The following is an 86,989-nucleotide window of genomic DNA, read 5'->3' as shown; positions in this document are numbered from 1 at the left end:
ATGCGGGAGTAGCTCAGTTGGTAGAGCGCAACCTTGCCAAGGTTGAGGTCGCGAGTTCGAGACTCGTCTCCCGCTCCAAATCCAGAGGGAAGCCTGGCTTCCCTTTTTATTTGCCGAAAGCCCACGGCGATCGATCCGACGGGCGCCCTCGATGGCAACAGCGAGCGGTTACAATGCGGCATACCTGATGGCGGGATGGCAGAGTGGTCATGCAGCGGCCTGCAAAGCCGTGTACGCCGGTTCGATTCCGACTCCCGCCTCCAAAATTCAAAAGCCCTGACTTGTCAGGGCTTTTTCTTTTTCTGCTTCCGTCCCTCACGTCAGAAACGATCGGGTTGATGCTTCATGACGATTGTGATGTCCGCTGCGTGGCGTCGTGCAATCGCCATGTTGTAAAGTCTGTATCGGCCATATCCGCCGGTCTGACGCAGTCCCCGCCGGATCGATTCGAACAATCCGTTTATCCGCAAACATGGGCTCCTCACTTCCGCCTGCCGGTACCGTACTCCTGCTGATCGATTTGCAAAAGGCGATTGATCATCCGAGTTGGGGAGAGCGAAATAACCCCGACGCCGAGCGGCAAGTCAGTCGACTGCTTGTCCACTGGCGCAGCCAAGGCTGGCCGGTATGGCACGTTCGGCACGATTCTACGCACCCGGATTCTCACTACCGGCCGGGGCAGCCGGGGCATGAATTCAAGTCGGAGGCCGCCCCCATGGCCGGTGAGCCGGTCATCCCGAAACGGACGAACAGTGCATTCATCGGAACTGATCTGGAAGATCGGCTTCGCGTTGGGAGCCACGACACGCTGGTCGTGGCCGGTGTCATCACGAATAATTCAATCGAGGCAACGGTTCGCATGGCCGGTAACTTGGGTTTTCAGACGTGGCTCGTTGCTGACGGTGGCTTCACGTTCGGCCGGACCGACTGGAACGGAACGGCACGAAGCGCCGAGGATGTTCACGCGATGTCGCTAGCCAACCTTGACGCTGAATACTGCACCGTGACGACTGTTGATGCGCTGTTGGGCGCGTCCAGCTAAATTCGTTCAGAGGCCGAGAGAAAGCGCAGCCGGAATGCGACATTCGACGGCCACGACCAGATCGACAACGATCATTGGCATCCGTGGCAGCCGAACGTCAGCGCAAGCCATCGGCCCGTATTACTGCGTGAGCATCAGGTTCAGGTTCTGAACCGCAGCCCCGGATGCGCCTTTGCCAAGATTGTCGAACACTGCGCATAGCAGAACCTGCCCGTGCTCCACGTTGGAAAATACGCTTAAACGCATGTCGTTCGTACCGTTCAGTGCTTGCGGATCCAGGTGCTTCAAGGCGCTCGATTCGTGCAGCGGCAAGACATGTACGTGGGCCGACTCGGCATAGTGGCGTGCCAGGCATGCGTGCAGCATGCCGCCGTCCACGTTTGGCGCCAGCAGCCGCAAGTCCAGGGGCACCGTCAGCACGATGCCCTGGCGGAACGCCCCATACGCGGGGACGAAGATTGGGCGCTGCGCGAGCCCGGCGTGCTGCTGAATCTCCGGGGCGTGCTTATGTGCGAGTTGCAGGCCATACACCGTGTATGACGATGCGTTGACTGCACCCGGCCCCTCGTGTTCTTCCACGCCGGCACGCCCGCGTCCGGAGTAGCCTGACACCGCGTGAATGCTGACCGGGTAGTTGTCCGGTATGAGCCCGGCCTTTCGCAGCGGACCCAGCAGGCCGATCGCACCGGTCGGGTAGCAACCGGGATTGGTGACCCGACGTGCGTTCGCGATGCGTTCCGGCTGCTCCGGCGCCATCTCGGGGAAACCGTATGTCCAGCCCGGTTGCGTGCGGTGGGCCGAACTTGCGTCTATGACCCTGACGGCGGGATTGGCGATGGTAGCGATTGCCTGGCGCGCGGCGTCGTCGGGCAGGCAGAGGATGGCGATGTCGCAGGCGTTAATGGCTTCCGCGCGACGCTTCGGATCCTTGCGGTCCGCTGCGGGAAGCGTAAACAGCTTCAGGTCGCTTCGACCGCGAAGCCGTTCATGGATTAGCAACCCGGTGGTGCCTTGGTCGCCGTCAATGAAAACAACGGGAGAGTTCATGCGCGAAATACTCCGGTGACTGGGGTCATAACACGTAGAAAGAGCCCCTATCTTCCGCGTACCGCTAGAATAGTGAAAGTTGCATTTCATAACGCTAACATTCAGATTTTCTGAATCTGGACGCCGACATGCGAGAGATCAGCCTGGACCGCTTGCGTACCTTGGTCGCGATTGCCGACCGTGGCTCATTCGTCGACGCTGCGCGTGCGCTGCATCTGGCGCCACCCACGGTCAGCCTCCACATTGCCGAACTGGAAGACCGCATTGGGGCGCCGCTCCTGTCGCGCAAGCGTGGGCATGTTCGACCGTCGGCGATAGGCGAGATGTTGATAGGGCGCGCGCGTCGACTGCTGGCCGACGCGGAGCAGGCGTTGGACGATGTTCATCGCCAGGTGCAAGGACTCGCCGGACGCGTGCGGCTCGGCGCATCGACCGGCGCGATCGCGCATCTGTTGCCGCAAGCGCTCGAGGTGTTGCGCCAACGCCATCCCGCGATCGACATTCAGATTGCCGTGCTCACTTCACATGAAACGCTAGCCCGGCTGGCCGACGGCACGCTGGATGTCGGGCTGGTTGCTCTGCCTCAGTCCCCGGCGGCCGGGCTCGTGGTCAAGCCTTGGCGCCGCGATCCCGTCATGGCCTTCGTGCCTGCGCATTGGCAGTGTCCGGCGCGCATCACACCTCAGTGGCTCGCGGCTCAACCTCTTATTCTTAATGACGCCACCACGTCTCTCTCGCGTCTGACGGCGGAGTGGTTTGCTGCTGGCGGTCACCATCCTGTGCCGCGCATTCAGCTCAACTACAACGATGCGATCAAGAGTCTGGTCGCGGCAGGTTACGGGGCTGCGCTGTTGCCACATGAGGCGACGACGCCTTTGCCCGACCCGCGCATTGCCATGCGTGCGCTGCGTCCTGCGTTGTGGCGCCGCCTCGGCGTTGCCCATCGTGCCGGGTACGTCGAGCGCTCCACGCAACACGTACTCGATGTGTTGTGGGCGCTCAGATTGGCGTAGGAATTGCCATTTTCCGTTTCGGCTTGCGCTGGCCGGCGCGGTAGCCTATTGCACGACACGACGAACGAATGGCGGGGCTGTAGAAATCGGATCGTCCGCTGTGAACCGACACCGGCCCGCTATGCCGCGGGTGTCTTTCCAGGCTCGGGGCCAATGCCGGCAGCATTTCCTGCCGCTTCGATCAGCCAGACCAATCTCTCCATCTTTAACTGCCCAACGTGCTTCGAGGTCAGCCGCGAATCAACCCGGCTTACCACTACTAGATCAAGCGACGGTACGACGACTGCATATTGACCCAAATGACCATCGGCCCAATAGGCGGCGCGTTTCAATGCTGCGTTAGGGCCCCGAGGTTCATACGCAGGCGTACTAGTCCACCACATATATCCGTAGCCGCCCGTGGGGGTATTCGAGTCGGGGCGAGTGGATTCGGCCACCCACGCCGCTGGAACGATTTGTCTGTCGCGCCAGCGTCCGTTGTGCAGGTATAGCAAAGCAAAGCGGGCGAGATCGCGTGTGCTCATATTCAGCGGGTACGCGGGGAAGCGTGTGGCTGGTTCGCCCGATACGTAGTGCCCGTCCGATGGCCGGTAATCCTGCATGCCGATAGGGTCGGCAATCTCTTGCTTCAGCGCCGTAAAAATATCGTTGCCTGTGGCCTGCCGGTAGATTGCGCCGACGGTGTTGAAGTCCCAGTTGTTGTAGTACCAGAACTCGCCCGGCGAGTGGCTGTAGCGCGGCGGTTTTGCGGCTTGCATCGCGGCCGTCTCATAAACGGTCGGATGATAGATCCCCGAGCGTGCTTCCAGCATCATCCGGACCGTGGCTTGTTTTTCCGTCGGTGACAGTGAAGGGGCGTTGTCGTCAATGCCTAACTGGGCGAGCGTGGCGTCAAGATGGATCTGCCCACGCGCGACTGCGATGCCAATGAGTGCGCTCATGAGGCTCTTGCGCGCCGAATAGAGATTCGATCTTGCCGATACATCTCCCCATTCGGCCACGACCATCCCCTGGTGGACGATCATGCCGGACGTCGAACCTTCCTGTTTGGCATACGCCATAGCCTTATCGATGCCTTCTTGCGAGAACCCCTGCGTTGCAGGCGCCGTGCGCTGCCATTCGGTGCCGGGAAAGGAGGATTGCGAGCCGTATTGATCGGGCGCGGATGCCAGACGGTCGTTGATCGAACACGCGCCACACGTCAACGCAAGCAAGATTGCAACGGCCTTGCCGGCCAAGAAACGGGGGGCGTTATTTTCCATTATTCGTGTCGCTTTTTAGTCGCGTCGAGAAATTATACGTAATCCAGAGGCGAGATGCCGGAACGCACATAGGGCGAGCTTCCTTCATGTCATCATTTGATCGCGGCGGCATGACAGTAGCATGCCGCAATGGCTGGATTTCCATCAATGATGTGCCTCCCGACGCGCTCACGAACGCGCTGGTTTTGCTTGCACCTGACGCTACGTCCGCTTTTATCGTTGACACCGACGACTGATAAGGCAAGGCGACTAAAAATCGGCGAACTGGCAAAGAAGGTGGGACTGAGCGTTCGAGCCCTGCATCACTATGACGCAATCGGGTTGCTGTCACCGTCGCAGCGCCTTGGTCGCCGCTTGCAATACATCGTCGACATGATTGCCGCCGGCGGCGAGGCCACGGCGACCGACTGGCTAAACACTCTGGAGCTCGTGAACATGTACCAAAAGCACCTTGACGACGACGAACTCGATGCGCTGTTGGCATCCGGGCCGGATACGGTCCCGCCTACGGATCCGGCGTGGGGCGAACTCATCGACGAGGTTCGCTGTGCCGTGCAGCAGGCGCTGCCGGCCGAAAGTGACGCGGCCCAGGCACTGGCGTGGCGCTGGATTCGGTGCGTGATTCGAATGACGCGCAACGACCCGGCGCTCGCCACCAAGCTGACGATGATGCAGCTCGGTGAGCCCCGCGCCCAGCAAATCGTCGGTATTACGGCGGAGATGTTGGCATGGATCGACGAAGCGTTTACGCACGCGCGTTGTGCGCTGCTCGCCAAGTACCTCAGCCCGGCGCAGGCAGACGAGGTGCGGCGTCGCCAGTTCGCCACCTTGAAAAGTCGAGCATGGCCGGCGCTGGTGGCCGAACTGAAGGCACATAGGGACGCCGGCGTCGACGCCGGCGCCACACCGATGCAGGCAATCGTCGAGCGCTGGCAGCAGTTGTTTCGCGAGAGCTTCTGCGGAGACGACGCCGTCCTGAAGGCACGCGTGCGCGACGCCTTGATGCGCGAACCGGACCTGCAACTGGGCATTGGCCTCGACGACTCGCTGCTGGCCTATCTGCACAAGGCCTATATCGTCGGCCACGACATGACACCGGCCAACGCCGGACCCAAGCCGAGCGCGTTGATGGTGGCAACGCAGCGGGCCGCGCATCAACTGCTCGATCGGCCGCTGGTGCTTGAAGACCCTGTCGCATTGACCATCCTCGGCGCGGCCGAAGCACAGGCGTTGCGTGAGGATATCGACAGGTTCCGCCATCCGACGTCGGTGGGAATGCGTAGCACGGTGGTTGTACGCAGCCGGCTTGCCGACGATGTGTGGGCCGAGGCGGTTGAACGGGGCATTCGCCAGTACGTGGTCCTCGGCGCGGGACTTGATACCAGCGCGTACCGGCATCCCGATGCACCGGGCCGCCTCTTCGAGGTCGACCTGCCGGCGACGCAACAGTGGAAGCAGGCGCGCTTGCGCGATACCGGCATTGCAGTACCGCCGTCGCTGCATTTCGTGCCGGTCGATTTTGAAAGCGTCGGTCTCGCTGAGGGGTTGGCGCGTGCCGGTTTCGATGCGGATGCGCCCGCCATTTTCAGTTGGCTCGGCGTGACGATGTATCTCGATGAGGCCGCCGTCATTGAAACCTTGCGCTTCATCGCCGGCTGCGCCAAAGGTAGCGTAGTGCTGTTCGAATATGTGATGCCGTTATCGAGCTTGCCCCCGGGGATGCGCATCGCGATGGAGCAGTTGACGGCGCAATTCGCCGCGCGGGGCGAGCCGTGGAAGAGCTTCTTCGACCCGGCGGCGCTGGCCGAGACGTTGATCACACTTGGTTTTAGCCGCAGCGACACGTGGGCCCCGGACGAGTTGAACCAGCGTTATCTTGAGAACCGCGTCGACGGGCTGCATATCGGTGCAACACCTGCGCGTCTGGTTCTGGCAACCGTCTGAAAGGACTTCACGACTTGCCATCGCGACGGCCAATCCCCTCCTTCAATGAGGGCGGGGACGGACGATGGCCGATGCCACCGCGCTATGCGCCCATCTGGAAGCGCACGATGTCCTCATTGTCAAAGGCATTCGCGATGCAGACTTCGGACTGCGATGCTTCGTCTTCGCCGATCCGGACGGCTACGCATCGATGTCGGCGAGCCCGTCACGCGCGATTGAACGCCGTTGGCTCAGAAACCGAGTTGCTTGACGAACGCGTCGACGGGCCTCGACCACATCTTTCCGCCATAGGAGAGCAGCAGATGGCCGTCGTGGCCGGGTAAGTCTTCCGTGTGAATGAACTGCGCGGGACTGCCCGCTGCGGCAAACGCATCGAACCATTGCCGTGGGGCATCGGAACCCCAGTACTGATCGTTGCGTGCGTAGAGCCAGAGGCCGGGGATATTCGTCGTCTTGCCAAATTCCCCGTAGACGGTCTGCATCTGCTCCGGATCGCAACTGTGTCCCGGTGCGCGCTCGGGCATGCCGCCCGCGCCGCCCGAGAAGTTGATGTAGCCGATCACGCCGGGCGGGTTGGTTGCGGCCGTCGCCACGGTGGTGAAGCCACCGACCGAGCGGCCTTCGAGCACGATGCGCGCCTTGTCGGCCCACGGCTGTGCGCGAACCCAACGCACCGCAGCGAGATTGGCTTGCGCCGTAACCTTGCCGAGTTTCTCGAAGTCGGGGCGGCGTGTGCACCTGCCGTGCGTGTCGAACGAGGCGCCGGAGTTCTCGCGATCCGGCCCTCCCGTCTGGCCGTAGCCAACACGAACCGGCGCGACGATGGCGAAGCCCTTGGCGAGCCAGTAACGCACGTGCCCCTTGGGAATCGGTTGATTCAGCTTCGCCCGCACCAGGGCATCGGAGGCGCGTCCGTGCTCGAAGATGAGCACCGGGAATGGCCCAGTGCCTGACGGTTTGTAAAGCTCGGTGTGCATGGCGATATCGCCGCCGAAGGTGCCCGCGCCCGGCACCACGATGGACACGATTTCCGGCACGGGATCGTTGGCCGCCGCAGGCGGGGGGGCCTCAGCAGGGGCCTCGCCAGTCGCGGCAACGGCCTTCGGGATGCCGGAGAAAGGCATTGCCAGAAGGAGGGCGCAAAGCCACCCTGCGCAGAGTTGTGCACGTGCGGCGAAACGTTTCATGGTGATGTGAGTGTCCCCGTGTCATGTTGCGTACCTTGTGTCCGGCGGCGGCATCCCGGCCGCCGATTGGCGCACGGACTGGGGCTCATACTACTTCGCGGCGTGGGGCCGCGACACTCATGCGAACGACTGATGTACACGCAGCCGTGTTTGGCGTCTTACCCCTGCGGGCTGGCCGATTCCTGCGCGCGGCGCAGGCGCTCGCGGCTGTTGGTGAGGTGAGTGCGCATCGCAGCGCGGGCCGCTTCCGGATCGCGTCGTGCAATGGCGTTGTAGATGTCTTCGTGTTCGCGATTCACGCGATTGAGATACGATACCTGATCGTCGTCGGCCAGTGCGGCGGAATTCACACGCGTACGCGGAATGATCGTGTTGCCGAGTTGCTCGAGAATGTCGTGGAAATAGCGGTTGCCGGTCGCGCTCGCCACTTGCAGATGGAAGGCGACGTCGGCCGTCACGGCATTGCCGGTGCGTTGACGAACGTGCATCTCGAAGTCGTCCAGCGCCTGACGCATCAGCTTGAGTTGCGTATCGGTGCGGCGATTCGCCGCCAGACCCGCCGCTTCCGTCTCCAGCGAAATACGTAATTCGAGAATCGCCATCACGTCGAGCATTGTCAGAATGCTGTTGGTGTCGACCTGTAGAGAATTCTCGCGCGGGGCCTCAAGCACGAACGTGCCGATGCCGTGACGCGTTTCCACCAGTTGTGCGGCTTGCAGCCGAGAGATCGCCTCGCGGACCACGGTGCGGCTCACCCCGAGGCTTTCCATGATGGCCGACTCGGTCGGCAGCTTGTCGCCCGGGCGGAACGTGCCGCTGCGAATCTGCTCGGACAAGGCGCTCACGACCTCTTCCGTGAGGCTGCGAGACTTGCGGCGAGGACGTGCGGGCAAGGGGCTGGTCATGGACATGGCGTCGTGGGAATGGTGGGTGACAAAAGACGCCTTCAGTTTACCTTATCGACCGTCGCATACATACGACAACCGATAAGAATCGACCGCCAATGCCACACCCCAATAACTACCGGGCATCGGCGGCCCAACGCACAACCTCGTGCGACTTCTCGCGACCACTCATGACGGTCCGGAGCGGCATCGGTCATGCACCGGTCCGGACAGCTTTGCTACAGGCGGGCAGGCGTCAGAAATCGACGCGAATCCCCAACATGCCGACGAACTGCGAACTCGTCGTCGACGGCGTGCTGTTCTGCGAATCGCCGACCACCGGACCTGCGTTGATGATGCTCGTGGCATTCGCCCCGAGCGACTTGCCGTTGGCGTGCTGCCACGCTTCGAGCGCGTACAGCGACGTGCGCTTCGAGAGCGAATACACCTGCGCGAGCGAGACCTGGTGGTAGGTGGCGGAATCGGTGATGCCGTTGGCCTTCGACGCTGCCGTGTAGCTATACGCCGCCGCCAGACGCCATTGCGGAGCGACGATCCACGACGCATGCACGCCCGCCGTGTTGAAGACCGCGGTGTCGTGGAACAGCGACGCGGCGCCCGGCTTGTACTGCACGTTGCTGTAGCTCGCGCCCAGTGTCACGCTGCCGATCGTGTAAATACCGGCCACGGCGATGTGTTGCAGCACATCGGCCGAAAGGTAACCCTGATTGACGGCCGACGCGCCCGGTGTGCCCGTCGATGCCCCGTTCCAGCTCGCGCCGGTGCCGCCGACGTTGTTGATGCGCAGATAACCGGCTGCCAGCGAGAGCGGGCCGCCGTCGTAACGCAGCGCACCGGAATAGGTGTTGCCCTTGCTGAAGGCTCCGGCCTGACCGCCGACGCCGTATTGCAGGCTGGCCGTCACGCCCCACAGCAGCGGCGAGGTATACGTCACCGAGTTGTTGATGCGGATGGTCGTGTCGAGACCGTCGATATCGCCCGGGTGGGCGCCGGTTGCGCCCGTCACGTACGAGGTGGGGCCGATGGTGCCGACCATCAGGTAGTAAGGCGAGTACTGGCGCCCGATGGTGACCGTGCCGAGCTGGTCGTTCTTCAGGCCGACGAATGCCTGACGGTTGAACATCACGCCCGACGAACTGAATGCGCCGCTATTGACGTCGAAACCGTTCTCCAACTGGAACAGCGCTTTGGTGCCGCCGCCGAGATCCTCGGTGCCGCGCAGGCCCCAACGGCTGCCCGCGAGGTTGCCGTTACGCAGGTAGGTGTTCGACTTGCCGTTCTGGTTGCTGCTGTAAGTCAGTGCATCGTCGACGATCCCGTACAGCGTCACGTTCGACTGCGCGAACGCCGGTACGGCACCGGCGGCGAGACCGGCCAACACTAGCCCGGCAAACAGTTTCGAATGTCTCACGACTTCTCCTCTTGTGATGTGTTTTGTTGGACTTCGCTTGAAACGTTGTTGCGTGCTCACTGGTGCTAAAAACGAGGTGCCTTACCGCTCCAGTCGGGCCGGTATTTGCGCATCTGAACCGCGTCGTTGCGGGTGCGCAGTCCGCAACGCAGGTACTGTTCGTGCAGCTTGGCCAACTGGTCCTGATCGATTTCGAGGCCGAGTCCCGGCGCTTTCGTCACGGCGACCGCGCCATCGCGGATGGCGATCTTTCCGCCGCGCACAACCTCCTCGTCGGCGGCTTGCCACGGGTAGTGCGTGTCGCATGCATAGGACAGACGCGGCACGCTCGCGGCCAGATGCGTCATCGCCATCAGGCTGATGCCGAGGTGCGAGTTCGAGTGCATCGACAAGCCGAGATCGAACGTCTCGCACATGCGTGCGAGCATTTGCGTGTCGCGCAATCCGCCCCAGTAGTGGTGATCGGAGAGGATGATCTGCGCGCCGTTCAGACGCACGTTCTCGCGGAATTGCCGCAGGTCGGTGACCACCATGTTGGTGGCGAGCGGCATGCCTGTGGCGCGATGCAGTTCCGCCATGCCTTCGAGCGTGGGAGTGGGGTCTTCGTAGTATTCGAGATCGCCTGCGAGTTCACGTCCCATCGCAATCGCCGTGGGTAGCGACCAGTTGCCATTTGGGTCGATGCGCAACGGCTTGTCCGGAAATGCGCGTTTGAGTGCCTTGAGGCACTTCACTTCCTCCATGGGATCGAGCACACCGGCTTTGAGTTTGATGCTGCCGAAGCCGTAGGTGTCGATCATCGTCCGAGCCTGCGCAACGAGTTGTTCGGCACTGAGTGTTTCGCCCCAGCCGTCGGGCGCATAGCCGCTCGCCGGTGCGTCGATGTGCTGCGCGTACTTGAAGAAGAGGTACGCGCTGTACTGCACCTCCTGGCGCACCGCGCCGCCGAGCAATTCGACGAGCGGTATGCCCAGATGACGCGCCTGCAGGTCGAGGAACGGGACTTCGAACGCGGAATAGATTTTCTCCACGTCCTTGCGCGGGTCGGTGCCCGGCGCGAGTTCGTATTCCACGCGCTCGCCGCGAACGCCCTGACGCACTACCGCCGCCACGCGCTCGCGCAGACCGTTGGTGTCGAACGGGTCCATTCCGATCAGGTGCGGGCGGGTGTTTTCGAGCAATGCCAGAACCGGCGCATCGCCATACGTTTCTCCCAACCCGATGTGCCCGTTATCGGTCTCGATTTCGATGATCGAGCGCAGTGCGTATGGCTCATGAATGCCGGCGGCGTTGAGCAGCGGCGGGTCGCGAAAAGCAATCGGGGTGATCGTGATGCGATGGATTTTCACGGTGGCTGATTCCCTTTCTCCGCAGACACAGGCCACGGACGAATACGCAATATGCGTTTGTTAAAGTAACTTTTACGTCATCGTATGACTGGGCGTAATTTAGGTGACGCGCAGGGCGCCTCTCTATCGGTGTAATCCCTGATAAGCGACTGGGTGTTCTCATTAAATCGCCTTATATCACGGGGTTTGGCGCGAATATTTCGCTTTCCTAGGGAAATCTCTGAGGCGGTTCGGCATGTCTCATGATTGCAAATTCGCCATTCGAGTCATATGATGACTTACGAGAAATTCAACTCTAAAGAGGAGACAACATGGTCTTTAGCCGCAGGGGATTCTGGCAACACGCGTTTGGCGCACTGGCATGTGCCGCCGCACTGGGAAGCATGGCGAGTACCGCAACCGCTGCGCCGGTCGCGCTGAACATCGTCGACGTCGCAGGTAACCTCGCCCTTACGCAGAAGGGCTTCGAGGCGTTCCGCGACAAATACCCGGATCTGGTCTCGAAGATCACGTTTACCAACGCGCCTGCCCCGCAACTGCCGGGCAAGATCAAGGCCATGCAATCGGCCGGGCGCTCGGATATCGACATCGTGCTCACCGGGACCGACGCCCTTGCGGCCGGTATCCAGCAAAATCTCTGGCAACGTCTGCTGCCCGACTACAGCGCGAAGTTTCCGGGCGTGCTCGACAAGTACGCGCCCAATGTGCGCGCCATGCAGGAACTCTCCAAGGGTTACGGTCTGGCCGTGACGTTCATGCCGGCAGGCCCCCTCGTCGAATACAACCCGGCCAAGGTGAGCAACCCGCCGAAGACGCCCGCCGAACTGCTCGCGTGGTGCAAGGCGAATCCGGGCAAGTTGATTTATGCGCGTCCGGCCAACTCGGGGCCGGGCCGCACGTTCCTCATGGGCTTGCCGTATCTGCTGGGCGACAAAGACCCGCACGACCCGGTCAAGGGGTGGGACAAGACGTGGGCGTTCCTGAAGGAACTCGACGCGTGTATTCCGTACTACCCGGGCGGCACGTCGGCCGTGATGAAGGAACTGGGTGAGGGCAGTCGCGACATGACGCTCACCGTCACGGGCTGGGACATCAATCCGCGTGCCCTGGGCATCGTGCCGGCAACGTTCAAGGTGCAATCGTTCGACAAGTTCACGTGGGTCAACGATGCGCATTACATCGTCGTTCCCAAGGGCGTGCCGAAAGAGAAGATGGACGTCATCGTCAAGCTGATCAACTTCATGCTTGAGCCGGCACAGCAAGCGCTCACGTATGACGACGGCTATTTCTATCCGGGCCCTGCGGTGAAGGACGTGCCGCTGTCTGCCGCCCCGGCGAAGAGCCAGGAAGTGATCGCGAAGTACGGCCGTCCGGAATACGCGAAACTCATCGCCGACTTCCCGCATGCCGTGCCGCTCGACGCGACGGCGATGGTGGCGGCGTTCCAGAAATGGGATGCCGAGATCGGCTCGCTGAAATCGAAGTGACCGGAGTGATCGGAGTCGCGTATGAAGCACAACTTTCAACACCTGCGCCTCGATAACGTCGCGCGCAGTTTCACCAACGCGGAGGGGCAGTCCGTGGCCGCCCTGAACGGCCTGGACCTGACCATCGAGCGAGGTGAATTCATCGCCCTGCTGGGCCCCTCGGGGTGCGGCAAATCGACGGCGCTCAACTGTATTGCCGGACTCACGCCGCTTACCGGCGGCGCGATCTGGCTCGACGACGAGCGCATTGACGTGCTGCCGAGCGAGAAGCGCGGCTTCGGCATGGTCTTCCAGAACTATGCGTTGTTTCCGCACATGAGCGTGCTCGATAACGTGGGCTTCGGCCTGCGTATGCGCGGCGTGTCGCGCGCCGAGATCGAAAAACGCGCCCGGGAAGCGTTGCAACTGGTGCAACTCGTGGGGCATGAGCGCAAGCTGCCGGGCCAGCTCTCGGGCGGGCAGCAGCAGCGCGTGGCGATTGCTCGCGCCATCGTGATCGAACCGCCCGTCGTGCTGATGGACGAACCGCTCTCGAACCTCGACGCGAAGCTGCGCATCGAGATGCGCGCCGAGATCCGCCGCATTCACGGCAAGCTCGATCGCGCAACCATCTACGTCACGCACGATCAGGACGAAGCGCTGTCCATGGCCGACCGCATCGTGGTGATGAAAGAGGGCGTGGTGCAGCAGATCGGCGCGCCGCGCGATGTGTACTGTCGTCCGCGCAATTTGCACGTGGCGCGCTTCATGGGCTATCGCAATGTGCTCGATGTGTCGATCACGTCGGCGCAGGGCGATCATGCGCGTGTATCGTGCGGTGGCGCTTCGTTCGACGGCGTGCTCATGGAGTCGCCGGGCAGCGAGGGCCAGGTCAGCGTGGCGATTCGTCCCGACGATTTCGAGCGCGCACAGGCCGCCAACGACAACGCGTTCGAAGCGGTTGTGGAAACCGTCGAGTATGGTGGCCGCGATTCGCTGTTGCGCGTGGCGTCGCCGTTCGGGCCGCTTTATGCACGCTTGCCCGGCGACTATGCCGTCGGCGAGCGTGTGCCGCTTCACGTGCCCGCCGACCGCACGCTCGTCTACGCGGGAGAGCGCGTATGAGTGCGGCCACGACTGCCTCGTCGCTGACCCCGGCGGCGCGCTTCGACAGCCGGGGCTGGCTGGTCGCTCCGGCGCTCGTGTGCCTGATCGGGATGTTCGTGTACCCGTTCGCCTACGGCTTGTTCCTGTCGTTCCAGCCGATGGAGGGCGGCGGTGTCTTCGCGAACTATCTCAAGTTCTTCACGGAGCCGACGCTGTGGCCGACGGTGCTCATCACGCTCAAGCTCGCGGTGCCCGCGACGTTGATCAACGTGGGCGCATCGGTGCCGGCCGCCTTCGCGTTGCGCAAGAGCACGCGCGCTTCGAAATTCGTGACGATGCTGCTCGTCGTGCCGGTGACGCTCGGCACGGTGCTCATCGCCGACGGCATGCTGACGTACTACGGTCCGAACGGCTGGTTCCCGCAGGCGCTGCACGCACTGCGTTTGTACAGCGACGAAGTGCGTCTGACGCACAACTACTGGGGGGTGTTGATCTCGCTGGTGATCTCGGGCTTTCCGTTCGCGTTCCTGCTGATTCTGTCGTACGTGACGGGCATCGACCCAACGCTCGCACGCGCGGCCGGCACGCTCGGCGCCGGGCCATGGCAGCAATTCCGGTTGATCTATCTGCCGCTGCTGGTGCCGGGACTGACGATGGCGGCATGCCTGTCGTTCGTGCAGGCATTCTCGGTGTTTCCGTCGGCCGTGCTGCTGGGTGTGCCGGCCGGTGCCACGCGAGTGGTATCGATTGCGGCATATGAAGCGGCGTTCGAGAGTTATGACTACTCGCTGGCGTCATGCGTTGCCATTGTGATGGGCTTCGTTCAGTTGCTGATCGTGGCGGGCATGCTCGGCGCACGCCGGGCGTTCTACAGTGGTCCCACCACGGGAGGTAAGGGATGAGCGGTACGGATAAGCATCTGGCCGGAACGCTGGCCGCGCAGAACGGAGATTTCATGACGACGCCTTCGCCCGTGAGTCCGGCCGCAGTGGCGAACCCGGCACGTCGCAAGATGCGTCGCGAAGGACCGGGCTCGCGCCTTTGGCGCGCGCTGGTGTGGGGCGCAATGATCTTCTTCCTCGTGAACGTCGGGCTGATGATCGCCACCGTCACGATGAACTCGTTCGCTACGCGCTGGTTCGGCACCCCCTTGCCTGAAGGCTTCACGCTGCATTGGTACGCGCAGGCATGGCAGGACTTCCAGCTCGCGCAGGTGCTGTGGGTGACCGTCGAAGTCGTGGGGGCTGTCGTGCTGCTGTCGATTGCGCTGGGTGTGCCTGCGGCGTATGCGTTGGCGCGGGTGCCGTTCCCCGGCAAGCGGCTCGCGATGCTGGTCTTTCTGCTGCCGATGATGGTGCCGCCCGTGACGTACGGCATTCCGATGGCGACGGTGCTCTACAAGGTCGGGCTGGGGGGCACGCTCACGGGCGTGATTCTTGCAAACCTCGTGCCTTCGCTGCCGTTCGTGATTCTGGTGATGACCCCGTTCATCGAGCAGATCGACCCGAATCTCGAAGCTGCCGCACGCATCTTCGGCGCGAATACGCAGAAGTACTTCCGTCACGTGTTGCTGCCGTTGCTGGTGCCCGGCATTCTCGCTGCGGGACTGCTGACGCTGGTGCGTACCATCGGCATGTTCGAACTGACGTTCTTCACGGCGGGGCCCGATACGCAGACGCTGGTCGTTGCCCTCTACTACGCGGTGTTCTCGACCGGTGTACGGGCGCCACAATCCATCGACGCGATGGCCATGATCTACATGGCCATCACCCTGCTGTGGGTGCTCATCGCGCTTCAGTTCGTGAGTCCGACGCAGTTGGTGAGCCGCGTCAAGGAAGCGCCGAAGGACGCGTAAGCCGTGCGGGTGCCGCGCGCCTTCGGAACCCCGAAGATTCGCGCGGCGCCTGCGGTATCCCCATCGCTGCCAACGAGCCATTGAGGCGACGCGCGTCAGTATGCGTTGCGCCGGCTGCGTGGCCCGATTGCTGCGCCGCAACGAAAAAATATCGATCGAATTCGATGGAATAAGGCGCGGGGTCCAGGCGTTCTGAGAGTGTCGTCACCGACATTTAACTCAGGAGCCAAAGTCATGAACCAACGTCAATCGATGTCCGCCATGCTCACCGCCGTCGTGGCCGCCGCAGGTCTTTTCGCTGCTGCTGCCGCGCACGCCGAGACCCCGCTCAAGGCCATGGGCGGCATGCTGGTCGATGGTCAGAACCGTACCGTCTACACGTTCGACAAAGACATGGCCGGCAGCGGCAAGAGCACTTGCAACGGTCCTTGCGCCGAGGCCTGGCCGCCGGTAATGGCCGCGCCGGGGGCAAAGGCCGAAGGCGACTACGCCGTCATCACGCGCGACGACGGCAAGATGCAATGGGCGTACAAGGGCAAACCGGTCTACCTGTTCTCGAAAGATGCCGCGCCGGGCGATAAGAAGGGCGATGGCTTCAAGGATGTGTGGCACGTCGTCAAGCCCTGAGAGAGGACGCGGGCAGCATTAACGGGGAGCCGAGGGTGTTGGTGTTCCGGCTGGCCACGCGCCAGAATGCAAAGTCGTGGCGGCTCAGTATAATTTCGCGGCAGACGCTAGCGGTATCCGCTGGCGATGCTTCGGACTGGCTTGCCGCCAAGCACCCTCCGCCAGGAAATTCGCCGATGACCGGTCAGGATTTGCCCAGTTTGCTCCCGGGCTTGCTGCCACGCCTCTGGGCGTTCGCTCTGCGCATTACGGGCGACCACCACGATGCCGAGGATCTCGTGCAACGCGCTTGCGTGCATGCGCTCGAGCGTGTGCCTCAATGGCAGCCGGGCACCTCGGCGTTGAGCTGGATGTACAGCATTGTGCATACCACGTGGATCAACGAGATCCGCGCGCGCCGCGTTCGTTCGCGCGGCAGTCTGGCGTGGGACGACGCCGATGTCGAAGCGATCCCCGATCTTCAGGCGTCGACGCCGGAGGATCTGGCGAGTTTTCACCAGGTGTTCGGTGCCGTCGACCGTCTGCCCGAAGCGCAGCGATTCGTCGTGCTGCTCGTGGCTGTGGAGGGGCTCAGCTATCAGGAGGCGGCGCTCGTGCTCGACGTTCCCATCGGCACGGTCATGAGCCGCCTGTCACGCGCACGCCGTACGATCGGCGACCAGTTCCGTCACCCGGCGAGACAACCCCGTGGCGCCGATGGTGCCGGCCCCGCCTCCGGCGCATGTGAGGAGGACGCGTGATGAACGAAGACGATATCCGCCTGCTCGCGTACGTCGACGAAACCCTTTCCGCTGCGCAGCGGGAGGAAGTGGAAGCGGCGATTACCGCGTCGCCCGAATTGATCGACGCGGTCGAGTCGCTGCGCGCGTCGCGTCTGCCATATCGCGAGACCTTCGCCGCACAAGTGATTCCGCCGGTGCCGGACAGTCTTAGCGCGAATATCGAAGCCCTGCTGCGTGCACATGCGTTGCAGCAGATGGCGGTGGAGGGCAGGACTGCCGACGTTATGGTCCCGCTCGAGTCTGCTGCCTCCATTCGTGTCGATGATGCGCATAACCTGCCCGCCGCCAACGATGCTCCTGCCGGACGGCGCGTGCGCGCATGGTGGCTCGCTGCGGCGTTTGCTGCGGGTGTGGCGGCGACCGCCGTCACGCTGTCGTTGGTGCCAGGCGCGCAGAACAAGTCGGGGGCGGGCAGCGGTGGGCTGATGTCCGCCTCGATGCCGCCGCCGAAGTCGCCGCAAGGCACGACTTGGGTGCGCGCGGCCGCCGAGTATCAGCAACTGTATGCGCGCGACACGATCGCATCGGTTCGGGTGGACGAGAGCGACACCGAGCGCACCGTTAGCGATATTCGCCAAAACGACAAACTCGATATCAACGTTCCCGATCTGCGCTCGCAGGGGCTGACGTTCAAGCGCGTGCAACGTCTGCGCTGGCAGGACCGGGCGCTCGTGCAGATGGTGTATCTGCCGCAGACGGGCGATCCGATTGCGTTGTGCGTACTGCGCGATCCGCGTCCGGATCAGGGGGTGTCGGAGCAAAAGATCGACCAGATGGGGGTGGTGACGTGGCGCAAGGGACAGATCGGTTACGCCCTCATCGGCGCACCGGGGTCGGCAGATCTCAAGGCCGTGGCCAAGGCGCTGTCGGATGGACCTGTCGCGCCGCTGTACGGTTTGTTGATGCTGCCGGAAATCACGCAAGGGCATTCGGCTTCGTAGTCGCTTCATAGCCGCTTCGTCACCTCTCTGGCACGTCGCCCCGATGACAAACGCCCTCGAATCCGAGGGCGTTTGTCATTTCTACGCTTGCGTGCGCGGTGCCGGAGCGTGTGCTGACATTACGATTGCGACAAGGCGCCGTCGCGAAGTCGCCACAGACCGAGCGGATTGGCTTCTTGCAGCGCTTCGGGCAGCAGCGTATCGGGCAGATCCTGATAGCACACGGGACGCAGGAACCGATCGACGGCGCTCGCGCCCACCGACGTGAACATCGCATTCGACGTGGCCGGGAACGGGCCGCCGTGCACCATCGCATGACACACCTCGACACCGGTCGGGAAGCCGTTTGCCAGGATGCGTCCGGCGCGGCGCTCCAGACTCGGCAGCAGACGGCGTGCCGTCGCGGTGTCGCCTGCGTCGAGTTGCAGCGTAGCCGTGAGTTGGCCTTCAAGACGCTCGGTGATCGCGATCATCTCGTCGATCGTATCGCAGGCAATGATGACCGACGCGGGGCCGAAGACTTCGTCATGCAGCGCCGGTGTGGCGAGGAATTCGGCCGCCGTCGTGCGAAAAAGGGCGGCTTGCCCCTGACACCCGCTGCCCGCCTGACCGCGTGCGAGCACCGACACGTTTGGCTCGTCGGCCAGTCGTGCCACGCCCTTGTCGTACGCCTGATGAATGCCTGGCGTCAGCATCGTGCCTGCGGCCTTCGCCGTGAGCGCTTCGGTGGCGCTACGGCAGAAGCGCTCGAGCGCGTCACCGGTGATGCCGAGTACCAGCCCGGGGTTCGTGCAGAACTGACCCACACCCATCGTCAGCGAATCGACGAAACCCTTGGCAATGGCGTCGCCGCGCGCGGCTAGTGCTTCGGGCAGCAGATAGACGGGATTGATGCTGCTCATTTCGGCATACACGGGGATCGGCACGGCGCGCGCTTGCGCGATACGTTGCAGTGCCAGGCCGCCGCTGCGCGAACCGGTGAAGCCTACGGCGGCGATTGCCGGGTGCGCGACGAGAGCCTCGCCCACCGCACGCTCGCCGACCAGCAGCGAGAACACCCCTTCGGGCAGGCCGAGCTTCTGCACGGCAGACCGAACGGCACGTGCCACGAGTTCGGACGTGCCCAAATGTGCCGAGTGTGCCTTGACGATCACCGGGCAGCCTGCAGCGAACGCCGACGCCGTGTCGCCACCCGCCACCGAGAACGCCAGCGGGAAGTTGCTCGCACCGAACACCGCCACGGGACCCAGACCGATCTTCGCCAGACGCAAATCGCTGCGCGGCGGCGGTTCGCGTGCGGGCTGGGCGGGGTCGATGGTGGCGTCGAGGAAGTGGCCGTCACGTACCACCCGGGCAAACATCCGCAATTGACCAACTGTGCGTCCGCGTTCGCCTTGCAGGCGGGCGACAGGCAATCCGGTCTCGATGTGAGCGCGCTCGATGAGTGCGTCGCCCAGATCGAGAATCGCCTGTGCCACCGCTTCGAGAAACTCGGCGCGTTTGGCCAGCGGCAGGGCGCGAAACGGATCGAACGCGGCCCTCGCCAAGTCGCACGCACGCTCGACATCCTGCACGGTGCCTGCACCGAACGCCGGTGTCAGGCGCTCGCCGCGCGACGGATCGAACGCCTCGAGCGTTCCCGCATTGCCGCGCACGTCGGTGCGGCCGATCAACATCTCGCCGGTGATCTGCATGTGCATTCTCCTTAGCCTTCCACTTGCCGGATCAGGGCATTGAGCGCGTCGAGTTCATCCGGCAGCAGGTCGGTCAGCGGTGCGCGCACCGGGCCGGCGTCGTGCCCGACGAGCTTCGCGCCCGCCTTGACGATACTCACGGCGTAGCCCGCGCGGCGGTTGCGAATCTCCAGATACGGCAGGAAGAACGTGTCGAGCAGACGGCCCATCGTCTCCTGGTCGTTCTCGCACACGGCGCGATAGAACCGCATTGCCGTCTTCGGAATGAAGTTGAAGACGGCCGACGAGTACACCGGCACGCCCAGTGCGCGGTAGGCCGCAGCATAAACCTCGGCCGTCGGCAGGCCGCCCAGATAGGAGAAGCGCTCGCCCATGCGACGGCGAATCTGCACCATGCGCTCGATGTCGCCCACGCCGTCCTTGAAACCGATCAGGTTCGGACACTTCTCGGCCAGACGCTCCAGCTCGTTGGCGCCCAGTTTCGAATTGGCGCGGTTGTAGACGATCACGCCGATCTTCACCGAACGGCAGACTTGTTCGACGTGTGCGGCAATGCCGTCCAGGCTGGCTTCGGTCAGGTAGTGCGGCATAAGTAGCACGCCCTTGGCGCCAAGGCGCTCGGCCTCCTGCGCGTACTCGGCGGCCAGACGCGTCGGGCCGCCGGCGCCGGCCAGAATCGGCACTTTGCCTGCGCAGGTGTCCACCGCCGTCTTGATGACTGCGCTGTAGTCCTGGGGCGTGAGCGAGAAGAACTCGCCTGTGCCGCCTGCGGCGAAGAGCGCTGTTGCACCGAACGGTGCCAGCCACTCCAGACGGGCTGCGTAGCCACGGGCGTTGAAGTCGCCATTGGCGTCGAAGTCGGTCACGGGAAAAGACAACAAGCCGTCGGAGACGATCTGCTTGAGTTCTTGAGGTGCAGTCATTTCAAGAGTTCCTGTCGGCCGCAGGGCCGGATTCGATGAGGGAAAAAGAGGCTCAACCAGCGCTTGGCGCTAAGTTATATGTCATCGTATAACATGTGATCGGACCGGACAAGAGGGTGGCTGTCCGAATGGCAGTGGGATAAACCCGCAAAAGGGACGAGAAGGGTTTCTCCCGATTCCGTCGAAGGCCCTTGTCTATGCCCAAAATGGGGGATCTAGATGTATGATGACGCATAAGTGACGGGTGGTTGAGCCAGCGTCAACGACAGCGGCAGGTGATTCGGACAATGCGTTGAGGAGCGCGACAAATCGCACGCGTGGGTCAAGTGCGGGTGTTGCGTCCCATCAGGACAGCAGGGGGAGTGAGTAACATGGCATCGACGATGGACACGGCTCGCACGGCGGCGGGCGAATTGGGATCAGGATCGGGACCGGGGCAGGCGGCGAAGGATGTGCCGCGCTACATCCGGATGCAGGAAGACGACAACGTTGCTATCGTCGTGAACGACGGTGGTTTGCCCGCCGGTAGCCGGTTTGCGGGCGGGCTCATGCTAGTCGACGCCGTGCCGCAGGGACACAAAGTCGCCCTGGTGGACTTGTCCGAGGGGGCGGCGGTGATTCGCTACGGCGTGGTGATCGGCTATGCCTCGCGGGCGTTGCCCGCCGGCAGTTGGGTCAACGAGCGCAATCTCACCATGCCCGAGGCGCCGTCGCTGGATCGTCTGCCGATCAGCACGCGGGTACCCGAAGCATTACCGCCGCTCGACGGCTTCACATTTCAGGGCTATCGCAACGCCGACGGTTCGGTTGGCACACGCAATATCCTCGCGATCACCACAACGGTGCAATGCGTGGCCGGGGTGGTCGAATTTGCCGTTAAGCGCATCAAGGAGACATTGCTGCCGCAGTATCCGAATGTCGACGACGTGGTCGCGCTCGAGCATACCTACGGCTGCGGCGTAGCCATCGACGCCCCGGACGCCATCGTGCCGATCCGCACGTTGCGCAACATCGCCACGAACCCGAATTTCGGCGGCGAGGTCATGGTGGTGAGTCTCGGGTGCGAGAAGCTCCAGCCTGAGCGTCTGCTGCCGGCGGGGAGCATTCCCATCGGCAGTGCCGATGCTGACGGAAAGCCCGACACCGTGTGTCTGCAAGACGACGCACACATCGGCTTCCTGTCGATGATCGATTCGATTCTCGCCATGGCGCACACGCATCTGGCACGGCTCAACGCGCGGCAGCGCGAGACGGTGCCGGCATCCGAACTGATCGTGGGTGTGCAGTGCGGCGGCAGCGACGCGTTTTCCGGCGTCACTGCGAACCCGGCCGTGGGCTTTGCAACGGATCTGCTTGTGCGCGCGGGGGCGACGGTGATGTTCTCCGAAGTGACCGAGGTGCGCGACGGGATCGACCAACTCACTTCACGCGCGGCCACGCCGGAAGTTGCCGAAGCGATGATTCGGGAGATGGCGTGGTACGACGCGTATCTCGAGCGCGGACGCGTAGACCGCAGCGCCAACACGACGCCCGGCAACAAGCGCGGCGGGTTGTCCAATATCGTCGAAAAGGCGATGGGGTCGATCGTGAAATCGGGCACCGGGCCGATTCACGGTGTGGTGGCTCCCGGTGCGAAGCTCGACCGTGCCCACCAGCGCGGACTGATCTACGCCGCGACCCCGGCGAGCGACTTCATCTGCGGCACGCTGCAACTCGCGGCAGGCATCAATCTGCACGTCTTCACGACCGGTCGGGGAACGCCATACGGACTGGCCGAGGTGCCCGTGATCAAGGTCGCCACGCGCTCCGATCTGGCGCGCCGCTGGCACGATCTGATGGATATCGACGCGGGCCGCATTGCGACGGGCGACGCCACCATCGAAGACATCGGGTGGCAACTCTTTCACCGGATGCTCGCCGTGGCGAGCGGAGAAAAGACCTGGGCCGAGCGGTGGGGGCTGCACAACGCGCTGACGCTGTTCAACCCGGCGCCGGTGACCTGATCCTGCGGCGGGGGCCGGGGCTTTCCGCCGGTTGTGGCTCAGAGTTCGGCTTGCGTCTGCGCCAGTCCGAACTCGAGCATGGCGGGGACGAAGCAGTGGTTGAGCGTGTCGCGTCGCGAGAGCTTTGCGAGCACATAGCGGCGAAATGGGGTGAGTGTGGCCCAGTCGCCGACATCGGGCGGCAGCAGGTCGGCCAGCTCGCATTGCCTGAGTAACCCCGGCGGCAACGCATTCGAATCCTGCCACGCCGTGGGAGCGGGGTCGACAATGCGCTCGACCGCTTGCCCGAGATGGTCGCGGACAATCTCATCGAGACGCGCCGCGAAATCCTCGTCGCCCGGCCGGCACGACGCCAGCGTTTCTCGCGCTTCTTGTGGAAGACGCTGCCAATCGGCCAGCGACAGATGCTGGCCGTTGCGATCCAGGTTGAAGCGAATCGCCATCGTAATGAACTTCAGGTTCTCGCAGGCTTCGATCTCGAAAACAAAGATGGGAAGACGCTGATAGAGAGGCATGAGAGTCGCTCCTGAGAGCACCATCGGAAACAATCATGGTACTTCAAGTGAGCGACCTCAGCGCGGCATTCAGTGGACGGTGTATCGAAGCTGCACGTTCGGCCCGACCGGCAGTTCCAGACCGAATACCCAAAGGCAGAAGAATGCCGTCCATGCGATGGTGAAGACGATGGCGTACGGCAACATCAGGGCGAGTAACGTTCCTACGCCGGCATCACGTTGGTAGCGTGTTGCTACCGCGAGAATGAGCGCGAAGTAACTCAGCATCGGTGTGACGATGTTCGAGACGGAATCGCCGATGCGGTACGCGGCCTGCACGACTTCCGGCGCATAGCCGAGCAGCATCATCATCGGCACGATGATCGGCGCCATGAGCGCCCATTGCGCCATGCCGGAACTGATCATGAGGTTCACTGCGGCGCAAAGCACGATGAGTCCGACGAACAACAGTGGCCCGTTGTCGGCAACGCCGCTGAGCCAGCTCGCGCCCTTGATCGCGAGAATGGTGCCCAATCCGCTGCGCCCGAACAGGGCGACGAACTGCGAAGCGAAAAACACGAGGACGAGGTATTGGCCAAGGCTGCCCAATGTCTTCGACATGGCGGCGATCACGTCGCGGTCGTTTCGGTACGCGCCAGTCATCACTCCGTAGAGCAACCCCGGCAGCGCGAAGAAGATCACGATGAATGCCACGACGCTGCCGAACAGCGGTGCACGGCTGCCGTATTCGCCGGCCGCATCGCGAAGGGGCGAACTGCCGGGCCACGCCATCGAGAACAAGGCGACACCGCATGCCAGCATGCAGCCGAGTGCGGCCCACAGTGCGCGACGCTCCTCGGGGGCGATGGGGCGGTGGGTGTGCGCGTCCGGGGACAGCGCTTGCGCGTCGCCGTCCTGCGGATGCCACGTCCCCAGGCGGGGTTCGATGATGCGTTCGGTGACCCAGGTGGCCGCGAACGTGACGAGCAACGAACTGGCGGCCATGAAGTACCAGTTGGCAACCGCGCTGACGCTGTATTCCGGGGCGAGCAGTTGCGCCGCACCTTGAGTAATGCCGCCCAGTAGCGGGTCCGACGTGCTGAGCAGCAGATTGGCGCCGTAGCCGCCGGACACGCCCGCGAATGCCGCCGACAGACCGGCGAGCGGATGCCGGCCCATCGTCGCGAACAGCATGGCGGCCAGCGGCAGAACCACCACATAGCCGAGATCCGAGGCCACGTTCGAGATCACGGCGGCAAAGACGATCGCCATGGTGATGCAACGACGCGGCGCGGCAACCACCAGCGCCCGGAGCGCGGTCGACAGCAGGCCGGAATGTTCGGCAATCGAGATGCCGAGCAGGGCGACCAGCACCGTCCCCAACGGGGCGTAGCCCGTGAAGTTCAGGGTCACGGTGCTGGCCCAGCGCACGAGTTCGGTGCCGGTCAGCAAATTCGTCACGGTCATGACGTCGCCCGCGTTGGCGGGGCGCGGGTCAGCCGCCGAAATGCCGAGCCAGGCGCTGATCGACGACAGTGCGATGACCGTCACCGTCATGATGGCAAAGAGCGTGACCGGGTGTGGCAGTGCATTGCCGAGCCACTCGACCAGGCCGAGGGCTCCGCGAAGGCGGGCTTTGGCATGAGGCTTGGCGGTGCCAAGCGTGTCTGCCGATTGGGAAGGGGCGTCGGGCATACGTAGCGTCTCTGCGTCTGAACTCTGAATGTCTTAGCGTAGGTGCGAATTCGCGTGTTCGTACCCGGCGAGGCTCATTTTTGGGGTAACCCTTAGTTCACTTTGAGCGACTGGCTGATGCCGCGAGGCGGGGGCGCGGCAACGCCGATACGAGAAGAGCGCCCTGGCCTGATCGCGTGTCGCCGCAGCGATGCTTCAGGTTCTTGGGAATAGTCTCAAAATTGTCTGTTGGAGAGCGAATGTAGGCATTTGCCGTTCACGATGGCGACCGATGCTGAACCTTCGCTATCTCTCAGGGGGTTGCCGGTGGTCTTCATCAAACCGGCGTTGTGACGGGGGCGCGATATGACGGCGATATGACAACGTTGTTTGCGCACTTCTAGAGTCTCCGTTCTTTTCCGACCCCGTGAGGGATTCCTAATGTAGACGTTTGACCCGCAGGTATCTGCGCTCCTGCCCGGCATGGCATGAGCGGCCTGTGCGGCAGTCTTTGCGCTGCGTCATCCGTATTTCGAAAGGAGCCGACATGCCGTCCAATGCACCGCCGTCACCTTTTCCTTTTCTTCCTGTCGTGCTTGAGTCGCCCACCGGCGCGCAAGGACGCGCACTGTCCGCCGGTGATCGGGCTGCGCGTTCCTCCGACAAAACAACGCGCCAGTCGTCGCGCGGCAAGGGGCGCGCCGCATGCCGCAGCACCGCGAATGCAATGCAAAGCGTGCCCGGCCTGTCGCTGGACGACGGGGCGGCGGCGCTTCGCGTGGAGGTCGTGCGACGCATCGATCCCGCGTGGGTGACGTTGCTCGGGGCCATCGTCCGATGAGTGCCTCGATCATGTCATCGGTCGCCGACTCCACTTCCGGCTCGCACCCGACGCCGGAGGCATCCACCAAGGCGGTATGGGTCATCGTGTCGCCGCACGCGCGTTGGACGAGTGACACCCAGGCCGTCACCATCTCGTCGCATGAGGTGTCGTGCACATTGCACAGCGCGCCTGCCGACATTGCTGTCTGGCTCGACCGTCTGCGGCATGGTTTGTTGCTTGCCGAAGCGCCGGTGCCGGGCACATGGCTTGCCACGCTCGTCGACGAATCGCTGGTGCATGTGTTGCCCGCGACACGGTGCGATGTCGTTCCGGCATTCGGGAAGATCTGCGATGACTGGGTGCGCGGCATTTTCGCCGCACCGTTCTGGGCCCGGTTTCTGGCCGGCGAGTCGAGCGACATTCAGGTGCTGGCGTTTCTCGCGCAGCACTACCATCGCGCCGCCGGGGCCGATGTCCACAATCGCATCGCTGTCGAGCGCTGCACCGATGCGGCACTGCGGCCGTTGCTGTTACGTCAGTATCGCGAACAGCGCGGGCAGGCGACGATGCTCGCTGCCGGGCTTCTGCGCTGTGGTCCGACGGCCCGCACGTTCCTCGACAGCGGCGCGTTCGATTCGACCCACGCGCTGATCGATTTCATCATCGACGCAGCGGGCGATATGCCGACTTACGTCGGCTGCTGTGCGCTGAGCCAGGCCCCGTCAACGGTGCGTGCAGCCAGCGAGATCGAGGCGCAATTCGATTCGCTGGCGCAGCGGTATCCATCGGCTGCCGAAGGGTTTGCGGCGGTCTGCGCCCATGCGCGGCACGATGCGAGTGTTTGCGGCGGCACTTCGCTACTCTCGCAGTGGGTGGAGGAAGCCGGTGAGCTCGACGTCGCGGCGCGCTTACGCATGTTGCGCGGTGCCTACGGCGTTGCGGCGGCCTACCGTGAGATGTTCGACGCGTTGCATCGACTCGACGAAGATATCTGAGGTCAGCGCCGGAGCCATGCCCCCGAATGGGGCATGTGACTCGTATAATGGCGTCCCAACGGCGGGGGCGGTTGCGACCCTGTGCCGTCCGCCCCCTGACCATGACAACCGAACTTGCCTACCTCGCCGCGCTCGGCGCCGCCCTTTGCTGGGCCTGCAGCGGCATGATCGCCATCACGCCTGTACGTCAGGCGGGTTCCTTCCCCTTCAACTATGCCCGCATGCTGCTGGTCTTCGCGATGCTGCTCATCGCGCTGGCGGTGCTGCGCGGCTGGCCGTCGCTGACCCTCGCGCAATGGCTGCGGCTCACGGCGTCGGGGCTGATCGGCATTCTGGTGGGCGACACGATTCTTTACACCTCGCTCGGCCGCCTCGGGCCGCGCCGCAACTCCATCGTCTTCGCGACGAACGCACCGATGACCGCCGTGCTTGGCTACTTCTGGCTCGGCGAGGCGCTCGGTTGGCGTGCCGTGGCAGGTGTGGCGCTCGTGACGGCGGGGGTGGCGCTGGCCATCGCGTTCGGCGGGCGTCGCGAGGATGCGCACCACTGGGAGTCCGTGCGGGGCGACGTGCGGGTGGGCGTGGCCATTGGCCTGACGGCGGCGCTGTGTCATTCCATCGGCACGTTGATCGCCAAGCCGGTCATGGCGGCAGGTGTCGATCCGGTAGGGGCGTCGGCCGTGCGCGTCGGGGTGTCGGCGCTGGGGCTCACGATTGTCGCCGCGCGGCGCGGACGTGCCGTCTTCTCGGCCTTCACGCCGGGAACACTGGCGCTCACGGCCGCCTCGGGCTTCGTCGGTGTGGCCGTCGGCATGACATTGCTGCTCTACGGCATGGGACATGGCAACACCGGCGTCATTGCGACGCTCTCCGCAACCACGCCGGTCATGGTGTTGCCGTTGTTGTGGCTTCGCACCCGGCAGCGCCCGGCGGCAGGCGCCTGGTGGGGCGCGCTGATCACAAGCGCGGGCGTGGCGTTGATCTTCAACCGGTGAGTGCTGCGTCGGACGGCGGTAGGGGGGGCGAGCGCATCGGCGTCGCCCGGCCGTCAGCGCGTGATGGGGGATTGCAGGGTGTCGGCGTTCGGATGCGACGGATCGACGCTCGCGGCGGGCGGTGGTACTTCCTTTGCGGCTGCCGGGCGAGGCACGTCCGGCGTCAACAGACGCCGCAGCCACGCGGCAAACCGCTCGAAGACGCTCGGATCGTCGTTGAACAACTCGGGACGCAGGACCCGCAGATAGTCCAGCAACTGTTCGGATTCCTGAGCGCTGACCGAACCGTAAATTACGGCCAGATCGAGGAGCGCCTGCAACTCACCGAGTTTTTCCCTCGCTTGCAGCGCACGGGCGGACTCCACACTGCGCTTGGCTTCGAATACGCGTTCGCGCAGCACCGAAGCGGTGCGCCATGCCGGTGTCTGCAACGTCGCTTCGAGCGTGCGCAGGTCTTGCACCGAACTGACAATCTGCCCGGCGAGCGACTCCACGATACGTTCCTCGCCCTTCGCTTCCCGCACAATGCCTTCGGCCCAGCGGCTGGCCTGACGCGACATGTCTTCGCGCGTCCATTCGGGGCGGGACACGAAATGGAACCCGTGCTGACGCGCCTGATTCAGGATGATCGAGACGACGTCCGGGAACTGCTTGTCGAACGTGCGCTTGGCCCATGCGTAGTGACCGCCTGCGAGCAGTTGGGCGACGGCGGCTTCGGTGAGCGGTACGGTGCTGTCGAGCAGGCGGGCGCGCAGGAAGTCGTCGAAAGGCGGCGGCGTGAAGTGACGGTCGACGGCGGCGGAAATGCGCACGAAGGCGTCGAAGTCCTTCTGCAAATCGGCGAGTGCGGCGTCGGAGAGCGTCAGTGCAATGCGGCTCATCGTGACGGGCTCCCTGACGTGACGACGATGGCGTGAAGCCACGGGGCGTGCGAGCGCGCGCCTGCCAGCCGAGCGTCTGTGTGAGTGCCGCGAGCTGCAGGCGCTACCGCCGAAGCTCGTGCCACGTGCATCCCCATTGCGCGTGAAATCATGTGCAGCGATACGTCGTGTCAACGGTGCGCTGCGGTCGTGGCCGCGCGCTGTGAAAATGGCCTGGAGGGAATACGCACCGGCGTTCCGGTGTGCCTGATCCTCGGGCGTTTATGGCGGCGATTCTTGCGTATCCGTTGCCAATGAATCGTCGCGCTGCCGCCGCGCCCGTCGGAATTCACATTTCGCAGGCCGCACAGCAGGTGTCTGCATGCATCAACGGCACAACGATGCCCAAACTTTAGCGATACCGGCCAAAAAAAACCGGCCGTCATGCCGGACGGACGGTGCACAGGCGATGAGCGCGTGACGCACACTCAGCGGGCGGGTGTCGTGCGCGGATGAGGTCGGCGATAGCCGACGCCATCGCCGTGCCGCGCGAAGCGGCTGGGTCAGCCGCCGGTGGCGGGGCGCAGCAGATAGATGGCGAAACGCGAGCGAGCGTCGAGCCAGACGCGTTCCACGTCCCATCCTGCCGAACTTGCCAGGGCGCGGAATTCCGTCTGACCGTATTTGTAGGAGTTCTCAGTATGGACGGATTCGCCTGTCATGAACGTGAAGCGATGGCCCAGCACGCTTGCCTGGAAAGGCCGCTGTGCGACCAGATGCATCTCGATACGGCTTGCCGCCGCGTTGAAGCGGGCTTCGTGGCGGAAGGCGTCGAGCGGCAGGTCGCCGTCGAGTTCGCGGTTGATGCGGGCGAGCACATTCAGATCGAACTGCGCGGTGACGCCACGTGCGTCGTCATAGGCGGGCAATAGCGCGGCGGGGTCTTTGCAAGCATCCACGCCAACGACCATCCGGCTGCGCGGGCCGAGCATCTTGCCGACGTGCGAGAGAAATGCGGCCGCTTGCCCAGGGGCAAAATTGCCGATCGTCGAGCCGGGGAAGAAGCCGAGGCGCGGCCCCTGCTTGTCTTGCAACTGCGGTGGCAGGTGAAACGGCCGGGTGAAGTCGGCGCGTACCGGCAACATCGGAATGCCGGGGCAGCGGCGTGCGAGCGCGGCGACGGCGTCGTCGAAGAAGTCGCCGGCAATGTCGACCGGCACGTAAGCGTGCGGGGTGACGAGGGCGTCGAGCAACTGGGGGGTCTTGCGGCTCGAACCGCTGCCGAACTCGACGACGACGGCGTCCGGTCCAATGACATCGGCAATGGCGGCGGCGCACTCGCCGAGCAGTGCGGTTTCGGTGCGGGTCTGGTAGTACTCGTCGAGGCCGGTGATTTCCTCGAACAGTTCGCTGCCGCGCTGGTCGTAGAGCCAGACGCTGGGCAGCGACTTCGGGGTGTGGCCGAGACCGGCGAGAACATCGGTGGCGAAAGCGTTTTCCGGTAGTGACGGACAAACGAACGCCGTGGCTTGGGTAGCTTGCGACATCAGCGGTCCTCCGCGAGCCTCAGGCCGCAGAATTGCCAGCGCTGATGGGGGTAGAAGAAATTGCGATACGTGGCACGTGCGTGCCCGGGCGGCGTGGCGAGCGAGCCGCCGCGCAGCACGAACTGTCCGCACATGAACTTGCCGTTGTATTCGCCGACGGCCCCCGCTGCCGTCCGGAATCCGGGATAGGCGACGTACGGACTTGCCGTCCACTGCCAGACCGGGCCATAGCATTGCGCCATCGCCGGCTGTGCGGATGCGGTAGTGCTGGCCGCCACCTCCCACTCTTGTTCTGTCGGCAGACGCTTGCCTGCCCAGCGAGCAAAGGCGTCGGCTTCGAAGTAGCTGATGTGCCGCACGGGCGCGTCGTGGTCGATCGGTTGCATGCCGGCGAGCGTCATGGACTGCCATTCGCCGTCGTGCAATTCCCAGTACAGCGGATGCCCCCAACCCTCGCGTTGCACCGTCGCCCAGCCGTCTGACAGCCAGAGGCCCGCCATGCGATAGCCGCCGTCTTCGATGAACGCGAGCCACTCGCCGTTCGTCACCACACGTGACGCGATGGCGAAGGGGCGCAGCAACACATCGTGCGCGGGGGTTTCGCAGTCGAACGCGAAATGGCCGCTGGATTCGCCCGGATGCCCGATGCGATGCTGCCCGCCGTCGTGCGTTATCCATTGCAGCGGTGCGGCGATTTCGCAGACAGACGATGGAAGGCGATGTGCCGGGCGCAAGGGATTCTGCGCGAAGAGATGCAGCAGGTCGGTGTGCATCAGTTCCTGATGCTGCTCCTCGTGATGTAGACCGAGGGTGATGAGGGCGCGGGCGTCGGCCGGTGGGTCGGCATGCAATAGCAACTCGTGCATGGCGGTGTCGACGTGCTGGCGGTAGCGCAGCACATCGTCGAGCGTGGGGCGCGTGAGCAAGCCGCGCTGCGGGCGTGGATGGCGTGGACCGGCGGCTTCGTAATACGAATTGAAGAGATAGGCGAAGCGCGGATCGTAGGGGCGGTAGCGTCTGCCGGACAGGGCGCCGGGCTCACCGAGCAGAAAGGTCTCGAAGAACCAGGTGGTGTGGGCGAGATGCCACTTGATGGGGCTCGCGTCGGGCATCGACTGCACGGTGGCGTCGGCGTCCGAGAGGCCTTGGGCAAAGGCGACCGACGCGGCGCGTACGGTGTCGTAGCGGACGTGCAGCGGCGCCGTCGATACGTGAGCCGGCGGGCCGTCGCGTGCAGTGCGCGAGCGGGTGGTGTTCTGGGAGGTGCCGGAGGGCGCCTCGGCTTGCGACGTACAACAGGGGAGGGCCATGGGACACACCGCGTTGTGAAACGTGCTGCCTATTGTAGACCCGTTGCCCGACGCCGTCTGTGACGGTTCGTAACCGCGGGCGGTGTCCGGAATGGGCGGGAAAACGTCCTACATCAGCCAGCCCGTAAGGCCGAGCAGGCTGCCGGCGGCGATGAGCCACAATGGGTTCCAGCGCGTGCGCAGCGTGACGACGATGGCCGCGAGCGTCACGAGTGTGCGTGCGACGTTGACGTCGACTTCCCGTGCGAGCACGGCGCTACTGGCCGCGAGCAGCCCGACGGTGATCGGCGCGAGGCCCCGCCGGACGGCGCGCACCCACGGGGACTGTTCGTGCCGGTCGACCCAGCCGCCGACGAGATAGGCCAGCAGCGAACTTGGCGCGCATTTGGCGAGGGTGGAGGTCAGCGCGCCGGGCAGACCGGCGGCTTGCAGGCCGATCAAGGTAACGGCCATGCCGTTGGGGCCGGGGGCGGCCTGAGCCAGCGAAAAGAACGTGACGAACTGGGCGTCGGTGATCCAGTGGCGGGTCTCGACGGCGTAGCGGTGGATATCCGCCAGCGTGACATTGGTGCCGCCGACGGCCAGCAGCGACCAGAGCGAGCCGTGCAGAAACAGGTCGATGAGCGTGTTCATGGGGCGGGTTGTCGCTGACGCGCCAATCGATGGGCGGCCAGTACCGCACAGGGGCCGAGCACGCCGAGTACGAGCAGCAGGGGCAGGCCGAAAACGAAGCTGCCGATGAAGGTGACGGCGGCGAAGGTCAGTGTGCTCCAGTGCCGTTGCAGTCCGGCGAGCAGGCGCAGTGCGGTGGCGATCACCAGTCCGGTGGCGGCGGGCATGAGGCCGGAGAGGAGGTGCTGGACGAGCGCGGTTTGCCCCCATCGCGCGTAGGCGAAGCCGATCAGGATGATGGCGATGGTCGGGCAGAAGTAGAGACCGGCGACGGCTGCGGCGGCGCCACGTGGCCCTTGGAACCGGCGTCCCAATACGGTGGCGATGTTGGCGACGTTCGGCCCGGGCAGCAGTTGGGCGAGCGGCAGCAGTTCGGCGAATTCCCGGTCGGTCAGCCAGTGGCGCTGGTCGACCACCATGCGACGCGCCCACGGCAGCACGCCGCCGAAGCCTGTCGCGCCGACGGCGCCGAAGGCCACGGCCAATTGCCAGCAGGTGGGGCGGTGCGCAGGGGGCGCCACGATTACCCGTTGCTGATGGGACCGTGGAATTCGTGTTCGAGCCGCACCACTTCCTGGGCGACGAGTGCGATGGCGTTGCGAATTTCCATGAGCGCGGTGTAGAGGGCTTGTGCGTTCTGGGGGGATTCCAGGGCAACGTCACGGGCGGCGGCTTCGATGGCGTCGAGCGACATGGCGATACGGTCGAGATTCTCCAGCATGGATCGATCTCCGTTGGCGCGCGCAGAGCGTGCATACACTCATAATACTCAACTGACGTATCTTGGTGGGGGATGTTAGAATGCGTGCCCTTGCCGGGGTGATGAAATTGGTAAACATAGCGGACTTAAAATCCGCCGCCTTCGGGCTTGCCGGTTCAAGTCCGGTCCCCGGTACCACTTAGGCTTCGAGCCACATCAAGCCAAACGCTGTAATCCCTGCTATTCCAGGGCATTGCGCGACATTCTCCGTTCCCTGACAGGTGCCGCGACATAGCCAGACACGGCTGTTTACGCGACTCAGTGCACCAAATTTGCACCGGATATTGCACCGGGAAAAATTGGCGGCATACGTGAAGCGGGATGGTGGTTGGCCGGGGCAAGCGCGCTTTGCCCCAGCGTCTATTGCCGGGCGTACAGCGGCTGCTCGGGATACTGTCCGACTGGCCGCACCGGCTTGTGGATTCAACCGGTCGGTCCACATGGTGCGCACGAAACCCTGTCACATCCCGTCAAAGGTTCGATCTGCCATGAACGCGCTCGTCGAAGGATGCCCGCGCAGATTGGGTGCGGCTGCGACGAGCGCGTTGCATGACGCATGCCGCCGTTACAAAAGGCTGACCTTACCCGTGGCCAGATCGTACATGGCGCCGACCACTTTTACCCGGCCGTCCTTCACGTAGCGCCCGAGGATTGGTTTGGAGACAGTCAGGCGGCCGGCGTTGATACGCACATTCTCAATCGTGGCCCTCGCCGCCAGATCACCTTCACCCCCGTCATGTCTGGCGGCCAGAACGGCCGGCTTGATGGAACGCACCAAGTCACCCAAATGGCCCGGCATGACGGCGTTCTCCTGAATCATCTTCACTGTGGCCGACACTGCGCCGCAGTTGGTATGTCCGAGAACCATGACCAGCGGTACGCTAAGAAACTTGACGCCATACTCGAGGCTTGCCAGTCCATCGTCGTTGACGAAGTTTCCTGCAACGCGCACGACGAAGAGGTCGCCGGGCCCCTGATCGAAAGCCAGTTCCGGAGCGACGCGCGCGTCCGCACAACTGACGATCGCGGCGATGGGGTATTGAGCCGTTACCCGTGCCGCGCGTCCAGCAGAGTAGTCTTTGTTCAAAGGCGCATTGGCGACGTAACGCGCATTGCCTTCCATCAGGCGGGCGAGCGCCGCATCGGGCGCAATCGCGTTCGGCGCCGGGCCGGCCGACGGTTCTGCTGCAAAGCCGTCCCGGGCGGTGACGCCACCGAGAGCCATCGCGGCGGCTCCGGCGAAAAGCATCTGACGGCGGGGCATCGAGGGAGCGTGATGGTCGCACATGATCGTTTCCTTTAGTTTTGGACTACGTTGTTTTGAGCAAATGCTTTTGGCCCTGGCGATTTTGTCTGGCGATCGGGACGATGCAATCGTATCGAGGTCGGTATTGTTCGGGGAAGTCCAATTTTTGCATGTATATTTGACGCTATTCTTTAATGCACTTCGCTGTCGCAGAAACAGGGAAAAACAGAGCGCAAATTGATGTGGCCAAACGGGGGAAATTCGGATGGAGCAACCGGAATTACCTTATGAACAGCTCATGCACGATTACTGCGATTCGCTGTTGCATCTATTCAGCGGTGAGCGGCTGCTCAATAAGCTGTTTGGGCGAGTGATGCAGTCGCATGCCTTGGGGCGCGTGATCATCATGCATTACGAATATCTGGCAGGAACCGGTGAGCGCCCCACCTTGTCGCGGTTGCAAAACCTGATTGGCTATTCGCGTACACTGGCAAGCTTTTTTGCGGTACTGCGGGTGGTCAGGCTCATTTCGGTCGAGCCAGATCAGGACGACCGGCGCCTAAAGTATCTGGTACCGGGTCCGCGGACTATAGACGGTTTGCGCCAATGGCTGATAAAGCATCTCGAATGCTGTGAATCGCTTGGGTTGATTGATCGGGGATGCGCCGACCGCATGCGGCGCGACGACATTTTCTTTTCGCATTACGTACTGCATTCGCGGCTGATTCTCGACAACGTTACGACGCAATTTCCACAATTTCCATTGGTCAACTGGGTCCATCAGAACGAATGCGGGGACCGGATTGTATTCTTCCTGTTGCGCGAGCATTTTCGTTGCGTACTGGCGAGCACCACTTCGCACGGTACCCGGCATTGGCTCAAGCTCAGTAGCAGCCAGATCGCATCGGATCTGGGCATTTCGAAATCTCACGTGCGCAATGTAATCAACGAAGCGGAGAAGTGCGGGGTGCTGACGCACAATGAGACCCGCCGTGCCGTGACGCTTTCAGATGAGTTTGTTTCCCAGGTGCATGGGTGGTTTGTCGGCACCCTGTCGTATTTCGCCGAGACAGCGCGGCGAGCGCTGGCGGACATGTCCGCCAGCGTCGATTGATGTCGCGCCAACAAGCGCCGCTGGCGAGATCCGTGAGGGCCTGCCTCGGTTTGCACCAAGCGCTTCGCTCGGCGCATCTGTCGCATGCGGGTCGGAAGCGGTCCGGGAGACTGACGACCGCCGCCGCCGGAACGAGCGCCGGACCTAGGAATTCAGACGATGCGACGCGCAAGCATGGTTCTGATCTCGCCGATTGCCTTCGCCGGATTCAATCCCTTCGGGCAAACGTCCGTGCAATTCAATATCGAGCGACAGCGGAACAGCCGATATGGGTCGTCAAGATTGTCGAGTCGCGCATTGGTGCCTTCATCCCGAGAGTCCACGAGGAACCGATAAGCCTGTAGGAGTCCTGCGGGGCCGACATACTTGTCGGGGTTCCACCAAAACGATGGGCAGGCGCTCGAGCAACAGGCGCACAGGATGCATTCGTAGAGTCCATCAAGCTGGTCGCGTTCCTCCGGTGATTGGAGGCGCTCTCGTTCGGGCGGCGGCGTATCGTTGATCAGGTACGGCATGACCGAGTGATACTGCTTGAAGAATGCCGTCATGTCGACGATCAGGTCGCGGACGACCGGCAGGCCTGGCAAGGGGCGCAAAATCGTATGACGTGGCAGATCGTGAAGGTTCGTCGTACAGGCAAGACCGTTCTTGCCATTAATGTTCATCGCATCTGAACCGCATACCCCTTCTCGACACGAGCGCCTGAAACTCAACGTTTCATCGAGCGCCTTTAAGCGAATCAGCATATCGAGCAACATTCTGTCGGTCGGTGCAACGTCCATCTCGAATGTCTGCATGCGAGGCCCGGCGTCACGGTCCGGATCGTAGCGGAAGATTTCTAACGTTCTGGATTCGCTCACGATGTATCTCCATCATGACATGCACCGGCGCGACCGGGCGGGGCATAGGCGCCACTGCGCGCATGGACTGAATGGCTAGTATCGGCGTGCCGTATCGAGATGTGAGGTAGTCCATGTGCGCCCGCGCAAACCCGTTACCTTCCACGGCGACCGTACTGACGCAGCTTCTGTTGCTGCTCGGCGTTGAGGACACCCAAGATCTGCTTTTGGCTCTCCAACTGGTTACGCAACATCTGCAGACGAATCTCAGATATCGTCTTCGCCGTCTTCATCGCCGCATCCACGTCGACGGTCTGCGGGTCGAAACTGTGCCGGCCTGAGACCATCGCATCGTGCATTGACGTCATCAGCGCCCACTGCTTTTTCTCCCGCGCTTCCTGAATCGCCTCGATTTGCTTGATTTGGGCATCGCTCAGATCGAGCGACGCAAGCATTGGCGTCGAGCCTCCAGGCCCAAAGTTGTATGCGCCCATCGTCCAGGGGGCCATTCCGTAGCCACCGCCGCCCATCATCCACGGTCCCATCCCCCAACTGCCGTATCCGCCGCCCATCATCCATGGACCCATACCGTAACCACTGTCCCAGCCACCCATCATGCCCGGTCCCATTGGCCACTCACCCGGCCCGTAGGGATGGCCATCGCTCGCTCCGCGCTGCGATGCTCCCGCTCCGTTGCCACCCATCATTCCGGGGCCCATGCCGTAACCCCGCCCGTCGGGTGATGCCGCGGGCGTGCCGGTGCTATTCGTGGACTGCGCCGATGCCGGAATGGATGCGAGCGCAAGTGCAGGGGCAACCACCAAGGCTGCAAAAATTTGGCTATTCATGTTCTCTCCATTGCTGCAAAGCGAAGGTGATAAAACCAAGATGTCATTGACCCGCGAAGCGCATCGCTGGAATTCCGCCTGGCTAGCCTTCGCCGCGATGCGATGGGGCAATATAGACCGGAGCAATCAAGGCTTGCGCGCTTCAGCCCTCTAGGTCCGCACGCCGCTTTTTGTATTCGTCGGCGTCGATCTCACCGCGCGCGTAGCGGTCGTCGAGTATGTCAAGAGCGGACCGGCTTCGAGCACTCCGATCCCGTTGGCAATGTGAAGACCGGCGAAACAAACCGAGCGCCACAACGAAAACCGCGACAATTAAAAGCACGAGCAGCCATCCGAAGCCGCCCCCCATCATCCCGTAGCCCCATCCGCCCGGTTGTCCGAACCCCATCATTCGATGCTCCACAACTTACCTTGGATAAAGTCTAGTTCGTCGCGCGGGATCTTCTTTGATTAATATCATTCAACTGACCGTTCTTCGCGGCAGACCCAAACACGAAGCTGAGGGCCGGTGACTCGGCAGGGGGCGTCAGCGTCTCCGGCGTCGCCTTTGGACATCGCCCGGTATTGGCCACCCCTTGTCGCGGGAAAGCTCTGTAATTCACACGCATTCGTGCAAAACGCATCGTGCCGGCGCAACAGCGTCGATTTGCGCAGCGCGACCGGTCACTGGCATCTTGGTCGTTGGCAGGGCCTATTGCGCTGTCGATGAGTCCGTCGGATGATGGTGCATCATTCCGGGATCGTGTCCTGCCACCGCATCGTGCCCGTGATCGGACAACTGGGCATCAAACCATTCGTGCAGCGCAGTGACGAGACGAGGCGCTTCCGTGCGGTAGACGATTTCGCCGCCATCGGGCAAGTCGCGATAGTCGATCTTCAGCCCGCCCGGCTTCGCGGTACGCAGCGCGGCCAAGCCCGGCATGTCAATGCCGTGGATCTGCTCCGGCGCTTCGAAATCGCCTGCCGAGAACTGCCTGGCGATGATGGCCAGATGTTCGCGAATTAGCGCGACCTGTTTCAGGTCGTGATGCTTCGTGACGACCTGCTGGATTCCGCCGTCGGCCGTCTTCGCAAAGATGTGGGTGGTAGCCGCAAGGGAGAACGGCATCACCTCTGCGCCGTGCCGTGACACGTCCATCCGGCGCGCCGTATCGTCGGCGACGGCAGACGACGAGAGAACGAAGGCGCCGAACAGGACGGAGGTCGATGCGGCGATGACAGGAGATAAAAGGCGCTTCATGTTCCACTCCAATCGAAAGACGGCTTGCAGCCTAGCGCCAGTATCCCACTCTGACGACGATATGACTGAAATCATGCGCGGTGCGGCGATGTCTACCCGAGAGCTGGCCACACGGGGATTCGCCGACCAACGCGACCAGGCAAACGTCGTCAAACCTCACTATTCGTGCCCCCGACTGCCCCCGATTTTTACAGGGATAGCCGGTTTCGGAAGTGCGATTCCCGCCGGTTAAGCGGGCATCGGTTTTCGAATCACTGAAGAAATGTGGTGATGGCTGTCATCGTCGCTTGCGGTTGTTCTTCCATCAACCAGTGGCCGGCATTCGGAATCACAACGCCTTGCACGTTGCTGGCCGCCGCACGCGCGACCGTCTCCATCATGGTGCCGAACGACTTTTCTCCGCCGATCGCGAGTACCGGCATTGGCAACGGCCCTTGGGTCAGAAATGCCCGGTTGTCGATCGCATCCTGATCGAAGGCGTGAAACTGTTCGAAGCCGGAATGCATCGCGCCAGGCAGCGCATAGAACTTTGCGTAATGCCGGCGCGAAGCTTCATTGAAATTCTTGGGGTCCGCCGAAAACTCGTTCCAGAAGCGATCGAGGTAAATGCGCTCGCGGCCCTTGACCAGCCGCTCCATATCCGGCCCGCCGAAACGGAAGTGCCAGAGTAGCGGGCTCTTCAAGATTTCTTCCCACGGGCCGACGCCGGGAATCGGTGCATCCATGAGTACGAGTTTTGTCACGCGCTCAGGCTGCTCGGCCGCGAAAGCGTAGGCGACCATGTTGCCGATGTCATGGGCCACCACGTCGACTTTGCCAATCCGGAGGGTATCCAGAACGCCGGCAATATCGCGTGCTTCGTTCTTTTTGTCGTAGCCTGTGGCCGGATGGTCGGAGAGTCCCATGCCGCGAAGATCGGGGACGATCACGGTGTGATTTGCAGCGAGTTTCGCGGCGAGTGGCGCCCACATGTCGCCGGTCTCGCCATAGCCGTGCAGCAATACGACGGCAGGCCCGTGGCCGCCGACGCGCACATATATTTTCGCGCCGTTGGTGGTCAGGGTCTGGTGCTTGAAATCGGCCGGAAACGCGAATACGTCGGCCGCCGCAGGAAAAGCGTGAAGAGAGACAAGCAACAACAGAAACGAGACGAGCTTCCGCATTTCTGACCCCCTGGGGTTGATCAAAACGATCTGCCTGTGGCGCGGATATTCTCACATCTTTCCGGATTACGGCGCTAAATCCGCATACGGACGGTCTGAATTGAAGGCACTCGCCTTCCGGCAGCTCGCACGTCAACGTCCCCGCGCATTACCGCCCCGTCTCATCTCACTTGAACGTGTGCAAGTAAGCGATCAGATCCGCGACCTTGCGTTCGTTGCCAATGCCCCAGAAGCGCATCTTTGTACCAGGCACGGTTTTGCCCGGATTGGCGATGAAGGCGGCGAGCGTCTTGTCGTCCCACACGATGCCCGACTGCTTCATCTCCTTCGAGTAATCGAAGTCCGGCAGACTGCCCGCGCGCCGGTTGGCAATGCCGTTGAGTTGAGGGCCGAAGCCCGACGCCGCCATCGGCCCGACCGAATGACACGATGCGCAGCGTGAGGTGAACAGCGCCTTGCCGGCGTCGATATCCGGTGCGGCGAAGGCCGATGCGGCAAACGTGGCTAGCGCAAACGTCAACACGCCGATTCGCAGGCGCGCAGCGGGGGCAAGACGCTGGGCCGGCAAGCAAAGAGGGGTAGAGCGGGCAGTCATTGGCGGGTGGAATGTCGGGGGATAGGTGGTAACGGCAAACCGCTAAGTTACCGCTTTCCGCCGGGTACGGCCAGTGGTTCCCGCCCCGCGTCGTACAACATCGTGTCGTGAGCGCAGAGGTTGGGCACTTCGAGCGCGCCTGATGCCGAACCGGGGGCAGCATGCGTTCGCACCGTCATGACGGCAGTTCGCGATGCCTTTGGTCATGACGGGGGTATCCGCCTACGGTGCGGCCAGTACCTTCACGACGCACGCGCTGGCGTTGATCGCTTGGGCGAGTGCGGTGGCGATTGCCGTTGTGCTGCGCTCGGCGTTGGGATGGTGGGGGCGCGTGAGCTGGCTGCCGGTGACGCGTCGCTGGCGCCGTGAGTTGACTGCTGTGAGTCTGCAAAGGCCGTCAGCGCTTGTCTGCTAACGGCCGTTCGCGTGCGGTGATGGTGGTATTACGCCGCGCCCTTCGTCACGCTGTCCGGCAAATCGCGGCCGTGATACTTCTTGTAGATCGCGTTGAGCTTGCCGTTCTTCAGGTTGGTCTTCACCCAGTTGTTGATCCAGTCCTTGAGCGCGGGCTGATTCTTGTTCAGCGCGATACCAAGATCGAATTCCTTCTGCGCGAATTTCAGTTCGAGGTTCTTGTCCGGTGCGCGCTTGATCATCTCGCCGAGGTTCGACGGCGTGCTCGAGAAGATATCGACCTGCCCCGTCACCATCGACGTGATGAGCGTGGCGTCGTCTTCATAGCGAACGATCTGTGCGCCCTTGGCGTTCTGCGTGGTGAGCGTATCGTTGACGGTCGCGCGCGTGAGGCCGATGCGTTTGCCGTTGAGGTCGTCATAGCCCTTGATGTTCACACTCTTGGGCCCGCCCACGATGATCGAAATGACGGCGTACGGAATCGAGAAGTCGATCACCTGCGCACGTTCCGGAGTAATCGAGAGATCGGCCACCACGATATCGGCACGGTTCGCTTGCAGCGTCGGCACGCGTGCGGCGTTCGTCACAGACACGATATCGAGCTTCACGCCCAGATCCTGCGCCAGCAGCTTGGCCGTGTCGACGTCCGAGCCCGCCGGTTGCAGATTGGCGTCGGCGAACGAGTACAGCGGTGTGCCCATGGCGATCGCAACGCGAATCTTGCCCGCCTTCTTGATGTCGTCGAGCTGATCTGCGAAAGCGGTGTGCGCCATTGCACCGAGCAGGACGGCGGCGCAGGCCCGAGTGAGGAACGTCTTGAGTTTCATGCAGTGGTCTCCTTGGAGTGATGTTGTTGTCGTGACTGCGTGCTTACAGCCCGTTGGCGAGGAATGCGCGCAGTTCGGGCGTTTGCGGGTTGTCGATCATTTCGCCCGGACCGACTTCCCATACCTTGCCCTGATGCATGTAGATGATCTGATCGGCCACGCGCTTGGCGAACGCCATCTCGTGCGTGACGAGCAGCATCGTCATGCCGTCGGCCGCGAGGTCTTCCATGACGCGCAGCACTTCGCCCGTGAGTTGCGGATCGAGTGCCGACGTCACTTCATCGAATAGCATGACTTTTGGCGACATCGCGAGCGAGCGGGCAATGGCCACACGTTGTTGCTGGCCGCCCGAGAGTTGCTCGGGATAACTGTCGGCCTTATCGGAAAGGCCCACTTGTGCGAGCACACGCTTGGCCACTTCCTCCGCTTCGCCGCGCGCCAGACGCTTCACGTGCCGTAGCGCAAGCATGATGTTCTCGCGCACGCTCAGGTGCGGAAACAAGTTGTAGCTCTGGAAGACGATGCCCACTTCGCGGCGCAGTTGATGCAGGTCGATCTGCGGATCTTCCACACGAATGCCGCACACTTCGATGGAGCCTTCGTCGATGGTTTCCAGGCGGTCGATACAACGCAGTGCCGTACTCTTGCCCGAGCCGCTCGCGCCGATGATGGCGACCATCTTGCCGCGCTCCACCTCGAACGACACGCCCTTGAGCACCGGGTTGTCGCCGAAGCGCTTGTGAATCTGGTTGACCTTAACGATTGCCGACATTGAGCCTGTCCTCCAGTGAAGCGCTCCAGCGCGAGAGTGGGTAGCACAGCACGAAATAAAAAACCCCCACCAGCGAGAACACGAGGAAGGGCTGGAAAATCGAGTTGTTGATGATCTGGCCGGCACGCGTGAGTTCCACGAAGCCGATGACCGACGCCAGCGACGTCATCTTGATGATCTGCACGAGAAAGCCGATGGTCGGCGGCAGCGACAGGCGCACGGCCTGCGGAATGATGACCAGACGCAGCGTCTGCCAGCGCGAGAGCGACAAGCACTCGGCAGCCTCCCACTGCGCACGCGGCATCGCTTCGACGCAGCCACGCCAGATGTCGCCCAGATAGGCGCTGGTGTAGACCATCAGCGCAAGCGCGGCGGCCACGATGGCGGGCAGCTCGAAGCCGTACACCGACAACCCGAAGTAGACGATGAACAGCAGGATCAGCAGCGGGATTCCCTGAATCGCTTCGATGAACACCTGCGCGGGCAGTCGCAACCAGCGGCGCGGCGAGATGCGCGCGAGCATCACGAGGAAGCCGCCTGCGCTGCCCAGCACGAACGCGATCAGGGAGAGCACCAGCGTCCAGCCGATGGACTGCACCAGATACCCGAAATAGGTCCACGAAAAGTTGCCGATCATGAGGCGCTCCGTTGTGCCGTATTGCTGCCCGCAGAGCCTGTCGCGTTCGGATTGGCTGCGCGCGAGGCGGCAGCGCGGCGGCGCGAGGCCTGAGCCGCCTGCGCTGCGGCGCGTCGCACGGTACGGCGGCGCTTGAAGAAGTACTCGCCGGCGGCCCACGCCACCAGCTTCACCAGCAGCGACAGACCAAGGTAGAGCGCGGCCACGACGATGTACGTCTCGAGCGAGCGGAACGTGTCCGACTGCACAGTGTTGGCCACCGCGGTCAGTTCTTCGGCGGAAATCTGCGAGGCCATGGCGGAGGCCTGCATCATCAGAATGAACTGGGTGGTCAGCGCCGGGTACACCTTCTCGATGGACGGTTGCAGCATGACGTGCCACGCAATGCGCCACTTCGACAGCCCCAGACACTCGGCGGCTTCGATCTGACCGCGCGGCACCGATTCGAGCCCGGCGCGAATGATCTCCGCCGCGTAAGCACCGATGTTGATCACCATCGCGATGACGGCGGCTGCAAACGTCGGCATATGTATGCCGAGACTCGCGAGGCCGAAGTAGAGCAGGAATATCTGAACGAGGAATGGCGTGTTGCGTACCGACTCGATGTAGATGTTGCAAAGGCGAACGAGCCATCGATGGCGGCTGCGCTTGGCAAAGGCGACCAGCGTGCCGGCAGCGGTGCCGATCACGACCGCGAGTACGGTCATCTTGAGCGTGAGCCACGCGCCTTCGAGGAAAACTGGCCAGTATGGAACCAGCGGGGCGAAATTCAACGAGAAATGCATGACAAACGCCTGTCTCCGGTGACGTTCGGGGCCGACGCGCGCCACGCCGCTTGCGTTGCGGTTATGACGTCCGCAGTAGCCGTGGTGGGTCTTTCTTGTACGTCGTCATATAAGTGATGTGATTTTGCGCATCGCCAATCGGCGTTGTCAATAGCCGGCCGTTGGGGAGATACCCTTGGCTATGGCCTTGATTGGACAAGGGTTAAAGGGCGTTTGCGCCGTGGGGCGGGGCACTTCGGATGGCGTGAGGCGACCTCAACGACAGGTTGATGGCAGCGGGTTTCGCAGGCTTGTCATCGTATCTCTCGTTGTGAGAGGCGACGGACCGCCTGACACGACGGCATGGTTTTATAATCGCGCTTTGCCGGTCTTTTGCCTCGCCCGGCATCTCTCGACGGAAAAACATGCAACAGATCAACGACGGCGGCGAGCGCGCGGCGGCGCACGCTCCGGACATACGATATCGGGACGAGGAAATCGGGCGCGAGCCTGTCCGGCGCGGCGTGACGTTCCATGGTGGCGGCGACTTAAAGGGCGAAGTCTGATGACGTTGTCTACGACGGCACTCGACGAACTCGACCGTAGCCTGCTCGCGCTGTTGCGCGTGAATGCGCGCGAGAGTACGGCCAATCTGGCGCGTCGCCTCGGTGTGGCGCGCACCACCGTGGTGGCTCGCATCGGCCGGCTCGAGCAGGCCGGGGTCATCGCTGGCTATACCGTGCGGCTGGGGCAGGATGCCGCAGGCGGCGGGTTGCAGGCCTGCGTGGGCATTAGCGTGCAGCCGCGCTCCGGGCGCGACGTGATGCGGCGTCTGAACAAGATGCCCGAGGTTCACTTGCTGTGTACCGTCAGCGGGGAGTTCGACTATGTGGCCTGGCTGCACGCCGCATCACCGGATCAACTCGACGGACTGCTCGACACCATTGGTGAGATCGACGGCGTGACCCGCACCACGACGTCGGTCGTGCTGGCCCGGAAAATCGATCGAGGCGGTGTGCTGCCCTGAACGTTGCCGGGCAGTGCACCGCGTTGCTTTGACCTGATTCGTTAGCTGGACCAGGACTTGGCCGCTGAGGTGCCGCGCGGTGGCGTGCGCCGATAATGGCGGGTGACAAGGCTGGCATGCGCCCGCAGGCTCGAAATTTTCAGCAAATCGTGCAATTCTGCCGCCGGTAATTTTCCGCAAACGGCCACTAAGAATCGCTGAGCGATCCCGCCGGTACTGGCGCACCCCTCGAATTTCCCGTTTCTCCCCGTGTTGCCTTGACTTCGCGCGTTTGTCTGACGGTGGCGAAGGTGCTAAACTTATTGAGAATTGTTTGCATTAACTTATTCATCCATCTGGAGTGCGTATGCGCGTGAAATCCCTCGTGGCAGCGGTGTTGCTTGCCGGTGCGGCCACCCTGGCTCAGGCTGCCGAGTTTCCCATTGGCAAACCGCTGAATGTGGCGGGCATGGAAATCAATACGGTGTATCTCCAGCCGGTCACGATGGAGCCGGCTGGCATGATGCGCGATGCCGCCAAGTCGGACATCCACCTCGAGGCAGACATTCACGCGATCGCCAAGAACCCGAACGGTTACGCCGAAGGCGACTGGGTTCCCGGTCTGGAAATCACGTACAAGCTGCAAAAGATGAAGAGCGACGGCAAGACCGCCGATGGCGCTGCCATTGAAGGTTTGATGATGCCGATGGTCGCGAGCGATGGTCCGCACTATGGCGATAACGTCAAGCTGGCGGGCGTTGGCAAGTACAAGCTGACGATGGTCGTGAACGCGCCGGGCACGCTGCAGGAGTTCGGTTGCAAGATGGGCGGCACGGCGGCCGCAGGCGCGCACGCCGGGCATGGCGGCATGGGCCCGTGGTGCTTCGGCCGTCACGTCGACAAGGAAACGGGCGTGGGTCCGTGGTTCAAGCCGATTACCAAGGAAGTCGATTTCACTTTCTCGGGTATTGGCAAGAAGGGTGGCTACTAAGCCTGCATAACCCTGATTCAGCGTTGGCCTGGGGCCAGCGCTGTTTTCGTTTGGAGCACAAGGATGAATCAGCGCATCGCGCGCCTGCTGGCCACGATGGCGGCCTTGGTGGCGACTTTGTTGGCATTGGGCGGCACATCGCTCGCTCATGCCGACGACTTGCCCACCTTCAAGCTGGAAATGAACAACGGCAAGCTCAACCCGGCGCGCATCGAAGTGCCGGCCGGCAAACGCATCAAGATCGAGGTGCACAACACCGGAACGAATGCCGTCGAGTTTGAAAGTCTGCAACTGCGCAAGGAAAAGGTGCTGGCACCGGGCGCGCAGTCGTTTGTGGTGATCTCGCCGCTGCAGCCGGGCGAGTACAAGTTTTTCGACGATTTCCATCAGCAGGCGCAAGGCGTGATCGTCGCCAAGTAGGCCACGCGGAAGTCGTTTCAGTCACACGGTAAGACACGCATCACGAGAGGAATCACCCGATGGGTCAGGTCATGTTCATCGTCTGGCGCGAAAGCGTCGAGGCATTGCTGGTTGTCGGCATTCTCCATGCCTGGCTGGCGAACCCGGAGCACGGTGCCAAGCGCGGCCTGCCCTATCTTTGGACCGGCGTCGCACTTGGCATCGCAGCAGCCGTGGCGCTGGGCGCCGCACTCGTCGGCTTCACCGAAGTGCTTTCGGGCGACGCGCAGGATTACTTCCAGACCGCCATGGTGTTGATCGCCTGCGTGCTGATCGTGCAGATGGTCTTCTGGATGAAGCGTCACGGGCGAACGCTCAAGCGCGACATGGAATCGTCGCTGCAGAAAAACCAGGATCAGGGCACATGGTGGGGTGTGCTCGTGCTGGTAGCGCTGGCCATTGCTCGCGAAGGCAGCGAGACGGCCATCTTTCTGTATGGCATCGGCTTCGGCCAGCAAGGCAGCGTGCCGCTGTCGATGTGGCTCGCGGTGCTGATCGGCTTCGTGCTGGCGCTGTTCACGTTCTGGCTGTTGCAGTTGGGCGGAAAGATCTTCTCGTGGCGCCTGTTCTTCCGCGTCACCGAAATCATGCTGCTGTTCCTGGCGGCGGGGCTGCTCGAGTCGGGGCTTGATCGTCTGATCTCGCTCGAGCTTGTACCGACGCTGGTCGACCAACTGTGGGATACTTCCGCGATTCTTGACGATGCCAGCCCGTTCGGCAGCCTCGTCGCCACCCTGACGGGGTATCGCGCGCATCCGGCCGGCATGAATCTGTTGGTGTACGCAGTGTATTGGATGTTCACGTGGGCGCTGCTCAAACGGGCAGGCGCTCCTCCCAAGCAGGTCAAGCCCGCGTGAGCGGGTCACGCGCACCGGCGGGGAATGCGTCCCGGCCGGTGCGCCACAACGGTCTGAACGGAAGCGTCCGGGCAGGGTCCGCAAGATCCGCCGAATCGATAAGCGCCGTTAGCCGGTAGGTCATTCCCCGACGTACGAGTTGAGCATGAGCATCGCCATACCTGTCCCGAACCGACTGGCCCGACTGGGCCTTTGGATGCAACGCCACGGCAAGCTGATACGTGGCGTGCAGTGGGGCGTCGTGCTGGTTTATGCGTTCCTCATCTGCGTGCCGGTCATGATGCCGTTGCCTGACGAAACGGCGCACATCCTCGATAACCTCACCGTCTTCGCGCAGTTCACGTTCTGGGGCATCTGGTGGCCGTTCGTGCTCATCAGCATGGTGCTCATGGGACGTGTCTGGTGCGGAGTGCTGTGTCCGGAAGGCACGCTCTCGGAATTTGCGAGCCGCCATGGGCGCGGGCGCGCCATTCCCCGCTGGATGCGCTGGGGCGGCTGGCCGTTCGTGGCCTTCGCCGGCACGACCCTCTACGGTCAGATGGTCAGCGTCTACCAATATCCGAAGGCCGTGCTGCTGGTGCTCGGCGGTTCGACCGTCGGCGCGATGGTGATCGGCTATTTCTACGGGCGCGACAAGCGCGTGTGGTGCAAGTATCTGTGCCCGGTCAACGGCGTGTTCTCGCTGCTGGCGCGTCTGGCGCCGTTCCACTTCAAGGTCAACGAAGACGCCTGGCGCCGGTCGTATCACACTAACGGCCACAAGATCATCCCGATCAACTGCGCGCCGCTCGTGCCGCTGCGCAACATGAAGGGTGGGGCGCAGTGCCATATGTGCGGGCGTTGCGCCGGGCATCGCGACGCCATCGAACTCACGAGCCGCTCGCCGAGCGAAGAGATCGTGAAGTTCGGTGCGACCGAGAACAATAGTGTGTGGGACAGCGTGCTCGTCATGTACGGTTTGCTCGGCGTGGCCATCGGCGCGTTCCACTGGACGGTGAATCCGTGGTTCGTCGCCACCAAGACCGTGCTGGCCACGTGGCTCATCGATCACAACATCATGTGGCCGTTCGAGACGAACGCCCCGTGGTTCGTGTTCACCAATTACCCCGATCAGAGCGACGTCTTCACGTGGCTCGACGGCGGCATGGTCGTCACTTACATCCTGGGCAACGGCCTGCTGCTGGGCCTGGCCTTCACGATCATCTTCGCGCTGGCCAACCGGGCGATGGGACCGTGGCAGACGTCGCGATTCAATCATCTGGTGCAGTCGCTCATTCCGATCGCCGGGGCCGGGGTGTTCATCGGTCTGTCGGCCACGACGATCAGCCTGCTGCGCGCCGAACATCTGCCGGTGTACTGGGCAAACGACGTGCGCGCGGCCATTCTCGCCGCGACCACGCTGTGGAGTCTGTGGCTGGGCTGGCGCGTGACTGGCCGTCACGCACGCTCGTTCGGACGCCGTCTGGCCGGCATGGCGGGTGTCGTGGCGGCGCTGGCGCTAGTCAACTGGCTCTGGCTGCTGATGTTCTGGATCTGGTGACGCGGCGGGTGACTGGCGCGTCCCGATTGGCGAGCATTCGGCCCGTAGCCTACAATGTCGCCACAAGTCTTTCTGTGTGACGCCCATGTTGCTCGCTCAACGCCTTCCGCTTTATTTCCGCCTCGTTCGCCTCGATAAGCCGATCGGCACCGTGCTGCTGCTGTGGCCGACGCTCGCGGCGCTGTGGATTGCATCGAACGGGCATCCCGACCCGCGGCTGCTCGCGATCTTCACGCTCGGCACGTTCCTGATGCGCTCGGCGGGTTGCGCCATCAACGATTACGCCGACCGCGACTTCGACAAGTTCGTCAAACGCACGAAAGAGCGTCCGATCACGTCGGGACGCATTCGCGCATGGGAAGCGCTCGCCGTGGCCGCGACGCTCGCACTCGTGAGCTTCCTGCTGATTCTGCCGCTCAACGCGCTGACGAAGTGGTTGTCGATTCCCGCGCTGTTCGTCGCAGGCACCTATCCGTTCACCAAGCGCTTTCTGGCGATTCCGCAGGCCTATCTCGGCGTGGCGTTCGGTTTCGGCATTCCGATGGCTTTCGCTGCCGTGCAGGATCAGGTGCCGGCCGTCGCATGGGTGCTGCTGCTCTCGAATGTGTTCTGGTCGGTGGCGTACGACACCGAATATGCGATGGTCGATCGCGACGACGACCTGAAGATCGGCATCAAGACGTCGGCGATCACGTTCGGACGCTTCGACGTGCTGGCGATCATGCTCTGTTACGCCGGCGCACTCGGCATTCAGGCGGGCGTCGGCGTGTATCTGGGCTTCGGCTGGCCGTTCTGGCTGGGCATGGCCGTGGCGGTGAGCTTCGCCATTTACCACTACTTCCTGATTCGCGGACGCGAGCGCATGCCGTGCTTTGCGGCGTTCCGTCACAACAACTGGCTCGGTGCCGCCGTCTTCGCGGGCATCGCCGGACATTATCTGCTGACGGCATAAGCGCGGGCGCAGCGTTCGCTGCATCCACTGCGTGCGTCGCGCTCACGCATCGTCAGGCAGACATGCCAAACAAAACGGCCCGCATGCGGGCCGTTTGTCTTTGCTGCGTCTGACGAGCGCGTGTCAGGCGTCGCCCAACTCGTCGCCGAGTTCCTTGGCACGGGTGTTCGCCGCCTGCACGCCGCGCACGATGGCAGCCTTGATGGCGTCGCGCTCGAACGAGCTAAGCGCGGCAAATGTCGTACCGCCCTTGGACGTCACGCGCTCACGCAGCACGCTCACCGGCTCGCTCGACTGCGCGGCCAGTTGCGATGCCCCGGTGAACGTGGCGATGGCCAACTGGCGTCCCTGCTCGGGCGTGAAGCCCAGTTCCTGAGCTGCCTGCTCCAGCGCTTCGATGAAATAGAACACGTATGCCGGGCCGCTGCCCGAGATGGCCGTCACGCCGTCGAGCTGACTTTCCTTTTGGACCCAGACGATTTGCCCTGCGGCGCCCAGCACATTCTCTGCACGCTTGCGTTGGTCGGAATCGACGCCCGAGAGTGCGGCCAGACCGGTGATGCCCATGCCGATCAGCGCGGGCGTGTTCGGCATGCAGCGCACGATCTGGTTATGGCCGCCGAGCCAGCGGGCCAGATCGGATGCGCGAATGCCCGCTGCGATGCTGATGACCAGTTGACCGTTCAGGTGCGGTTGGAGGGCTTGCGCGACGTCCTTGAGGACTTGCGGTTTGACGGCCAGCACGAGCGTGTCGTAATCGCGCAGGCGGTCGTTGGGCGCGCTGGCGGTCTCGACACCATACTGCTTGGCAAGGCCTTCACGGGTCGATTCGTTGACGTCGATCGCGAGAATGTCGCGCGGGGCAGTGCCGCGCTTGACGAGTCCGCCGATCAGGGCATTGGCCATATTGCCGCCGCCGATGAATGCAATTCTCATAACCATCCTTTGCGTTGCGTATGTCATTACCTCTTACTGCGGTGAGCCACCACGAGGCGCTCGCCGCCGGGGCACGCCGCGATCAGGCCCGGGGGCCGTAATCGCGCGCACCGAAAATAGCGGTGCCAACACGCACCATTGTCGCACCCTCGGCAATTGCGGCCTCGAGATCGCCCGACATGCCCATCGACAGTGTGTCGAGGGCCAGTCCATCGGCGCGCAGCGCGTCGAACAACTCGCGCACGGCCTTGAACGGTGCGCGTTGGCGAGCCGGATCGTCTTCGGGTTCGGGAATCGCCATCAGGCCGCGCAGTCGCAGATTCGGCAGGGCGGCGATGGCGCGCGCGACCGCGGGCACGTCCGCAGGCGCGACACCGCTCTTGCTCGCTTCGCCGCTGATGTTGACTTGCAGGCAGACTTGCAGGGGCGGGAGGTTCGCTGGCCGTTGGGCGCTCAGCCGTTCGGCGATCTTCAGTCGATCGACCGAATGCACCCAGTCGAAATGTTCCGCCACCGGCCGCGTCTTGTTGCTTTGCAATGGGCCGATGAAATGCCACTCGAGCGGTCGGCCGCCGACCGTCTCTCCTGACAGTGCGGCCATCTTGTCGAGCGACTCCTGCACGTAGTTCTCGCCGAAAGCGCGCTGTCCGGCGGCGAGCGCGTCGCGCACGGCATCGGCGCCAAACGTCTTCGAGACGGCGAGCAAATGCACGCTACCCGCCGGGCGGCCGGCGTCGGCAGTGGCACGGGCGATCCGGGAGAGAACATCGTCGAGATGTGCTGCGATGGTCGACATGAGGCAGGTTCGGGCGTCGGTAGGGCGTCTGTAGGGCGGTGTCGTTGGCGCGGGGGCGTTGCAACGGCATTGCAGGTCAACGATTATAGCTGTGCCCGCGCCCGAGGTGCTACCCCGGAAAAAACGAGGTGCTACCCGCCCCCGTTTGCGCTGTTTTAGTCATTCGGTGCGCCTGACGCACATCGAACGGTCATGGCCTGCGGCTTGTGGCAGACTTCGCGGTGCCAACATCGACAGGAGCCATAGATGAACGCGAATTCGCAGCATGTGTACGATTTTTCAGTCCAGACGCTGTCGGGCGAAACCGTCAGCCTGTCGCAGTACCGTGGCAAGGTACTGCTGATCGTCAACACGGCGAGCGAGTGCGGTTTCACGCCGCAGTACGCTGGTCTGCAGACGCTCTACGAACAGCTCGGCCCGCGCGGCTTCGAGGTGCTCGCGTTTCCGTGCAATCAGTTCGGCAAGCAGGAGCCGGGCGACGCACAGGCTATTCGCAGCTTCTGCGATCTACGCTTTCACGTCACGTTCCCGATGTTCGCCAAGGTCGACGTCAAAGGGCCGGACGCCGCACCGCTCTACGCCTATCTCACGCAGGAAAAGCGAGGCGTGCTGGGGACGAAGGCGATCAAGTGGAATTTCACGAAGTTTCTCGTCGACGCGCAGGGCAACGTGGCGGCGCGTTATGCGCCGACGGCAAAGCCTGAAGCCATCCGTGCGGACATCGAGAAGCTGCTGCCGGCCTGAACGAGAGGCATTCGGTCAGGTGCCGGGACTGACTCAGAATCCGAGTGACCTGCGAACGATCTGCCGCACACGAGCGGCGTAAGCGCGCAGCCCCGCGCGGCGATGGGCTTCGGCGACGTCTTCACGCAGGGCAACGCGGGCATCCGTGGCAGCGCTCAACGTCAGCCAGCCAGACGTCTCGGCCACATAGACCTGCCCGGCGGTCAGCGAGACGGCGCGTCGCCAGAAGCTCGCCGCCAGCCAGCGCGGCGCTGCCGTGAGCAGAACATCCCCTCGCTCGATATGGAGCACCGTGCCAAGGCCCACATAGGCGTAAAACGATTGCCCGCGTGCCAGAGAGAGGTGTGACGGGAGCTGGGCAGGCGAGCCGCTTTCGGCGTCGGCCGGCAAGGCGACGCGCGGCCGGGACAACGGCCAGTCGGCGCGCCTGGCGTCGCCGATATCTCGTACCCGCGTCGAATCGGAAGAAAAGAGGGGCGACTGGGGCTTTGCCATGAGGGGCTCCGGGGGCGTTGAACAGATGGGTACAGCGTATCGGTCGCCAGACGCTCCCGGTAGGCACACAGTTGCGCTGTTTCGCGCGTAACAGAGCGGCTTCCGGCAATCTGTTACGATGCCGATTCAACGAATCTGTATCTGTTATGGTCGTGTGCAATACCCGATCATCTGCGCATGGACGCCGTTACCCCCACGCTCGCCGCCCCGGACACCGAGCCGCTCATCGCGGACACCCCGAAGGCATCTCCCGCCGCCCCGACGCCACCGGCTTCGGAGGACCGCACGCCGCTATATCGTCAGCTAGCCGACCATTACCGCCACGCCATCGAGGCGGGCACGCTCGCGCCGGGCGACCGCATGCCGAGTGTGCGCACCTTGATGGAGCGGCATCAGGTCAGTCTATCGACGGCCTTGCAGACATGCCGTCATCTGGAGGCGCTGGGGGTGCTCGAGGCACGTCCGCGTTCGGGCTACTTCGTGCGCACACCTGCTCGTGCGAGCCTCGTGCCGGTGGCCGAACCGCGTCCGTGGGTGCCCGATCTGATGCAGTACGTGGGTATCAATCAGCGCGTGTCGTCGATCCTCGCGAGAGGGCTTCAGGCGGACGTCAAAGTCAATTTCGCGGTCGCCCATGGCTCCCCGTCGCTCTACCCGGTCAACGAACTTCGGCAGGCCACCATCCGGGCGTTGCGCGATAACCCGCTGCTCTACGGCACGCCGCCTCCCGGTGGTGGAGAAGCGCGTTTCCGTTGTGCGATTGCCCGGCGCGCGCTCGAAGCGCGCATGAACATCAATCCCGAGGAAATCGTCGTCACGCACGGCTGTATCGAGGCGATCAATCTCGCGTTGCGCGCGGTGGCATCGGCGGGCGATGTGGTCGCCGTCGAATCGCCGACGTACTACGCGCTGCTGCAAACGCTGGAGAGCATGGGCATGCGGGCGCTCGAAATTCCCACGAGTCCTCAGACGGGGATCTCGCTCGAAGCGCTTCAATTGGCGAGCGAGACCTACGACAACATCAAGGCCGTGATCGTCGTGCCGCATTTCCAGAATCCGCTCGGGTCGGTCATGCCCGATTCGCACAAGGCGCGGTTGGTGAAGTGGGCGGAGTCGCGCGGCGTGGCGATCATCGAAGACGACACTTACTCGGCGCTGGGCGATGACGGCAATATTCCGGCTGCCATCCGCTCATGGGATACGTCGGGCAACGTGATTCACTGCGCATCGCTGCACAAGACGATGGCGCCGGGCATGCGGCTCGGCTGGATCGCGGGCGGCAAGTGGCAGTGGCGAGTGGAGATGCTCAAGTACGCGCAGACGCGCCCGAACGAAGCGCTCGCGCAGATCGCGATGGGCGAATTCATGGATTCGCCCCGCTACGATCGTCACCTGCGCCGCTTGCGGGCGCAGCTACGCGAGCACCGGGCGGCGATGGCCGAAGCGATTGCCACCCATTTCCCGGCGGGCACCCGTCTGACATTGCCCGCCGGTGGACTGAGCCTGTGGGTGGAGATGCCGGGCAGCGTCAGCTCGGAGCGACTGTTCGATGCGGCGCTCGCCAAAGGGATTCGTGTCGCACCGGGCAGTCTTTTCTCGAACTCGTCGCGCTACGACCATTTCCTGCGCATCAACGGCGGTCAGCCGTTCACGCGAGAGGTCGAGAAGGCGGTGCGCACACTGGCGACGGAAGTCTCGCGCTTGCTGGATACGAATGGCTGAGCGGGTGGGAGGATAAGGCCCGGCGCGCTGCGGCATATCGCGCCATACCGCTGCATATTGCCGTGAATGCGCTCAGAACTCCGGATACATCCGCCCCGGATTGAAGATGCCCGCCGGGTCGAACACCGACTTCAGATTACGGTGGATGCGCATGAGCGGTGCGGGCAGGGGCGTGAACACACCCACACCGGGCTCACCATAGCGGAAGAGTGTGGCGTGTCCGCCGTCCTGCCGCGCCGCCGAACGCACGATTTGCGCGTCGGCGTCGGTAATCCACCAACGCTGTGCGCCACCCCACTCGATGAGTTGTTTGCCAGGCAAGCGGTGCGGTTCGGCGGTCGACGGCACGGCCAGACGCCACAGTGCCTGGCCCGGCCCCGCATCGGCGAAGAAGCTGTCCGTTTGCTCGCGGATCGCGTGCCAGAACTTGGCGGCGTGAATGGCGTCGACCAACTCCCCGCCCATCTTCACGCGCGCGGCCTTGATCGCTGCCGATGCCCCCGCCAGACGGATCACCAGCAAATCGTTGCGCCACGCACTGCCTGTGATCGGCAACGGTTGCCCGCCCCATTCATTGAGCTTGCGCACGGCATCGATGGCGTTCATTTCGAATTGCAGCGTCAGTTCGGCAAATGGCTGCGGCAACACCTTGAGCGACACTTCGAGAATCAGGCCCAGCGTGCCCAGCGAGCCGGCGAGCATGCGCGAGACGTCGTAACCGGCGACGTTCTTCATCACCTGACCGCCGAAATTCAGCACGTGAGCGCGCCCGTCCATCAATTTGGCGCCGAGTACGAAGTCGCGCACGGCGCCCACGGCACTGCGGCGAGGCCCGGCGAGCCCGGCAGCCACCGCACCGCCGATCGTCGCCCCCGGCCCGAAGTAGGGCGGCTCGAACGGCAGCAACTGACTGCGTTCGGCGAGCGCCGTCTCGATGTCGGCGAGCGGCGTGCCGCAGCGCGCCGTGATGACCAGTTCTGCCGGGTCGTAGGCCACGATGCCGCGGTAGGCGCGTGTGTCGAGCACGTCCCCCACGCGTTGTTGGCCGTACCACGCCTTGGTGCCGCCGCCACGAAGCTGAAGCGGTGCACGGCGTGCCGTGGCATGTTCGATGACGGCGCGGAAGTTCTCGAGAGTGTCGTTCGTGTCGGTCATCAGCTCGGTTCTGGCGGCGGTGGCGTGTCGGATTGATAGGGGGCCAGCTCGCTGCCGCAGTGCTTGCAGTAGCTCGCATCGGCGTCGTGCCCTTCGGTAAGGCATTGCTGGCAGGTGCGTGTGGTGACGGCATTCTTGCGCATGGCCGAATGGATTTCGGCACCCATGATGCCGGTGGGAATGGCAATCACGCTGTAACCGAGCAGCATCACGAAGCCGGTGATCGCCTTGCCCAGTCCGGTGACGGGCACCACATCGCCATAGCCGGTGGTCGTGAGCGTGACGATGGCCCAGTAGATGCCCACCGGAATGCTCGTGAAACCGTGCTGCGGTCCCTCGATGATGTGCATGAGCGTGCCAAAGATCACCACGATGATCGAGATGAACCCGAGAAACACGAGGATCTTGCGGCGCGCGTTGTAGAGCGCGACGCTAAGCACACCGGCTTCGTTCACATACGCCGTGAGCTTCAGAATCCGGAACGCGCGCATCAGACGCAGCAAACGCACGTCGATCAGCCCATGCAGTTCGGGCACGAGAATTGCGAGATATGTCGGCAGAATGGAGAGCAGATCGATGATGCCGTAGAACGACAGCGCGTAACGCAGCGGTCGATGCGCGCTCAGCAGCCGCGCGATGTACTCGGCCGTAAAGAGCAGGGTAAAGAACCACTCGAGAATCGCCATCGGCAGCGATGCCGTAGCCTGCACGGCAGGCACGCTCGAGACGATTACCGTAAGCACCGACAGCACGATGGCGATAAGCAGCGCGATGTCGAACAGCCGCCCTTCGCGCGTATCGGCCTCGAAGATGATGATGTACAGCCGCTGCCGCCAATCGTGCGGCATCCACTCTGACAGCGGGCGCATATCAGAACCTCGGCAGGTCGGGGTGTGGCAGCAGGCCGCCGCGCACGTGCAGTTTGCCGTATTCGGCGCAACGGGCTCGTGTGGGAATTCCCTTGTCCGGATTGAGCAGCCCGACCGGATCGAACGCGCGCTTCACGCCGAAGAAGGCGTCGCGCTCCTCGGCCGAGAACTGCACGCACATCGAGTTGATCTTTTCGATGCCCACGCCGTGTTCGCCCGTGATGGTGCCGCCGAGTTCGACGCACGCTTCGAGAATGTCGCAACCGAACGCTTCGGCGCGATGCCATTCGTCGAGGTCGTTGCCGTTGAAAAGAATGAGCGGATGCATGTTGCCGTCTCCCGCGTGAAAGACGTTAATACAGCGCAATCCGTATTGTTGTTCCAGACCTTCGATGCGTTTGAGCAACGTCCCAATCGCCCGGCGAGGAATCGTACCATCCATGCAGTAATAGTCCGGCGAAACGCGTCCGGCTGCGGGGAACGCATTTTTGCGTCCCGACCAGAAGCGCAGGCGCTCTTCCTCACTGCGGGAGATCTGCAACCGTGTCGCGCCCGACGTGCGCAGCACATGGGAGATGCGCATGACTTCCTCGGCGACTTCTTCCGGCGTGCCGTCCGATTCGCACAGCAGGATCGCCGCGGCTTCAAGGTCGTATCCGGCGTGAACGAACTCCTCGACGGCTTGCGTGGCTGGCTTGTCCATCATTTCGAGTCCGGCGGGGATGATGCCGGCCGCGATGATCGCCGCCACGGCGTTACCACCGGTCTCCACATCGTCGAAGCTCGCCATGATCATCTGTGCCGTCTGTGCCTTGGGCACCAGCTTGACGGTGATTTCCGTCACCACGCCGAACATCCCCTCACTGCCGATGAACACCGACAGCAGATCGAGTCCGGGCGCATCGGGGCCGAGCGAGCCGAATTCGATCGCTTCGCCGGACATCGTGATGGCGCGCACGCGCAGCACGTTGTGCACCGTCAGGCCGTACTTCAGGCAGTGCACACCGCCCGAATTCTCCGCCACATTGCCGCCGATGGTGCAGGCGATCTGCGACGACGGATCAGGTGCGTAATACAGGCCGTAAGGCGCGGCTGCCTCCGAGATCGCCAGATTGCGAACGCCCGGCTGCACGGTCGCCGTCCGCGCGTAAGGATCGACCTCGACAATCTTCTTGAACTTGGCGAGCGAGAGCACCAGACCATCGGAGATGGGCATCGCGCCGCCAGAGAGGCTCGTGCCCGCGCCGCGTGGTACCACCGGAATGCCCAACTGATGGCAGGCCTGCAGAATGCGCTGAACCTGCGATTCGGACTCGGGCAGCACGACGGCGAGCGGCACGCGGCGATACGCGGCGAGACCATCGCACTCGTATGGCGTGGTGTCTTCGCGGCGATGCAGAATGCAATGCGGCGGCAGGATCTGGGTGAGCGCGTCGAGCAACTGACGCTGACGCGCTTCGAGGGCGTCGGCGTCATTGGACGCGCCACCCGCCTGGAGCGGGCCGGATTGACCTTGCGGGGTGACGGGCGCGTTCATGCGGCGCTCAGCCCGCCGGGCGCAACCGGAAAATCTTGCCCGGATTGAGCAGATTGTGCGGATCGAGCGAGGTCTTGATCGCGCGCATGACATCGATGGCGCCTTCGCCGTGCTCGGTCACGAGAAAGCCCATCTTGTGCAGGCCCACACCGTGCTCGCCCGTGCATGTGCCCCCCATGCGGATCGCGCGCTCGACGATGCGCTGGTTGAGCCGTTCGGCCTCTTCGATCTCTTCGGGCTTGGCCGGATCAATGAGGATCGCCACGTGGAAATTGCCGTCGCCGACGTGACCCACGATCGGGCACGGCAAACTCGACGCCCGCAGATCTTCCTCGGTCTCGCTGACACACTCGGCCAGACGCGAGATCGGCACGCAGACGTCCGTCGTGACCGCGCGACAGCCCGGCTTGAGCTGGAGCATCGCGAAGTACGCGCTATGACGCGCGGCCCACAGACGGTTGCGGTCTTCGGTGCGCGTGGCCCATTCGAAGCCGGTACCGCCGTTTTCCCTGGCCAGTTCCTCGACGGTCTCCGCCTGCTCCTTCACACCGGCATTGCTGCCGTGGAATTCGAAGAACAGCGTTTGCGTCTCGGGCAGTTCCATCTTGGAATGCTTGTTGATGGCGCGCACGGCCAGTGCATCGACGAACTCGACGCGCGCCACCGGCACGCCCAACTGAATCGTCTGGATAACGCAGTTCACGGCATCCGTCATGCTGGGGAACGAGCAGATCGCGGCCGATACGGCTTCCGGCTGCGGATACAGACGCACCGTCGCTTCGGTGATGATGCCCAGCGTGCCTTCACTGCCGACGAACAGGCGCGTGAGGTCGTAACCGGCAGAGGATTTGCGTGCACGCGTGCCAGTGTGGATCACGCGGCCGTCTGCGAGCACGACGCTCAGCGCGAGTACGTTCTCGCGCATCGTGCCGTAACGCACGGCATTGGTGCCGGAAGCGCGCGTAGCACACATGCCGCCAATGCTGGCGTCGGCGCCGGGGTCGATCGGGAAGAACAGGCCGGTGTCGCGCAGGGCTTCGTTGAGCGCCTTGCGGGAGATGCCCGGTTGCGCGGTGACGGTCAGGTCTTCCGCATTGATCGACACGACCTGATTCATTTCCGAGAGATCGAGCGACAGACCGCCCTCGACAGCGAGCAGGTGCCCTTCGAGCGACGAGCCGGCGCCGTACGGAATGATGGGGACGTCGTACTTGGCACACAGTTTGACGATCTGCGAGACTTCGTCGGTGCTGTGCGCGAAGGCGACGGCGTCGGGCAGCATGGGGTCGAACGGAGACTCGTCCCTGCCGTGATGCTCGCGCAGTGCCTCCTTGGTGCTCACACGCTCGCCCAGCAGGGCTTGCAACTCGGTAAGCAGGGCGTCCGGAAAGGGACGCTTGGCGGCGAACGGCAGATGGGGGTGATTCACGGTTTTCTCCTTCAGGTCTCCGGGCGGCCAGCGCCAGCAGGCGATGGCAGGCTCCATATCGGGTGTGGGGTCTCGGGCACTGGCCGACAGCACCGAACGGTCAACGGTTCGGCGGGCCCATACCCTGACACCTCATGAGCGGGGATTTTACGCCGTGACGGCGTTTTTCCGCACCCTTTGCGTCATATCATACGGACTTGCCGCCAAGGCGCGCCATCGGAATTGCCTGAAAAATGGGCAGCGAGGGCAGCGGTGGTCAATTTCAATCAAAGAAGGCAGGTCGTCCGGCGGCCGAACGTGGGGCGCCGGCAGGCAAGATATGCCGTAAGGGGTAGGTGTCAGAGGATGAGTAATCGTTTGAGCAAGATCGTCACCCGCACGGGCGACGGTGGCAAGACCGGCCTTGGGGACGGCGCACGCGTGGACAAATTCAGTCTGCGTATCGTCGCCATCGGCGAGATCGACGAGACCAATTCACACATTGGCGTGTTGCTGTGCGAAGACCTGCCGCCGGACGTGCGTGCCATGCTGCTCGATATTCAGCACGATCTGTTCGATCTCGGCGGGGAATTGAGCATGCCGCGTCACACGTTGCTTGTCGATGCGCAGGTGGCCAAGCTCGATGGCTGGCTGGCGCATTACAACGCCGATCTGCCGAGTCTGAAGGAATTTATTCTGCCGGGCGGCACGCGTGCTGCGGCGCTGGCGCACGTGGTGCGGACCGTGTCGCGCCGGGCCGAGCGCGCCATGGTGGCGCTCGGTGCCGAAGAGACGGTGGCCCCCGCGCCGCGCCAGTACGTCAATCGTTTGTCCGATCTGATGTTTGTACTTGCCCGGGTACTGAACCGTGCGGGCGGCGGCACCGACGTGCTGTGGCAGCGCGACCGGGCCGAGGGCGGGGCGCAGTAAGGCTCAGCGCGGCTCTGATTGCCGCCCTGGCTGCGCCCCGCGACATCAGTTGCCTGTGCCGCGAGCCAGACGGCGCGCGCGCACGGCGTCGGCCAGCGTATCGAGCACCTTCAGGCTGTCTTCCCAGTCGATGCAGGCATCGGTGATGCTCTGACCGTAGGTCAGCGGCTTGCCCGGCACGTGATCCTGACGGCCGGCAACGAGGTGCGACTCGACCATCACGCCAATAATGCGGTCGTCGCCACCGGCGATCTGGCGTGCGATGTCCTCGCACACCGGGATCTGGTTCTCGTGCTTCTTCTGGCTGTTGGCGTGCGATGCGTCGATCATCACGCGCGCGGCCAACCCCGACTTGGCGATGTCGTCGCAGGCGATCTGCACGCTGGCCGCGTCGTAGTTGGGCGCCTTGCCGCCGCGCAGGATCAGGTGGCAGTCCTCGTTGCCCGACGTCGACACGATGGCCGAATGGCCGCCCTTGGTCACCGACAGGAAATGGTGCGGCTGCGATGCGGCCTTGATGGCGTCGACGGCAATCTTCACATTGCCGTCCGTGCCGTTCTTGAAGCCGACCGGGCACGAGAGGCCCGACGCCAGTTCTCGGTGCACTTGCGATTCGGTGGTGCGTGCGCCGATGGCGCCCCACGACACGAGATCGGCGATGTACTGCGGGCTGATCATGTCGAGGTATTCCGTACCGGCCGGCAGCCCCATTGCGTTGATCTGGGCGAGCAGTTCGCGCGCGAGGCGCAGGCCGTCGTTGATCTTGAAGCTGTTATCCATGTGCGGGTCGTTGATCAGACCCTTCCAGCCCACCGTCGTGCGCGGCTTCTCGAAGTACACGCGCATCACGATCTCAAGTTCGCCCTTCAGGCGCTCACGCTGCTCGGCCAGACGCGCAGCATATTCCAGTGCGGCTTTCGTATCGTGGATCGAGCACGGGCCGATGATGACGACGAGTCGGTCATCCATACCATGCAGCACGCGGTGAATGGCACTGCGCGTGCGATGGATGAGGTCCGCGCTCTTTTCCGAGCAGGGGTACTCGCGAATCAAATGCGCCGGCGGCGTCAGTTCCTTGAGCTCACGAATACGAACATCATCGGTGTTGTGGGGAGGCATGCTTTTTTCTCCTGGGCAGTACGGACTGCGGTGCGATTCTCGGGATGCGGGTCAAAAAAAAACCGCCAGACTCGCTGGCGGTTTTTCAGGATTCGTTTCGGTGCTTACTGCTGCAACTCCCCCTCTCCTTCCGCCAGCGGTGTGAGATTCGCAAAAAAGTAAAAATAAAACTTATTGGCGGTCATGAGGGATGTCGTTGACATTGCATGGCAAGCATTTTGCCGTGCACTGGAACCACTTTATACGCCTAATCGAATGACGCTGCAACCGTGTCAGGCCGCTGAACGGCGGGAAAACGCGCGGAAACATTGCATTTTGTTCGGTATATTTGCTTAAAGTAAGCGTGATATTTGATAAACATGCGAAAACGCCCGGTTTGACCCGGGCGCTTTGCTATGCTTTACGCATTTTTTGCGGTGCGTCATCCGACGCGTGACATTGGACGCGCCGGCTGCGCCTTACGCCGTGCCGCCAACCGTCATGTTTTCCATGCGCAGCGTCGGCTGGCCAACGCCCACAGGCACGCTCTGGCCTTCCTTGCCGCACACGCCGACGCCCGAATCGAGCGACATATCGTTGCCGATCATCGTCACATCCTTGAGCGATTCGGGGCCGTTGCCGATCAGCGTGGCGCCCTTGACCGGATACGTGATCTTGCCGTCTTCGATCATGTAAGCCTCGGACATCGAGAACACGAACTTGCCGTTCGTGATGTCGACCTGTCCGCCGCCGAAGTTCACGGCATACAGACCATGCTTGACCGACGCGATGATTTCCTCGGGGTCCTTGTCGCCGCCGAGCATGTACGTATTGGTCATGCGCGGCATCGGCAGCGCGGCGTACGACTCGCGACGGCCGTTACCCGTGACCGGCATCTTCATCAGACGCGCATTCAGGCTGTCCTGCATGTAGCCACGCAGAATCCCGTCTTCGATGAGCGTGGTGCACTGCGTCGCATTGCCTTCGTCGTCGATGTTCAGCGAGCCGCGGCGGTTCGACAGCGTGCCGTCGTCAACCACCGTGACGCCCTTGGCGGCCACACGTTCGCCGAGGCGTCCGGAGAACGCCGAGGAACCCTTGCGGTTGAAGTCGCCCTCCAGCCCGTGACCGATGGCCTCGTGCAACAGCACGCCGGGCCAGCCCGGTCCGAGCACGACAGTCATCGCACCGGCCGGTGCCGGGCGCGCGTCGAGTTTGACGATGGCACCGTCTACCGCCTCCTGGACGTACTTTTCGAGCAGTTCGTCAGTGAAATAAGCGTAGTCGAGGCGTGCGCCGCCGCCGCTGTTGCCGATTTCGCGGCGTCCGTTGGCTTCGACGATGACGGTGACCGACACGCGCACGAGCGGGCGCACATCGGCGGCGATCACGCCGTCGCTGCGCGCCACCAGCACGACGTCGTATTCCCCGGCCAGACCCGCCATGACTTGCTGCACGCGCGGATCACGCGCACGGGCCAGCTTTTCGATGCGCTCGAGCAATGCCACCTTACCGTTGGCGTCGAGCGAGGCCAGCGGATCGGACGGCAGGTAGAGCCCGTTACCGGCGGCGTTGGCGAGCTTGCTGCCGACCTTCACACGTCCGCGTCCGGCCGTGGCGATGCTGCGAGTCGCAGCGGCCGCGTCCTTCAGGGCGATGTCGGAGATGTCGTCGGAGTAGGCGAAAGCGGTGCGGTCGCCCACGATGGCACGCACACCCACGCCCTGATCGATCGAGAACGAACCCGATTTCACGATGCCTTCCTCGAGGCTCCACGCTTCGCTGCGCGTGTACTGGAAGTACAGGTCGGCGTAGTCCACGCGGTGCGTGAAAATGTCGCCAAGTGCGCGTTGCAGGTGGCTTTCGTCGAGGCCGTATGGCGTGAGCAGCAGCTCGCGGGCCGTGGCCAGGTTCTGGATGCCGGTATCGATGATTTTCATGCGGTGTCAGGCCAAGGAAATGTATTCGGTAAATGAGGGCGGAATCGGGGAAATCAACCTTACAGCACGCGATGCCGCCACGCGGGCAGGCTCTGACGTACACCGGTCATCCGGGCCGGGTCGATGTCGCCAATGACCACGCCGGCGCCGTCCGCTTCTCGCTGGGCGATGATGTCGCCCCATGGGTCGATCAGCATGGAATGCCCCCAGGTGCGCCGCCCGTTTTCGTGATGGCCGCCCTGTGCGGACGCCAGCATGTAACACTGATTCTCGATGGCCCGCGCACGCAGCAGGAGTTCCCAGTGCGCACGGCCCGTCGTGTAGGTAAAGGCGGCGGGTACGACCATGAGCGTACAGTCGCCCATGGCACGGTACAACTCGGGAAAACGCAGGTCGTAGCAGACCGACAGGCCCACGCGCCCGAACGGCGCTTCAAACGTGCGTACGGCATCGCCCGGCCGAATGGTGCGCGCTTCGTCGTAGGCTTCTTCGCCTTTGACGAAGTTGAACAAGTGAATCTTGTCGTAGCGCGCGGCCGGCGTACCGTCGGGGCCGAAGACCAGCGTGGTGTTGAGCACGCGCTCCGGTTCGGGCGCGGCCAGCGGCAGCGTGCCGCCGATGAGCCACACGCCGTGACGGCGGGCGGTTTCGGCGAGAAAGTCCTGAATCGGCCCGTCGCCCGGGGTCTCGCGCAACGCGAGTTTGTCGGTGTCGTGCCGGCCCATGTAGCAGAAGTACTCGGGCAGCAGTACCAGTTGCGCGCCGGCGTCTGCCGCCTCGGCGACCAGACGGCCGGCTTCGCGGAGGTTTCGTTCGACGTCGGGGGCACTCACCATTTGCGCGGCCGCGACGCGTGCAATGGCGCCGGCGGGCGCGGGTACGGCGGCTGACTTCGTGTCGGGACTCGTCATGGAATGGCTGGATTCAGAGCGGATAACCGTGTCGGGCTTACAGGCGTCGGGGTTACAAGCGTTTCAAGCAGAGCGTATCGGAAGCCTCCGGATGCACTCAGTTGCCGCGCATACCTATCGGCGGGACGCTGTTTTGCGCGTCGGGCCGAGTGACCGGGGATGCGTCGATCTTACTCTTATTGCCGCTGCCCTGTCCGATGACCGGATTGTCCCAGGAGCCCGTCACATGATAGGTCGTCGAGAGCGTACGCGAGAGCTGCTCGCCCAACGCCAGTTGCGCAAAGAACGAGCCGATGCCCAGCGCAGGGTTGATGATGGCCCACGCAAGCGACGCCGATGCCGCATTGATTTTCGGCAACACCAGCACGTTCAGGTCCTGCGTCTCGCGGGCGAGGTCGGTGTGCCCGTCGATCTTGATCGTCGCCGTACTGGAATTGATGGTCAGATCATCGGTGTTCGCCACACCGGCTTGCATGGTGGCGTTGCCTTCGATGCTGTCGAACGGCAGACCGCTGCCGATCACGCTGTTGAAGTCGAACGTCAGAATCTTGGCGAGCGTCTGTACCGACAGAATGCCCAGCAGCTTGGCCAGTCCGGGGTCGGCCTTCAGAATCTGCCCGCGCTTGAGGTCGATCGCGACTTTGCCGCCGAGCGTGGGGTAATCGATGGCGTCGGGGCCGCCGCGCCAGCCGAAGCGGCCCGAGACGGTGCCCGAGCCGTCCTTGAGTGTCTTGGGCAGGCCCAGACGATCAAGCAGCCCGCCCGCGTCCTTGACGTTGAGATTGAAGTCGAGCACCGTGCGTCGAGGCACATCGTCGTCACTGCCTGCTGCCGCCGCGCGGCGGCGCGCCGTGCGCCAGTTGCCCTTGACGTCGAGCGTGGCGGCGCTGTTGCTCAGTTCCAGCTTGGTGAGCTGCCACACGGGCACGCCGTCCTCGATATCGTTGTACGCATTCAACTGCAGGCGGCCCAGTGGCTTGTCGCGCAGCACGAAATCGTTGGCGACGAGATCGATGGCCGGGAATTCGTCGCTCGGCTCGTCGAGAACTTCCGTGAGCACGTCGTTGCCGTGGTCTTCGCGCGGGATCACCAGTTTCGCCAGCCGTGCGCGGATGGCGCCCGAAGGGTTCTTCGCATCCGGGGCATGCCATTCGGCGAAGCCGGAGACCAGTTCGGACGCCAGACTCACCTGCCAGTCGCGATCGCTGCGTTGGGCGCCCACAACCAGTTCCGGCCACTGACGCGACATCAGGCGCACCTGCTTGGCATGCAGCGCCAGACGCGTCGGCAGGTAAGGCGTGATTGCCCCGAACTCGTCGCGTGCGGCGGCTGCCGTGGAGGCGGGCGCGGTGCCCGGAGCGGGTGGCGTGCCGGGCGTGACTGGCGTGGCGGCATCGCTGCTGAGCGCCGCGATCACACCGCGCCACGCGTCCACGTCGAGTGTGTCGAACTGCGCGGCGACCTGCACGCCATCGCGCGGTGCCGGCACCGGTTGGTTGATGCCGATACCGCCGCGCAGCACTTCGACGTGTCCGCTATTGCCGCTGGCACGTTGCTGAACGTAGTTACCCTGCACACTGCCGATGGCGAAGTCGAGTGTATCGATGCGGCGCCCGCCCGGGTTCGCCTGCGGGCGCAACGTGAAGCGCGCGGGCAGCGCCGTCTCGGCGCTCTTGCCCAGCGGTGACGGCAGGTTCACGGCCAGACCGGCGAGCGTGGATTGCACGGCCACATCGGTCATGCCCTGACGCACCGTGACCGCTGCCGTGTAGGGCGTGCTGCCCGTCATACGCTTGGCCAGTTGCGCCAGCGTGGCGTTCTCACGGTTCTCGCGCAGGCCCTGCGCGCTCATCGTGCCGTTGATGTTCAGGGCGATGGTGCCGTCGTCGCGACTGCCGCCCGAGGCGCGCACGTCGCCGCCGAGGAACGTGCCGCGCAGATTGTTGAGCGAGATGCCACGTTCGGTGAACGCCAGTTCGCCGTCCACCGCGCCGAACGTCGGCAGCCCGCTCAGCAGCGTGACATCGTTGCGCAGGAATCGCGCGCGTCCCGTGACCTTCGAGCGGTCGGTGTGCTCAAGCGGCATCGACAACTGCATCGCCAACTGCGTTGTGCCGTTCGCGCGCGTCTCGTCGGTGAAGTCGCCGATCCAGTGGCCCACCGGGCTGCTGTTCAGGTACTTCACGAAATCTGCGGCCGGGCCGCGTGCGTCGCCCTTGAGGGTGAGCACCGAGTTGTCCTGTCCGATGTCGTTGATGTCGCCCAGCACCTGGGTGAGCGTCACGCCAAAGACCGAGCCGCTGTCGATGGCGATGTGCAGCTTGTCGGCGTCGAAGCGCAGATTGCCGCGCACTTTCTCGAAGGCGGGCCAGACTTCGGTGTGACCCGGACGCAACGGCGAGGGGTTGAAGGTGACGTCCGCCAGCGGGATGTCGAGGCGGAACTTGCCACCGCCCTTGCCGTAGGGGAAGTCCTCGAGATCGCCTTGCACGGCGAACGGCGCGTTCTGCACGGTGCCTGCGAGCAGGGCACGCTGCAAATAGTCGCGTACGCTCGCACCGATATCTGTCGGCAGATAGCGAGGCACCGTATTGGCGTTCGCGCGCACGATGCTGCCCTTCAGGTCGACGATACCGTTGCCTTTGCCGCCGTTATGCCATGTGCCGCTCACATCGCCCGACAATTCGGCGTTTTGCAGATGCAGGGCATCGACCTGCACCTGCACATTCGCAGGGGCGTCGTGCTTGGTCGCCGGGTAGGACACACGCCAGGACGTGCGTGCGGTGAACGTATCGAGGTCGATGCGCGGCTGGTCGAAGCGGCCGGGGAAATCGAGCGTGGCGTTCTTTGCGCTCAACGTCAGGCTGCCGCGCGACTGATCGGCGTCGATGTGGCCGCTCAGGTTGGCAAAGCCGGGGCGCCCCGCGTTGGGGGTGCCGGGAGACGCGGGCGGATGCTGGCTCGGCGCGCTATCGACGCCCAGCGACTCGAAATCGGCCACCACCCGGTAGTGATCGCGTTCGGGCGGGAGTTGCTTGATGCCCGGCAGATCGCGCCAATTGCCCGGGCCGTGGGGCTTGGGCGCCTGATAGCTGATATCGAAATTGGCCAGGCGGCCGCGCGGCCGGAAGCTCGCGAGCGCGTCGCGCGTCTGGTTGTCGATGGGCAGCGACGGCACGAGCGCCATGACGGCGCCGATGTCGAAGCGCGGGCCCGCGAGCGCCACGTGCAGACCGCGCGTATCGGTGCCGGGGATATAGGTGCCGCGCAGGTCGGGGATATCGAGCGACGGACGGCCCGCGGCCTGCAACGTCAGATCGCGGGCGCGCAGATTCCAGCCGGCGTCGGCCTGCGGTCCTGCACGGGTCACGTCGATCCGGCCCTGTGTCGTGTCGAAGGTGAGTGGCGGCAGGTCGTCGGCCAATTGCACCGAGGTGTTCTCGCCGGCGGTGCGCAGCGTGGCCCCCGTGAGCGCACCGCTGTCGAAATCGACCCATGCGCGGGCGGCGACACGGCCGCGCGACCCCTTGCCCGGCAGGTCGACGTAGCGGGCCAACTGCGCCAGATCGAGCGTGCCGATATCGCCGTAGATCTGACCGCGCCAGCGTTTGACTTCACCGGGACGGGTGAACAGCGGATTGGTGAAGCGCGCACGAATGTCGAGCGGCGCGACGATACCCGCCGGCGGATTCGCCTGCATGCCGAAGCGGTGCTCAAAGCCGCGATTGCGCAGCATCGCATTGACCTGCGAGACGACCACCTCGGGCACATCTCGTGTGGCGTCGCGCCAGCGCACGGTGCCGTTGCGGACAACGATACGTGCCTGACGCATGAGCCAGTCGGCTGCCTTGGTGTTGGTCGCGCCGCCGTTACCGGTGACGGGTATGCCTGCGGCGAGGATCGTGCCGTCGGCGAGCCGTTCGACCGTGACATCCGGTTCGTACAGCGTGAGGCTCGACAGACGGAGGTCGAAATGGATCAGGCTGGTCCACGAGAGCACGGCGTCGAGACGGTGCAGCGTCAGGCTGGGTTCGACGGGCGGTGGCGTACCGGGCGGATTGCCCGACGCCGCAGGCGCCGATGCACCGGACGCCTTGGATGGCGTCGTCCGGCGCGCGCTCGGCACCGGTGTGGCCCCGCGGGGAATCGCCGAGGCCTTGGGCGGTGCACTGGGCGCGGCGCGCGTGATGCGCACTTCGTCGAGCGTGAGGTAGGGGTGCCAGCCGCGCCAGACGGCGTCGACGCGGCCGATGGTGACGGGCAGGCCGATGGCGCGCGTCGCGGCCGCCTCGATTTGCGGGCGGTAATCCGACACGCGCGGAAGGATGACGTACCGGGTCGTGAGCACGACGGCGCCCAGCCCGAAATAGCCGATGACGATGAGCGCCAGCAGCCATTCCAGGCCTAGGCGCAAGCCACGCGGCAGTGACGAGAACCAGGACCGGGTCGCAGTCGGTGAGGCAGGCGGCTTACGGTCGGTCATGCTGCGCGTCTACGAGGGAATGTGGTAGTTTCTGTGGCAAAGACTGTAACACAAGCCCAAGGCCCTCCGAAGGCCAGACCGTAGGAGAAACAGACATGTGATCCGGCGTTTCATCGCGCCTCGGTAAGCATGCGAAAGTCTCTTCATTCTCATTGCTGACCGGAACCCCGCCAGTGAGTTCACCCGAAAACCCGATCGAAATCCCGTCGTACTCGCGCTATGCGGCGCGAATGCTCGCGAGCCGGCCCGCGCTCGCCGAGGCGTTGCCCGCGCTGGCGGAGCACCCTGTGGACGCGCGCTGGCTCGCGCGCCGCTTTGAAGCCATTACCGGCACTGTGCTCTCGCCGCCCGAGCAAGCCAGCGGAGTATCGGGCGTTGACGAGGCGGGCCTTGCCCGGGCATTACGCGTCTTGCGCATCGAGGCGCTGTGCGCCGTCATGCAGCGTGATCTGGATGGTCGCGCCGAATTGTCCGAGGTCACCGAAGCCATGACGGCACTGGCCGAGTTCGCCGTGCAGGCGGGCATCGCAGTGCTGTCGCGCGAACTGGAAGCCATTCACGGCGTGCCGCGCAATGCCGAAGGCGAGCGCCAGACGCTGAGCGTGGTGGGGATGGGCAAGCTCGGCGGGCGCGAACTGAACGTTTCGTCGGACATCGATCTGATCTTCTTATATGAAGACGACGGCGACACGTCGGCGCCCGACGATGCCGATCCGGCCGCTGCGAACCGTCTGCGGCTGCTGTCGAACCACGAATTCTTCACGAAGCTCGGCCGCAAGCTGATCGGCATGATTTCCGAACTCACGCCGGACGGCTATGTGTTCCGCGTGGACATGCGTTTGCGTCCCAATGGCGATTCGGGGCCGCTGGTGTGCAGTCTGCCGATGCTCGAAGAGTATTTCTACGTGCAGGGGCGCGAGTGGGAGCGCTATGCGTGGATCAAGGGCCGCCTCGTCTCCGAGCTGGCAAGCGAGCCGGGCAAGCGCGTCGAGCGGCTGCTGACGTCGCTCGTCCAGCCGTTCGTGTTCCGTCGTTATCTGGATTACGGCGTGATCGGCGCGATTCGCGCGCTGCACGAGCAGATTCGTCACGAAGCGGAGCGTCGCGCACGGGCCAAACCCGCACGCATCAACGACATCAAGCTCGGGCGCGGCGGCATTCGGGAGGTGGAATTCTCGGCGCAGGTGTTCCAGTTGATCCGGGGCGGTCAAGAGCCGGAACTGCGCGTGCGGCCGACGCTGGCCGTGCTGGGCGTGGCAGCGCGACGCGGTTGGCTCGCGCAGAGTGTTGCCGACGAATTGGCGAACGCCTACGTCTTCCTGCGCAAGCTCGAACACCGCATTCAGTATCTGGACGATGCGCAAACGCACATCCTCCCCAGTACCGGCGAGGATCGTCTCGCGGTCGCTCGTGCGATGGGGTTCCCGGACGAAGCGAGTTTCATGACGGTGCTCGACGAGCATCGCGAATTCGTCGCCGCGCAGTTCGACGAGATCTTCGCGGACAAGGCGGGCGGCAGCGGACAAAAAGGCGGGAAGAAAGGGGCGTCCGGCACGGGCGACTGCGAATGTCCGCCCGAGCTGTGGAGCGAATGCCTCGCCGACGAGACGCAGACGGGCGATCTCGGCAATCAACTCACGCGTCTCGGGTTTGCCGACCCCGAAGGGGCGCTCGATCGTCTGCGTGCCGTGTGGACGTCGTCGCGCTACAAGGCGCTGGGCGAGATCAGCCGGCGGCGCTTCGATCAACTCGTGCAACGCGCGGTGGAAGGTGCGGCCGGCACAGGCGAAGCCGACGCGGTGCTCGCGCGCATGCTCGATCTGCTCTCTGCCATCAGCCGCCGCAGTTCGTATCTGGCGCTCCTCACGGAGTATCCGCGCGCGCTGGAGCGTGTGGTCAAGGTGCTGGCCGGTTCGCGTTGGGCGGCCGGCTATCTGATTAGCCATCCGCAATTGCTCGACGAATTGCTCGACGACGAAGCGCTCGCGGCGCCGTTCGACTGGCCGTCTTTCAAGACCCAGCTTCTGCTGAGCCTGAACTCGGCCGGGGCGTCGGGCAACGTCGAAGTGCAGATGGATATTCTGCGGCGCGCACATCACGCCGAAGTGTTCCGCATTCTGCTGCTCGATTTGCAGGGCACGCTGTCGGTCGAAGCGATTGGCGATCGCCTCTCGGAGTTGGCCGACATCATCGTCGATGTGACGATCTCGACCGTCTGGCCGCACGTGGCGACACGCCACCGGGAGGTGCCGAAGTTTGCCGTCGTCGCCTACGGCAAGCTCGGTGGCAAGGAACTGGGCTACGCGTCCGATCTCGATCTGATCTTCCTTTACGACGATGACGACGATCACGCGCCAGACGCTTACGCCGCGCTCGCCCGCCGGTTCGTGACGTGGCTCACCACGCACACGGGCGCGGGCATGCTCTTCGATGTCGATCTGCGCCTGAGACCCAATGGTTTGTCGGGCCTGCTGGTGACCAACATCGAGAGCTTCCGCCAGTATCAATTCCGCGAGGGCAATGCGAATACCGCATGGGTCTGGGAGCATCAGGCGCTCACACGGGCGCGCTTCTGCGCCGGCGATGAGACCATTGGCGCTGCGTTCGAGAACATCCGTGCCCAGGTGCTTGCCACGCCGCGCGAAGCGTTGCCGCTCGCGCAGGAGATCGTGGCGATGCGACGCAAGGTGTTGGAGGGGCACCCGAATCCCGGCAATCTCTTCGATCTGAAGCACGACCGGGGCGGCATGGTCGACATCGAGTTCACCGTGCAGTATCTGGTGCTGCTGTATTCGAGCGCGCATCCGACGCTGCTGCGCAATGCGGGCAACATCGCGCTACTTCGCGAAGCGGCCCAGCTTGGATTGATCGACACGAAACTTGCCGACGATGCTGCTGCCGCTTATCGGACGTATCGCAAGCGTCAGCACAAGCTGCGGCTCGATGGCGTGGAAGCGGCACGTGTGCCGGCGACCGATGTCGAGGCCGAACGCGAGGCCGTCATGGCGTTGTGGGATTCGGTGTTTTCGGAAGCGGGGCCGGTCTGATATCCGGCGGATGACGCTCACGGGCGGCGGGGACGACGCCCGTGACAACGTCGCCTGCGATTTGCAATTTACGGTTTGCGACGCGCGCCCCGCGCGTCACGAACGCGCTCAGAGCGCGAGCATCTCCCGCGCGTGCTTGCGCGTCGTCGCCGTAATTTCGACACCGCCGAGCATCCGCGCAATCTCCTCGACGCGTTCCGTGCGGCCGAGCGGCTCGATTTCACTCATTGTCGTATCGCCGTCGCTGCGCTTCGTCACGCGCAGATGCTGATGGCCAAGCGCAGCGACCTGCGGCAAGTGGGTGACGCACAGCACCTGCCGTCCCTGACCGAGTTCGCGCAGCAGACGGCCGACCACTTCGGCCACCGCGCCGCCGATGCCGGAATCCACTTCGTCGAAAATCAGCGTCGGTGTGAGGCTCGCGCTGCTGGCGATTACCTGCAATGCGAGGCTGATGCGCGCCAGTTCGCCGCCGGAGGCCACTTTGGCCAACGGCCGCGTCGGTACCCCCGGATGGCCGGCGACGAGAAATTCCACCGTCTCCAGACCAAACGATTGTGGCTCGGGCGTCGGACTCAGCATGACTTCGAAGCGCCCGCCGGGCATGGAGAGATCCTGCATGGCGCGCGTGACTTCGCGTGAGAGCGATGCCGCCGCCTTGGCGCGCGCCTTCGACAACGCCTTCGCCAGCTTGAGATAGTCGGCGTGCGCGGCGTCGGCAGCGGCCTGCATGGCGGCCGTGTCCTGCGAGGCTGTCAGTTCTTCGAGTTGTGCGCGTCGTTCGGCATGCTCGGCGGGCAGTTGCTCGGGGGCGACGCGGAACTTGCGCGCCGCCGAATGCAATGCGTCAAGCCGTTGCTCGACAACGGCGAGGCGTTCCGGATCGAGATCGACGCGTTGCGCGTAATGGGTGAGCGAGTGGACGGCTTCGCGCAGTTGAATCTCGGCGGGCTCGAGTGCGGCCAGCGTATCGGCGAGGCCTGCATCGATCTCGGCCAGTTCGCGAATCTGATGCACCACGTGGCCCAACGAGGGGACGATAGCGCCATCGGCTTCGGCAAGCGTATCGAGTGCGCTTTGCACGCCGTTGATGAGGCTGGCGGCGTGCGAAAGCCGGCGATGTTCGGCGCTCACGTCGTCCCATTCCCCTTCCTGCGGATTGAGCTTGTCGAGTTCCGACGTCTGCCATTCGAGACGTTCGCGCTCCAGTTGCAGCTCCCGATCGCGCCCGCGCGCTTCCTCGCATCGTTTGACGAGACGCCGCCATTCCTTGTGCGCCTCCGCCGTATCCGTGGTGAGCTGCGTGGCGCTGGCATGTGAGTCGAGCAGACGGCGTTGCGCATCGGGTCGCAGCAGTTGCTGATGTGCGTGCTGTCCGTGAATGTCGACGAGCATCTCGCCAAGTTCGCGCAACTGGGCGAGCGTGGCGGGTGTGCCGTTGATGAAGGCGCGTGAGCGTCCGCCCGAGTCGAGCACGCGGCGCAGCAGCACGCCGCCGTGCTCTTCGAGCGTGAGCGCCTGCGCCTGCAACCAGGCTTCGAGATCGGGGCGGGCTTCGGCGTCCGCCGCGAACTCGGCGGTGATGTCGGCGCGCGTCTGGCCGTTGCGCACCATGCTGGTGTCGCCGCGCTCGCCCATGGCCAGCGCCAGTGCGTCGATCAGAATCGACTTGCCCGCGCCGGTTTCGCCCGAGAACACGGTGAAACCGGCGGAGAATTCCAGGTCGAGACGATCGACGATCACGAAATCGCGAATCGAGAGACTGCGTAGCATGGGATATCGGGGCAGGCGTGAGGTCAGGTCTGCGGCGTATCTTCTTCGGAGATATGCTCGTTCCAGTGCAGCTTGCGGCGCAGCGTCGCGTAGTAGTTGTAGCCGACCGGATGCAGGAACGTCACCTGATGTTCGGAACGGCTTACCAGAATCTGATCGCCTTGACGCAGTTCGGCAAACGACTGCATGTCGAAGTTGGCGCCGACTTCGCGCCCGCGCGTAATCGTGATGACGATGTCGCTCGAATCGGGCAGCACGATGGGGCGGTTCGAGAGGGCATGCGGGGCGATGGGCACGAGCACCAGGCCGCCCAGGCGCGGATGCAGGATCGGGCCGGAGGCCGAAAGCGCGTACGCGGTCGAGCCGGTGGGTGTGGCGACGATCAGGCCGTCCGAGCGTTGCTTGTACATGAAGCGGCCGTCGACATCGACGCGCAGCTCGACCATGCCCGAGATGCCCGAGCGGTTCACGACCACGTCGTTGAACGCGAGCGTCTCAAAGAGCGTCTGGCCGTCGCGCTCGATGCGAGCTTCCAGCAGCGAGCGCTGCTCGCCTTCGAAATGCCCTTCGAGCATGGACGGCACGACCTGTCGCATGTCGTCGAGCGGAATATCGGTGATGAAACCGACGCGTCCGTGGTTCACGCCGATGAGCGGTACCTTCGACGCCGCAAGCTGACGCCCGACGCCAAGCATCGTTCCGTCGCCACCAACGACGACGGCGACATCGACCTGCGTGGCGATTTCCTGAATGTCGAGGGTGCGGTACGAATCGGCGCTTGCGCCGATGTTGTGCGCCGTGTCGCGCTCGAAGACGACGTGATGCCCGCGCTGGGCAATGCATGCCGCCAGCGTGAGCAATGGTTCGGCAACGCCGTCGGCATGGTATTTCCCGACGAGCGCTACGGTCTTGAAAGGGCTCCCTGTTTTCATGCCGCCATTACACCATAAGTCGATGACAGCAACCATCGGCATGCGCCGCCGGCCGCGGTTCTTGCCTCGGGGTTTGCCGCACGCCGCGTGCGTACATTTCGCGTTACAATTTTTGCCATGCTAGATCAACGTGCGCAAGCTCTCCTCAAAACCCTGATCGAACGGTACATCGCCGATGGCCAACCGGTCGGGTCGCGCACGCTTTCCCGTTATTCCGGGCTCGACCTGTCTTCGGCGACGATTCGCAACGTGATGGCCGACCTTGAGGCGCTTGGCTTCGTGTCCAGCCCGCATACGTCCGCCGGTCGCGTGCCCACGCCGCGTGCCTACCGTCTGTTCGTCGACACTATGCTGTCGGTGCGCCCCCTCGACGAAGCGGCGCATCGACTCGCGTCGCACGTGCAGAACCGGTTGCAACCGGCGGGGCCGCAGCAACTGGTTGCCTCGGCGGCGGAGGTGCTTTCGAATCTCTCGCAGTTCGCGGGCGTGGTGCTCACGCCGCGCCGCAGCCAGATCTTCCGGCAAATCGAGTTTCTGCGCCTGTCGGACAAGCGCGTGCTGCTCATCATCGTCACCCCCGACGGCGACGTGCAGAACCGTATCATCCTGACGGAAAAGGACTATTCCCCAGCCCAACTGGTCGAAGCGGCGAACTATCTGAACGCCCACTTCGGCGGCCACAGCTTCGATGACGTGCGGGGTTACTTGCGCGGTGAACTCGACGCGTTGCGCTCCGACATGAGTGCCTTGATGCAGGCCGCCGTTCAGGCGGGCAGCGACGCCATGGCCGACACCACACGCGAGAGCGTGCTGATTTCGGGCGAGCGCAATCTGCTGGGCGTGGAAGATCTGTCGTCGAACATGGAGCGGCTGCGCCGGCTGTTCGATGTGTTCGAGTCCAAGACCGGCTTGCTGCAACTGCTCGACGTGTCGAGCCGGGCGCAGGGCGTGCAGATCTTCATCGGCGGTGAGTCGAGCCTCGTGCCCATCGAAGAGATGACGGTCGTCACGGCACCGTACGAAGTCGACGGCGAAATCGTCGGCACGCTGGGCGTGATCGGCCCGACGCGCATGGCTTACGAGCGTGTGATCCCGATCGTCGACATCACGGCGAAGCTGCTCTCCAACGCCCTCAGCCAGCACTGACCGGCAGCGCGTGCCGGCGTGTCGCCGTCGCATCTCTTCGCCTTTGCGTTACAAACCCGTAGCATTCCTTTACACGCTGTCACACATGGCAGGCTTACGCTTGAATCGTCACTTATGGCGAAGTTGCGATCATCGCGTTCGTCAAAGGATTCGGACAGAGCGACAAGGCAACGCGGCCAGCGCAGCGCGCGACGCGTGAACGGAAAAGGCCCGGAGTGTCTATGAAATCCCTGATTTCCTGGCGGACGATGGTCCGTTATCTCGGCGTCGGGCTTGCGCTCGGGGCCTTGGGCGCCGCAGGTGTACCCGCGCTGGCGCAGGCGCAGAGCGCCGATCCCCCGGGCCGGGTGGCCCGTCTGAGCGAATTCGACGGCACCGTCACCTATGCGCCCGCCGGCACCAGCGATTGGCGTTACGCCAACCGCAACCGGCCGCTGACCACTGGCGACGCCATCTGGGTCGACCGCAATGGGCGCGCCGAGATGCACGTGGGGGGCACGGCGGTTCGTATGGGCGCGTCCACGAGTGTCGCGTTGTCTGCCGTGACCGACCAAAATGTGCAACTGAACGTAACGCAAGGGACCGTGGGGCTGCGTCTGCGGACCTATGATCCGAATCAGCCGTACGAGATCGATACACCGAATCTCGCATTCGTCCCTCAACAGGCAGGGGAATACCGCGTAGACGTCGATCCGAACGGCGTGACGACCGTGAGCGTTTGGCGAGGTGCGGCCACCGTGTACGGGCAGGGCGCCTCGGTGCCGCTGCAACAGGGGCAACGCGTGGCGTTCGTCGGTCAGAACCTGACGCAGCAACCGACGAATCCGCTCGTGGCAGATGCGTTCGACCAATGGGTACGCCAGCGCGACGCGCGCGAGGACGCGTCCGTCTCGGCTCGCTATGTGCCGCGCGACATGACCGGTTTTGAAAGCCTGGACGACTATGGTGCGTGGCAGGAAACCCCGACCTACGGCGCCGTCTGGGTGCCGTCGGACGTGCCTTCGGGCTGGGCGCCGTATCGCACCGGCCATTGGGTCTGGGTCGATCCGTGGGGCTGGACGTGGGTGGATGACGCCCCGTGGGGCTTTGCGCCGTATCACTATGGCCGGTGGGCGTATGTCGACGCGCGCTGGTGCTGGGTGCCGGGACCGGTTGCCGTCCGTCCGGTGTACGCCCCGGCGCTGGTCGGCTGGGTGAGCGGCAGCAGCGGCGGGAATCAGTGGGGCATCTCGTTTGCGGCAGGCGGCGTGGGCCTCGCGTGGTTCGCGCTTGGCCCGCATGATCCGTACCGTCCGGCTTATCGCGCCAGTTCGTCGTATGTCACCAACATCAATCGGTCGACGGTGATCCAGACGACCAACGTCACCAACATCAACGTCAACAACGTGTACGTGAATCGCAACGTGCGCGGCGCCGTGTCGACGATGCCCGCGCAGTCGTTCGTGCAGGGCCGCCCGGTAGGTGCGCCGGTGGCGTTGGCCGCACCGCATGCCGGTCAGACGTGGCGTGTCGGTAATACGCCGGGGGTCGCGCCGGTGCAGCAGAGCGTGTTCGGCAACAGCCGTCGTGCCGCAGGGGCCCCGCCGGCGGGCGTTTTCAACCGGCCGGTGCTCGCCACGCGCGCGCCGCAGGCTCGTGTGATGCCGTCGCGCGAGCTGACGAGCAATCTGCACGCGGTGCCGAATGCTGGCGGTGCGCCGTTGGTTTTCCCTCAGAACGCGCAACAAGCGCAGAACATGCGGCCGGGCGCCCCGAACGCGCAGGGGCGTGTGCAACCGCGTGTGACTGTCGTGGGCACGCACGGCCCGGTCGGTGCGCCGATTGGTGTGAATGGGGCGACGCCCGCACAACCAGCGCTCGGGCCAACCGGCGCCACGGGGACAACGCCGGCGCACGGCGCATTGCCGCCGGCTGGCGGTGTTCCGCCGATGCTTGGTGCGCCAGGGGCGCCCGGCCAGCCGGGAGTTCCGGGGCGTCCGGGAGTACCGGGAGTACCGGGAGTACCCGGTGTGCCGCGAGCGCCAGGTGTTCCGGGTGAGCCGGGCGCGCCGGGATATGCGGGACATGGCGTTTATCAGAATCGTCCGGGGCAACCCGCGCCGCAGGCCCAACCGCCGGTGCGTGGTGAGCCGGCGGTGCCGTCCGGGGTGCCGCATCCTCCGGCAATGAATGCGCCGGGGCAGCCTGCCGCACGCGGCGAAGCACCGCAGGCGGTGCCGCAGCCCGGACACGACGCGGCGCAACGCGATATGCAGATGCGCCGCCCATCGCCGCAGGCCCCGGCGGCACCGCCGGAAATGCGCAATGCACCCGTCCCGCCGGCACCGCAGCGTGTTCAACCGGAAGCGACAGAGCCGGCTCGCCGGCCGCAGCAGTGGCAGTCGCAGCCGCAGGTGCCGCAGCCACAGTTCCAGACGGCACCGCGAGCGCAGCCGCAGATGGAGCGTCCGCAGCCGCAGCCGCAGGTGGAGCACGTTCAACCGCGCCCGCAGCCGCAGATGGAGCGTCCTCAGCCGCGCCCGGAGCCGCAGATCGAGCGACCGCAAGCGCCACCGAGACCTCAGCCTCAGCCGGAGCGCCCGCAGGTGGCTCCTCATCCTCAGCCGCAAGAACCTGCGCACCCGCAACCCGCACCGCGTGAAAGCAAGCCGGAAGGCGCACGCGCACCGTCGCACGAGGCAGAGCATCCGAGCGCCGCGCATCGTCCGGCAAAAGAAGACGATCATCCGCACGGCTAGCGTCGAATCGCGTGGGCTCCCCTTGCGTCAAGCCTGGCTGGCGCAGGGGCGGGCCGGGCACGGGGCAGCCCGTGTCCGCCGGATTCGGGCCGGGTTTGCGGTAAAGTACGATCCATGCGCTTCGATCCCGAACCTATTTCGCATGGACAGTCCGGCAAGACCGCCGTTCTGCTGATCAACCTTGGCACGCCTGACGAGCCGCGCCCTGCGGCCGTGCGTCGCTATCTGCGCGAGTTTCTGTCGGACCCGCGCGTCGTGGAAATCTCCCCGTTGGTGTGGCAGCCGTTGCTGCGGCTGGTGATCTTGCCGTTTCGCTCGCGTCAATCCGCGCAGAAATATGCGACGGTCTGGACGCGCGACGGCTCCCCGCTCAAAGTGAACACCGAGCATCAGACGAACGCGCTGCGCGCCTTGCTGCATGCCAACGACTACGACGTGGTCGTCGATTACGCCATGCGCTATGGCAATCCGTCGATTCCCGAGCGCATTCGCGCGCTGCGGCAAAACGGCGTGGAGCGCATTCTCGTCCTGCCGCTGTATCCGCAGTATTCAAGCAGCACGACGGCCACGGCCAGCGACGCCGTGTTCCGGGTACTCGGCCGGCTGCGTAATCAACCCGACGTGCGCACGGTGCGCGACTATCACGATCATCCCGCCTACATCGAGGCGTTGCGTCAGCAGGTCGAGGGCTATTGGCAGCAGCACGGCCGGCCGGATTTCGCTGCCGGCGAACGGCTGTTGCTGAGCTTTCACGGCGTACCTCGTCGTACGCTCGATCTGGGCGATCCGTACCATGACCAGTGTGTGAAGACGGCGCGCCTGCTGGCTGCCGCACTCGGTCTGGACGAAACCACCTGCCGTCTTACGTTTCAGTCGCGTTTCGGCAAGGCGGAATGGCTCCAGCCCTATACCGCACCGACGCTCGAAGAACTCGGCCGTGGCGGCACGCCGCGTGTGGACGTGTTCTGCCCCGGTTTTACCTCCGACTGCCTCGAGACGCTCGAAGAAATCAACATGGAAGGCCGCCACGCGTACCTGTCGGCAGGCGGCAAGGCGTTCCACTTCATCCCGTGTCTGAACGGTGCGAGCGCCTGGATTACGGCGCTTGGCGAGATTGCGGCGCGTCATCTGCAAGGGTGGCCAGTGCTGACGCCAGAGGGCACGGCGCAGGCGTCGTCGGCGGCGGTGGCCTCGACGCGTCAGCGCCAGGTCGCGGCCATGGCCGCATTCGACGAAGCCAGTGCAGCGGCCGCCGCCGCGGCGCAAAACCCGTCGGGAGCCAGTACGTGACGGTCAAGGTTGACGATTCTCCGCAGGCCGCCACGCGCATCGACAAATGGCTGTGGGCCGCCCGTTTCTTCAAGACGCGCTCGCTCGCCACACAAGCGGTCGACCGTGGTCGCGTGCTTTGCAACGAAGCTCGCGTCAAACCGGCGCGCGACGTGCGCCCGGGCGACCTCGTCACCGTGGACAACGGCAGCACGCGCTGGGAAGTGCGGGTGAAAGCCATCGCCGAAGTCCGGGGCTCGGCGCCCGTCGCGCAGTCGCTGTATGAGGAAACGCAAGCCAGTATCCAGGCGCGGGCCGACGAGAGTGAGCGCCGACGTCTGTTTCAGGAGCCGGCGGCACAGATGCACGGGCGTCCGACGAAACGGGACCGGCGGCGTCTGGGCGGCGTGAGCGAGTAGCACGCGCCGGTTCTGACGATCTCCCGGTCCGCCCTCCATCGGCGGCATTTTCAACGCCCGAATGAACGCCGCCGCTGGCGAAGTGCGCAGCGGCGGGCGTAGAGGGGGGCGGAATTCAGCTGTCCCGCGAGAGGCGGAACGAACCGGGAAAACGGCTTCGCGCACAACGAAAACGTGTCGCGCGCGCCCCGGGGCGATCAGCGCGAAGGGATTCCGGTATTGGACGAGTGCGCCGGCATGCCCGGCATTTCGACATAGTGATGCAGTACAGCCCGCACGCTACCGTATTCGGTGTCGCGCCGGGTGACTGCGCCGGACAAGCAGATCGTAATCGTCACCATCGTCACCAACGCAAGGATGAAGACAACAGCCAGTGGCAGCTTCATGATGCGCTCCTGAAAGAACACTACGCCGGACGAAGGGTGTCCGGCGAGCGGCCGGGTCCAGCACGGCACATCCATCAACTGGACCGTAATTCATGTTAGGTCGCAGCAACGGCCGATACAATAGAGGACTCGTAACGCGTGTAACCGGATATTTACCGGAACGCCGCGCGCACCGGTATGGCGCATAGAATGCCCGCCAGCTCTTGAAATCGGTGTGAACGTCCCTACTATGCAAAGGGATTTGAACCGGTGGCGCATCGTCGTGGTGCGCTGCAAGAACCTTTTGACGACTCAAGCTCATGACTGAACAGCAAAACACCCCCGACCAGCCGATTCCGTCCCAGGCCGAAGCGGCCCCGAACGACGCTGCGCTCGCGAACGACGCGCTGCCCTCGGTCGAGGCGCAACTTCTGGCGGCACAGGCCGAAGCGGCGAGCCTGCGCGACGATGCGTTGCGCGCCCGCGCCGAGATGGAGAACGTCCGCCGTCGTGCGGAAGATGAAGTGGCAAAAGCCCGCAAATTCGCGGTGGAAAGCTTCGCGGAGAACCTGCTGCCGGTGATCGACAGCCTGGAGGCCGCAGCGGCCGACCAGAGCGGCGACGTGGCCAAACTGCAGGAAGGCGTCGCCCTGACCCTGCGCCAACTCGTCTCCGCGCTCGAACGCAACAAGGTGACGGTCATCGACCCGGCCGGCGCAAAGTTTGATCCGCATCAGCATCAGGCCATCTCCATGGTGCCGGCCGAACAGGAGCCGAATACCGTAGTAGCAGTGCTGCAGAAAGGGTATCTGATTGCCGACCGCGTGCTGCGCCCGGCTTTGGTGACCGTCGCAGCGAGCAAGTAACCGTGCTGCCATGACATCATGGCAAGCTTCGATCTTCGGATAGGCGAAGCGGTTGGCGCGCAAGGCATGGCAGGCGGCTGACGCGGGCATCGATGGACGGCTGGGCAACAGGTAAGGATCGGCGATCATGGCAGGTGACCTTCCGGGCGTGGCGGGTATCGACGGCACGGCATTCGAGGTGTTTTCGATGCAGGCGCTGACGACCGAAACGTTCGACGAAGGGCTGCGTGAGGCAGGCGGGGCGCTGGCGGTGGTGTTTTTCTGGGGCGTCGACTGTTTCAACTGCGAAGTCGCGAAAAAGACCATGCTCGCGCAGCGCGAGGCCATCGCTGCCTTGGGGTTGCGCTGGTTCCATGCCAACGTGTACGCCGATGCGGCGCTGGGCAAGCGCTTCGGGTTACACGGCGTACCGACGTTTTTCTTCTTCCACGAAGGCAAGAAGCTTGGCCGGGCAACCGGCTGGCAGGGTTTGCCCCAGTTCCGGCTGGCGGTGGCCGCCGCACGCGAGAAAATCGCGGCGGCGGGGGGCAAAACCGGACAGCAGGAAGGGTCTTGAAATGCACCGGGCTGCACCCATATCTCGTGCAGATCAATGAATTGAATGGGCCGCAGGCCCGAAAGAAAGACGCAAAGGACGCTAGGAGAAATTCAAATGGGCAAAATTATCGGTATTGACTTGGGCACCACCAACTCGTGCGTGGCCGTCATGGAAGGCAATCAGGTCAAGATCATCGAAAACGCGGAAGGTGCCCGCACCACGCCGTCGATCATCGCGTACATGGACGATGGCGAGATCCTGGTCGGCGCGCCGGCCAAGCGTCAGGCGGTGACCAACCCGAAGAACACGCTGTACGCTGTCAAGCGCCTGATCGGCCGCCGCTTCGAAGAAAAAGAAGTGCAGAAGGACATCGGCCTGATGCCGTACAAGATCGTCAAGGCCGACAACGGCGACGCCTGGGTGGAAGCGCGCGACCAGAAGCTGGCCCCGCCGCAGATTTCCGCTGAAGTGCTGCGCAAGATGAAGAAGACCGCCGAGGATTATCTGGGCGAACCGGTGACGGAAGCGGTGATCACGGTGCCGGCCTACTTCAACGACAGCCAGCGTCAGGCAACCAAGGACGCCGGGCGCATCGCCGGTCTGGAAGTCAAGCGCATCATCAATGAGCCGACCGCAGCCGCACTGGCTTTCGGTCTGGACAAGAAAGAAGGCGGCGACCGCAAGATCGCCGTGTATGACCTGGGTGGCGGCACGTTCGACATCTCGATCATCGAAATCGCGGATGTGGACGGCGAGCACCAGTTCGAAGTGCTGTCGACCAACGGCGACACGTTCCTGGGCGGTGAAGACTTCGACCAGCGCATCATCGACTACATCATCGGCGAGTTCAAGAAGGAACAAGGCGTCGATCTGTCGAAGGACGTGCTTGCGCTGCAACGCCTGAAGGAAGCGGCGGAAAAGGCCAAGATCGAACTGTCGTCGAGCCAGCAGACCGAAATCAATCTGCCGTACATCACGGCCGATGCCTCGGGTCCGAAGCACTTGAACCTGAAGATCACGCGCGCCAAGCTCGAAGCGCTGGTCGAAGAGCTGATCGAACGCACGATCGAGCCCTGCCGTCTGGCTATCAAGGATGCCGGTGTGAAGGTGGGCGACATCGACGACGTGATTCTGGTCGGCGGTATGACCCGTATGCCGAAGGTGCAGGACAAGGTCAAGGAGTTCTTCGGCAAGGAGCCGCGCAAGGACGTGAACCCGGACGAAGCCGTGGCCGCAGGTGCCTCGATTCAGGGTTCGGTGCTCTCGGGCGACCGTAAGGATGTGCTGCTGCTCGACGTGACCCCGCTCTCGCTCGGTATCGAAACGCTGGGCGGCGTGATGACGAAGATGATCACGAAGAACACCACGATCCCGACGAAGCACTCGCAAGTGTTCTCGACGGCGGACGACAACCAGCCGGCTGTGACGATCAAGGTGTATCAGGGTGAGCGCGAAATGGCTGCCGGCAACAAGTCGCTGGGCGAGTTCAACCTCGAAGGCATTCCGCCCGCCGCACGTGGCACGCCGCAGATCGAAGTGACCTTCGACATCGACGCCAACGGCATTCTGCACGTGGGCGCGAAGGACAAGGCCACGGGCAAGGAAAACAAGATCGTCATCAAGGCGAACTCGGGCCTGTCGGATGCCGAGATCGAGCAAATGGTGAAGGATGCCGAGCTGAACGCCGAAGAAGACAAGAAGGCTCGCGAACTGGCCGATGCCCGTAACCAGGGCGACGCGCTGGTGCACAGCACCCGCAAGGCGCTGACCGAGTACGGCGACAAGATCGAGGCCTCGGAGAAGGAAGCGATCGAATCGGCCATCACGGCATTGGAAGGCGCACTGCGCGGTTCGGACAAGGCAGATATCGATGCCAAGGTCGAAGCGCTGGGCACCGCGAGCCAGAAGCTCGGCGAGAAGATGTACGCCGATATGCAGGCCCAGGCCGGCGCTGCGGGTGCCGCAGGCGCCGAGCAAGGCAAGCCGCATGACGATAACGTCGTCGACGCTGAAGTAAAAGAAGTCAACGACAAGAAGTAAGGTGTGCATGGCGCGCGGCGCACACCGATGTGCGCCGCGTGTAGGCCGGGTATCGGAGTTCTCTGAAAAGGGAATCTCGACCCGGCTTTTTGCCTGATGGCGACATGCAACAACATTGGAAAGACTTATGTCCAAACGTGATTACTACGAAGTCCTTGGCGTCGCCAAGAACGTCGAAGACAGCGAAATCAAGAAGGCGTATCGCAAGCTGGCGATGAAGTACCACCCGGACCGCAATCCGGACAGCAAGGATGCCGAAGAGAAATTCAAGGAGGTCAAAGAGGCCTACGAGATGCTCTCCGATCCGGAAAAGCGTGCTGCGTACGACCAGTACGGTCACGCGGGCGTCGACCCGAATATGGGCGGCTTCGGCGGTGCGGGCGGTCAGGGCTTCGGTGGCTTCGCAGATGCGTTCGGCGATATCTTTGGCGACATCTTCGGTCAGGGCGGTCCCGGCGGCGGCCGTGGCGGACGGGCCGGCCCGCAGGTGTATCGCGGCGCGGATCTGCGCTACAACATGGAGATCACGCTCGAGCAGGCGGCGAACGGCTTCGACACGCAGATTCGTGTGCCGAACTGGGAAGAATGCGAGATCTGCCACGGTAACGGCGCGAAGCCGGGCACGAAGCCCGAGACCTGCCCGACCTGTAGCGGTTCGGGGACGGTGCGCATGTCGCAGGGCTTCTTCAGCATTCAGCAGACCTGCCCGAAGTGTCACGGTACCGGCTCGTACATTCCCGAGCCCTGCACGAACTGCCACGGCTCGGGCAAGATCAAGAAGACCAAGACGCTGGAGATCAAGATCCCGGCGGGTATCGAAGACGGCATGCGCATCCGTTCGTCCGGCAACGGCGAGCCGGGGGTGAATGGCGGTCCGGCGGGCGACCTGTATGTGGAAATCCACATCAAGGCGCACAACGTGTTCGAGCGCGACGGCAACGATCTGCATTGCCAGATGCCGATTTCGTTCGTCACGGCAGCCCTCGGCGGCGACATCGACGCCCCGACGCTACACGGCAAGGTGACCTTCGAGGTGCCCGAAGGCACGCAGACGGGCAAGACGTTCCGCCTGCGCGGCAAGGGCATCAAGGGCCTGCGCGAGAGCTATCCGGGCGATCTGTACGTGCATGTGCAGGTGGAGACGCCGGTCAAGCTCGACGACAAGCAGAAGCAGATGCTGCGTGACTTCGACACCTCGCTCAAGGCGGGCGGCGCTCGTCACAGCCCGCAGTCGAAGGGCTGGTTCGACCGTGTGAAGCAGTTCTTCGAGTAATTCCATGCAAAGTGAAGCGCCTTTGGCCGCATTTGCGCTGTTGGACGACAGCGCGGATCCGGCCGGCGGGGCGCGTCTGTATACCGGGCTCGTACGCGAGGTGACTTGCGACGAGCCCGGTGTGCTTTCCGACGCGCTTCGCGAAGTGGAAGACGCCTCGCGTCAAGGCCTGCATGCCGTGCTGTTGACCGACTACGAGTTCGGTGTGCGTCTGGGCGGCGTGCATACGGTAACGACGCGTCGTGCGCCGGGCCAGTTTCGCGCGCTGCTGTTCCGTGAATTGCAGCGGCTCGACGCCACGCAGACGCAAGTGTGGTTGTCGCGGCAGGAAGCGGCGTATGCCGGCGATGGCCTGACGCCTGCGCCTGCCATGGGCGGCAGCGACGAGATTCACCGCCCAGGCGTTGCCGGTGTGGCGGCGCTGCAAGCCGACGTCAGCGAAGCTGGCTTCGACGACGCCATTGCCCGCATTCACGAGTGGCTCGCTCAGGGCGAGTGCTATCAGATCAACTACACCTACCGTCTGAATTTCGACGCGTTCGGCTCTCCCGTGGCGCTATACCGACGGTTGCGCGCGCGTCAGCCGGTGCCTTACGGCGCGCTCGTCATGCTGCCTGGTGCGCAGGGTGTCGCAGGCCGCGCGATCCTTTCGCTCTCGCCCGAACTGTTTCTGCGCCATTCGCGGGGCCGGATCGAAGCGCGGCCGATGAAAGGCACGGCCCCCGCCAGTGGCGACGCGGTGGAGGATGCCAAGCGCAGTGCCGCACTCGCCGCAGACGAGAAGAATCGCGCCGAGAACCTGATGATCGTTGATCTGTTGCGCAACGATCTCGGGCGCATCGCGACGCCGGGGTCGGTCAAGGTACCGAAACTCTTCGAAGTGACGCGCTTCGCGAGCGTGTTGCAGATGACGTCGACGGTCACGGCGGCGCTGCCCCAAGCCACCTCGTTCGCCGACGTCTTACGTGCGCTTTATCCGTGCGGTTCGATCACCGGCGCGCCGAAGCATCGCACGATGCAACTGATCGGCGAACTGGAAGTGTCGCCGCGCGGGCTGTATACCGGCGCAATCGGTTGGCTTGACGCACGCGAAGACGACCCGCAAGCGCTTGGCGACTTCTGCCTGTCCGTCGCTATTCGGACGCTGGAACTCGACGCCCCGGATGCCAGCGGACTGCGGCGAGGCAGGCTCGGTGTCGGTGCGGGAATCGTGCTCGACAGCAAAGCGGAGGAGGAGCGCGAAGAGTGCAAGCTCAAGGCGCGTTTTCTTAGCGCGCTCGATCCGGGCTTCGAACTCTTCGAGACGATGCGGGCGACGCGAGGCGATGGCGTGGCGCGTGTCGAGCGACATCTCGCGCGTCTGGCGGCATCGGCGGCGTATTTCGGTTTCCGCTTTGATGGCATGGCGTTGCGTGCACAACTCGACGCGGTTGTCGCAACCCTTATGGAGGACACCGTTCACCGGGTTCGTCTGGCGCTCTCACACGACGGCGAGACGGCCATCACGCATGCGGTGCTGGCGCCCCTTCCGGACAAAACGGTGTCGGTGCTGCTACTTGCGGAGAATGCAAGTGCCACACGAGCGGCTGACCTGTTCCTGCGTCACAAAACCACTGTGCGCGCGCAATACGACGACGCCTGGCGTGCCGCAGAAGCGAAGGGTGCCTTCGACGTGCTGTTCTTCAACGAACGGGGCGAGTTGACCGAGGGCGGGCGCAGCAACGTGTTCGTCAAGCGAGACGGTATCTGGATGACGCCGCCGTTATCGTCCGGCGTGCTGCCGGGTGTGATGCGCAATGTGATGCTCGCCGATCCGGCGTGGGCGGCGGTAGAGGCTGTGCTTACGCGCGAAGACGTGCTGAACGCACAGGCGATCGTTGTGTGCAACGCGCTACGCGGGGCACTTCCTGCGCGGTTGGTTGCCGCCGCAGACGCGTGACGCGAGCCAAGCACTGGCGCCACATCCACCTTCCATGAGGTAAACCGCGCAACGCGGTTTGTGCACTGCACGGCACATCAATCCACTGGGAAAATTCTTAATAGAGCCTTCTTCTGCCCCGCGCACTGCGGGGCTTCCCGTCTATACGGCCATCGGTCGTCGTTGCCCCGCAGGCCCGTATTTCACCGACGAGCGCGGTGGCGTCGTCGGCAAAATCACTCCCTCTCTCGTGGAAGTCGACCTCTGTTGATAGTCATTGGGCTGCCGGGGTGCCGATGTGTCAGTGCATTTCTCGCACAGAATCCTTGGAGCCGGCGTCCGATGTTTATTTGACTCTAGGAGCGAGAAAACATGAACGAGAACGATCTTGAACTGCAGCTTAACGAAGACCAGATTCGCCATATTCAGGCGATGACCGGACAACGTATCGGGGCGATTCGAGTGGTGTCGAATTTCCCGGGGCTTCAAGGGATACAGGGTGTGCAGGGCGTGCAAGGTGCACAGGGTATGCAAGGTGCGCAAGGCTTGCAGGGAGTCCAGGGGGGGCAAGGCCCGCAAGGTATGCAGGGTATTCAGGGTGTGCAAGGGCCGCAGGGTTATCCGAACGCTCAAGGCATGCAAGGCCCGCAAGGCATGCAGGGTGTTCAGGGCATGCAAGGGCCGCAGGG

79 protein-coding genes, 3 tRNA genes and 1 pseudogene are annotated in these 86,989 nt (G+C 63.7%); 42 read left to right on the top strand and 41 right to left on the bottom strand.

Going from position 1 to position 86,989, the window contains the following annotated elements; all coding sequences use genetic code 11:
• The first annotated feature begins 2 nt into the window (after positions 1-2).
• The 3 genes from C266_RS23595 to C266_RS23585 all read left to right on the top strand — a co-directional run bounded on the left by C266_RS23595 (position 3) and on the right by C266_RS23585 (position 1,042).
• Positions 3-78, top strand: a tRNA-Gly gene (locus tag C266_RS23595).
• Positions 79-189: 111 nt separating this feature from the next.
• Positions 190-263 (top strand) — tRNA-Cys (locus C266_RS23590).
• 209 nt (positions 264-472) lie between these two features.
• On the top strand, positions 473-1,042 hold the full coding sequence (locus tag C266_RS23585; protein WP_036664294.1) for a cysteine hydrolase family protein: 570 nt from the start codon (positions 473-475) through the stop codon (positions 1,040-1,042).
• A gap of 120 nt (positions 1,043-1,162) precedes the next feature.
• Here C266_RS23585 and argC read toward each other — a convergent pair whose 3' ends face one another.
• Positions 1,163-2,089, bottom strand: a complete 927-nt coding sequence (gene argC, locus C266_RS23580) for an N-acetyl-gamma-glutamyl-phosphate reductase (RefSeq protein WP_010808203.1) — start codon at positions 2,087-2,089, stop codon at positions 1,163-1,165.
• A gap of 128 nt (positions 2,090-2,217) precedes the next feature.
• On the opposite strand from argC, the gene C266_RS23575 reads away from it, so the two are divergent.
• On the top strand, positions 2,218-3,102 hold the full coding sequence (locus C266_RS23575; RefSeq protein WP_010808204.1) for a LysR family transcriptional regulator: 885 nt from the start codon (positions 2,218-2,220) through the stop codon (positions 3,100-3,102).
• A 119-nt stretch (positions 3,103-3,221) separates the two neighbouring features.
• On the opposite strand, the gene C266_RS23570 is transcribed toward C266_RS23575, so the two are convergent.
• Positions 3,222-4,364 (bottom strand): serine hydrolase, encoded by a 1,143-nt coding sequence (locus C266_RS23570; protein WP_010808205.1) that lies wholly within the window; start codon positions 4,362-4,364, stop codon positions 3,222-3,224.
• Between the two features lie 86 nt (positions 4,365-4,450).
• On the opposite strand from C266_RS23570, the gene C266_RS28180 reads away from it, so the two are divergent.
• The 3 genes from C266_RS28180 to C266_RS23560 all read left to right on the top strand — a co-directional run bounded on the left by C266_RS28180 (position 4,451) and on the right by C266_RS23560 (position 6,558).
• Positions 4,451-4,600 (top strand): hypothetical protein, encoded by a 150-nt coding sequence (locus tag C266_RS28180; protein ID WP_246831223.1) that lies wholly within the window; start codon positions 4,451-4,453, stop codon positions 4,598-4,600.
• Positions 4,584-6,308, top strand: a complete 1,725-nt coding sequence (locus tag C266_RS23565) for an SAM-dependent methyltransferase (RefSeq protein WP_036664389.1) — start codon at positions 4,584-4,586, stop codon at positions 6,306-6,308. Before C266_RS28180 ends, C266_RS23565 begins: the two co-directional genes overlap by 17 nt.
• 64 nt (positions 6,309-6,372) lie before the next feature.
• Positions 6,373-6,558 (top strand): VOC family protein, encoded by a 186-nt coding sequence (locus C266_RS23560; protein ID WP_036664292.1) that lies wholly within the window; start codon positions 6,373-6,375, stop codon positions 6,556-6,558.
• Here the strand turns inward: C266_RS23560 and C266_RS23555 are convergent.
• From C266_RS23555 to C266_RS23540, 4 genes are all read right to left on the bottom strand, one after another.
• Complete coding sequence (locus C266_RS23555; RefSeq protein ID WP_010808207.1) at positions 6,539-7,495, bottom strand: S9 family peptidase; 957 nt, start codon at positions 7,493-7,495, stop codon at positions 6,539-6,541. The two genes, C266_RS23560 and C266_RS23555, sit on opposite strands and share 20 nt — an antisense overlap.
• Before the next feature lie 158 nt (positions 7,496-7,653).
• Complete coding sequence (locus tag C266_RS23550; protein WP_010808208.1) at positions 7,654-8,400, bottom strand: FadR/GntR family transcriptional regulator; 747 nt, start codon at positions 8,398-8,400, stop codon at positions 7,654-7,656.
• A 235-nt stretch (positions 8,401-8,635) separates the two neighbouring features.
• Positions 8,636-9,811, bottom strand: a complete 1,176-nt coding sequence (locus tag C266_RS23545) for a porin (RefSeq protein ID WP_010808209.1) — start codon at positions 9,809-9,811, stop codon at positions 8,636-8,638.
• Between the two features lie 65 nt (positions 9,812-9,876).
• The gene (locus tag C266_RS23540) at positions 9,877-11,160 is read right to left on the bottom strand and encodes a glucarate dehydratase family protein (protein ID WP_010808210.1); all 1,284 of its coding nucleotides are present in this window, start codon (positions 11,158-11,160) and stop codon (positions 9,877-9,879) included.
• 383 nt (positions 11,161-11,543) lie between these two features.
• Between C266_RS23540 and C266_RS23535 the strand changes: the two genes are divergently transcribed.
• The 7 genes from C266_RS23535 to C266_RS23505 all read left to right on the top strand — a co-directional run bounded on the left by C266_RS23535 (position 11,544) and on the right by C266_RS23505 (position 17,938).
• The gene (locus C266_RS23535) at positions 11,544-12,647 is read left to right on the top strand and encodes an ABC transporter substrate-binding protein (RefSeq protein ID WP_246189883.1); all 1,104 of its coding nucleotides are present in this window, start codon (positions 11,544-11,546) and stop codon (positions 12,645-12,647) included.
• Positions 12,648-12,668: 21 nt separating this feature from the next.
• Positions 12,669-13,751: an ABC transporter ATP-binding protein gene (locus C266_RS23530; protein WP_010808212.1), complete on the top strand. Its 1,083-nt coding sequence runs from the start codon at positions 12,669-12,671 to the stop codon at positions 13,749-13,751.
• Complete coding sequence (locus C266_RS23525) at positions 13,748-14,635, top strand: ABC transporter permease (protein ID WP_010808213.1); 888 nt, start codon at positions 13,748-13,750, stop codon at positions 14,633-14,635. Before C266_RS23530 ends, C266_RS23525 begins: the two co-directional genes overlap by 4 nt.
• Positions 14,632-15,588 carry an ABC transporter permease gene (locus C266_RS23520; RefSeq protein ID WP_010808214.1) on the top strand — a complete coding sequence of 319 codons (957 nt, stop codon included), beginning with the start codon at positions 14,632-14,634 and terminating at the stop codon, positions 15,586-15,588. The genes C266_RS23525 and C266_RS23520 overlap by 4 nt, the downstream gene beginning before the upstream one ends.
• Before the next feature lie 234 nt (positions 15,589-15,822).
• Positions 15,823-16,215 carry a hypothetical protein gene (locus C266_RS23515; protein WP_010808215.1) on the top strand — a complete coding sequence of 131 codons (393 nt, stop codon included), beginning with the start codon at positions 15,823-15,825 and terminating at the stop codon, positions 16,213-16,215.
• Between the two features lie 176 nt (positions 16,216-16,391).
• Positions 16,392-16,955, top strand: coding sequence for an RNA polymerase sigma factor (locus C266_RS23510; RefSeq protein WP_010808216.1), 564 nt, complete (start codon positions 16,392-16,394; stop codon positions 16,953-16,955).
• Positions 16,955-17,938: an anti-sigma factor gene (locus C266_RS23505; protein WP_010808217.1), complete on the top strand. Its 984-nt coding sequence runs from the start codon at positions 16,955-16,957 to the stop codon at positions 17,936-17,938. The genes C266_RS23510 and C266_RS23505 overlap by 1 nt, the downstream gene beginning before the upstream one ends.
• Positions 17,939-18,057: 119 nt before the next feature.
• On the opposite strand, the gene C266_RS23500 is transcribed toward C266_RS23505, so the two are convergent.
• Together C266_RS23500 and kdgD are read right to left on the bottom strand one after the other, a co-directional pair.
• Positions 18,058-19,632, bottom strand: coding sequence for an aldehyde dehydrogenase (NADP(+)) (locus tag C266_RS23500; RefSeq protein WP_010808218.1), 1,575 nt, complete (start codon positions 19,630-19,632; stop codon positions 18,058-18,060).
• Between the two features lie 11 nt (positions 19,633-19,643).
• Positions 19,644-20,555: a 5-dehydro-4-deoxyglucarate dehydratase gene (kdgD, locus tag C266_RS23495; RefSeq protein ID WP_010808219.1), complete on the bottom strand. Its 912-nt coding sequence runs from the start codon at positions 20,553-20,555 to the stop codon at positions 19,644-19,646.
• Between the two features lie 470 nt (positions 20,556-21,025).
• Between kdgD and garD the strand changes: the two genes are divergently transcribed.
• The gene (garD, locus tag C266_RS23490) at positions 21,026-22,558 is read left to right on the top strand and encodes a galactarate dehydratase (RefSeq protein WP_246831225.1); all 1,533 of its coding nucleotides are present in this window, start codon (positions 21,026-21,028) and stop codon (positions 22,556-22,558) included.
• A 38-nt stretch (positions 22,559-22,596) separates the two neighbouring features.
• On the opposite strand, the gene C266_RS23485 is transcribed toward garD, so the two are convergent.
• Together C266_RS23485 and C266_RS23480 are read right to left on the bottom strand one after the other, a co-directional pair.
• Complete coding sequence (locus C266_RS23485; protein WP_010808221.1) at positions 22,597-23,073, bottom strand: nitrate reductase associated protein; 477 nt, start codon at positions 23,071-23,073, stop codon at positions 22,597-22,599.
• Positions 23,074-23,142: 69 nt separating this feature from the next.
• A complete protein-coding gene (locus C266_RS23480; protein WP_010808222.1) occupies positions 23,143-24,747 on the bottom strand; it encodes an AbgT family transporter in 1,605 nt (534 codons plus the stop codon).
• 526 nt (positions 24,748-25,273) lie between these two features.
• Between C266_RS23480 and C266_RS23475 the strand changes: the two genes are divergently transcribed.
• From C266_RS23475 to C266_RS23465, 3 genes are all read left to right on the top strand, one after another.
• Positions 25,274-25,567, top strand: a complete 294-nt coding sequence (locus tag C266_RS23475; protein WP_010808223.1) for a hypothetical protein — start codon at positions 25,274-25,276, stop codon at positions 25,565-25,567.
• 11 nt (positions 25,568-25,578) lie between these two features.
• A complete protein-coding gene (locus tag C266_RS23470) occupies positions 25,579-26,544 on the top strand; it encodes a hypothetical protein (RefSeq protein ID WP_010808224.1) in 966 nt (321 codons plus the stop codon).
• Between the two features lie 101 nt (positions 26,545-26,645).
• Complete coding sequence (locus C266_RS23465) at positions 26,646-27,539, top strand: DMT family transporter (protein ID WP_010808225.1); 894 nt, start codon at positions 26,646-26,648, stop codon at positions 27,537-27,539.
• Positions 27,540-27,592: 53 nt separating this feature from the next.
• Here the strand turns inward: C266_RS23465 and C266_RS23460 are convergent, their stop codons facing one another.
• The 6 genes from C266_RS23460 to C266_RS23435 all read right to left on the bottom strand — a co-directional run bounded on the left by C266_RS23460 (position 27,593) and on the right by C266_RS23435 (position 32,649).
• Positions 27,593-28,420, bottom strand: a complete 828-nt coding sequence (locus tag C266_RS23460; protein WP_010808226.1) for a DUF4088 family protein — start codon at positions 28,418-28,420, stop codon at positions 27,593-27,595.
• Between the two features lie 542 nt (positions 28,421-28,962).
• Complete coding sequence (egtD, locus tag C266_RS23455; protein WP_010808227.1) at positions 28,963-29,946, bottom strand: L-histidine N(alpha)-methyltransferase; 984 nt, start codon at positions 29,944-29,946, stop codon at positions 28,963-28,965.
• Positions 29,946-31,256, bottom strand: a complete 1,311-nt coding sequence (gene egtB, locus C266_RS23450) for an ergothioneine biosynthesis protein EgtB (RefSeq protein WP_010808228.1) — start codon at positions 31,254-31,256, stop codon at positions 29,946-29,948. The genes egtD and egtB overlap by 1 nt, the downstream gene beginning before the upstream one ends.
• 108 nt (positions 31,257-31,364) lie before the next feature.
• Positions 31,365-31,889, bottom strand: coding sequence for a chromate transporter (locus C266_RS23445; protein ID WP_010808229.1), 525 nt, complete (start codon positions 31,887-31,889; stop codon positions 31,365-31,367).
• Entirely contained in the window at positions 31,886-32,407 is a 522-nt protein-coding gene (locus C266_RS23440; RefSeq protein WP_010808230.1) for a chromate transporter, read from the bottom strand. The genes C266_RS23445 and C266_RS23440 overlap by 4 nt, the downstream gene beginning before the upstream one ends.
• Positions 32,408-32,451: 44 nt before the next feature.
• Complete coding sequence (locus C266_RS23435; protein WP_010808231.1) at positions 32,452-32,649, bottom strand: hypothetical protein; 198 nt, start codon at positions 32,647-32,649, stop codon at positions 32,452-32,454.
• A 92-nt stretch (positions 32,650-32,741) separates the two neighbouring features.
• Between C266_RS23435 and C266_RS23430 the strand changes: the two genes are divergently transcribed.
• A tRNA-Leu gene (locus tag C266_RS23430) sits at positions 32,742-32,826 on the top strand.
• Between the two features lie 427 nt (positions 32,827-33,253).
• On the opposite strand, the gene C266_RS23425 is transcribed toward C266_RS23430, so the two are convergent.
• Positions 33,254-33,976 (bottom strand): carbonic anhydrase, encoded by a 723-nt coding sequence (locus C266_RS23425; protein WP_010808232.1) that lies wholly within the window; start codon positions 33,974-33,976, stop codon positions 33,254-33,256.
• Positions 33,977-34,199: 223 nt separating this feature from the next.
• Between C266_RS23425 and C266_RS23420 the strand changes: the two genes are divergently transcribed.
• Positions 34,200-35,048, top strand: coding sequence for a hypothetical protein (locus tag C266_RS23420; protein ID WP_010808233.1), 849 nt, complete (start codon positions 34,200-34,202; stop codon positions 35,046-35,048).
• A gap of 152 nt (positions 35,049-35,200) precedes the next feature.
• On the opposite strand, the gene C266_RS23415 is transcribed toward C266_RS23420, so the two are convergent.
• The 6 genes from C266_RS23415 to C266_RS23390 all read right to left on the bottom strand — a co-directional run bounded on the left by C266_RS23415 (position 35,201) and on the right by C266_RS23390 (position 39,733).
• Positions 35,201-35,908, bottom strand: coding sequence for a succinate dehydrogenase iron-sulfur subunit (locus C266_RS23415; RefSeq protein ID WP_010808234.1), 708 nt, complete (start codon positions 35,906-35,908; stop codon positions 35,201-35,203).
• A gap of 134 nt (positions 35,909-36,042) precedes the next feature.
• A complete protein-coding gene (locus C266_RS23410) occupies positions 36,043-36,735 on the bottom strand; it encodes a Spy/CpxP family protein refolding chaperone (protein WP_010808235.1) in 693 nt (230 codons plus the stop codon).
• A gap of 142 nt (positions 36,736-36,877) precedes the next feature.
• Positions 36,878-37,084, bottom strand: a complete 207-nt coding sequence (locus C266_RS23405) for an SHOCT domain-containing protein (RefSeq protein ID WP_081636404.1) — start codon at positions 37,082-37,084, stop codon at positions 36,878-36,880.
• 342 nt (positions 37,085-37,426) lie between these two features.
• Positions 37,427-37,975 (bottom strand): hypothetical protein, encoded by a 549-nt coding sequence (locus C266_RS23400; RefSeq protein ID WP_010808237.1) that lies wholly within the window; start codon positions 37,973-37,975, stop codon positions 37,427-37,429.
• 251 nt (positions 37,976-38,226) lie between these two features.
• Positions 38,227-39,138, bottom strand: coding sequence for an alpha/beta fold hydrolase (locus C266_RS23395; protein WP_010808238.1), 912 nt, complete (start codon positions 39,136-39,138; stop codon positions 38,227-38,229).
• Between the two features lie 166 nt (positions 39,139-39,304).
• The gene (locus C266_RS23390; protein ID WP_081636388.1) at positions 39,305-39,733 is read right to left on the bottom strand and encodes a c-type cytochrome; all 429 of its coding nucleotides are present in this window, start codon (positions 39,731-39,733) and stop codon (positions 39,305-39,307) included.
• 193 nt (positions 39,734-39,926) lie between these two features.
• On the opposite strand from C266_RS23390, the gene C266_RS23385 reads away from it, so the two are divergent.
• Entirely contained in the window at positions 39,927-40,148 is a 222-nt protein-coding gene (locus tag C266_RS23385) for a hypothetical protein (protein WP_010808240.1), read from the top strand.
• Between the two features lie 28 nt (positions 40,149-40,176).
• Here the strand turns inward: C266_RS23385 and C266_RS23380 are convergent, their stop codons facing one another.
• The 4 genes from C266_RS23380 to C266_RS23365 are packed head-to-tail and all read right to left on the bottom strand — an operon-like array spanning position 40,177 to position 43,168.
• A complete protein-coding gene (locus C266_RS23380; RefSeq protein WP_010808241.1) occupies positions 40,177-40,974 on the bottom strand; it encodes a transporter substrate-binding domain-containing protein in 798 nt (265 codons plus the stop codon).
• Positions 40,975-41,017: 43 nt separating this feature from the next.
• Positions 41,018-41,746, bottom strand: coding sequence for an amino acid ABC transporter ATP-binding protein (locus C266_RS23375; protein WP_010808242.1), 729 nt, complete (start codon positions 41,744-41,746; stop codon positions 41,018-41,020).
• Positions 41,730-42,383, bottom strand: a complete 654-nt coding sequence (locus tag C266_RS23370) for an amino acid ABC transporter permease (protein WP_010808243.1) — start codon at positions 42,381-42,383, stop codon at positions 41,730-41,732. The genes C266_RS23375 and C266_RS23370 overlap by 17 nt, the downstream gene beginning before the upstream one ends.
• On the bottom strand, positions 42,380-43,168 hold the full coding sequence (locus C266_RS23365) for an amino acid ABC transporter permease (RefSeq protein WP_010808244.1): 789 nt from the start codon (positions 43,166-43,168) through the stop codon (positions 42,380-42,382). Before C266_RS23365 ends, C266_RS23370 begins: the two co-directional genes overlap by 4 nt.
• Before the next feature lie 404 nt (positions 43,169-43,572).
• Here C266_RS23365 and C266_RS27835 point away from each other — a divergent pair, with 404 nt between their 5' ends.
• The 7 genes from C266_RS27835 to ubiA all read left to right on the top strand — a co-directional run bounded on the left by C266_RS27835 (position 43,573) and on the right by ubiA (position 48,952).
• Complete coding sequence (locus C266_RS27835; RefSeq protein WP_168162951.1) at positions 43,573-43,713, top strand: hypothetical protein; 141 nt, start codon at positions 43,573-43,575, stop codon at positions 43,711-43,713.
• On the top strand, positions 43,713-44,174 hold the full coding sequence (locus tag C266_RS23360; RefSeq protein ID WP_010808245.1) for an Lrp/AsnC family transcriptional regulator: 462 nt from the start codon (positions 43,713-43,715) through the stop codon (positions 44,172-44,174). Before C266_RS27835 ends, C266_RS23360 begins: the two co-directional genes overlap by 1 nt.
• A gap of 346 nt (positions 44,175-44,520) precedes the next feature.
• Positions 44,521-45,144: an iron transporter gene (locus C266_RS23355; protein ID WP_010808246.1), complete on the top strand. Its 624-nt coding sequence runs from the start codon at positions 44,521-44,523 to the stop codon at positions 45,142-45,144.
• Positions 45,145-45,240: 96 nt separating this feature from the next.
• A complete protein-coding gene (locus C266_RS23350; RefSeq protein ID WP_051126547.1) occupies positions 45,241-45,564 on the top strand; it encodes a cupredoxin domain-containing protein in 324 nt (107 codons plus the stop codon).
• A 59-nt stretch (positions 45,565-45,623) separates the two neighbouring features.
• The gene (locus C266_RS23345) at positions 45,624-46,460 is read left to right on the top strand and encodes an FTR1 family protein (protein WP_010808248.1); all 837 of its coding nucleotides are present in this window, start codon (positions 45,624-45,626) and stop codon (positions 46,458-46,460) included.
• A 145-nt stretch (positions 46,461-46,605) separates the two neighbouring features.
• Positions 46,606-48,000 carry a 4Fe-4S binding protein gene (locus C266_RS23340; RefSeq protein WP_010808249.1) on the top strand — a complete coding sequence of 465 codons (1,395 nt, stop codon included), beginning with the start codon at positions 46,606-46,608 and terminating at the stop codon, positions 47,998-48,000.
• Positions 48,001-48,085: 85 nt separating this feature from the next.
• A complete protein-coding gene (gene ubiA, locus C266_RS23335) occupies positions 48,086-48,952 on the top strand; it encodes a 4-hydroxybenzoate octaprenyltransferase (RefSeq protein WP_010808250.1) in 867 nt (288 codons plus the stop codon).
• Positions 48,953-49,075: 123 nt separating this feature from the next.
• Here ubiA and proC read toward each other — a convergent pair whose 3' ends face one another.
• Positions 49,076-49,888: a pyrroline-5-carboxylate reductase gene (gene proC / locus C266_RS23330; protein ID WP_010808251.1), complete on the bottom strand. Its 813-nt coding sequence runs from the start codon at positions 49,886-49,888 to the stop codon at positions 49,076-49,078.
• A gap of 82 nt (positions 49,889-49,970) precedes the next feature.
• Entirely contained in the window at positions 49,971-50,684 is a 714-nt protein-coding gene (locus C266_RS23325; protein ID WP_010808252.1) for a YggS family pyridoxal phosphate-dependent enzyme, read from the bottom strand.
• A 246-nt stretch (positions 50,685-50,930) separates the two neighbouring features.
• Here C266_RS23325 and C266_RS23320 point away from each other — a divergent pair, with 246 nt between their 5' ends.
• Positions 50,931-51,428, top strand: coding sequence for a glutathione peroxidase (locus C266_RS23320; protein ID WP_010808253.1), 498 nt, complete (start codon positions 50,931-50,933; stop codon positions 51,426-51,428).
• 33 nt (positions 51,429-51,461) lie between these two features.
• Here the strand turns inward: C266_RS23320 and C266_RS26450 are convergent, their stop codons facing one another.
• Positions 51,462-51,923, bottom strand: coding sequence for a hypothetical protein (locus C266_RS26450; protein WP_010808254.1), 462 nt, complete (start codon positions 51,921-51,923; stop codon positions 51,462-51,464).
• A gap of 177 nt (positions 51,924-52,100) precedes the next feature.
• Between C266_RS26450 and C266_RS23310 the strand changes: the two genes are divergently transcribed.
• Positions 52,101-53,645: a PLP-dependent aminotransferase family protein gene (locus C266_RS23310; RefSeq protein WP_010808255.1), complete on the top strand. Its 1,545-nt coding sequence runs from the start codon at positions 52,101-52,103 to the stop codon at positions 53,643-53,645.
• Positions 53,646-53,717: 72 nt separating this feature from the next.
• Here C266_RS23310 and glcE read toward each other — a convergent pair whose 3' ends face one another.
• The 4 genes from glcE to C266_RS23290 are packed head-to-tail and all read right to left on the bottom strand — an operon-like array spanning position 53,718 to position 58,635.
• Positions 53,718-54,800, bottom strand: a complete 1,083-nt coding sequence (gene glcE, locus C266_RS23305) for a glycolate oxidase subunit GlcE (RefSeq protein WP_010808256.1) — start codon at positions 54,798-54,800, stop codon at positions 53,718-53,720.
• Positions 54,800-55,669, bottom strand: a complete 870-nt coding sequence (locus tag C266_RS23300) for an ion transporter (RefSeq protein WP_010808257.1) — start codon at positions 55,667-55,669, stop codon at positions 54,800-54,802. Before C266_RS23300 ends, glcE begins: the two co-directional genes overlap by 1 nt.
• 1 nt (position 55,670) lies before the next feature.
• Positions 55,671-57,206, bottom strand: coding sequence for an FAD-linked oxidase C-terminal domain-containing protein (locus tag C266_RS23295; protein ID WP_010808258.1), 1,536 nt, complete (start codon positions 57,204-57,206; stop codon positions 55,671-55,673).
• Between the two features lie 7 nt (positions 57,207-57,213).
• On the bottom strand, positions 57,214-58,635 hold the full coding sequence (locus tag C266_RS23290) for an FAD-binding oxidoreductase (RefSeq protein WP_010808259.1): 1,422 nt from the start codon (positions 58,633-58,635) through the stop codon (positions 57,214-57,216).
• 345 nt (positions 58,636-58,980) lie between these two features.
• Between C266_RS23290 and C266_RS23285 the strand changes: the two genes are divergently transcribed.
• Positions 58,981-59,544 (top strand): cob(I)yrinic acid a,c-diamide adenosyltransferase, encoded by a 564-nt coding sequence (locus C266_RS23285; protein ID WP_010808260.1) that lies wholly within the window; start codon positions 58,981-58,983, stop codon positions 59,542-59,544.
• Positions 59,545-59,589: 45 nt separating this feature from the next.
• Here C266_RS23285 and aroG read toward each other — a convergent pair whose 3' ends face one another.
• The 4 genes from aroG to C266_RS23265 all read right to left on the bottom strand — a co-directional run bounded on the left by aroG (position 59,590) and on the right by C266_RS23265 (position 67,976).
• A complete protein-coding gene (gene aroG / locus C266_RS23280) occupies positions 59,590-60,663 on the bottom strand; it encodes a 3-deoxy-7-phosphoheptulonate synthase AroG (RefSeq protein ID WP_010808261.1) in 1,074 nt (357 codons plus the stop codon).
• A gap of 458 nt (positions 60,664-61,121) precedes the next feature.
• Complete coding sequence (gene tldD, locus C266_RS23275) at positions 61,122-62,582, bottom strand: metalloprotease TldD (protein WP_010808262.1); 1,461 nt, start codon at positions 62,580-62,582, stop codon at positions 61,122-61,124.
• A gap of 59 nt (positions 62,583-62,641) precedes the next feature.
• Complete coding sequence (locus C266_RS23270; protein ID WP_010808263.1) at positions 62,642-63,493, bottom strand: carbon-nitrogen hydrolase family protein; 852 nt, start codon at positions 63,491-63,493, stop codon at positions 62,642-62,644.
• A gap of 97 nt (positions 63,494-63,590) precedes the next feature.
• A complete protein-coding gene (locus C266_RS23265; protein ID WP_010808264.1) occupies positions 63,591-67,976 on the bottom strand; it encodes a YhdP family protein in 4,386 nt (1,461 codons plus the stop codon).
• Positions 67,977-68,149: 173 nt separating this feature from the next.
• Between C266_RS23265 and glnE the strand changes: the two genes are divergently transcribed.
• On the top strand, positions 68,150-71,023 hold the full coding sequence (gene glnE / locus C266_RS23260) for a bifunctional [glutamate--ammonia ligase]-adenylyl-L-tyrosine phosphorylase/[glutamate--ammonia-ligase] adenylyltransferase (protein ID WP_010808265.1): 2,874 nt from the start codon (positions 68,150-68,152) through the stop codon (positions 71,021-71,023).
• A 108-nt stretch (positions 71,024-71,131) separates the two neighbouring features.
• Here glnE and recN read toward each other — a convergent pair whose 3' ends face one another.
• Together recN and C266_RS23250 are read right to left on the bottom strand one after the other, a co-directional pair.
• Positions 71,132-72,796, bottom strand: a complete 1,665-nt coding sequence (recN, locus tag C266_RS23255) for a DNA repair protein RecN (RefSeq protein WP_010808266.1) — start codon at positions 72,794-72,796, stop codon at positions 71,132-71,134.
• 23 nt (positions 72,797-72,819) lie between these two features.
• Positions 72,820-73,770, bottom strand: a complete 951-nt coding sequence (locus C266_RS23250) for an NAD kinase (RefSeq protein WP_036664278.1) — start codon at positions 73,768-73,770, stop codon at positions 72,820-72,822.
• 75 nt (positions 73,771-73,845) lie between these two features.
• Here C266_RS23250 and hrcA point away from each other — a divergent pair, with 75 nt between their 5' ends.
• From hrcA to C266_RS23230, 4 genes are all read left to right on the top strand, one after another.
• Complete coding sequence (gene hrcA / locus C266_RS23245) at positions 73,846-74,874, top strand: heat-inducible transcriptional repressor HrcA (RefSeq protein ID WP_010808268.1); 1,029 nt, start codon at positions 73,846-73,848, stop codon at positions 74,872-74,874.
• 221 nt (positions 74,875-75,095) lie between these two features.
• Positions 75,096-77,612, top strand: coding sequence for a DUF6600 domain-containing protein (locus C266_RS27830; RefSeq protein ID WP_051126532.1), 2,517 nt, complete (start codon positions 75,096-75,098; stop codon positions 77,610-77,612).
• A 114-nt stretch (positions 77,613-77,726) separates the two neighbouring features.
• Positions 77,727-78,902, top strand: coding sequence for a ferrochelatase (hemH, locus tag C266_RS23235; RefSeq protein WP_010808270.1), 1,176 nt, complete (start codon positions 77,727-77,729; stop codon positions 78,900-78,902).
• Complete coding sequence (locus C266_RS23230) at positions 78,899-79,300, top strand: RNA-binding S4 domain-containing protein (protein WP_010808271.1); 402 nt, start codon at positions 78,899-78,901, stop codon at positions 79,298-79,300. The genes hemH and C266_RS23230 overlap by 4 nt, the downstream gene beginning before the upstream one ends.
• 197 nt (positions 79,301-79,497) lie before the next feature.
• Here the strand turns inward: C266_RS23230 and C266_RS23225 are convergent, their stop codons facing one another.
• Complete coding sequence (locus C266_RS23225) at positions 79,498-79,686, bottom strand: hypothetical protein (RefSeq protein ID WP_010808272.1); 189 nt, start codon at positions 79,684-79,686, stop codon at positions 79,498-79,500.
• A 299-nt stretch (positions 79,687-79,985) separates the two neighbouring features.
• On the opposite strand from C266_RS23225, the gene grpE reads away from it, so the two are divergent.
• The 6 genes and pseudogenes from grpE to C266_RS23195 all read left to right on the top strand — a co-directional run.
• The gene (gene grpE, locus C266_RS23220; protein ID WP_010808273.1) at positions 79,986-80,531 is read left to right on the top strand and encodes a nucleotide exchange factor GrpE; all 546 of its coding nucleotides are present in this window, start codon (positions 79,986-79,988) and stop codon (positions 80,529-80,531) included.
• Positions 80,532-80,658: 127 nt separating this feature from the next.
• Complete coding sequence (locus C266_RS23215) at positions 80,659-81,087, top strand: co-chaperone YbbN (RefSeq protein WP_010808274.1); 429 nt, start codon at positions 80,659-80,661, stop codon at positions 81,085-81,087.
• 96 nt (positions 81,088-81,183) lie between these two features.
• A complete protein-coding gene (dnaK, locus tag C266_RS23210) occupies positions 81,184-83,109 on the top strand; it encodes a molecular chaperone DnaK (protein ID WP_010808276.1) in 1,926 nt (641 codons plus the stop codon).
• 127 nt (positions 83,110-83,236) lie between these two features.
• On the top strand, positions 83,237-84,382 hold the full coding sequence (dnaJ, locus tag C266_RS23205; RefSeq protein ID WP_010808277.1) for a molecular chaperone DnaJ: 1,146 nt from the start codon (positions 83,237-83,239) through the stop codon (positions 84,380-84,382).
• Positions 84,383-84,386: 4 nt separating this feature from the next.
• Positions 84,387-86,321: a chorismate-binding protein gene (locus tag C266_RS23200; RefSeq protein WP_010808278.1), complete on the top strand. Its 1,935-nt coding sequence runs from the start codon at positions 84,387-84,389 to the stop codon at positions 86,319-86,321.
• Between the two features lie 351 nt (positions 86,322-86,672).
• Positions 86,673-86,989 (top strand): annotated as a pseudogene (locus C266_RS23195) (hypothetical protein); the annotation flags it as partial.

It is taken from the genome of Pandoraea sp. SD6-2 (genome assembly GCF_000389825.1).
Classification (GTDB): domain Bacteria; phylum Pseudomonadota; class Gammaproteobacteria; order Burkholderiales; family Burkholderiaceae; genus Pandoraea; species Pandoraea communis.
The sequence above is the reverse complement of the archived record's forward strand: the minus strand, read 5'-3'. Positions and strand labels throughout refer to the sequence as shown.

Bases quoted from the DNA above. Each gene is read 5' to 3' on its own strand.
- C266_RS23585 (WP_036664294.1), top strand. From the start codon at position 473: ATGGGCTCCTCACTTCCGCCTGCCGGTACCGTACTCCTGCTGATCGAT.
- argC (WP_010808203.1), bottom strand. From the start codon at position 2,089: ATGAACTCTCCCGTTGTTTTCATTGACGGCGACCAAGGCACCACCGGG.
- C266_RS23575 (WP_010808204.1), top strand. From the start codon at position 2,218: ATGCGAGAGATCAGCCTGGACCGCTTGCGTACCTTGGTCGCGATTGCC.
- C266_RS23570 (WP_010808205.1), bottom strand. From the start codon at position 4,364: ATGGAAAATAACGCCCCCCGTTTCTTGGCCGGCAAGGCCGTTGCAATC.
- C266_RS28180 (WP_246831223.1), top strand. From the start codon at position 4,451: ATGTCATCATTTGATCGCGGCGGCATGACAGTAGCATGCCGCAATGGC.
- C266_RS23560 (WP_036664292.1), top strand. From the start codon at position 6,373: ATGGCCGATGCCACCGCGCTATGCGCCCATCTGGAAGCGCACGATGTC.
- C266_RS23555 (WP_010808207.1), bottom strand. From the start codon at position 7,495: ATGAAACGTTTCGCCGCACGTGCACAACTCTGCGCAGGGTGGCTTTGC.
- C266_RS23550 (WP_010808208.1), bottom strand. From the start codon at position 8,400: ATGACCAGCCCCTTGCCCGCACGTCCTCGCCGCAAGTCTCGCAGCCTC.
- C266_RS23535 (WP_246189883.1), top strand. From the start codon at position 11,544: ATGGCGAGTACCGCAACCGCTGCGCCGGTCGCGCTGAACATCGTCGAC.
- C266_RS23530 (WP_010808212.1), top strand. From the start codon at position 12,669: ATGAAGCACAACTTTCAACACCTGCGCCTCGATAACGTCGCGCGCAGT.
- C266_RS23525 (WP_010808213.1), top strand. From the start codon at position 13,748: ATGAGTGCGGCCACGACTGCCTCGTCGCTGACCCCGGCGGCGCGCTTC.
- C266_RS23520 (WP_010808214.1), top strand. From the start codon at position 14,632: ATGAGCGGTACGGATAAGCATCTGGCCGGAACGCTGGCCGCGCAGAAC.
- C266_RS23515 (WP_010808215.1), top strand. From the start codon at position 15,823: ATGAACCAACGTCAATCGATGTCCGCCATGCTCACCGCCGTCGTGGCC.
- C266_RS23510 (WP_010808216.1), top strand. From the start codon at position 16,392: ATGACCGGTCAGGATTTGCCCAGTTTGCTCCCGGGCTTGCTGCCACGC.
- C266_RS23505 (WP_010808217.1), top strand. From the start codon at position 16,955: ATGAACGAAGACGATATCCGCCTGCTCGCGTACGTCGACGAAACCCTT.
- C266_RS23500 (WP_010808218.1), bottom strand. From the start codon at position 19,632: ATGCAGATCACCGGCGAGATGTTGATCGGCCGCACCGACGTGCGCGGC.
- kdgD (WP_010808219.1), bottom strand. From the start codon at position 20,555: ATGACTGCACCTCAAGAACTCAAGCAGATCGTCTCCGACGGCTTGTTG.
- garD (WP_246831225.1), top strand. From the start codon at position 21,026: ATGCAGGAAGACGACAACGTTGCTATCGTCGTGAACGACGGTGGTTTG.
- C266_RS23485 (WP_010808221.1), bottom strand. From the start codon at position 23,073: ATGCCTCTCTATCAGCGTCTTCCCATCTTTGTTTTCGAGATCGAAGCC.
- C266_RS23480 (WP_010808222.1), bottom strand. From the start codon at position 24,747: ATGCCCGACGCCCCTTCCCAATCGGCAGACACGCTTGGCACCGCCAAG.
- C266_RS23475 (WP_010808223.1), top strand. From the start codon at position 25,274: ATGCCGTCCAATGCACCGCCGTCACCTTTTCCTTTTCTTCCTGTCGTG.
- C266_RS23470 (WP_010808224.1), top strand. From the start codon at position 25,579: ATGTCATCGGTCGCCGACTCCACTTCCGGCTCGCACCCGACGCCGGAG.
- C266_RS23465 (WP_010808225.1), top strand. From the start codon at position 26,646: ATGACAACCGAACTTGCCTACCTCGCCGCGCTCGGCGCCGCCCTTTGC.
- C266_RS23460 (WP_010808226.1), bottom strand. From the start codon at position 28,420: ATGAGCCGCATTGCACTGACGCTCTCCGACGCCGCACTCGCCGATTTG.
- egtD (WP_010808227.1), bottom strand. From the start codon at position 29,946: ATGTCGCAAGCTACCCAAGCCACGGCGTTCGTTTGTCCGTCACTACCG.
- egtB (WP_010808228.1), bottom strand. From the start codon at position 31,256: ATGGCCCTCCCCTGTTGTACGTCGCAAGCCGAGGCGCCCTCCGGCACC.
- C266_RS23445 (WP_010808229.1), bottom strand. From the start codon at position 31,889: ATGAACACGCTCATCGACCTGTTTCTGCACGGCTCGCTCTGGTCGCTG.
- C266_RS23435 (WP_010808231.1), bottom strand. From the start codon at position 32,649: ATGCTGGAGAATCTCGACCGTATCGCCATGTCGCTCGACGCCATCGAA.
- C266_RS23425 (WP_010808232.1), bottom strand. From the start codon at position 33,976: ATGTGCGACCATCACGCTCCCTCGATGCCCCGCCGTCAGATGCTTTTC.
- C266_RS23420 (WP_010808233.1), top strand. From the start codon at position 34,200: ATGGAGCAACCGGAATTACCTTATGAACAGCTCATGCACGATTACTGC.
- C266_RS23410 (WP_010808235.1), bottom strand. From the start codon at position 36,735: ATGAATAGCCAAATTTTTGCAGCCTTGGTGGTTGCCCCTGCACTTGCG.
- C266_RS23405 (WP_081636404.1), bottom strand. From the start codon at position 37,084: ATGGGGGGCGGCTTCGGATGGCTGCTCGTGCTTTTAATTGTCGCGGTT.
- C266_RS23400 (WP_010808237.1), bottom strand. From the start codon at position 37,975: ATGAAGCGCCTTTTATCTCCTGTCATCGCCGCATCGACCTCCGTCCTG.
- C266_RS23395 (WP_010808238.1), bottom strand. From the start codon at position 39,138: ATGCGGAAGCTCGTCTCGTTTCTGTTGTTGCTTGTCTCTCTTCACGCT.
- C266_RS23390 (WP_081636388.1), bottom strand. From the start codon at position 39,733: ATGACTGCCCGCTCTACCCCTCTTTGCTTGCCGGCCCAGCGTCTTGCC.
- C266_RS23385 (WP_010808240.1), top strand. From the start codon at position 39,927: ATGCCTTTGGTCATGACGGGGGTATCCGCCTACGGTGCGGCCAGTACC.
- C266_RS23380 (WP_010808241.1), bottom strand. From the start codon at position 40,974: ATGAAACTCAAGACGTTCCTCACTCGGGCCTGCGCCGCCGTCCTGCTC.
- C266_RS23375 (WP_010808242.1), bottom strand. From the start codon at position 41,746: ATGTCGGCAATCGTTAAGGTCAACCAGATTCACAAGCGCTTCGGCGAC.
- C266_RS23370 (WP_010808243.1), bottom strand. From the start codon at position 42,383: ATGATCGGCAACTTTTCGTGGACCTATTTCGGGTATCTGGTGCAGTCC.
- C266_RS23365 (WP_010808244.1), bottom strand. From the start codon at position 43,168: ATGCATTTCTCGTTGAATTTCGCCCCGCTGGTTCCATACTGGCCAGTT.
- C266_RS27835 (WP_168162951.1), top strand. From the start codon at position 43,573: ATGCAACAGATCAACGACGGCGGCGAGCGCGCGGCGGCGCACGCTCCG.
- C266_RS23360 (WP_010808245.1), top strand. From the start codon at position 43,713: ATGACGTTGTCTACGACGGCACTCGACGAACTCGACCGTAGCCTGCTC.
- C266_RS23355 (WP_010808246.1), top strand. From the start codon at position 44,521: ATGCGCGTGAAATCCCTCGTGGCAGCGGTGTTGCTTGCCGGTGCGGCC.
- C266_RS23350 (WP_051126547.1), top strand. From the start codon at position 45,241: ATGGCGGCCTTGGTGGCGACTTTGTTGGCATTGGGCGGCACATCGCTC.
- C266_RS23345 (WP_010808248.1), top strand. From the start codon at position 45,624: ATGGGTCAGGTCATGTTCATCGTCTGGCGCGAAAGCGTCGAGGCATTG.
- C266_RS23340 (WP_010808249.1), top strand. From the start codon at position 46,606: ATGAGCATCGCCATACCTGTCCCGAACCGACTGGCCCGACTGGGCCTT.
- ubiA (WP_010808250.1), top strand. From the start codon at position 48,086: ATGTTGCTCGCTCAACGCCTTCCGCTTTATTTCCGCCTCGTTCGCCTC.
- proC (WP_010808251.1), bottom strand. From the start codon at position 49,888: ATGAGAATTGCATTCATCGGCGGCGGCAATATGGCCAATGCCCTGATC.
- C266_RS23325 (WP_010808252.1), bottom strand. From the start codon at position 50,684: ATGTCGACCATCGCAGCACATCTCGACGATGTTCTCTCCCGGATCGCC.
- C266_RS23320 (WP_010808253.1), top strand. From the start codon at position 50,931: ATGAACGCGAATTCGCAGCATGTGTACGATTTTTCAGTCCAGACGCTG.
- C266_RS26450 (WP_010808254.1), bottom strand. From the start codon at position 51,923: ATGGCAAAGCCCCAGTCGCCCCTCTTTTCTTCCGATTCGACGCGGGTA.
- C266_RS23310 (WP_010808255.1), top strand. From the start codon at position 52,101: ATGGACGCCGTTACCCCCACGCTCGCCGCCCCGGACACCGAGCCGCTC.
- glcE (WP_010808256.1), bottom strand. From the start codon at position 54,800: ATGACCGACACGAACGACACTCTCGAGAACTTCCGCGCCGTCATCGAA.
- C266_RS23300 (WP_010808257.1), bottom strand. From the start codon at position 55,669: ATGCGCCCGCTGTCAGAGTGGATGCCGCACGATTGGCGGCAGCGGCTG.
- C266_RS23295 (WP_010808258.1), bottom strand. From the start codon at position 57,206: ATGAACGCGCCCGTCACCCCGCAAGGTCAATCCGGCCCGCTCCAGGCG.
- C266_RS23285 (WP_010808260.1), top strand. From the start codon at position 58,981: ATGAGTAATCGTTTGAGCAAGATCGTCACCCGCACGGGCGACGGTGGC.
- aroG (WP_010808261.1), bottom strand. From the start codon at position 60,663: ATGCCTCCCCACAACACCGATGATGTTCGTATTCGTGAGCTCAAGGAA.
- tldD (WP_010808262.1), bottom strand. From the start codon at position 62,582: ATGAAAATCATCGATACCGGCATCCAGAACCTGGCCACGGCCCGCGAG.
- C266_RS23270 (WP_010808263.1), bottom strand. From the start codon at position 63,493: ATGACGAGTCCCGACACGAAGTCAGCCGCCGTACCCGCGCCCGCCGGC.
- C266_RS23265 (WP_010808264.1), bottom strand. From the start codon at position 67,976: ATGACCGACCGTAAGCCGCCTGCCTCACCGACTGCGACCCGGTCCTGG.
- recN (WP_010808266.1), bottom strand. From the start codon at position 72,796: ATGCTACGCAGTCTCTCGATTCGCGATTTCGTGATCGTCGATCGTCTC.
- C266_RS23250 (WP_036664278.1), bottom strand. From the start codon at position 73,770: ATGCCGATGGTTGCTGTCATCGACTTATGGTGTAATGGCGGCATGAAA.
- hrcA (WP_010808268.1), top strand. From the start codon at position 73,846: ATGCTAGATCAACGTGCGCAAGCTCTCCTCAAAACCCTGATCGAACGG.
- C266_RS27830 (WP_051126532.1), top strand. From the start codon at position 75,096: ATGAAATCCCTGATTTCCTGGCGGACGATGGTCCGTTATCTCGGCGTC.
- hemH (WP_010808270.1), top strand. From the start codon at position 77,727: ATGCGCTTCGATCCCGAACCTATTTCGCATGGACAGTCCGGCAAGACC.
- C266_RS23225 (WP_010808272.1), bottom strand. From the start codon at position 79,686: ATGAAGCTGCCACTGGCTGTTGTCTTCATCCTTGCGTTGGTGACGATG.
- grpE (WP_010808273.1), top strand. From the start codon at position 79,986: ATGACTGAACAGCAAAACACCCCCGACCAGCCGATTCCGTCCCAGGCC.
- C266_RS23215 (WP_010808274.1), top strand. From the start codon at position 80,659: ATGGCAGGTGACCTTCCGGGCGTGGCGGGTATCGACGGCACGGCATTC.
- dnaK (WP_010808276.1), top strand. From the start codon at position 81,184: ATGGGCAAAATTATCGGTATTGACTTGGGCACCACCAACTCGTGCGTG.
- dnaJ (WP_010808277.1), top strand. From the start codon at position 83,237: ATGTCCAAACGTGATTACTACGAAGTCCTTGGCGTCGCCAAGAACGTC.
- C266_RS23200 (WP_010808278.1), top strand. From the start codon at position 84,387: ATGCAAAGTGAAGCGCCTTTGGCCGCATTTGCGCTGTTGGACGACAGC.